Here is a 110,381-nt window from a genome sequence, read left to right as displayed (position 1 = left end):
TGTGTAACGGCATCTGCCCCAGCAACTGTGTGTGATATTTCTCGGCCAGTTTCTCTGCACCACCAGTGCCGAAAATCGGTTCATGGTGACCACAGTTACTGCAAATATGGACGCTCATGTTCTCGACAATACCGAGCACCGGAACTTCGACTTTCTCGAACATCACAATGCCTTTTTTCGCGTCGATCAACGCGATGTCCTGCGGCGTGGTGACCACGACTGCACCGGTTACTGGAATGTTTTGCGCCAGTGTCAATTGAATGTCACCGGTGCCTGGCGGCATGTCGAGCACCAGATAGTCGAGATCCGGCCATAAGGTTTCTTGCAACATTTGCATCAGCGCCTTGCTCGCCATCGGGCCACGCCACACCATCGCGTTGTCGTCAGTGACCAGATAACCAATTGAATTGGTTGCCAGGCCATGAGACATAATCGGTGCCATGTGAGTCCCGTCCGGCGAGGTCGGACGCTGATTTTCTGCCCCCAGCATGGTTGGGATAGACGGACCATAAATGTCGGCATCCAGAATGCCGACTTTCGCGCCTTCCGCCGCCAGCGCCAGCGCCAGGTTTACTGCCGTGGAGGATTTACCCACGCCGCCTTTGCCGGAACTGACCGCGATAATGTTCTTCACGCCGTTAATTCCCGGCTGATTTTTAACGCGTTTCAGGGTGGCAATGTTATGCGACAGTTTCCAGTCGATAGCTTTTGCCCCGGTGATACGCAGCAATTCGGCGCTACATTGCTCTTTTAACTCTTCGAACGCGCTATGCCAGACGAACGGCATAACCAGCTCCACATGCAGGGTGTCGTCCATCCAGGCGACATGATGCAACGCTTTCAGCGTGGTAAGGTTATGCTTCAGGGTTGGGTGCTGAAAATTAGCCAGTGTCCCGGCGACCATTGCGCGCAAGGCTTCTGGTGATTTGGCCTGGGATTGTTCGTTCATCCCGACTCCTTATTTATATAGATAAACCATCAGCTAAATAGTTTACCTGAAGAAAATAGATAAGTACTTACTTAACATTTTCCCATTTGGTACTATCTAACCCCTTTTCACTACTAAGAAGTAATGCCTACTATGACTCAAGTCGCGAAGAAAATTCTGGTGACGTGCGCACTGCCGTACGCTAACGGCTCAATCCACCTCGGCCATATGCTGGAGCACATCCAGGCTGATGTCTGGATCCGTTACCAGCGAATGCGCGGCCACGAGGTCAACTTCATCTGCGCCGACGATGCCCACGGTACGCCGATCATGCTGAAAGCCCAGCAGCTTGGTATCACCCCGGAGCAGATGATTGGCGAAATGAGTCAGGAGCATCAGACTGATTTCGCAGGCTTTAACATCAGCTATGACAACTATCACTCAACGCACAGCGAAGAGAACCGTCAGTTGTCTGAGCTTATCTATACTCGCCTGAAAGAGAACGGTTTTATTAAAAACCGCACCATCTCTCAGCTGTACGATCCGGAAAAAGGCATGTTCCTGCCGGACCGTTTTGTGAAAGGCACCTGCCCGAAATGTAAATCCCCGGATCAATACGGCGATAACTGCGAAGTCTGCGGCGCAACATATAGCCCGACGGAACTGATCGAGCCGAAATCAGTGGTTTCTGGCGCTACGCCGGTAATGCGTGATTCCGAACACTTCTTCTTTGATCTGCCCTCTTTCAGCGAAATGTTGCAGGCATGGACCCGCAGCGGCGCGTTGCAGGAGCAGGTAGCAAACAAAATGCAGGAATGGTTTGAATCCGGCCTGCAACAGTGGGACATCTCCCGCGACGCACCGTACTTCGGTTTTGAAATTCCGAACGCGCCGGGCAAATACTTCTACGTCTGGCTGGACGCGCCAATTGGCTATATGGGTTCTTTCAAGAATCTGTGTGACAAGCGCGGCGATACCGTAAGCTTCGATGAATACTGGAAGAAAGACTCCACCGCCGAGCTGTACCACTTCATCGGTAAAGATATTGTTTACTTCCACAGCCTGTTCTGGCCAGCAATGCTGGAAGGCAGCAACTTCCGCAAGCCGACCAACCTGTTTGTTCACGGCTATGTGACAGTGAACGGCGCGAAGATGTCCAAGTCTCGCGGCACGTTCATTAAAGCCAGCACCTGGCTGAATCATTTTGACGCTGATAGCCTGCGCTACTACTACACCGCGAAGCTCTCTTCGCGCATCGATGATATCGACCTGAACCTGGAAGATTTTGTTCAGCGCGTGAATGCCGATATCGTCAACAAAGTGGTGAATCTGGCCTCCCGTAACGCTGGCTTTATCAACAAGCGTTTTGACGGCGTACTGGCAAGCGAGCTGGCTGACCCTGAACTGTACAAAACCTTTACCGATGCCGCTGAAGTTATTGGTGAAGCGTGGGAAAGCCGTGAGTTTGGTAAAGCTGTGCGCGAAATCATGGCGCTGGCTGACCTGGCTAACCGCTATGTTGACGAGCAGGCTCCGTGGGTGGTGGCGAAACAGGAAGGTCGCGATGCCGACCTGCAGGCGATTTGCTCAATGGGCATTAACCTGTTCCGCGTGCTGATGACGTACCTGAAACCGGTACTGCCGAAACTGACCGAGCGTGCGGAAGCGTTCCTGAATACGGAACTGACCTGGGATGGCATCCAGCAACCGCTGCTGGCGCACAAAGTTAATCCGTTCAAAGCACTGTATAACCGCATCGACATGAAGCAGGTTGAAGCACTGGTGGAAGCCTCTAAAGAAGAAGTGAAAGCCACTGCCGCGCCAGTTACTGGCCCGCTGGCTGATGATCCGATTCAGGAAACCATCACCTTTGACGACTTCGCCAAAGTTGACCTGCGCGTGGCGCTGATTGAAAACGCAGAGTTTGTTGAGGGTTCTGACAAACTGCTGCGCCTGACGCTGGATCTCGGCGGTGAAAAACGCAATGTCTTCTCCGGCATTCGTTCTGCTTACCCAGACCCACAGGCGCTGATTGGTCGTCACACCATTATGGTGGCTAACCTAGCACCGCGTAAAATGCGCTTCGGTATCTCCGAAGGCATGGTGATGGCCGCAGGTCCTGGCGGGAAAGATATCTTCCTGTTAAGCCCGGATGCCGGTGCTAAACCGGGTCATCAAGTGAAATAATCCCCTTCAAGGCGCTGCATCGACAGCGCCTTTTCTTTATAAATTCCTAAAGTTGTTTTCTCGCCTTTTTGTCGCTCTGTAACCTGCGCAAATGCTGTTAGCATCTGTATTAAACTGGATAAAATTACAGGGATGCAGAATGAGACACTTTATCTATCAGGACGAGAAATCACATAAATTCTGGGCGGTGGCGCAGCAGGAAAACGAACTGCATATTAGCTGGGGAAAAGTCGACACCAACGGGCAAAGCCAGGTAAAAAGCTTTGCGGATGCTGCTGCTGCGGAAAAAGCAGAGCTGAAGCTAATCGCGGAGAAAATGAAGAAGGGTTATGTGGAAGGTGACTCGGTAAATATGGTTATCCCGCCAGTCACAAAAGAAAGTACCCCTTCTGAAGTTAAAACCGCAGTTGTAAGTAAAAACAAACGGCCATGGCTTGCTGATGATGCAGCCATTGCGTTAACTGACGATATTAATCGATTTGCTTTTCCTCATCGCACCAGGCCAAGAGAAATTAATTATCTGCGCAATAAAGGTGAGGTATGGAAGCGCATTGCAGATAGCACTTATGCATATGATTTAAAAAAATACTACAGTTCTTATCCGGAAAACTGGCAGCAGGCGTTTGCCGAATTACAGTTGCGAATCCAGGATAATCTACAGACAGGTAGTGCGCAGTCTGATGCGGCATTACTCTGGCACTCCTGGAACTCTTACTCAACAGATGAACTGGTCGATGACTTAGTCGTTCGTTGTGGCCTGGAAACTACCGTTGAAATCACCCTTCTCGCTCTTCAACTTAGATATAAAACAGTAAAAGCCGCCGTCACGACCATAATTCCTCCCGATCTCGAAGCAGAATCGCTACCGAACTGGCATCAACGTCTATGTCATCATCTTTCACTCGCTTCAGAAGATGAGTGGCAACGCTGTGTAGATAAAGTACTTGCTGCTATTCCCTCGCTCTCCCCGGCACGGCAACCTTTTGCGGCGCTACTGATCCCTGAACGACCGGATATCGCCAATGCCATGGCGCTACGTTATGCAGATCAAAACGTTCCGGCGATGACCTGGTTAAGACTGGTGGTAACCGATGATACTGCTCTAACTACAGCAGAAAAATACGACTTCCCACCGTTGTATCGTGATTTTCGCGCTTATCTGGCAATGTTGTTGGCAAATAATGGGGTGCGCGGTGTAAACCGGATACTTCTTGAGTTAACGGAAGACCATTCTGACGACCCGGATTATGTTTTCAATCACATCAGTGAAACCGAAAACCTTGTCAAATGGCTATGGAAAACGAATCACCCGGATGCGATTCAAATTCTGATCCTCGGTGTAATTGGCAAGAAAAAGCACCTGGAATACTTAAGCAAAGCCTGTCAAAAACATCCTGCTGCGGCTATTGCCGCTTATGCTACTTTGTTGGCAATACATGAAGATACACAGTGGCGTAACGCACTTGTCAAACTGATTACCGCCACGCCAGAGTTGGTATGTGACGTTATTCCCTGGGTTAATGCTAAAGCGGCAGGTATCTTATCTGAATGTCGTCCGCAACCTGCGACTGAAGAATGTGAATATGCCACTGCGGATATGTTGCCAGAGCTGTTTACTTCGCCACCGTGGGTAATAAATAAGAAAAAGAATGCAGTACCCGTATTTGATTTACCGATACTTCCCGTTCCTGCCGTCACTGATATCACACCAGGAATTACAGAATTAATCAGTTATACTGACATATCCAGATTCAGTGACATCGCAAAATATCAGGCATCACAGCAAACATTTTTTACCGATCTGCCACTAATTGAAAAAGAAAGCTGGGAGACATCTTTCATTCCTTTTACACCAGAACAACAAATTCTCTGGCGACTGGGGTTTAAGGAATGGCGCAGAACCGGAGAAGAACAATACGAAAAAAAAATAATGCCACAAAGCGCAGTTGATGCCCTGTTACGTTTCGATTTCCCGGCGCTGAAAGCAGAGTTTGCGCAATACCATAACAAAGGCAGTAAATCCTGGCAGTTGTACGCTCTCTGTTTCCTACCCACTCAACATGCTATTTCTTTCCTCAATCAAATAATCAATGAAGAAGAATTCTCCGGCGAGAAAGAGATTCTGGCGATTTTTGGTGATGCGGCCATTCCTGCGTTTATGAAATGTCTGCAACGTAAGCCACAACAGTTGTGGATATTCACTCTCTTCCTGGGCGTCAGCGAATTAGCATTACAGATGGCGCAGCGATTACAGAAAACAATGTCTGCTGAAGATGCCCGAAAATGGCTGGCTAAATTCCCACGCCATGCCGCCGCCGGGCTACTTCCTGTGGCACTGGGCAAACAAGGAAAAGATCGTGATTGTGCCCGCCAGGCGCTCCGTCTGCTGGTGAAATTAAACCAGCGAGAAACGATTGAGGAAATCGCCCAAGGGTATAACCAACCTGATGTTTTAGCTGCGCTGGCAACATTGTTCGATAGCGATCCGCTGGAAGAATATCCCGCAAAAATCGCCCCTCTGCCCGGCTTTTATCAGTTCAGCTTATGGCGCAGACCACGGCTTAAAAGTAACAACCTGCCTCTGCCAGATGACGCTATGCGCCACCTCGGCACTATGTTGAGCTTTCCTCGCGACATTACCGCCTACGCTGGGCTGGATATCATTAGAGAAACCTTCACCCGCGAATCACTGGCTGAATTTGGCTGGGATCTGTATACCGCCTGGACAGAAGCTGGCGCCCCCGCAAAAGAAAACTGGGCATTTACCTCGCTGGGAATTTTAGGCAATGACGACACCGCCCGTAAATTAACCCCGCTTATCCGTGCCTGGCCGGGGGAATCCCAGCATAAACGAGCAGTTTCCGGGCTGGATGTGTTAGCCAGTATCGGTAGCGATATGGCGCTGATGTTGCTTAATGGCATTGCGCAAAAGATTAAATTCAAAGCATTGCAGGAACATGCCCGCGACAAAATCAATATGGTCGCCGAAAATCGCGGGCTGACAATGGCCGAACTGGAAGACCGACTGGCTCCCGATTTAGGACTTGATGCCCACGGCTCTCTGACACTTGATTTCGGTTCACGTCAATTCACCGTTGGTTTTGACGAAACCCTAAAACCCGTGGTTCGCGACGCAAACGGCAAAGTTCTGAAAGATTTACCTAAACCCAACCAGAGCGATGATAAAACACTGGCAACTGACGCCGTTAACCTCTTCAAACAGTTGAAAAAAGATGTACGCGCCATAGCCAGCCAGCAGATTGCTCGCCTGGAACAGGCTATGTGCCAGCGCAGACGCTGGACGGCAGAGCAGTTCCGCCTGTTCCTGGCAGAACATCCGCTGATGTGTCACTTAACCCGACGGCTGTTATGGGGAGTATATAACGATGAAAACGCCCTTATGACCTGTTTCCGCGTGGCAGAAGACAGCACTTACAGCGATGCGCAGGATGAGCTATTCACGCTGCCAGCAGGGAACATCGGTATTCCGCATGTGCTGGAAATCTCCCCTGAATCCGCCGCTGCATTCAGGCAAATTTACGCTGATTACGAACTGCTTCCCCCCTTCCAACAGCTCGACCGTTGTAGTTACCACCTTACTGACAATGAACGCAGCGCCCATGAATTGACACGCTGGAGCGGACGGCTTTGCCAGGCCGGGCGCATTGTCGGACTGGAACGCAGAGGCTGGCAACGCCTGGAAGAAAGCGGCAGCGTCTATGCAATGCGCAAATCTACCCTTTATGGCGATCTCGAACTTGAAACAGAACATTTCTCATTGATTTATGGTGAAACGGGTTATGGCGATTTACTACCTGTTGAAAGCGTAAAAATCACTTCACCAGGGGAACGCTACAGTACACAGCCCTCGCTCACGTTCTCCGCGCTTGATGCCATCACCGCCAGCGAGTTGATTAACGATATTGAATCACTGTTTGATTAAAAGGATTTAACTATGAAACCCTATATTTATCAGGACGAAAAATCACATAAATTCTGGGCGGTGGAGCAGCAGGGAAACGAGTTGCATATCAGTTGGGGTAAGGTCGGCACCACCGGGCAAAGCCAGGTAAAAAACTTTGCGGACGCTGCGGCGGCGGAAACGGCGGAGCTGAAGTTGATTGCGGAGAAAACGAAAAAGGGGTATGTGGCGGAGAACATTGTAATAACACCGTCATCAGCCCTCGCCAAAGTTACCGAAAGCTCTCAAATATCCCCTTTGCCACAAGCCAAACCAACATCTGCTGGAGCTACTCTTCCCTGGCTGGCAGACGATGCCCAAATCATTCTGCCTACAGAAGTAGCCCCAACAACTCTAAGTCATCGACGCTGACCAGGCAATCCTGTGCCACAAGAGGGTAAATTAACTCTACTTCGCACCGTCGCCGCAAATACTCATCGGCGTTTTAAAAAGATGGTCACCTTTGATTACAGCGCCTGTTCACCGGACTGGCAGCAAGCAATAGCCCGGGCTGTCGACCTTATCGACTCCCCCATTCATACCACGCTGCCGCCACAAGTTCTGGCGGTATTGGTTGCTCTGGAACAAGGTTTCAATCGTAATGATCACGAAGAGTTACTGGATCAAATTGTCCAGGAAGGTGGTCTGGAATATGCCACTGAAGTGATCATTGCGTGGCAATCCATCTGTTTTAGCTGGAATTATGACGCCAGTCTTATTACGGTCACCCCGGCTAAGACGCAGCCTGATTATCTGTCACGGTTCGCCGCAATTGAAATGCGCCTGCGTAAGCATCTGTCACTAGCAAATGATGAGGTATGGCAACGCTGCGCCGGCAAACTGATTGCTGCACTCGGAAACATGCCTGCCTGGAACCAGCCACTAGTTGCGTTATTGTTGCCAGAAAAACCAGAAGTAGCTCATGAAATTGCCAGACGACTTTGCGGGCAAAAAGGGTTATATGCACTGGAATGGCTAAAACTAGTGGTCACAGATGAGCAGGTATTGACGGAGCTGGAAAAATACCATCCTGGGCACCCAGGGCAGGTATTTGATGATTATTACTGCGGTAAAATCTGGTGTGCGACAATACTTCAGGAACAACGTGTCGCTGCGCTAGCCCGTTTCACCCCTTATGCTTCCGGCGACACATGCGGTGAAGTGTTGATGCATATCAACCATCCGCAGGCACTTACGTCGCTTATCCATGCTAGCGAGCAAGGAAAGCGTTGCCACGAACGGATGACAAAGGCTTTCGCTCGCTTTCCACATGCTGCTATGGCGGCATTAGCTGAATTGCTGGCGCAAAAAGAGGAAAAAAGCTGGCGTATGATGCTGATGACAATGCTTATCTCTCAACCAGCATTAGCAGAACGGGTAATTCCCTGGCTAACGTCACCAGCAGCTACAGTGCTGAAATCATGCCAGCAACAGCTGACACAACCCTCAAACCATGCCTGCGACGATATGCTGCCAGCCGTATTAGTCTCGCCCCCGTGGCGGGTGAAAAAGAAAAAATCTGTAATGCCGGTATTGGACTTAGCGCCATTAGCGTTGGAGTCACGCTGCACATTGACCGAGACGGCAGAAAAAGAGATTCATGCAAGGCATCGCTGGTACGCACATCAAATAGATATCGGACAAAAAGAGGATACTCAGAATTACCTGACGCGCCTGGGTTTCAATCGCTGGAATAATGATCACTATATGAAAGCGCCTGATGTTGCTGTAGAGGTCTGGCTGCGGGGAGATTATTCCGCGCTGATCAGCGAATTTAAAACCTTCTGGCACTCCTATCAACGGGAATGGCAGCTCTACATGTTAGCTGCACTGCCTATAGAAAAAACAGCGCAGGCGTGGAATGTCCTTAGTAAAGAGCCACACGTCGGCGTCGAATATGTCATGACGCACCTGCAACTCAGCGGGTTGCAGGGTTTTATTCACTCCTTTTCACGCTATCCACAGGAAGCGTTGCCTGTAGCACAATATTTTGCGGCTATCGAATTAGCGCCGCTGATTGCTCGCGCCTTCAACAAACTCAAAACCCTACGACAAGACGCCCGTACCAGGCTTCTGAAATACCCGGAACATGCCATTACCGGCCTGCTGCCAGCGGCTCTCGGCAAAGCCGGTGAAGCCCAGGATAATGCCCGCGCCGCCTTGCGTATGTTGACTGAAAATGGTCATCAGCCATTACTGGAACAAGTCGCCCTGCGTTATAACCAACCGGAAGTAACAGCCGCCATCAACGCCCTGCTGGCTCTCGATCCGCTGGATAATCACCCGACAAAAATCCCTACTCTTCCGACCTTTTATCAGCCATCGCTCTGGACACGCCCGCTATTAAAAGCAAACGCCCAATCACTACCAGATAACGCCCTCCTCCACCTCGGTGAAATGCTTCGCTTCCCTCAGGAAGAGGCACTTTATCTGGGATTATTACAGGTGAAAGATGCCTGTACCGCCGACTCACTGGCTGAATTTGCCTGGGATCTGTTTATCGCCTGGCAGACGGCTGGCGCGCCGTCGAAAGAGAGCTGGGCGTTCAGTGCGTTAGGTGTTCTCGGCAACGATGACACCGCCCGCAGACTGACGCCGCTTATCCGCGCATGGCCTGGCGAATCCCAGCATAAACGGGCCACCGTCGGACTGGATATTCTCGCCGCTATCGGCAGCGATATTGCTCTGATGCAACTTAACGGTATCGCCCAGAAGCTAAAATTCAAAGCATTGCAGGAGCGGGCAAAAGAAAAGATTGCCGACATTGCCGAGAGCCGCGAACTCACGGTCGCGGAGCTTGAAGACCGGTTAGCACCGGATCTCGGTCTGGATGATAACGGTTCGCTGCTGCTGGATTTCGGCCCACGTCAGTTCACCGTCAGCTTTGATGAAACCTTAAAACCGTTTGTGCGTGATGTTTCCGGCAGCCGCCTGAAAGACTTACCTAAACCCAATAAAAGCGATGATGAATCGCGGGCGAACGACGCGGTTAACCGCTACAAACTGCTGAAAAAAGATGCCCGTACCGTTGCCGCCCAGCAGGTAGCAAGGCTGGAATCCGCCATGTGCCTGCGCCGCCGCTGGTCAGAGGAAAACTTTCGACTCTTTCTGGTTGAACACCCACTGGTACGCCACTTAACCCGCCGCCTGATTTGGGGCGTTTATAGCGCCAACAACCAGCTACTGGCTTGCTTTCGTGTAGAGGAAGACAACAGCTACAGCACCGCTAACGATGATATCTTCACCCTGTCGGAAGGCGATATCTCTATTGGTATTCCTCACGTTCTGGAAATATCACCGACGGATGCTGCCGCCTTTGGTCAGCTTTTTGCTGACTACGAACTGCTACCACCGTTCCGCCAGCTTGACCGTAACAGTTACGCCCTGACAGAAGCTGAGCGCAATGCCAGCGAACTGACTCGCTGGACAGGCAGAAAATGCCCGAGCGGTCGGGTCATGGGGCTGGCAAATAAAGGCTGGTTGCGTGGCGAACCGCAGGATGCAGGGTGGATCGGCTGGATGATCAAACCTCTTGGTCGCTGGTCGTTAATCATGGAAATCGATGAAGGTTTTGCGGTAGGCATGTCACCAGCCGAACTCAGCGCCGACCAACTCTTAAGCAAACTGTGGCTATGGGATGGCAAAGCAGAAAGCTATGGCTGGAGGAATAACGCAACACAGGAAGCCCAGTTCTCCGTGCTCGATGACATCACCGCCAGCGAGTTAATTAATGACATTGAAGCTCTATTTGAATAAGGGAAGAACATGAGCAAGGAATTACCGTGGCTGGCGGACGATGCGCAACTGGAACTGAAATTTAAAAAAGGCAAAACGCCGCTCAGTCATCGTCGCTGGCCGGGCGAACCAGTGCCCGTTATCACTGAAAGTCTCATCCAGACATTGGGAGATGAATTACTACAACAAGCAGGCAAGAAGAAAAATATCACCTGGCATTATGATAAATGTTCACTGGAGTGGCAGTCCGCCATCCAGCAGGCAATTAATTTGATTGGCGAGCATAAACCGTCAATCCCAGCCTTTACAATGGCGGCTCTGATCTGTATCGAGAAAAATGATAGCCAGCAGTTACTTGATGAAATCGTGCAAAAATATGGGCTGGAATATGCAACGGATGTGGTGATAGCGCGTCAGTTCATTGCACTGAATTATCATGCTGATCCATCAACTGTGTATTTAATGACACCTAACGAAGATACAGGCTATGGCTATCGCTCAGAGACTTATAGCAATTTCGATTTTCGTCTGCGTAAACATCTTTCACTGGCGGAGGAAAACTGCTGGCAGCGTTGCGCCGACAAACTCATTGCTGCACTGCCAGAGATCCCCACAGTTCGCCGCCCTTTTATTGCGCTGATGCTTCCGGAAAAACCAGATATAGCGAATGAGCTTGCCAGCCTTGAAAGCCCATCAACAAGTTTTCACTCAAAGGAGTGGTTAAAGGTCGTTGCTACTGATAATACGGCGGTAAAAAAACTCGAACGATACTGGAGCCTGGACGTATTTAGCGATCGCGAAGCCAGCTACATGTCGCATGAAAACCACTTCGGTTACCCTGCCTGTGCCGCCCTTTTACGCGAACAAGGGTTAGCTGCCGTGCCACGTCTGGCAATGTATGCTCATAAAGACGGCTGCGGCAGTCTGCTGGTACAAATAAACCACCCGCTGGTCATCCGCATCTTGTTACTGGTGGCTGATAAAAACAAACCCAGCCTGCAACGTGTTGCTAAATACAGTAAAAATTTCCCCCATTCGACACTCACCGCACTGGCTGAACTGCTGGCGTTAAAAGAACCACCTGCTCGTCCTGGTTATCCAGTCATTGAAGACAAAAAACTGCCTGCACAGCAAAAAGCACGTGATGAATACTGGCGCACGCTGTTACAAACGTTGATGGCATCGCAGCCACAACTGGCAGAAGACATAGGTCCATGGTTAAGTGCTCAAGCCCAGGCCGTGCTGAATAGTTATTTATCGGCACCGCCGAAACCTGCTTTCGAGAGTACTCATAGCAACGACCTGCCAGAAATACTTGTTTCTCCACCGTGGCGAGGTAAGAAAAAAACGGCATTGCTGCGCCTTGATTTAGCGCCTCTCAAATTAGCTCCCAAAGCCCGCTGGCAACCAGGCGAACGAGAGAGGCTTGCCGCCACAGAGTCTGCCCGTTATTTCAGCACGGGATCTTTTGCGGAACGCATGGAAAGAAAAAGTGGTCGCGTTGTACTACAGGAGCTAGGTTTTGGGGATGATGTATGGCTGTTCCGAAATTATATACTGCCCGGCAAACTGGATGCGGCGCGCAAATCATTAGTGGTTCAGTGGCATTACTACCAGGGCAGAGTCGAGGAAATCAACAATGGCTGGCATTCTCCGGAAGCAAAATCAGCAGAACAGGCGCTTCGTAACGGCGACGTTGAAGCGTTAATTAACGCCTGGGAAAATGACAGCTACTCGCGTTATCGTCCTGAAAAGAGTGTCTGGAATCTGTATTTATTGGCACAGCTTCCGCGTGAGATGGCAGTGGCTTTCTGGCTGCGTATCAATGAGAAAAAACATCTGTTCGCGGGTGAAGACTATTTTCTCAGCATCCTCGGTTTGGATGCATTACCCGGTTTGTTGCTGGCTTTTTCACATCGTCCGAAAGAAACATTTCCGTTAACTTTAAATTTCGGCACAACCGAACTGGCGCTACCCGTCGCCCGCATCTGGCACCGTTTTGCCACTCAGCGTGATCTGGCACGCCTGTGGATTTTACAATGGCCAGAACATACAGCTACCGCACTTATTCCTCTCGTCTTTACTAAGCCTGGCGACAACCGCGAAGCCGCATTACTTGCCCTGCGTTTACTGTATGAACAGGGACATGGCGAATTATTGCAAACCGTGGCGAACCGCTGGCAGCGTGCTGATGTGTGGCCTGCCCTGGAGCAATTGCTTATACAGAACCCACTAGAAATTTACCCGCCGCGCATTCCGAAAGCCCCCGATTTCTGGCATCCGACAATGTGGCACAAGCCACGGCTTATCAATAATAATCAGCCTGTTACCGATGATGCTCTGGAAATTATTGGCGAAATGCTGCGCTTTATCCAGGGTGGGCGTTTTTATAGCGGACTGGAACAATTGAAAACGTTCTGCCAGGCGCAAACGCTGGCCGCTTTTGCCTGGGATCTGTTTACCGCCTGGCAACAAGCTGGCGCCCCCGCAAAAGACAACTGGGCATTTCTGGCGTTAAGTCTCTTTGGCGATGAAAGCACGGCACGGGATCTGACAACGCAGATCCTCGCCTGGCCGCAGGAAGGCAAATCAGCCCGGGCTGTCAGTGGCCTGAATATACTTACCCTGATGAATAATGATATGGCGCTGATACAACTGCACCATATCTCGCAACGCGCGAAATCGCGCCCCTTACGTGATAACGCGGCGGAATATCTCCAGTTGGTCGCAGAAAATCGCGGACTAAGCCAGGAAGAGTTAGCGGACAGATTAGTCCCAACACTGGGCCTTGATGATCCACAGGCGCTTATCTTCGATTTTGGTTCACGACAGTTTAGCGTTCGTTTCGATGAAAACCTCACCCCGGTGATCTACGATCAGCAAAACGTGCGCCAGAAAAGTGTTCCCCGGCTGCGAGCCGATGACGATCAACGTAAAGCGCCTGAAGCACTGGCTCGCCTGAAAGGATTGAGAAAAGACGCTACTCAGATCAGCAAAGATCTACTGCCGCGTCTGGAATCGGCACTGCGCACCGCCCGACGCTGGTCGCTGGCAGATTTTTACTCTCTGTTTGTTAAACATCCTTTTACCCGACTGGTTGCCCAGCGACTGATATGGGGCATTTATCCGGCAAATGAACCACGTCGTTTACTTAATGCATTTCGCGTGGCGGCAGAAGGGGAATTCTGTAATGCCCAGGACGATGTTATTGATCTACCTCCAGATTGCCTGATTGGCATTGCGCACCCGTTAGAAATGCCAACAGAAATGCGTAGTGAATTTGAACAACTTTTTGCCGATTACGAGATTATTCCGCCATTTCGTCAACTGGCGCGACGCACGGTACTTCTCACGCCAGATGAAGCAGCAAACAATAGCCTGAACCGCTGGCAGGGGAAGTCAGCCACCGTTGGGCAACTGATGGGGATGCGTTACAAGGGCTGGGCATCAGGGTATGAAGACGAATTTGTCTATGGCTTAGGTGAGTATCGTCTGGTGCTTAAGTTTTCACCCGGTTTTCACCACTACAATGTTGATAGCAAGGCGTTGATGAGTTTCAGTTCTCTTAAAGTGTATCGTGACAATCAATCTGTCACTTTTGCAGAACTCGATGTATTTGATTTGAGTGAAGCCTTAAGTACGCCGGACATCATTTTTCACTAACGCACTGCGGGTAGTAACAAAACTGCCCGCTGTCTGACAACTGAGAAAATCCATGATCGTGCAAAGTGAACTGGTCTCTATTTACGACTATCAGGTCATTGATCCTGAAGAACCCTTTTCCTTCCGACTTGAAATACATAAATATGCCCAATTATTTACTGGAACGGTCTACCGACTGGAACGCTTCCGGTTGCATCCAACATTTAATCAATTTGATCGAGATGATAGCGACCCGCTAATAAATGATGCTTTGATTTATATAAGAGATGAATTTATTGATGAGAGAATATTAAGAGGTGAATCACCAGAAACTGTAATAGCAATTTTTAATCGTGAACTACATAATATATTCAGTCAACAAATAGAATTATAATTTATTAAAGGGGGAAGAGGTATTCCCCCTTAGATGCGTTTCAATTTGCTAATTACTTCAACAAATCAATCAACCGTAACAGAGCCACTAACAGCTCCAGTACAGCAATGAGCACGGTTAACTTTCGTGTCAGCGTGTCCATTCGCTCTCCTTATTAAGGAGCGCAACACCAGCACCTTACCCTTACGCTGCCTGTCGATGCCGGTTTACGTATGTTGGTACGAAACGTTGCTCTCCGGATCAGGGCACCGCCTGCGGCACCACCCGTCCGGCAGCCAGGACTTGAAATTGGCCCGATCCAGAACAACCTCCCAACAGACAGGATTATAAATCTCACTTGCTGAATTGCAATGGAGCGTAGGTATGGTTATAATTCATTCGGTGGTACGAAATGTTGCACAATCAGTAAGTTAACATCAAAGTTGTAAATAAAAAAACCTGCCTCACCAGCAGGTTTTTTTATTTACTGTGATCTACTTTCCAGATATTTTCCACTCAAACAGTTAATGCGCCAAACATTTATTGCGCGTAGAATATCGTTTATTTTATTAATACATTTCAGGGATGAATATATGTCACCGCAGAATAATCATCTGCAGCGTCCGCCTGCCGCTGTGTTATATGCCTATGAACTGGCAAAATTAAAACAAAATGATCGCGCGCCCCGCCCTCCCGGCTGGCAGTTAAGTTTGCCTGCAGCCCGTGCTTTTATTCTTGGCGATGAGGCGCAAAACATCAGCCGTAAAGTCGTAATCAGCCCTTCTGCTATCGAACGCATGTTAGTGACTCTTGCCACCGGGCGCGGTTTAATACTGGTTGGGGAGCCGGGTACGGCAAAATCTCTCCTTTCTGAATTGCTCGCAACAGCCATTAGCGGCGATGCCGGTTTAACCATTCAGGGCGGCGCATCAACCACCGAAGACCAAATCAAATACGGCTGGAACTACGCTCTGCTAATCAACCATGGTCCGTCAACAGAAGCTCTTGTCCCGGCTCCGCTCTACCAGGGGATGCGTGATGGCAAAATCGTCCGTTTTGAAGAGATAACGCGTACACCGCTGGAAGTACAAGACTGTCTGTTAGGTATGCTTTCTGATCGAGTGATGACGGTTCCGGAACTTACCGGTGAAGCAAGTCAACTCTACGCCCGTGCAGGCTTTAACATTATTGCCACCGCCAATACCCGCGATCGCGGCGTCAATGAAATGAGCGCGGCGCTAAAGCGTCGCTTCGATTTTGAAACCGTCTTTCCGATTATGGATTTCGCCCAGGAACTGGAACTGGTCGCCAGTGCTTCGGCGCGTTTGCTGGCTCATAGTGGCATTCCGCACAAAGTACCTGACGCGGTACTGGAATTACTGGTACGTACCTTCCGCGATCTGCGTGCCAACGGCGAAAAGAAAACGTCAATGGATACCCTGACGGCCATTATGTCTACCGCTGAAGCCGTTAACGTGGCACACGCCGTGGGCGTCCGCTCCTGGTTTTTAGCGAATCGCGCGGGAGAGCCTGCCGATCTGGTGGACTGTATTGCTGGCACCATCGTCAAAGATAACGAAGAAGATCGCGCTCGGCTGCGCCGTTACTTTGAACAGCGTGTTGCCACGTATAAAGAAGCTCACTGGCAGGCTTATTATCAAGCTCGCCACCGTCTGCCGTGAGGGAAGTTGTATGAGCGAGCCGTTAATTGTCGGCATCCGGCATCATAGCCCGGCCTGTGCCCGGCTGGTGAAATCGCTAATCGAAAGTAAGCAACCACGATACGTGTTGATTGAAGGTCCAGCCGATTTTAATGACCGGGTAGATGAATTGTTTTTAGCCCACCAGCTTCCTGTTGCCATATACAGTTATTCTCAATATCAGGACAGTAAGGCCACGGGGCGCGGTGCCTGGACCCCGTTTGCCGAATTTTCCCCGGAGTGGCAGGCATTGCACGCTGCGCGTCGCATTCAGGCGCAAACGTACTTTATCGATTTGCCTTGCTGGGCGCAAAGTGAAGAAGATGACGATGAATCGGCTGCGGCTGATGGCGGTCTGGCCTTACTGTTACGCGCTACCCGCATGGATAACAGCGACACGCTGTGGGATCCTGTTCGAAGATGAAAGCCAGCAAGCTGTGCTGCCATCATCACTGGCTCACTATTTTGAACAACTACGGGGAGAAACCCCTGCTGATGCTCTCAACTGCCAGCGTGAAACCTTTATGGCTCGCTGGATTGCATGGGCTATGCGGCAAAACAATGGCAATGTGTTAGTCGTCTGCGGCGGCTGGCACGCCCCGGCGCTGGCAAAAAGATGGCGCGAATGCTTGCAGGAAAGTCAAAAACCAGAATTACCATCGCTGCCAGAAGCTGTTACTGGTTGTTATCTCACACCATACAGTGAAAAACGTCTTGATGTGCTGGCGGGATACCTTTCAGGAATGCCAGCTCCGGTCTGGCAAAACTGGTGCTGGAAATTTGGTTTGCAACGCGCCGGAGAGCTGTTACTGAAAACGATTCTAACCCGTTTACGCCAGCACCACTTACCTGCCTCCACCGCCGATATGGCTGCCGCCCATCTGCATTCGATGGCTCTGGCACAACTGCGCGGTCATACTCTGCCGCTACGTACTGACTGGCTGGATGCATTAGCGGGCTCGCTTATCAAAGAAGCATTAAACGCGCCGCTACCGTGGAGCTATCGCGGAGTCATTCACCCGGATACCGATCCCATTTTGCTGACGCTGATTGATGTCCTGGCAGGGGATGGATTTGGCAAACTTGCCCCTTCCACGCCTCTGCCTCCTCTACCAAAAGATGTAACGTCCGAACTGGAACGTACCGAAATCACCCTACCATCCGACCTGGCGTTGAATCGCTTTACCCCCGGCGGCGTGGCACAAAGTCAAGTGCTGCATCGGCTGGCAATCCTCGAACTCCCCGGCATCACACGTCAACACGGAAGTACACTGACGCTTGCGGGTAACGGCGAAGAACAGTGGAAATTAACTCAACCACTTAGCCAACATGCCGCATTGATTGAAGCAGCCTGCTTTGGCGCCACACTTCAGGAAGCTGCACGTAACAAATTAGAAGCAGACATGCTGGATGCAGGAGGAATTAGCAGCATCACTGCATGTCTGAGTCAGGCAGCATTAGCCGGTCTGGCGAACTTTAGTGAGCTGTTACTGGAACAACTCGCGTTGCTCATCGCCCAGGAAAATCAGTTTGCTGAGATGGGCCAGGCGCTGGAGGTGCTTTACGCCTTGTGGCGGCTGGATGAAATCAGCGGTATGCAAGGCTCACAGATATTACAAACAACGTTATGTGCGGCCATCGATCGCACGCTATGGCTATGTGAATCCAACGGCAGACCGGACGAAAAAGAATTTCACACCCATTTGCATAGCTGGCGAGCGTTGTGTCATATCCTGCGCGACCTTCATAGCGGCATTCAACTGCCGGGCGTCTCGCTTTCCGCCGCTCTGGCATTACTGGAACGCCGCAGCCAGAGCACTCATGCAACGGCGCTGGATCGCGGCGCGGCTCTTGGCGCACTGATGCGTCTGGAACATTCCAACGCCAGTGCCGAAGCGGCGCTTACGATGCTAACGCAATTGTCTCCGGCACAGTCAGGCGAGGCGCTGCACGGTTTGCTGGCATTAGCTCGTCATCAACTGGCCTGTCAGCCTGCATTCATCGCCGGTTTCAGCCGTCATTTAAATCAACTGAGTGACGCCGATTTTATTAACGCCCTGCCCGATTTGCGCGCGGCGATGGCCTGGCTACCACCACGAGAACGCGGGACGCTGGCGCATCAGGTGCTTGAACATTATCAACTGGCGCAACTTCCTGTTTCGGCGCTGCAAATGCCGTTGCATTGCCCACCGCAAGCTATTGCACATCATCAACAACTCGAACAGCAGGCACTGGCATCGCTGCAACACTGGGGAGTTTTCCATGTCTGAACTGAACGATCTTCTGACTACCCGTGAGCTACAACGCTGGCGATTGATTCTTGGCGAAGCGGCAGAAACTACCCTTGGTGCTCTGGATGGCAATGCCCGGCAGATAGACCACGCGCTGGAGTGGCTGTATGGGCGCGATCCCGAACGTATCCAGCGTGGTGAACGATCCGGTGGATTAGGTAGCTCAAATCTCACCACGCCAGAATGGATCAATAGTATTCATACGCTCTTTCCGCAACAGGTCATTGAGCGGCTGGAAAGTGACGCGGTGCTGCGCTACGGCATTGAAGATGTGGTGACAAATCTTGAGGTGCTGGAACGTATGCAGCCCTCTGAAAGCCTGTTACGCGCCGTTTTGCACACTAAACATTTGATGAATCCGGACGTGCTGGCCGCCGCTCGCCGGATAGTGCGCCAGGTGGTGGAAGAAATTATGGCGCGACTGGCGAAGGAAGTTCGTCAGGCTTTTTCTGGTGTACGTGACCGCCGCCGCCGCTCGCACATTCCCCTGGCGCGTAATTTCGATTTCAAAAGTACTCTGCGCGCCAACCTGCAACACTGGCATCCGCAACACGGCAAGTTGTATATCGAATCGCCCCGCTTTAACAGCCGAATTAAGCGCCATAGCGAACAATGGCAACTGGTTTTACTGGTTGATCAAAGTGGATCAATGGTGGATTCGGTGATCCACTCGGCAGTGATGGCGGCCTGTCTATGGCAACTACCCGGTATCCGCACACATCTGGTCGCTTTTGACACCAGCGTGGTCGATCTCACGGCAGACGTTGCCGATCCGGTGGAGTTATTAATGAAAGTACAGTTAGGCGGCGGAACGCACATCGCCAGTGCGATGGAATATGCCCGTCAACTTATTGAACAGCCGGGTAAAAGTGTAATTATTCTGGTGAGCGATTTTTATGAGGGAGGAGCATCATCATCACTCATCCACCAGGTGAAACAATGTGTTCAAAGCGGCATCAAAGTGCTGGGACTGGCGGCGCTCGATAGCACAGCAACGCCCTGTTATGACCGTGATATGGCCCAGGCGCTGGTTAATGTCGGTGCACAAATTGCTGCAATGACGCCGGGCGAACTGGCGTCATGGCTGGCGGAGAATCTTCAGTCATGAATGCACTACACCCGGAATTATTAGAACTGACGCCACAAGCCCTGACGGCGTTAAGCAATGCTGGTTTTGTTAAGCGCAGCCTTAAGGAGCTGGAAAATGGCAATATCCCGCAAATCAGCCATGAAAACGGCACGCTGATCGCCACATTTAGTGACGGTACACGCAGCCAACTGGCAGGCGGTCAGGCGCTGAAGGAGGCTCAGTGTAGCTGCGGAGCCATCGGTATGTGCCGCCATCGCGTGATGCTGGTGTTAAGTTATCAGCGACTTTGTGCTACCTCTCAGCCCACGGAAAAAGAAGAGGAATGGAACCCGGCAATCTGGCTGGAAGAACTGACTACCCTGCCCACTGCCACGCACAAACGCGCTCAATCCCTGGTCGCCAAAGGTATCACCATTGAACTGTTCTGCGCGCCAGGCGAAATTCCCTCTGCCCGCTTACCGATGAGCGATGTGCGTTTTTATTCCCGCAGCAGCATTCGTTTCGCCCGTTGTGATTGCATTGAAGGAACGCTGTGCGAACACGTAGTACTGGCAGTGCAGGCATTTGCCCAGGCCAAAACGCAGCAGGCAGAATTTACCCATTTAATCTGGCAGATGCGCAGCGAACACGTCGCCTCGAACGACGATCCATTTGCCAGCGACGAAGGCAAAACATGTCGTCAATATGTCCAACAATTAAGCCAGGCATTATGGCTGGGCGGCATCAGCCAGCCGTTACTCCACTACGAGGCAGCATTCAGCCGCGCACAGCAAGCGGCGGAACGCTGCAACTGGCGATGGGTTAGTGAATCGCTACGGCAACTGCGCGCCAGTATTGATGCCTCCCACGCCCGCGCCAGTCACTATCATGCCGGAGAATGCTTACATCAGCTTGCGGCATTAAACAGTCGATTGAACTGTGCACAAGAGATGGCACGACGCGACGGTGTTAGTGAAGTCCCGCCCATGCCCTGGCGCACGGTCGTTGGTGCAGGCATTGCCGGAGAAGCAAAGCTTGATCATCTGCGGCTGGTATCGTTAGGTATGCGTTGCTGGCAGGACTTCCAACAGTATGGTTTACGGATCTGGTTTAGCGACCCCGACACTGGCAGTATTTTGCATCTGTCACGCAGTTGGTCGAGAAGTGAACAAGAAAAGGCGCCAGCAGCTACGCGTCGGCTGTTTACCTTTCAGGCTGCCGCGCTGGCGGGTGGGCAAATTGTTTCACAAGCTGCACGTCGGAGCGCCGAAGGCGAACTGTTATTAGGTACGCGCAACCGCTTAAGTAGCGTTGTGCCACTGTCACCTGATGCCTGGCAAATGCTGGGGGCACCGTTACGCCAGCCAGGCATTGTGGCTCTGCGGGAATACCTATGCCAGCGTCCACCAGCCTGCATACGACCTCTTAACCAGGTGGATAATTTATTTATTCTGCCAGTGGCGGAATGTCTATCCCTTGGCTGGGATAGCAGCCGCCAGACGCTGGATGCGCAGGTAATCAGTGGCGAAGGCGAAGATAACGTGCTGACGTTATCACTGCCAGCTTCAACCAGTGCGCCCTTTGCAGTTGAACGTATGGCGTCCCTTTTACAACAGCAGGATGATCCTGTATGTCTGGTTTCTGGTTTTGTCAGTTTTGTTGAGGGGCAATTGACGCTGGAGCCACAGGTGATGATGACGCAAACTCGCGCCTGGGCGCTGGATGCAGAAACTGCGCCTGTGGCACCGCTACCTTCCGCCAGCGTTCTTCCTGTACCGTCCACCGCTCATCAGGTGCTGATGCGCTGCCAGGCGTTGCTTATTCAGCTACTCCATAACGGCTGGCGCTATCAGCAACAGAGCGCCATTAGTCAGGCTGATTTGCTGGCGAACGAACTCACCGTAATCGGTTTTTATCGGCTGGCGCATGTGTTGAAGCAATTGCGCAATTCGGAAGGCGAGACACTGGCAGAAGTATTGAATAACTGTGTTTTACTCTGCGAACAGTTGTTGCTGATGCTTGAGCAACAAGGAGGAAAAAATGCTTTTTATTAAGAGATCTACTCCATTTCCGGACTGCTCAAGACGAGGTATAAAGAATATTCTATAGCGCCCTGGTGAGAGTCACCAGTTTTCTGATCTTGATAAAATGGAGTTTTACATGAAGGCTTTCAACAAACTGTTTTCCCTCGTTGTTGCATCTGTTCTGGTTTTCTCTCTCGCTGGCTGTGGTGATAAAGAAGAATCAAAGAAATTTAGTGCCAATCTGAACGGTACTGAAATTGCCATTACCTATGTCTACAAAGGCGACAAGGTGCTTAAGCAATCTTCAGAAACCAAAATTCAGTTTGCAACCATCGGTGCGGCTAACAAAGAAGAGGCAGCTAAAAAGCTTGAGCCGTTAAGTGCAAAATATAAAAACATTACTGGCGTTGAAGAAAAATTAACCTTTACTGATAATTACGCGCAGGAAAACGTGACTATCGATATGGAAAAAGTTGATTTTAAAGCCCTGCAGGGTATTTCCGGCATTAACATTTCTGCTGACGATGCCAAAAAAGGCATCACTATGGCGCAAATGGAACTGGTGATGAAAGCCGCTGGCTTTAAAGAAGTGAAATAATCTGCCGGAGGCCATGCTCTCTGCATGGCCTCCAGACCTGTCTTAGTTTTTCTTCACATGCTGGCGCGCCGCCAGTCCACGCAGAAAATAACGCAAGAATTGATCGCCGCATTCGCGGAAGTTTTTATGCTCCGGCGCACGCATCATCGCAGTAATTTCCGGCATAGAAACGCGGAACTGCTGTTCGGTGAGGATCGCCAGAATGTCATCGGTTTTCAGTGAAAACGCGATGCGCAATTTTTTCAGCACAATATTGTTATTAATACGACGTTCCGGCTCCAGTGCCGGTGCAGATTCATCCCTGCCGCGTTTTTCGTAAATCAGGCCATTCAGGAATGAGGACAAAATAATGTCCGGACAACGTTGAAAACCTTCTTCATCTTCTTTACGCAACCAGATGGCAATCTGTTCGGCAGTGGCTTCGACATTGCCCAGCGCCAGAATGCGCACCAGGTCGTTATTATTGGCTTTTAAAATGTAGCGCACGCTGCGCAGAATATCGTTACTTAGCATGAGGCCTTCAGGTGTTGATGAGGCAAAAAGCCATTTTAGCAGTCTTTTAAAGGCCAATCGCCTCTTTTAAGCTTTTCAGATAACGGCGGCTGACCGGCACGGTTAAGCCATTACGTAAAATTAACTCGGCCTGGCCATTATCTTCCAGGCGAATCTCCTGCAAATGCGCGAGGTTAACCAGATACTGACGATGACAACGCAGTAGCGGTGTACGACTCTCCAGAGTGCGCAAAGTCAGTTCGGTAAAACCTTCTTTCCCTTCGTGACTGGTGACATAAACACCGCTCATCCGACTGCTGACAAACGCCACATCTTTCATTTGCAGCAAATAAATCCGACTATGCCCCGTACAAGGAATAAATTTCAGCGCCTGCTGATTTTCCGGTAACAGCGAAACATCCTGCTTGCTCCGCTCCTGACGCAAACGCGCCAGCGTTTTCGCCAGTCGCGCTTCATCAATTGGCTTCAGGAGATAATCAAAGGCATGCTCTTCAAAGGCTTTAATGGCGTATTCGTCAAACGCGGTGAGAAAAACGATATACGGACGATGTTCCGGGTCGAGCATCCCCACCATTTCCAGACCGCTGATGCGCGGCATCTGGATGTCGAGAAACAGCACGTCCGGGCGCAGTTTATGCACCGCGCCGATCCCTTCCACGGCGTTTGAGCACTCGCCGACAATTTCAATATCGCTCTGTTCTTGCAAAAATACGCGCAGGTTCTCCCGTGCTAACGGTTCATCATCGACAATTAAGACTTTAATCATGCCTCGTCCCTCCATGGCAGTCGTAACGTTATTCGGGTGTAACTATCAGGCTCACAGGCGACGCTTATCCCATAGTCATCGCCAAAACGCTCACGTAAACGCTTATCCACCAGATTCATCCCCAGCCCGCTGGCATTAGTTGCCGGTTGATACAAACCGGCATTGTCTTCGATCTCCAGCATTAAATGTTGCCCTTCACGCCTTGCGCTAATTGCCACTCGCCCTGTATCCAGGAGTTGTGATGTTCCATGTTTAATAGCGTTTTCCACTATTGGTTGCAGGGTAAACGCGGGCAACTGCTGCCGGGATAATTCATCTGGAATAGAAATGTTGACCTGCAATCGCGACTGGAAGCGCGCCTTTTCAATTTGCAGATAAGCATTCACATGTTCAATCTCGTCGGCGAGAGTAACAAACTCCGAAGGCCGCTTTAAGTTTTTGCGGAAAAAAGTGGAAAGATACTGCACCAACTGGCTGGCCTGTTCGCTGTCGCGGCGGATAACAGCTTTAATGGTGTTAAGCGCATTGAACAGGAAATGGGGATTCACCTGGGCGTGAAGCAGTTTAATTTCTGACTGGGTTAGCATGGCTTTTTGCCGCTCATATTGCCCGGCGAGGATCTGCGCCGAAAGCAGTTGCGCAATCCCCTCGCCCAGCGTGCGGTTGATTGAACTGAATAAACGGTTTTTGGCTTCATACAATTTGATGGTGCCCATCACCCGCTGATTTTCCCCACGCAATGGAATCACCAGCGTCGAACCCAGTTTGCATTGCGGATGCAAAGAGCAACGGTAAGGCACTTCGTTGCCATCGGCGTAGACCACTTCGCCGGTTTCAATCGCTTTTAAGGTGTAGGTCGAGGAAATCGGTTTGCCTGGCAAATGATGGTCGTCACCGATCCCGGTAAAGGCCAGCAATTTCTCGCGATCGGTAATGGCTACAGCACCAATATCCAGTTCCTGATATAGCACCTGTGCCACTTTCATGCTGTTCACTTCGTTAAAGCCCTGGCGCAAAATGCCTTCCGTCGAGGCTGCGACTTTCAACGCGGTAGCGGAAAAAGCCGAAGTGTATTTTTCAAACATCGCGCGTTTATCAAGCAATATACGCATAAACAGCGCCGCGCCGACGGTATTGGTGACCATCATTGGCGCAGCAATATTACTCACCAGACGCACCGCATCTTCATAAGGTCGGGCGATCGCCAGGATGATCAACATTTGCACCATTTCAGCAACGAACGTGACGGCACCTGCGGTAATGGGGTTAAAGACTTTATCAGTGCGCCCGCGTCGGATCAGGATGCTGTGTACCAGGCCGCCGAGCAATCCTTCGACGATAGTCGAGATCATGCAACTTAGCGCGGTCATCCCCCCCATTGAGTATCGATGTAACCCGCCGGTCAGACCAACCAGACCACCCACCACCGGGCCGCCGAGTAAGCCTCCCATCACCGCGCCAATCGCCCGCGTATTAGCAATCGAATCGTCGATATGCAACCCGAACCAGGTGCCCATGATGCAGAAGATGGAAAAAACGATGTAGCAGAGAAATTTATGCGGCAGACGAACCGTGACCTGCATTAATGGTATGAATAATGGCGTTTTACTCATTAACCATGCAATGACTAAAAAAACGCACATCTGCTGAAGCAGCAGCAACACCAGATTAAAATCGTACATACCCGCAAACCACACTTCCCTTTAAAACGCGTAACATACATTGCCTGCGTTTAACTTTCTTTGAACTCTTGCAGAAAAATGAGAATTCGTGAGTACGATCACTCAAAATCGCCTGGCAAAAATAAAATCACCCTAACGATGAACTAAAAACGGACAAAACTACCTGGTTCGCAAATCTGCGTCTAAAGTTAAACCGGGACCTCGCGAGCATGGGTGGTAGGATGGCGCTTTACACAATTGGTGAAGTGGCGTTGCTTTGTGATATCAATCCTGTCACGTTACGCGCGTGGCAGAGGCGTTACGGATTATTGAAACCGCAGCGCACAGACGGCGGACATCGCCTGTTCAACGATGCCGATATCGACCGGATCCGCGAGATCAAACGCTGGATCGATAACGGCGTGCAGGTCAGCAAAGTTAAAATGCTACTCAGTAATGAGAATGTTGATGTGCAAAACGGCTGGCGCGATCAGCAAGAAACTCTGCTTAATTACCTGCAAAGTGGCAATCTACAAAGTCTGCGAATGTGGATCAAAGAGCGTGGTCAGGATTACCCCGCCCAGACGCTCACCACACATCTGTTCATTCCTCTGCGCCGACGTCTTCAGTGTCAGCAACCAACTCTCCAGGCGTTACTGGCGATCCTCGACGGTGTACTGATCAATTACATCGCCATTTGTCTGGCCTCAGCACGTAAAAAACAGGGCAAAGATGCGCTGGTGGTTGGCTGGAATATTCAGGATACCACGCGTCTGTGGCTGGAAGGCTGGATTGCCAGCCAGCAGGGATGGCGCATTGATGTCCTCGCCCACTCGCTCAATCAACTACGCCCGGAACTGTTTGAAGGCCGCACACTATTAGTGTGGTGCGGTGAAAACCAGTCTCCCGCCCAGCAGCAGCAACTCACCAGCTGGCAGGAACAAGGCCATGATATTTTCCCACTCGGCATTTAATGATTCGTTAACAAATGCGCTTTACTGTACAATCCTTTCGTTAACATAAGGAGTGCATTATGCGCATAGCGAAAATTGGGGTTATCACCCTGTTCCTGTTGATGGCGTTAGGCGGTATCGGTGGCGTCATGCTCGCAGGTTATACCTTTATTCTGCGTGCTGGCTGAGTCGCTGCACCAGTCGTTCAAACAGGCGGTCTACGATGATCGCCGCCAGTGCCACCAGCAACGCCCCCTGAATCACATAAGCAGTGTTAAATCCGCTAAGTCCGATGATGATCGGCGTTCCCAGCGTGCTGGCTCCTACTGTTGAGGCAATGGTTGCCGTACCAATGTTGATAATTACTGAAGTCCGCACGCCGGCCAGAATCACTGGCGCTGCCAACGGTAACTCCACTTTACGTAATCGCTGACCCCGGCTCATTCCCATCCCTTTGGCAACGTCTGTCACGCTGGCATCAATCGCTCCCAGTCCGGCAAGTGTTGCCTGTAAGATCGGTAGCACGCCGTAAAGGATCAAGGCAATAATCGCCGGTTGCTGACCAAACCCCATCACCGGAACAGCAATCGCCAGCACAGCTACGGGCGGAAAAGTCTGCCCAACGGCGGCAATGGTTTCTACCATCGGGCGGAACTCCGCGCCCCACGGGCGAGTGACAGCAATTCCCGCACCAGTACCAATGATCACGGCAAACAAACTTGAGATCCCCACCAGCCAGAAATGAGCCAACGCCAGGGCAACAAAGCTTTCCTGCTGATAAACAGGCCGAGGTAATTGCGGAAATAAAGCACCAAACAGTGGCTGGCTATAGGGTAGCCAGAAAATCAGCCCCACAAACAGAGCAATGAGCCAGAACAGCGGATCGCGCATTATTTTCATACGCTTACGCCTCCACCAGCAGATCCTGAAAATGCAATGTGCCGCAAGGTTTACCCTGAGCGTCAACCACCGGCAACACTTCACAACCACGAGCGACAAACAATGAGAGCGCATCGCGTAGCGTCATCTCTTCTGCCAGTGCCTCACCTTCAGCGCGTTCGGTGCGGCGCACATAATCGGTCACACTACGTAACGATAACAGGCGCACGCCCAGCTCGCTGCGACCAAAAAACTGGCGCACAAAATCATTCGCCGGGCGAGTAAGCATCGCCAGCGGATTGCCCTGCTGCACCACTTCACCATGATCCATTAACACCAGATGTTCTGCCAGCCGTAGCGCCTCATCAATATCGTGAGTGACCAGCACAATGGTGCGCCCCAGCAAACGGTGAATGCGCGTCATCTCTTGTTGCAACGCGCCGCGCGTCACAGGATCCAGCGCGCCAAACGGTTCATCCATCAGCAAAACTTGCGGATCGGCAGCCAGCGCACGAGCAACGCCGACTCGCTGCTGCTGACCACCAGAAAGTTGATGGGGATAACGCTCGCGTAAATTCGCCTCCAGCCCCAGCAGCGCCATTAATTCATCGATGCGATCGTCAATCCGCGCCCGCGACCATTTTTGTAATTGCGGCACGGTGGCGATGTTTTGCGCCACGCTCCAGTGGGGAAATAAACCTATCGACTGGATGGCGTATCCCATCCGGCGGCGCAGCTCCAGCACTGGCAGCGAACGAATTTCTTCTCCGGCAAAGCGGATCACGCCACTGTCATGCTCCACCAGGCGGTTAATCATCTTCAGGGTAGTGGATTTGCCGGAGCCTGATGTGCCAATCAGCACCGAGAAACTCCCCTCCTGAAAATTGAGATTGAGGTCGTTAACGGCTTTTTGTGTGCCGAACAGTTTGCTGACATGGCTAAATTCAATCATGGTTTGTTACCTTCAGCAGTGCGATAAGCAAATCGAACAGCGCGTCGGTAAGCACCGCCAGTACAATCACCGGGATCACTCCCAGCAACACTAAATCAATGGCACTGCTTAGCAGCCCCTGGAAAACCAGTGCGCCAAAACCGCCAGCGCCGATTAACGCCGCAATCACCGCCATACCGACAGTCTGCACCATAACCACCCGCAGGCTGCGCAGAAATACCGGTAACGCCAGCGGTAACTGCACATGCAGGAATCGCTGCGTCCCACTCATGCCCATCGCTGTGGCGCTCTCCAGCACGTCGCGCGGGATCTGATTCAACCCCACTACCACGCCGCGCACCAACGGCAGTAAGGCGTAAAGCACCAGCGCAATCAGTGCGGGGGTCATTCCGGTTCCTGCAACACCAAGCGTTCCGAGCCACGGAAATGCGCTGACCAGCCCGGCAAGCGGCGCAATCAACAGGCCAAAGAGCGCCACCGAAGGCACAGTCTGAATGACATTGAGCAGAGAAAAAATCGTCCCCTGCCGCGCAGTGGAAAAGTAGCACCAGACGCCCAACGGCACGCCAGTCACCAGCGCAGGTAGTACCGAACCAAACAGCAGCGTCAGATGCTGCGCCAGTGCGTCATCGAACACATCCTGACGGTTGGCGTACTCTTTCATTAGCGAGAGATCGTTAAGCGTGCCGGAGTACAGCAGCCACAGCGGAATGATGGCAATCTGTATATGCAACAACCAGCGCCACAACGGATGAGTGGTGATCCGGCGGATTGCATCGCTACAGGCCAGCAATGCCAGCGCCGCAGCCAGCCAGAAGCCACTGCCAAGGCTGGTACGCGCCAGCGAACTGCCACTTTGCGCCAGTTGCGTCGCGGCCTTTCCTGCGCCCCATACCAGCAAGATGAAGACGAATTGCGCAAGGATGAGTGCAAAAATGCTGCCTTTTCTACCGGGAACAAAACAGGCAGTCAGCCAGGCGCAACCAACCCCCACCAGCATCCAGATCGTTTGCGGCCACAGTTGCCAGAGATGACGCCCCTCACCAGAGACTAAACGGTTAGGCGCGTAACTGATAAACGGCAGCGCCGCTGCGATTGCCGTCAGCAACAGCAGCAGCGCCAGAACAGGATTAATACGTAGATAAGTCACGAGAAATTACTTCGTCCACCCTTTTTGTTTCAGGTAGTCGGCAGCCACTTTTTTAGCATCCAGCCCTTCTACGGCAATACTGGCATTCAGTTGCTGCAACGTCTTTTCATCGAGGCTGGCGAAGACGGGCTGTAACCACTGTGCCATTTGCGGATACTCTTTCAACACCGACTCACGCACCACTGGCGCAGGCGCGTAGATAGGTTGAACACCTTGTGGATCGCTTAAAGTTTGCAGCCCCAGCGCCGCGACCGGGCCGTCGGTGCCGTAAGCCATCGCCGCATTAACGCCGGATGTTTGTTGGGCAGCGGCTTTAATCGTTACCGCCGTGTCGCCACCGGCCAGTGACAGCAACTGATCCTGACCGAGTTTAAAGTCATAGGCTTTTTCAAAAGCGGGTAGCGCATCGGCGCGTTCAATAAACTCTGCCGAGGCCGCCAGTTTGAAGGTGCCGCCCTCTTTCAGATAACGGCTGAGATCGGCAAGCGAAGTGAGTTTGTTTTTCTCTGCCAGATCCTGACGCACGGCGATGGTCCAGGTGTTATTTGCAGGCGCAGGCGTCAGCCAGATTAACTTGTTTTGCTCTGCATCGAGCTTTTTGACTTTCTCGTAGCCTTGCCCGGCATTTTTCCACGCCGCATCATTTTCATCTTTAAAGAAGAAAGCGCCATTGCCGGTATATTCCGGGTAGATATCCAGCTCGCCAGAAGTGATCGCCCCGCGCACCACCGGCGTGGTTCCCAACTGGACTTTATTCACTGTCGGTACGCCGTGGCTTTCCAGTACTTGCAAAATAATGTTGCCGAGCAGCGCGCCTTCGGTATCGATTTTTGAACCGACTTTAACGGGAGAAGCCGCCTGTAGCGGCAGGCTCACGGCTGCCAACAAAACCAGTGAACCTGCCCAGAGCTTTGAGAGTGGCATGATGCTTTCCTCATTCTTTTACTGTTGTTTTCAGCGAATTAAGAGAAAAGCATAGTTGATAATGGCGAGGTTAGCCTGAGCGGATGGATTCAGTTGCAGAATCAGATAAATACTTAAAGGGCGCAAACTTCACGCCCTTACTAAAGCATTACAGCAACTCAAACTCGCCTTTCTTAACGCGTGCGGAATCGGTGCCGATAAAGACGTTGAACTTGCCAGGCTCGGCATCATATTTCATCTGCTGATTCCAGAACTTCAGCGCATCAATGTCGATCGGGAAGCTGACAGTCTGAGTTTCGCCCGGTTTCAGGGTGATTTTCTCAAAGCCTTTCAGCTGCTTCACCGGACGGCTCATAGAAGCGGTCACATCCTGCAAATACATCTGAACCACCGTCGCCCCTTCGCGTTTGCCGGTGTTCGTCACCTGCACACTGGCTGTCACTTTGCCGTCACGCTTCATGGTCGGGGCAGAGAGTTTCACATCAGAGACAGTGAAAGTGGTGTAGCTCAGACCATAACCGAACGGGTAAAGCGCACCGTTAGCTTCATCGAAATAGCGTGAAGTGTATTTGTTCGGCTTGTCAGCGTTATACGGGCGCCCTGTATTCAGATGGCTGTAGTAAACCGGGATCTGCCCGACAGAACGCGGGAAGGACATCGGCAGCTTGCCGGACGGGTTGTAATCGCCAAACAACACATCGGCAATCGCGTTACCGCCTTCAGTCCCCGCAAACCAGGTTTCCAGAATCGCGTCGGCCTGTTGATCTTCTTTCACCAGCGCCAGCGGACGACCGTTCATCAGCACCAGCACCAGCGGTTTACCGGTGGCTTTCAGCGCCGCAATCAAATCACGTTGGCTTTGCGGAATAGTAATATCGGTACGGCTGGAGGCTTCGTGCGCCATCCCCTGAGCTTCACCGACTACCGCCACCACCACATCAGATTGTTTCGCGGTCTGCACCGCTTCATCAATCATCTCTTGCGCAGAACGAGGATCGACTTTGACCGCTTCTTCATACTGATTCAGGAAGTCGATAATACCTTTGTCACTGGTGACGTTTGCCCCTTTGGCGTACAGCACTTTACCGTTTTCACCAACGGCATTTTTAATCCCGGTCAGCACGGTCACGGATTGATCGGCAACTCCGGCTGCTGACCAGCTTCCCATGACATCACGTTTGCTGTCTGCCAGTGGGCCAACCACCGCGATGGTGGCAGATTTTTTCAGCGGCAGCGTTTCGAGACGGTTTTTCAGCAGCACCAGGCTTTCTCGCGCCACTTCACGCGCTTCTTTGCGATGCAGGCGACTTTCGGCATTGGTATCCACCGGGTCAGACTCTTTCGGCCCAAGGTGGCTGTACGGATCGTTAAACAGTCCCATGTCATATTTGACGTTCAGTACGTGACGCGCGGCATCGTCCAGCTCTGCCATAGTCACTTTGCCGGATTTGATCAAACCAGGCAGATACTTCGAGTAGTACTCGTCGCTCATGCTCATGTTGATCCCGGATTTCAGCGCCACGCGCACCGCATCTTCCGGATCTGCCGCCGTGCCGTGTTTAATCAGTTCTTTGATTGCGCCGTGATCGGAAACGGTGATGCCTTTAAAGCCCCACTGATCGCGCAGAACATCTTTCAGCAGCCAGGAATCGGAGGTTGCTGGCGTGCCGTTCAGCGAATTCAACGCCACCATCACCGCGCCGCTGCCTGCATCCAGCCCCGCTTTGTACGGCGGCATATAGTCATTAAACAGGCGCTGCGGGCTCATATCGACGGTGTTGTACTCTTTGCCGCCTTCTACCGCACCATAAGCCGCAAAGTGTTTGACGCTGGTCATCACCGAGTAGCGATCTGCCGGGCTTTTACCCTGCATCGCTTCCACCATGGTTTTACCCATTGTTGAGGTGAGATACGTATCTTCGCCAAATCCTTCGGAAGCACGTCCCCAGCGCGGATCGCGCGAGACATCGACCATTGGCGCCCAGGTCATATTCAGACCATCATCTGCCGCTTCATAAGCAGAGACGCGCCCAACAGTTTTCACCGCATCAAGGTTAAAAGAAGAGGCCAGACCAAGGCTTATCGGGAAGACAGTGCGCTGACCGTGCAGCACGTCGTAAGCAAAGAAAAGAGGAATTTTCAGGCGGCTTAATTCCATCACCTGATCCTGCATGGCGCGGATATCCTGACGGGTTACGGTGTTGAAAATCGCCCCAACCTGCCCGTCTTTAATCATCTCGCGGATCGCCTCTTTCGGGTTATCCGGGCCGACGCTGATTAAGCGCAGTTGACCAATCTTCTCATCAACTGTCATTTTTTTGAGCAGCTCGGTGACGAACGCATCACGCGCTTCGGGCGTTAATGGATGGTTACCAAACAAATCATCCGCCAGTGCTGGCTGTAAGGCCAGACTTACCGCGATACCTACTGAACATAGCCATTTCATGTGGATTTTTCTTCCTTTGTTGCCCGATGTGGCAGCGAAAATGGTGCAAAAACCGTAGTTTGCCATAAGCATGATAGAGAGAGAAAAAGAATGCTCAGTTTATTGTCTGAATTTTCAAAATATTCACTCGCTGAATTGTCATACAAGGCGCTATTCTAGTTTGTGATATTTTTTCGCCACCACAAGGAGTGGAAAATGTCTTCCATGACAACAACTGATAATAAAGCCTTTTTGAATGAACTTGCCCGTCTGGTCGGTCATTCACACCTGCTCACCGATCCCGCAAAAACGGCCCGCTATCGCAAGGGCTTCCGTTCTGGTCAGGGCGACGCGCTGGCTGTCGTTTTTCCTGGTTCGTTACTGGAATTGTGGCGGGTGCTGAAAGCCTGCGTCACTGCCGACAAAATTATTCTGATGCAGGCCGCCAATACCGGCCTGACCGAAGGCTCGACGCCAAACGGTAACGATTATGATCGCGATATCGTTATCATCAGCACCCTGCGTCTCGACAAGCTGCACGTTCTCGGCAAGGGCGAACAGGTGCTGGCATATCCTGGCACCACGCTCTATTCGCTGGAAAAAGCTCTCAAACCGCTGGGGCGCGAACCGCACTCGGTGATTGGTTCGTCGTGTATAGGTGCATCGGTCATCGGCGGTATCTGTAATAACTCCGGCGGCTCGCTGGTGCAGCGTGGCCCGGCGTATACCGAAATGTCGTTGTTCGCGCGCATAAATGAAGACGGCAAACTGACGCTGGTGAACCATCTGGGGATTGATCTGGGCGAAACACCGGAGCAGATCCTCAGCAAGCTGGATGACGATCGTATCAAAGAAGATGATGTTCGCCACGATGGTCGTCACGCCCACGATTATGATTATGTTCACCGCGTTCGGGATATTGAAGCCGACACACCCGCACGTTATAACGCCGACCCGGATCGCCTGTTTGAATCCTCCGGTTGCGCCGGAAAACTGGCGGTATTCGCGGTACGTCTTGATACCTTCGAAGCGGAAAAAAATCAGCAGGTGTTTTATATAGGCACCAACCAGCCGGAAGTGCTGACTGAAATCCGCCGCCATATTCTGGCTAATTTCGAAAATCTGCCGGTTGCCGGGGAATATATGCATCGGGATATCTACGATATCGCGGAAAAATATGGCAAAGACACCTTCCTGATGATCGATAAACTTGGCACCGACAAGATGCCTCTCTTCTTTAATATCAAAGGACGTACCGATGCGATGCTGGAGAAAGTGAAATTCTTCCGTCCGCATTTTACCGACCGTGCGATGCAAAAATTCGGTCATCTGTTCCCCAGCCATTTACCCCCACGCATGAACAGCTGGCGCGATAAATATGAACATCATCTGCTGTTAAAAATGGCGGGCGATGGCATTGGCGAAGCTAAATCGTGGCTGGTGGATTATTTCAAGCAGGCTGAAGGCGATTTCTTTGTCTGTACGCCGGAGGAAGGAAGCAAAGCATTTTTGCACCGTTTCGCCGCTGCGGGGGCGGCAATTCGTTATCAGGCTGTGCATTCCGATGAAGTCGAAGACATTCTGGCTCTGGATATTGCTCTGCGTCGTAATGACACGGAGTGGTATGAGCATTTGCCGCCGGAGATCGACAGCCAGTTGGTACACAAGCTCTATTACGGCCATTTTATGTGCTATGTCTTCCACCAGGATTACATCGTCAAAAAAGGTGTGGATGTACATGCGTTGAAGGAACAGATGCTGGAGCTGTTACGCCAGCGCGGCGCGCAATACCCTGCCGAGCATAACGTCGGTCATTTGTATAAAGCGCCGGAGACGCTGCAGAAGTTTTATCGCGAGAACGATCCGACCAACAGTATGAACCCTGGGATCGGTAAGACCAGTAAGCGGAAAAACTGGCAGGAAGCAGAGTAAATACAGCTGGATGCCTGATGCAGATGTAGGCCTGATAAGATGCGTAAGCATCGCATCAGGCACTGGCACCTAATGCCGGATGCGGCGTAAACGCCTGATCCGGCCTACAGGCAAGCAAACTTAATCGTTCTGTGCCGTCTGCCCCGCCGCCGCCATCTGGGCGGCTTTTTGTTTTTTATAGCTCAACGCCGCAGCCGGAACAGGCATCACTTTACCGGTCTCAATCCAGGTACGCAGGCGGCTGGCATCGGCAAAATGGGTATATTTGCCAAATGCATCCATCACCACCAGCGCCACCGGTTTATTATTGATAACCGTGCGCATCACCAGACAATGCCCTGCGGCATTGGTAAAACCGGTTTTGGTTAACTGAATATTCCAGTTATCGCGATAAACCAGATGGTTAGTATTGCGGAACGGCAGGGTGTACGTCGGATTAGAGAAGGTCGCCATATCTTCACGGGTGGTACTCAACTGACCGATCAACGGATATTGTTTGCTGGCAATCAGCAATTTGGTCAGGTCACGGGCTGTCGAAACGTTATGCACCGACAATCCGGTCGGTTCAACAAAGCGCGTGTTGTTCATTCCGAGTGATTTCGCTTTCGCATTCATCGCTTTAATAAAAGCGTTATAACCACCAGGATAATGGTGCGCCAGGCTTGCCGCCGCACGGTTTTCTGAAGACATCAGCGCCAGCAACAGCATATCTTTACGGCTGATTTCGCTGTTCAGTCGCACGCGCGAATAGACCCCCTTCATCTCTGGCGTCTGGCTGATATCCACTTTCAGTTTTTCATCCAACGGCAGTCGTGCGTCAAGCACCACCATTGCGGTCATTAATTTGGTGATTGACGCAATCGGACGCACCAGATCCGGGTGGTTCGAATAGATCACTTTGTTGGTATTCAGATCAACAATCATCGCACTACCGGAAGCGATTTCCGGCTGCGAAGCGGTGGTAGCGGCAGTCGTTTTCGCAACGGCCTGCGGTGCAAAAGGCACAGCCAGCATTAGAGCCAGGCTAAATAAAGAAACTCGAAATTTCGGCATGATGAGCATTCAGATAGTGGTTCACGCGCACGGGTTGCGCACCGCCGGAGTAAGGATTTACTGAGGCTAGCGACGCCATCATAACGAGCAAAAAGTGAGATCGTCAAAGGAGAATCGTGAGGAAATGCTGCATTGCTGACATTTACGCCAGCAATGCAACGCAAAAGAACTTTCTAGAACAGCCGATAACCGTACCCCCACAGAATAACGGTAATAGCGAGCAGCACTTCCAGCACCAGTACGCCAATCGCCAGCGTCGAACTGGAGAAGCTAAGACCTTCCTCTTTGTTGATATTCAGGAAGCTCGGAATACCGAGATAAAGCAGATAGCCGGTGTAAAACAGCGCCACCGTACCCACCAGCGCGCACAGCCAGACCAGCGGATAAAGCGCCACCAGGCCGCTTAAAAATAGTGGCGTCGCGACATATCCGGCAAAGACCATACAGTGCGCAAGCGACGGACGTTGCGGATATTTGCGCGCCATCCACCAGATGACTCGCCCCATCACCGCGACCCCAGCCAGCATAACGCCATAAAACAGGACAGCCAGCGCCAGTCCGGTAAACCAGGATAACTTCAGGATAGTGCCATCGCCAAAATTCCAGCCAATTTGCGTGGTGCCAATGAAGGCACAGATCACCGGAATCGCCGCCATCAGCAAAACGTGGTGGGTGTAGTGATGAGAAATCGTTTCGTTTTCACGATTAATCACCTGCATTTCACGATCGGGATGGGAAAACAGTCCCCAGACATGGCTCATACCGCCCCCTTTTTATGAGTTGCTGAACCTGACAGTTCAAGTATAAATCAGCTTGTGGTTATTTTTTGCCCTGTTGTGAAATTTGCGTCGCGTGATGAAACGCCTTTTTCTGCGCAAACAATTCACAGGGTGTATGCTTACAGGCAACCAAAGGGAGACAGACTGGCCTATGGATCTCAATACACTCATCTCACAATATGGTTATGCCGCGCTGGTGCTCGGCAGTCTGGCAGAGGGTGAAACCGTGACTTTGCTGGGAGGCGTTGCGGCACATCAGGGATTATTAAAATTCCCGCTAGTGGTTCTTTCTGTGGCGCTTGGCGGCATGATTGGCGACCAGGTGCTTTATCTGTGCGGACGGCGGTTTGGCGGCAAGCTGTTGCGTCGTATCTCAAAGCATCAGGATAAAATTGAGCGGGCGCAGAAACTGATCCAGCGCCATCCGTATCTGTTTGTTATTGGTACGCGTTTTATGTATGGCTTTCGGGTAATTGGCCCGACGCTGATTGGTGCCAGTCAGTTGCCGCCGAAAATCTTTCTGCCGCTGAATATTCTCGGCGCATTTGCCTGGGCGCTGATTTTTACCACTATCGGTTACGCCGGTGGTCAGGTGATTGCGCCGTGGTTGCACAGTCTTGATCAGCATCTGAAACACTGGGTCTGGTTGATTCTGGTCGTGGTTCTGGTGGTTGGCGTGCGCTGGTGGCTGAAACGGCGCGGGAAGAAAAAGCCGGATAATCAGGCGTAAAGCAGTTGCCACAGATAAGTCGCTCGCGCCGCATCCGACATCAGGGGTTCCATGCCTGATGCGACGCTGGCGCGTCTTATCATGCCTACAATATACCCATTGAAATATCCACATATCCCATTGCACTACTCCGGCTTAAACTGCGGATTCGCCAGCATAAAACCACCATCGACAATTAACGACTGCCCGGTGGTGTAATTTGCGCCTTCGGAACATAGCCAGGCTACCAGGCTGGCAATCTCATGCGTTGCGCCGAAACGCCGCAGGGGAATCGATGGCTCTGCGTCGGGCTTCACGTCGCCGTCATCCATGCCGTTCATCGGCGTGGCGATTGCACCTGGCGCGACCGCATTCACCAGAATCTTATGCCTGACCAGTTCCAGCGCCATCGCTTTGGTTAACCCGCCGAGTGCATGTTTAGCGGCGGTGTAGGCGCTGGCATCCGGCAGCGGCGTATGTTCATGTACCGATGTAATGTTGATGATGCGACCTCCCTGCCCCTGTTTCACCATCTGGCGGGCAGCAATTTGCGAGCATAAAAATGCGCCATCGACATCAACGGTAAAAATCTTGCGCCACTCATCAAAAGCCATATCAAGAAACGGCGCTTTGGTCATCGCTCCCGCGTTATTCACCAGCACATCAATACGCCCCAGTCGTTGAATGAGTCTCTCCAGCGTCTGCGCACCTTCTGGTAGATTGCCGAGATCCAGTTGCACCATCTCCGCACGGACGCCGTGGCTAACCACTTCACGCGCGGTATCTTTTGCCCCTTCTTCATCTGAGTGCCAGGTAATGCCAATATCAAACCCTTGCTGCGCCAGTAATAACGCGCACTCTTTTCCGATCCCCGAATCGGAGGCAGTAATAATCACGACCTGTGCCATGGAGTTCTCCACTTAACGCTGAATAAACGTTAAGTATAGAAGCCGCATATCATCAGCGTTTATAGCCCCCGCCCAGCGCGCCGGTGAGTTGAATGGAGGCATCCAGCCACTGCCCTTGCAATAACAGGCCATTGGCTCGCTCACGCAGCGCCGGGATTCTGGCTTCGCTGACGCGGGAACCAGCAATGATGCCCGCGTTAAAGCGTGCCTGCGCCAGACCTACCACACGCAGGGCATCGCGCTCAATTTGCGCCTGATGCTGGTTTTTCTCCGCCAGTGTCTGAACCTGACTGGCTGCCCGCGCCACGTCATTCACCGCCTCAACCACCGCTTTGTTGTAGCTGGCGATAGACAAGTTGCTTTCGGCTTTCGCAATATCGAGGTTGGCGTTAAGACGACCGCTATCGAAAATGGGTAGCGTCAGGCCTGCCGTAACACCCATTTGCTGCGCGGAATGTCGGAACAGATCGCTTAAGTGCAACGCATCTTGTTGCAGGAAGGCCATCAGGTTTATGTCGGGATAAAAGGCCGCTTTTGCCGCGTCGATGCTACTTAAGGATGATTCAACGTACCAGTGCGCCGCCTGCAAATCGGCACGGCGTGCCAGCAAGGAATAACCCAGTTCATCAGGAAGTTGGCTTGTCACTTCAGGCAGCACAACCGGATGCAGCTTTAAACCGCTCGTCTGGCTGTTAGTCAGCGCATTTAACCGCGCCTCAATAATTTTCATTTTTCCTGCCACATCATTGCGCTGTTGCCGGGTTTTACTGGCGTTGATATCGGTTTCCACACCTTCAACCGAAGAGGTAATTCCGTTCTGATACAACTGGCGATCGGTCGCGATAATGGTGTTCTGTTCTTTTTCGATTTGCTGTAAGACAGTGTTTAACGCCGCCTGGGTTTGCCACTCCCAGTACAGACGAGCCACACTGCCAGCCAGCAATTGGCGGGTTTGCTCGCGTTCCGCCGCCCGTGCTTTAACCGTACCGAGGCGCGCTGTGACTTCAGCCCGATTTTTTCCCCAGATATCCAGATGCCAGCCCGCCGTTAGACCCAAAGTACCGTTGGTATACCACGGCCCGGTAGTACCTGCCGCCGGATCGGTCAGGGCAAACGGCCCCATTAACCCTTCCGCCGACATTTTTTGCCGCTCCATATCCGCAGAAAAATCGATCTGCGGGCCATCCTGAGTGGCTACAGCTTTCGCCTGCGCTTCAGCCAGTTGAATGCGCTGTTCAGCCACCTGCATATCCGGTGCGTTCTGTAGTGCGTTATTAATTAAGGAAGTGAGTTGATTATCGTGATATTCCAGCCACCACTGACTGTCTGGCCAACCATTTTTCAGCGCCGTGGGTAATGCGCTGTCAACTTGTGCAGCGGGCGTTTGCTGGCTTAACGCCTGGCGGGTTTCGTGCACAGGCGCACACCCAGCCAGAATGAGGAACAGCGGAAAACAGGCGATAGCTGGATAAAAGGAATCACGATTCATGGGGGAATAATCAGGTAAGAAAAGGTGCGCGGAGATTACCGTGTGTTGCAATGTATTTTTTAGTTTCGCGTGGCAATACATCAGCAGCAATAAAACGACATATTCAGAAAAATATACAGTAAGTGAATGATATCATCTGATTTATCTTAATCGTTTATGGATAACGGCAAAGGGTTTCATTTTTACCTATACTTATTCAGCACTCACAAATAAAGGAACGCCAATGAAAATTATACTCTGGGCTGTATTGATTATTTTCCTGATTGGGCTACTGGTGGTGACTGGCGTATTTAAGATGATATTTTAAAATTAATTAATGTCATCAGTTCCGAAAATAACAAGAATATTTCAGTCTCTCATCCTGTTGCGCTCCTGTCATGTGCATTGCTTCATATAATCACTGGCGCAAGGAGCGCGCAGGGGGCGGCCAATCGCCGCCGCCCCCTGCACCCCCGGGCTCTGGCGAACAAAATCGCCGCTGCGCGGTGCCCTCGGCTTATCCCTTACGGCTACCGGGTCGGGCGCGAGGTAACATCCCTGTAAAACGCGCCCTCAGCCCACATCCATGTGGGCTGCCCCGGCCTCCAGGGAACGCCTCGGCGATTTTGGCGCCACCAAATAACCGTGCGGCCTATTGATAAAGAGCTAACACATTGTCAAAAAACATCACTATGGTTTTTAGAGTTTCTCGATATCAATTGCCTGAATAGCCCTTGCAATATCTGTGGAATTATTCAACACACGAACATGCTGAAATAATTCCGTTGCTTCATCGTATTCTTTACGCAAATAACTCAACCACTGTTTAATCCGCGCGACGTGATATAGCCCGGTATCGCCCTGCTTTTCCAGACGGGTATATTTTTGCAGCAAAGCAACGACCTCCGGCCACGGCATTCGCGGTTCGTTATATTTAACCACCCGGCTCAGGTTGGGAATATTCAGCGCCCCGCGCCCAATCATCACCGCGTCGCAGCCGCTGATCGCCATACATTGTTGCGCACTCTGCCAGTCCCAGATTTCACCGTTGGCAATCACCGGAATATTCAACCGCTGGCGAATCTCGCCAATCGCCTGCCAGTCAATATGCTCCGCACGGTAGCCCTGCTCTTTTGTCCGCCCATGCACCACCAGTTCCGTGGCTCCGGCCTGTTGAACAGCATCGGCAATTTCAAACTTCTTCTCGCCGCTGTCCCAGCCAAGCCGCACTTTCACACTGACGGGTAAATGCGCCGGTACAGCTTCGCGCATCGCTTTTGCACCCTGGTAGATGAATTCAGGATCTTTGAGTAACGTCGCCCCACCGCCGCTGCCGTTAACCGTTTTCGATGGGCAGCCGCAATTGAGATCCACGCCCCAGGAACCTAACTCCACCGCACGAGCAGCATTTTCCGCCAGCCACTGTGGGAACTGCCCCAGCAGTTGTACCCGCACCAGCGTACCGGATGGCGTTCGACTGGCATTTTGTAGTTCAGGGCAAATGCGATGAAAGACTTTTACCGGCAGCAGTTGATCGACCACGCGGACAAATTCGGTGATGCACAGATCGTAGTCGTTAACTTCGGTCAACAATTCACGCACCAGAGAGTCAAGCACACCCTCCATCGGCGCCAGTAGTACACGCATATCATCACCCGCAAAAAAATGAGGCGCTATGGTAGCGCCTCCGGTCTGCGGATTAAAGTGCTCAGCGTGGTTGCAGACAGTTATCTTCTTTCCAGCCGTACAGCCACTCCATGCCGCGATAAAACTCTGCCTGCGATTTCCCTTTCCACAGCAGATTACGCACCTGCCGTTCTACTCCCGCAGCGTGGTATACCCGCCCCATTTCACGTGTCGACCAGACGATGCGCGCGGTGCGTGGAATACGTACCGACTCATACAGCGCAAAGGCTTGTGCCGCATCGCCGTCACATTCTGCCAGCGCCTTACCGAGCGTTACCGCGTCTTCCAGTGCCATACAGGCCCCCTGCGCCATATATTGCGCCACCGGATGCGCCGCATCGCCCACCAGCGTTATGCGCTTCGTTCCCCACTTCGCCACCGGTTCGCGATCGGCAGTTGACCAGCGTCGCCATGAGGTCGGTTTATCCAGCATCTGGCGCGGGCGTGGATGAATGCCTTCAAAATAGGAAAGCACTTCCTCTTTACTGCCATCCTTCACGCCCCACTCTTCCTGCTGGCGACTGTGGAATGTTACCACCAGGTTATACTGCTTGCCGCCGCGCAAAGGGTAATGCACCAGGTGACAGTGCGGCCCCGCCCACAGTACCGGTGCGTTAATACGCAAATCTTCCGGCATATCGGCACAATCGATAACCGCACGGTAGACCACATGCCCGGTAACGCGCGGCACATCACCTAATAAGCTCTGACGCACCACTGACTTCACGCCATCACAGCCAATCAGAATATCGCCGCTCCAGCTATTGCCGCGATCGTCGAAAACGGTAACATCGTCCGGCGTCTCGCGAATATCCACGACGTTAGTAGAGGTGTGATATTCGACGTCCGGGTGGGTCAGTACCGCTTCCCACACCGAGGCATGAATATCAACGCGGTGGATCACCGCATAAGGGCCGCCGAAATGGTCACGAAAGGCCTGACCGGTATCAATGCGCACCACTTCTTCGGCGTTTACCGCGTCCATCATAGTGATGTGATCGGTAAACACCGCGCGCTGACGGGCAATTTCGCCGACGCCAAGGCTGTCCAGCGCCGAAAACGCGTTCGGCCCCAGCTGGATGCCCGCGCCAATCTCACCAATCTCATGCGCCTTTTCCAGCAGCACCACTTTGATCCCCTGGCGGGCCAGTGACAGCGCAGTTGCCGCACCGCCGATCCCGCCTCCCACAATTACTGCGCGTGTCACTTTCGTCATTATGGTTCTCCTGGTCAGGCTGAAATTTTATCTTGTTGATTTTCTGGTGCGGCAGCGATGAACGCTGGCAGCTGCGTGCAGGCGTCGTACACTGCTTTACAGCGCGGATATGCACTCAGGTCGCAGTTCATGCGTAACGCATTTGCCCATTGTGGGACAAGGCAGCAGTCTGCCAGCGTCGGCGTCTCGCCCACGCAAAATTGTCCCGACTGGCTCTGGCGCAGCAGTTGTTCCACCGCGCTTAACCCTTGCTGGATCCAGTGCGCATACCAGCGTTTTTTCTCTTCTTCACTGACGTTCAGTTCTTCGGTCAGGTAGCGCAGCACGCGCAGGTTATTCAGAGGATGAATGTCGCAAGCGATGGCATAGACAATTTCCAGCACCTTGTTGCGAGCCGGTTCTTCCTGCGGTAACAGCGGAACTTGCGGGTAATGACGATCCAGCCAGTCAATTATCGCCAGCGATTGACCGAGTGACTCGCCATCATCGGTCAGCAGCGTCGGCACCAGCCCGACCGGATTCATCCGTCGGTAGACCAGTTCGTTTTGCTGACCAATACGGATATTCACCCCTTCGGTCTGGTAATCAATGCCCTTCAGCGCCAGCGCAATGCGTACCCGGTACGACGCTGAACTATTAAAAAAACTGTACAGCTTCATCTTGCACCTCAGACAATCTTCACCGCGATAGGGGTTAAACCCTCAACGTTGCCCGTGATCACATCACCTTTCACCACCGGGCCAACACCTTCCGGCGTGCCGGTGAAGATCAGATCGCCCGGTTGCAGTTCAAAGAAGCCGGACAGGTAGCTGATGGTTTCATTCACTGACCAGATGAGATGACGAATATCGCTGCGCTGATGATCTTCGCCGTTAACCTGTAACCAGATTGGCGCGTTATCAATACCGCCGGTTTCGCTGGCTTTGTGCAGCGGCGCGATGGGCGCAGAGAGATCAAACGCTTTACCAATTTCCCACGGACGCCCCATCTGGCGCATCTCCATTTGACGATCGCGACGAGTCATATCAAGCCCCGTGGCATAACCCCAGACATATTCATGGGCGTTTTCCAGCGGGATATCGCTGCCCTTTTTACCAATTGCCACTACCAGCTCAATTTCATAATGGTAGTTATCGGTCTGCGCCGGATACGGCAGCGCCAGCATTTCGCCAGCGGCAACCGGAACAACGGCATCCGCTGGTTTGCAGAAGAAGAATGGCGGTTCACGATCCGGATCGAAGCCCATTTCGCGGGCGTGGGCAGCATAGTTACGCCCGACGCAGTAAACGCGGCGCACGGGGAATTGTTCATCACTGCCAACAACCGGTACGGTAACGGGCGCTTGCGGTTCGAATACGTATTGAGTCATTTTTTCTCTCCCAAATTAATAACGCGCTTCGCGGAACAGCCCCAGGGCTTCTTGTACCGGTCTGTCCGAAAAACTAAATAAAACGGTATCTTGCGTGGTCTGGAACGACACGCCGTGCCAGGTCGGCACCACGAAGATATCTTTTGCGGTAAAGGTGAAGGTTTCATTGCCGATAGTGACCTGCCCGCCGCCCTCCACCACGTGGTAGATGGTGCTGTCAGTAGTACGCGCCACGCGGGAGGCGAACCCTTTCGGCAACAGTTGCAGGAAAGCGCCCATCGACGGCATCGGATACCCGCCGGTGACCGGATTTACGTAGCGCATTTTGTAGCCATCCCACTCATCGGCATCGCCCAGGCGGGTTAAATCGTGCAGCACTTCGCGGCTGCGGTCATAACGATAGTTAAAGATCGGCGAAGAGTTCCCCGTCTGATGGCGCAGCGGCAACATATTGGCGGCATAACGCGGCAGGTAATCCCCCTCTTTGCGCGTTACCGGTTGTTGCTCTTCCGGGTAATCTTCGGCAAAACCGCAGCCCAGAGTGTTCACTAATGGCAGATCCAGTCCATCGAGCCAGATAACCGGTTCGTCGCCAGGATTACCGTGATCATGCCAGCGCCACTGCGGGGTCAGGATAAAATCGCCCTCATTCATTGGCGTGCGTTCGCCATCAACGGCGGTAAATGCGCCTTTACCTTCAACAATAAAACGCAGCGCCGACTGGTTATGACGATGGCTTGGTGCCACTTCGCCTGGCATGATCAGTTGCAAACCGGCATACAAGGTGGCGGTAATGGAGGACTGACCGCGCAGCGCCGGGTTTTCCAGCACCAGTACGCGACGCACCGCCTCTTTCGCGCCAATCAGGCTGCCGCTCTCCAGCAACAACGGGCGGATCTCCTGATAATTCCAGTACGCTGGCGCACAATTAGCGTTGGGCGTTTTCGGCACCAGATGGTGCAACGACTCCCACAGCGGGGTCAGGTTTTGCCCGGAAATATGCTGATAAAATTGCTCGCGGCTATTTTGATTGTTATCAGTCATTGAGATGCTCCTTATTCGTTCACAACGCCTGCGCGAGGCAGTGAGTCAGGGACAGAGGTCGACTGGCGAACGACGGTAATCAGCAGCGTTAACATCACCGCACTGATCGCCGCAGGCACAGCGATAATGAAAAACAGAGTGTCGAAAGAGAAATTCATCGCCATCATCACGCCGCCAGAAAGCGAACCGACAATCGCACCGCAGCGGCCGACGGCGTTTGACCAGCTCACGCCCGTGGCGCGGCTTTGCGTTGGGTAGAGCGTGGCGGTCAGCGCGTTCAGCCCCACTTGCGATCCGCTGATGCCAATGCCAGTGCCAAAGACAGCCAGTGCCATCAGCCATAATCCGTCCTGGCTTAGGCCAATCATCACGATGCATACAACGCCTAGGGCATAGCTCACAGCCAACACGCGGAAAGGATTGAATTTATCCATTAGTACGCCCAGAGCCAGCGCGCCCAACGTGCCGCCAATCTGGAATGCGGCGGTGACCCAGGACGCATGTTGCAGGTCGATACCACGATGGTTAAGCAGCGTCGGCATCCAGCTTGAGAGCAGGTAAATGATCAGCAGGCTCATAAAGAAAACGACCCACAGCATCAACGTGATGGTTAACTGACGCCCGGCAAACAACTGGCGAATGCTGCCTTTGGCAATAGCTGCTGGTTCATTGAGATAAAAGTGGGTATCGACATAACGCTCGCGAGTCATGGCACTCACGGTTTTTGCAATTACCGCCTGCGGTAACTGGCGGCGCACCTGCCAGCGAGGCGATTCCGGCAAAACCACCAGCAGCGCGACAAATAAAATCAGCGGTAATACGCCTCCCAGCACCAGAATGCCGTGCCAGCCAATCACCGGCACCAGTTGTGCGCTGACAATCCCGCCAAAGGCTGACCCCAGCGTGAAACCGCAAAACATCAGCGTTACCAGCGCGCCGCGACGACGAGCTGGCAGATATTCCGACGTCATGGTGATGGTATTCGGCATTGCGCCGCCAAGCCCTAACCCAGTGAGAAAGCGCAGGATTACCAGTGTTTGCAGATCTGGTGAAAAAGCAGAGGCAAGACTTAGCGCACCAAATAAAAAGACGCACAACTCAATGACCCGTTTGCGCCCAAAGCGATCGGACAACGGGCCGCAAAGCAGTGCGCCTGCGGTTAATCCCAACAGACCCGCACCAAACAGCGGCGCGAGATCGCCTGCGGAGAGTTGCCAGTGAGTACGAATATCGGGAGCGATAAAGCCGATAGCCGCCGTGTCAAAACCATCGAGCATTACCACCAGAAAACAGCAGATGATAACGCGCCACTGCATCTTGCCGACCGGAGCGGCATCGATCAGTGCTTGTAAATCACGTCGTTGAGTCATAGTGAATGCCTCAGTGCAGGTAAGGTAGATGTTTCTATTGTTTTGTATATGTTGCGACATTGTAATTAAAGAGATGAAATGTACAATGGCATTTTCGGCAGAGAGATAACCTGGAGGTTATGGCAAATGGCAAACTGGGCGCAGAAATTAAAACTTCATCACCTGCAAATGCTGGTGGCGCTGGGCGAACAAGGCAATCTGACCCATGTAGCGCGGATGATGAATATCACCCAGCCTGCGCTGTCGAAATGGCTGTCACAACTCGAAGATGAGATCGGCCTCACACTCTTTGAGCGGCACAGCAAAGGGCTACGTCCAACCGAAGGCGGCAAATTGTTACTGCAACATGCTCAACGGTTAATCAACGACATGGAGCGATCGCAGCATGAACTGGCGCGCTTTAAACAAGGCGGACTGGTCGGCAGTCTGAAAATAGGTTGTTCTCCTGTCGCCACTGACTGCGTATCCCAGGCGATTTTGCATTTGCTACAAGAGATGCCGACGCTGCACCTGAATATCGAAGAGAAGGTGATGACGCCATTACTGCAAGACCTGCTGGCAGGTTCTGTGGATGTAGTGGTTGGTCGTATTGGTGGTCGTGCGCTGCAACTGCCGCTGAATTATCAGGTGCTCTACACCGAGCCTGTGTGCTTTGTCGCTCGCCCGAACCATCCACTGGCGAAATATGCCACTCTTGGCTGGAATGATCTGGCTAACTGGCGCTGGATAGTCTGGCCGACCGGGACACCTATTCGTCTCAGTATTGATAATGCGCTGGTAGAACATGGCGTGATGCTGCCAGAAAACACTATTGAATCGGCATCAATGAACGTCAGCACCAACCTGCTACAAAGCAGCGACATGATTTCTATACTCTCTTTACGTCTGGCGCAACGCTATGCCAGTCAGGGGCAACTGGTGATCCTGAATCTGCCGAAGATAGAACAGAAAGGCAGCGTCGGCGTGTTCTGGCGTAATAACGAAACGCCCTCCCGTGCGCTAAGTCGGTTTCTGCACTTTTTGAACCAGAATTAGACCTCTGAATTGGGCGCTTGCCCGATCTCCGTCTCCTGTAATTCAACTATGCTCAGATTTCATGATGTGATCGGTAGCACGTTTTACAGATTAATTGTATGATGAATCCATCTCATCTGGGGTGTTGATCATGAGTAAGACACTGAACATTATCTGGCAATATTTACGCGCTTTTGTCCTTATTTATGCCTGCCTGTATGCAGGCATTTTCATTGCTTCCCTGCTACCGGTAACCATTCCGGGCAGCATCATCGGGATGCTGATCCTCTTTGTCCTGCTGGCCTTGCAAATTCTTCCGGCGAAGTGGGTCAATCCGGGGTGCTACGTACTGATTCGCTATATGGCGCTATTGTTTGTGCCGATTGGCGTAGGCGTTATGCAATATTTTGATTTGCTACGCGCACAGTTTGGCCCGGTAGTGGTTTCCTGTGCCATTAGTACGCTGGTAGTTTTTCTGGTGGTGAGCTGGAGTTCGCACCTGGTACACGGTGAACGTAAAGTCATAGGTCAGAAAGGATCAGAGAAATGATGGCGAATATCTGGTGGTCATTACCGCTGACATTGATTGTCTTTTTTGCCGCCCGCAAACTGGCAGCGCGGTATAAATTTCCATTGCTCAACCCGTTGCTGGTGGCAATGGTGGTGATCATTCCTTTTTTAATGCTGACCGGTATCTCTTACGACAGCTATTTTAAAGGGAGTGAGGTTTTAAACGATCTGCTGCAACCGGCGGTGGTGGCGCTGGCCTATCCTTTATATGAACAGCTGCATCAGATCCGCGCGCGCTGGAAGTCGATCATCACCATTTGCTTTATCGGCAGCGTGGTCGCGATGGTGACAGGCACGTCCGTGGCATTGCTGATGGGCGCTTCACCGGAAATCGCCGCGTCAATCCTGCCGAAATCGGTGACTACGCCAATTGCGATGGCGGTTGGCGGCAGTATTGGCGGTATCCCTGCAATTAGCGCAGTTTGCGTCATTTTCGTCGGTATTCTGGGCGCGGTGTTTGGTCATACATTGCTTAATGCGATGCGTATTCGCACCAAAGCGGCGCGCGGTCTGGCGATGGGGACGGCCTCACACGCCCTCGGTACGGCACGCTGTGCCGAGCTGGATTATCAGGAAGGCGCATTTAGTTCGCTGGCACTGGTGCTGTGCGGGATTATTACCTCGCTGATCGCACCGTTCCTTTTCCCGATAATTCTGGCTGTAATGGGCTAAAATTTTGCGATGCGTCGCGCATTTTTGATGTAAGTTTCACGCGTTGCATAATTAATGAGATTCAGATCACATATAAAGGCATAACGGGTTCGTAAACTGTTATTCCATTACATGATTATGAGGCAACGCCATGCATCCACGTTTTCAAACTGCTTTTGCCCAACTTGCGGATAACTTGCAATCTGCACTGGAACCCATTCTGGCAGACAAGTATTTTCCCGCGTTGTTGACCAAAGAGCAGGTCTCTTCGCTGAAGAGCGCAACGGGGCTGGACGAAGACGCGCTGGCTTTCGCACTGCTGCCGCTGGCGGCGGCCTGTGCCCGCACGCCATTGTCGAATTTTAATGTTGGCGCTATTGCGCGCGGCGTGAGTGGAACCTGGTATTTTGGTGCCAATATGGAATTTATTGGCGCGACAATGCAGCAAACCGTTCATGCCGAACAAAGTGCTATCAGCCACGCCTGGTTGAGCGGTGAGAAAGCACTCGCCGCTATCACCGTTAACTACACGCCTTGCGGTCACTGCCGTCAGTTTATGAATGAACTGAATAGCGGTCTGGATCTGCGTATTCATCTACCGGGTCGCGAAGCGCACGCGCTGCGTGACTATCTGCCGGATGCTTTTGGGCCGAAAGATCTGGAGATTAAAACGCTGCTGATGGATGAGCAGGATCACGGCTTTGCACTGACCGGCGATGCGCTTTCTCAGGCGGCAATTGCAGCGGCAAACCGTTCACACATGCCTTACAGCAAGTCCCCAAGCGGCGTGGCGCTGGAATGTAAAGACGGTCGTATTTTCAGCGGCAGCTACGCTGAAAACGCGGCGTTCAACCCGACTCTGCCGCCATTACAAGGAGCGTTAATTCTGTTGAATCTCAAGGGTTATGACTACCCGGATATTCAGCGCGCGATTCTGGCAGAAAAAGCCGATGCGCCGTTGATTCAGTGGGATGCAACCTCCGCAACGCTGAAAGCTCTCGGCTGCAACAATATCGACCACGTTCTTCTCGCTTAAGCCTGGTGCCGGATGCGGCGTGAACGCCTTGTCCGGCCTACAGGTCTGGCACACTGATAAGCGTCGCATCAGGCTTGCCAACTTATCCTGGTGTCGAAAATCCCGGCAAACAGTTTGCCGTTTCTTGCGCAAAGCCCGCAGGTAAAGTAGCCTGATTGAAATTCCCCAAGATCGAGTTTTCTGCATGTTAAAGCGCGTGTTTTACAGCCTGTTAGTCCTGATCGGCTTGCTGCTGTTGACTGTGCTCGGCCTCGATCGCTGGATGAGCTGGAAAACTGCGCCTTATATCTACGACGAGTTACAGGATCTCCCCTACCGCCAGGTCGGCGTGGTACTTGGCACCGCGAAGTATTATCGCACCGGGGTAATTAATCAGTATTACCGCTACCGTATTCAGGGCGCAATAAATGCCTATAACAGCGGTAAGGTGAATTATCTATTACTTAGCGGCGATAACGCGTTGCAGAGTTATAACGAACCGATGACCATGCGCAAAGATTTAATTGCCGCTGGTGTTGATCCGGCTGATATTGTTCTCGACTACGCAGGTTTTCGAACCCTCGACTCTATCGTACGCACGCGCAAAGTGTTCGATACTAACGACTTCATTATTATCACTCAGCGTTTCCACTGTGAGCGGGCATTATTTATCGCTCTGCATATGGGTATTCAGGCGCAGTGTTATGCCGTACCATCACCCAAAGATATGTGGTCGGTACGTATTCGTGAATTTGCCGCTCGTTTCGGCGCTCTGGCTGATCTTTATATCTTTAAACGTGAGCCACGCTTTTTAGGTCCGCTGGTTCCAATTCCGGCAATGCACCAGGTGCCGGAAGATGCGCAGGGGTATCCGGCCGTTACCCCCGAACAATTACTTGAATTAGAAAAGAAACAAGGAAAGTAGTTATGGATGTTCAGCAGTTTTTTGTCATTGCCGTTTTTTTCCTGATCCCTGTATTTTGTTTTCGCGAAGCCTGGAAAGGCTGGCGTGCTGGCGCAATTGATAAACGGGTTAAAAATTCCCTGGAACCGGTGTATGTCTGGCGTGACAAAAATCCCGGACTCTTCTTCGCTTATATAGTGGCATATAGCGGCTTCGGACTTTTATCCATCGGCATGATTATTTATCTTATTTTTTACCGATAATATTATTTCTTCCTCTTGTTTATTATTGAGAATAATTATTAGTTCACCCACAGGCTGCGGATATAACATTCTGAACCGCAGCTATTTGTGAATCTTTTCACAGTTTAAATTCCCCCGCACGCTTAGCCTTAATATTAGTACGTTATATTTACCCAAAATAATTTGAGTTGCAGAAAGGTGCGATGTCGCAGCACATGCCACTTGAAGTATTGCGGGTAAAACAGGCGTTCGCCTTAATTACCCATAGCATTAAGGAAGATCACATGCCGCAACAAAATTATCTGGATGAACTCACTCCGGCTTTTACGCCTTTACTGGCGATTAAAGAAGCCTCCCGCTGTTTATTATGTCACGACGCGCCCTGCAGCCAGGCTTGCCCGGCGCAAACCGATCCGGGGAAATTTATTCGCTCAATCTATTTTCGTAATTTTAAAGGTGCTGCCGAGACAATTCGCGAAAATAATGCCCTTGGTGCCGTTTGCGCCAGAGTGTGCCCTACGGAAAAATTATGCCAGAGCGGTTGTACCCGTGCGGGTGTCGATGACCCCATTGATATTGGTCGCTTACAACGTTTTGTTACTGATTTTGAACAACAAACCGGAATGGAGATTTATCAACCGGGCAGCAAGACGCGCGGTAAAGTCGCGATTATTGGTGCAGGCCCAGCCGGATTACAAGCCAGCGTGACGCTGACCAATCTGGGTTACGACGTCACAATTTATGAAAAAGGAGCGCAACCCGGTGGCTGGTTGTGTAACGGTATTCCGCAATTTCGTTTGCCGCAGTCGGTGCTGGATGCGGAAATCGCTCGCATCGAAAAAATGGGTGTAGCCATTAAGTGCAACTGTGAAATTGGCAAAACGCTTTCGCTGGAACAACTGAAAGCAGAAAACCGCGCAGTGCTGGTCACCGTGGGGTTATCGAGCGGTTCTCGGCTGCCGCTGTTTGAGCATAGCGACGTTGAGATCGCCGTCGATTTCCTGCAACGCGCGCGTCAGGCACAAGGCGATATCAGCATCCCGCAAAGCGCATTAATTATTGGCGGCGGCGATGTCGCGATGGACGTTGCCAGCACGCTGAAAGTTCTCGGCTGCCAGGCGGTGACCTGTGTAGCGCGCGAAGAGTTAGATGAATTTCCGGCAAGCAAGAAAGAGTTCACCAGCGCCCAGAAATTGGGGGTATCGATTATTGATGGCTTTACGCCAGTGGCGGTAGAGGGCAATAAAGTTACCTTTAAACATGTTCGTTTGCCGGGCGAACTGACAATGGCAGCGGACAAAATTATTCTCGCCGTCGGTCAACATGCCGAACTTACCGCTTTTGCGGCGCTGGAGCCGAAGCGCAACATCATCGAAACGAAAAATTACCAGACTCGCGACCCACAACTGTTTGCCGCTGGCGATATTGTTGAGGGCGACAAAACCGTGGTTTATGCCGTGAAGACCGGGAAAGAAGCCGCCGAGGCGATTCATCACTATTTAGAGGGAGCTTGCTCATGTTAACGAAAGATCTTTCTATTACCTTTTGCGGCGTGAAGTTTCCCAACCCGTTCTGCCTCTCTTCTTCGCCGGTAGGCAACTGCTACGAGATGTGCGCCAAAGCCTACGACACCGGCTGGGGCGGCGTGGTGTTCAAAACGATCGGCTTTTTTATCGCTAACGAAGTTTCGCCTCGTTTTGATCATCTGGTGAAAGAAGATACCGGTTTTATTGGCTTCAAAAACATGGAGCAGATTGCCGAACATCCCCTGGAGGAAAATCTGGCCGCTCTGCGTCGGTTGAAAGAAGATTACCCTGACAAGGTGCTGATCGCCTCGATCATGGGGGAAAATGAGCAACAATGGGAGGATCTGGCGCGTCTGGTGCAAAAAGCAGGCGCCGATATGATCGAATGTAATTTCTCCTGCCCGCAGATGACCTCTCATGCGATGGGGAGCGATGTCGGGCAAAGTCCGGAACTGGTAGAAAAATATTGTCGTGCGGTGAAACGCGGTTCCACGCTGCCAATGCTGGCGAAGATGACGCCGAATATCGGTGATATGTGCGAAGTGGCGCTGGCGGCGAAACGCGGCGGCGCAGATGGCATTGCGGCGATTAACACCGTCAAATCCATCACCAATATCGATCTGAATCAGAAAATTGGTATGCCGATCGTCAACGGTAAATCGAGTATTTCCGGTTATTCCGGTAAAGCGGTGAAACCAATCGCCCTGCGCTTTATTCAGCAAATGCGTACCCATCCGGAACTGCGTGATTTCCCGATTAGCGGTATCGGTGGTATTGAGACCTGGGAAGATGCAGCGGAGTTTTTATTACTCGGTGCGGCAACGTTACAGGTGACCACAGGCATCATGCAGTACGGTTATCGCATTGTGGAAGATATGGCGAGCGGGTTGTCGCATTATCTTGCCGATCAGGGGTTTGATTCATTGCAGGAGATGGTTGGCCTGGCGAATCATAATATTGTCCCGGCGGAAGATTTAGACCGCAGTTATATCGTCTATCCCCATATTAATCTTGATAAATGTGTCGGCTGTGGGCGCTGTTATATTTCCTGCTACGACGGTGGGCATCAGGCGATGGAATGGGATGATAAATCGCGCACGCCGCACTGTAATACCGAGAAGTGCGTCGGTTGTCTGCTTTGCGGTCATGTCTGTCCGGTGGGTTGTATTGATCTCGGGGAAGTGAAGTTTAAGAAAGGAGAAAAAGAACACCCGGTAACGTTGTAGAACCAGAGACGCATCCGGCATTTGGCTCCTGTCGCCGGATGCGGCGTGAACGCCTTATCCGGCCTACAAAACAACACAAATCATGATGTTATGTGCATTTATGACCGAATGCGAGCCACATTCATATCACTTCTTACGCGCGTATTTCAGTGAATCCAGCGCCACGGCGAAGATAATAATCGCCCCTTTGATGATGTACTGCCAGTATGGGTTTACGCCGATGTACGTCAGGCCATAGTTGATGACCGTAAAGATAATTACCCCGGTCACCACGCCAATCACCGTCCCCACACCGCCGCTGAACGATACGCCGCCCACCACGCACGCCGCGATAGCATCCAGCTCATACATAAAGCCGAGGTTGTTAGTCGCTGAGCCGATACGTCCGGCTTCTAACATTCCGCCGAAGGCATAGAACACACCAGACAGCGCATAAATCATCAGCAGATTCAGGCCGACGTTGACACCAGAAACCTTCGCCGCTTCCGGGTTACCGCCGATAGCAAAAATGTTCTTACCGAAGCGGGTTTTGTTCCACAGTACCCAAACGAACGCCACGGCAATCAGCGCGTAGAAGGTGATGTAAGAGAGCCGGAAACTCCCCAATGCAATAAAGCCCTGGGCAAAGGTGGAGAAACCGCTATCAAAACCGGAAATCGGTGACGCACCCACAAAATCGTAATAGAGCGAGTTAATGCCGTAGACGATAATCATCGTGCCGAGCGTGGTAATGAACGGCGTCACGTTGAGATAAGCGATAATCAGCCCGTTGATTAAACCGATAACCGCACCAATGGCACAGACAATCAGAATAACCAGCGCAATCGGCATCGTCGCCATTTCCGGGAACACTTTGTTGGCGTTTTCCATCGACTGCAATAACGTCGCTGCCACCACCGCTGCCAGCCCTACCTGGCGCCCGGCAGAAAGGTCGGTTCCCTGGGTGACAATTAACCCTGCCACGCCAAGCGCGATAATAATACGTACCGATGACTGGGTAAGAATATTACTTAAGTTCAACAGACTTAAAAAAGTAGGATCCTGGAAAATTATAATCGCCAGCAAAACTAAAAGAACGACGTAAATACCGCCCTCTTTCAGGTAAGTAAGAAAACTTTTCTTATTTAACGCACTCATGGGAAGCCCCTAATCTTAAAGGTGCAAAGACGCAAGACGCAGAATTTCGTTTTGCGTTGTTGTTTTTGTATCGACAATTCCGGAAACGAGACCATTGCTCATCACCAGAATACGGTCTGTTATCCCTAACAACTCTGGCATTTCTGAGGAGATAATAATAATCCCCTTGCCTTTCTTCGCCAGTTCAGCAATTAACTGATAAATTTCAAACTTCGCCCCGACATCAATACCGCGCGTCGGTTCATCGAGCATTAATATTTCTGGTTGCGTTAGCAGCCAGCGACCAATAATCACCTTTTGCTGATTACCGCCGGAGAGCGAACCAATTTGTGTTCGATGCCCCGGCGTTTTTACCCGCATTGAATCAATAACCCACTGGGTATCGCTTTTCATCCGCGAGTTATCCAGTAACCCAACTTTATTTTTGTAGTTGCGAATATTGGAAATTAACGAGTTAAAACCAATATCCAGATAGGCATAAATTCCCGTCGAGCGGCGCTCTTCGGTCACCAGTGCAAATCCGTGGTTAATAGCTTCGTTGGCGTTATGGTTATTGATCTTTTTGCCGTGCAACGTAATGGTGCCAGCCGATTTCTCGCGAATACCAAATAACGTCTCAACGATATCAGTACGTTTCGCTCCCACCAGACCGGCAATACCGAGGATCTCCCCTTTGTGCAGATCAAACGAAACATCGCGGATGGAAGGCTGGCGCAGCGACGTCAGGTTACGCACTTCCAGAATCACTTCGCCTGGCGTGTTTTGTTTGTCCGGGAAACGCTGGTTAAGAGAACGCCCAACCATCATGGCGATGATCTTGTCCATCGTCAGCCCTGCCAGCGGTTCGGTGGCGATCCACTGACCGTCACGCAATACGGTGACTTCATCACATAACTGGAAAATTTCTTCCATTTTATGCGAGATATAAACAATACCGCAGCCGCGCTCTTTTAATTTACGAATAATAGTGAACAGATGATTGACCTCTTTTTCGGTTAACGAAGAAGTCGGCTCATCCATAATCACGATTTTCGCGTTATAGGAAAACGCTTTGGCGATTTCGATCATTTGCATTTGCGAAACAGATAATGTCCCAACCCGCGCACGCGGATCGATATCAATATCCAGTTCATCAAAAATCGCTTTGGTTTCACGGTACATTTTGTCCTGATCGACAAACATGCCTTTGGTGGGATATCGCCCCAGCCACATGTTGTCCATCACCGACCGTTGTAATACCAGATTTAACTCCTGGTGTACCATCGAAATACCATTTTCCAGTGCTTCTTTGGCAGAATGAAAATCGATCTCTTTACCCTGGAATAAAATGGTGCCGGAGTCTTTTTGATAAATACCAAACAGGCATTTTAATAATGTCGATTTTCCTGCGCCGTTTTCTCCCATTAATGCATGGATAGAATGTGGCCGGACTTTTAAATTAACGTTATCAAGTGCCTTAACACCGGGAAAGGACTTGTTGATACCGCTCATTTCCAACAAGTATTCCCCGGAAGACGAAGCCGTTGAGCTGACCATATAATTTTACCTTGTTGGCCATACAATAAGGGCGCAGTAAACGACTGCGCCCAATCAGTCTTATTTCTTGCTAAATTCAGCCAGGTTGTCTTTATCTACGCCAACATAAGGAACGCGGACAACTTTATTGTCGATTTTCCAGTTGGTGCCATCAGCCGCACCTTTGCCATCGGCCAGGTTTTTCGCCAGATCAAAGGTCGCTTTCGCCTGGTTGTTAGCATCGTTCAGCACCGTGCCCGCCAGTGCACCGGATTTCACCAGTGCCAGAGCTTCTGGCAGCGCATCGACGCCAAACACCGGAATGCTGGACTTGTTGTGCGCTTTCAGTGCTTCTACTGCGCCCATTGCCATCGCATCGTTGTTGGCAATAACCACTTCGATTTTGTTGGCGTTCGGGCCAGACAGCCAGGCGTCCATCTTATCTTTCGCCTGAGCGGTGTCCCACATTGCGGTATCTAACTGTAACTGTTCCGTTTTGATGCCTTTGTCGTTCAGTTCTTTAATCACGTAGGTGGTACGCGCTTCTGCATCCGGATGGCCCGGTTCACCTTTCAGCAGTACGAACTGAATCTGACCATCTTTGTTGAGATCCCAACCCTGATTCGCCGCCCAGTGTTTAGCAATCAAATCGCCCTGAATAATGCCGGACTCTTTCGAGTCGGTGCCAACGTAGTAGGCTTTGTCGTAGCTATCCAGCGCCTTACGGGAAGGCTCTTTGTTGAAGAAAACGATTGGTACGTTTTGTCCGCGCGCTTTCTCAATCACTGTACCCGCAGCAGCCGGGTCAACCAGGTTGATTGCCAGCGCCTTCACCCCTTTCGCCAACAGCACGTCAATCTGATCGTTCTGCTTGGACTGGTCATTCTGCGAATCATTCATCAGCAACTGGACGTCTGGCGCGGCTTTCGCATCTTGTTCGATAGCCTTACGCACCACGGACATAAAGTTATCGTCATATTTATAAATCGTCACACCAATACGGGTATCAGCAGCGTGTGCAGCGGCACCGAATAACATGCTGGCCATCACAGCAGACAGGGTTAACACCTTCTTATTCATGGTATCTCCGGTTTTTCTTATGCAGGGTAGTGCTTGAGATAAATGCTCGGCGGGGCAGTATAGTTAATGAAGTGTTACTGAACGCCGAAGCTCACGTTTTAAAATTCGTTCTTCCATGCCCGGTAACGCTCCAGAAAACGGCTTTAATTGTTATTATGACGCTATAGCCTCGATAAAAGTGATTATTCACTGTTACATATAGGTTACAACGTTAAAACGGTGCAATCATAGCTATCGCATTGTTAAGATACTGTGAAATCACTCACAGATTGAAAGCGGTTACATCGCCTGATTTGTTGAGTTAGTGATCGCCGCCGCATTCTGGCGTGTTGCGACAGAATGCCGACGCACTAACGTCGGCATAAAACAGTGGCTGGCTCGCGGATCAATGTTGCCTGCTGCGCCCTGCAAGGCCAGTTCAGTAGCTAATTTTGCCATCGAAGCAATGGGATAACGCACGGTCGTTAATTGCGGGTCGGTGTAACGGGCAATGGGGATATCATCGAAACCGATGATGGAGAGATGTAACGGAATTGCAATGCCATTATCTTTTAATGCCGTCAGTGCGCCAGCGGCCATATTGTCGTTATAAGCAAACACAGCAGTAAGTTGCAGATTGCGTCCCAGTAGCTCGACCATTGCCGCCTCACCGCCGGGCATGTCCGGCGTGCCGGTGCCAATCCAGCTTTCCGGCGGAACAATATCCTGCTCTTTCAGCGCACTCATCCAGCCTGCTTTGCGCATTGCGTCATCTTCAATGCCGTGGCTGGAAGAAAGATAACCGATGCGTTGATGCCCGTTATTCAGCAACATGCGCGTCGCCATTCGGGCACCGCTGAGATTATCCAGGCAAACGCAACGATGAGCGTAACCCGGTACAACGCGGTTAATCAGCACCATACCGGGAATGTTGTCCATAAACTGCGCCAGTTCGTCGTCGCTTAACGCTTTTGAATGAACAATCAACGCATTACAACGCTGGCGAATTAACACCTCGATGGCGTGACGCTCTTTTTCCGCTTCATGATAGCTGTTGCCAATCAATACATATTTCTGATGTTGTTGGGCGACGAGATCGACGGCTTTCACCAGTGCGCCGAAAAATGCATCAGAAACGTCCATCACCACCACGCCAACGGTATCGCTCACCTGGGTTGCCAGCGCCTGGGCATTGGCGTTTGGTCGGTAATCCAGTTCACTCACGGCTTTCATTACCGCTTCACGCGTGTCCGCACTCACCAGAGTACTGTTATTGAGCACCCGGGAAACCGTTGCCACAGAGACGCCAGCCTGACGCGCTACATCACGAATGGTGATCATATTCACTACCTGTTGTGAGATTGCAGTAGTTTACTGCTTGCTGGCGGCTATTTTGTCAGCACTGAATACAGGACTTCGTGAATCGAGTCACAGCAATGGAAACGGTTACAGCCGTTTTGTTAATGAATGTGATCGAGATCGTTATCTTGATGTTTTAGACAATGCCGGTCCGGCAGCACGGAGGGTTAGCTGACGCCATAGCCATTCTACCGGCCCCTGGCGGAAGTAACGTAGCCAGATAACAGAGAAGAGGATATTCGCCAGCCATACCGGAATAACAAACGCCAGCAATTCCAGACGGTCAAACTGCATAAACAAACCGAGATGATAAAACAGCGTGGTACAAATTAGCGTTTGTAACAGGTAGTTGGTCAGCGCCATCCGTCCGACGCAGGCGATCGCCAGCACCAGCTTAAAACGGCTTAATTGTGGCCAGTAGCCGAACAGCAACGACGCATAACCCATCGCCTGAAATGGCGCACTCAGTTCACGCGGCATCTGAAGTAAGAAGGCGCACCAGCGATACGCCCAGTCCAGCCGCCATTGTAGTGCGATAGCAGGAAGGTTAATCATCAGCCCAATCGCCACCAGCACAAAACCGGTACGGCGATAGTGGCGCAAGCTGTACTGCCCTTTCAGCCAACCGCTACGCATCAATGCCGCGCCAATTAGCATCATCCCCGCCAGTTGCCAGCCATACTGCGCACCCAGTGCCAGTAAACTGTTCCCTACTCCATCGGCACGGTTACTGATGGCTTCCACGCCGCCGTGAAGTTTCCAGTATTTTTCATACAAAATGGCAGACGCATCCGGCGTCCAGGCGCGACTGGTCTGGCTGTCAGAAATCAACCCCAGCAGCAGCAAAACGCCAAGCCCTACCAGATACAACATGACGCCGGTATTAAACAGGCTTTTTACCGATGGCGCATCGCGCACCAGCCGCCAGCTGATTAAGCCCACCAGCCCGTAAGCCAGCAGAATATCGCCGTCCCAGAATAACAATCCGTGAATAAAGCCCAACAAAACTAACAGGGTGAGCCGCGACTGGATCCAGCGTCTGCCACGGGGAAGCAACATTTGCAGTCCCGCACCAAACAGCAGCGCAAAAAGCGTGAGGAATTTCACCTGGCCGATGAGATCGAGAAATGCCCATGTCCAGGCATCTTGCGACGTAATAGCGCCGTACCAGGCGGGATTGAGATAAGCCGCCTTTGGGAGTCCAAAGGCGCTGATGTTTAATAGCAGGATCCCCAGAATGGCGACGCCGCGAACAAAATCGAGCGTGACGTTGCGCTCCATGGTTCCTGCCTTTTAATCAGTTGTGATGACGCACGGCGCGCAGAAACTCGTGGCGCGTATTCTGACTGGATTTGAACAAACCACCGAGGGAGGTCGTTGTCGTGGCGCTGGTTGCATCGCGGATGCCACGCGCTTTCACGCAGTAATGCACCGCATCGATGGAGACCGCCACATTATTGGTGCCCAGCAGCGTTTGTAGCGCAATGAGAATTTGCTGGGTCAGACGTTCCTGCACCTGCGGACGCTGGGCAAAAAACTGCACAATGCGGTTAATTTTTGACAGACCGATCACCGAATCTTTCGGGATATAGGCCACCGTCGCTTTGCCATCAATAGTGACAAAATGGTGTTCACAGGTGCTGGTCAGGGTGATATCGCGCACGGTGACCATTTCATCGACCTTCATTTTATTTTCAATGAGGGTGATTTTCGGGAAGTTGGCGTAATCCAGACCGGAGAAAATTTCATCGACATACATTTTGGCGATGCGATGCGGTGTTTCCATCAAACTGTCATCAGCCAGGTCGAGATTCAGCAGCTGCATGATTTCGGTCATATGACCGGCAATAAGGCTTTTGCGCGTTTCGTTATCCATTTCATGCACGGGCGGGCGTAGCGGTGTTTCCAGTCCTCGCGCAACTAACGCTTCATGAACCAGGGCCGCTTCTTTACTGAGTGATGGCATTTATATTTTCTCCTGCAGGTGTGACGCCTCCGCCCTGCGTGGGGGCAAAGTTATTAAGCTGATTAGCAGCCTGATTATTGTGCGTGAGGTGACGCACATAATCCAGTATTCACAGCGATAATTATTGTAATTGCCGCTGCCTTTCAGCCGTAGATGTTAAAACATCGTTATGCATATGCGGAAGTGAAAGTTACTCACAACACACTGAATAAACGGTATGATGAAAAAATTGCAAACAACATAACAAGGAGCCACGCATGGAAATGCTCGAAGAGCACCGCTGTTTTGAAGGCTGGCAGCAACGCTGGCGGCACGACTCCAGTACCTTAAACTGTCCGATGATGTTCAGCATCTTTCTCCCGCCTCCCCGCGATAACGCCCCGCCGCCAGTGCTGTACTGGCTTTCGGGATTAACCTGCAATGACGAAAATTTCACCACCAAAGCGGGTGCCCAGCGCGTGGCGGCGGAACTGGGGATTGTACTGGTAATGCCAGACACCAGCCCGCGCGGCGAACAGGTTGCCAATGATGACGGCTACGATTTAGGCCAGGGCGCAGGTTTTTATCTTAACGCTACGCAATCGCCATGGGCGGCGCATTACCGGATGTATGATTATCTGCGCGATGAATTACCGGCGCTGATTCAGTCGCAATTTAACGTCAGCGATCGCTGCGCCATTAGCGGTCATTCGATGGGAGGTCACGGCGCATTGATTATGGCGCTGAAAAACCCTGGCAAATACACCAGCGTTTCCGCCTTTGCGCCAATTGTGAATCCGTGCAGCGTCCCGTGGGGAATCAAAGCGTTTAGCGCCTATCTGGGCGAGGATAAAAATGACTGGGAGGAATGGGACAGTTGCGCGTTGATGTACGCCAGTAATGCGCAGGATGCGATCCCGACGCTTATTGATCAGGGCGATAGCGATCAGTTTCTTGCCGACCAGCTTCAGCCTGCGGTGCTGGCAGAGGCCGCTCGTCAGAAAGCGTGGCCAATGACGTTACGTATTCAGCCGGGTTATGACCACAGTTACTACTTCATCGCCTCTTTTATAGAGGATCATCTGCGCTTCCATGCGCAGCATTTACTGAAGTAAAACTTAGCCCGGTTCGCCGGGCATCTTCTCATCAGAAGCGATAATCCACCGCCATAAAGTAACGACGTCCGTCTTCGTTATAGCTGTAGTCGTCACGACTGAGATCTTTATCAGTCAGGTTCAGCACGCCCGCACGCAGTTTGACGTCTTTGGTCACCTGCCAGGCCGCGCCGGTATTCCAGATCGTATAGCCACCAGGCGTTTTGGCCGTATCACTGTCGGCACGTTTCTGTCCGGTATAGTGACCAGAAACATAGAATGACCAGTCTTCCAGCATCAGCGGTTTCCAGTCCAGCGTACCGTTAGCGGTATGGAACGGCAGGTCGGAAAGCGGTTTGTTTTCGCCATTGCTGACATCACGACCATCGTTGTAGGTGTAGTTGAGTGACAGCTTCCATTCGTCATTGAACGGAATTTTCAACTCAGTCTCCACGCCCTGAATTCGCGCTTTGTTAACGTTGTAGTAGCTGAATACCGGTATCCGTCGCCCGTTAGCGCCCGTTTCAAAACCGACAAAGTTCTGGTAACCCGGTGCAGCGTTAACGTCAGACGTGCGGCTGATGCTAATACGATCTTTCACATCGTTGCGGAAAACAGTCACGCTGGATTCAACCCCTTCCAGCCAGCCATCTTCACCCATGTAGTAAAGCCCCAGTTCCCAACTTTCGCTGGTCTCTGGTTTCAGATCCGGGCTGCCGACAATTTTACATGCACCACGGCAGGAATTTGTCGTCCAGTCAGGGCTAAGCTGCAACAAAGAAGGCGCTTTAAAAGCCGTTGCCCAGCCACCTTTCACGGTAACGGTGTCGGTAGCGTTATAGACCAGATAGGCACGCGGGCTCCAGTGATCGCCGTAGGTTTCATGATCATCCATACGCACGCCGGTCGTCAGCGCCAGTGGTTCAAAGATCCGCCATTCATCTTCCACAAACAGCGCGTACTGGCTGGCAGACGTTTTGGTGCTGGTGCCACCGGTCAGGTTTACTGCATCACTAAGTTTATCGTGACGCCATTCACCGCCAACCGTGACAAACTGATTAATCGCCGTCAGCGGCAGCGTGTATTTGCCATCAACGGTATTGCTTTCAGAGGTAATTGGGCTGCTGTTGCCAAGGTTTTTGTTTTCGACTTTCTCGCCGTAATATTTCAGTTCGCTGGTGCCGTAATCCCAGCGACCATTATGGCTGACAGAGTAGTTCTGGCGTTCCAGGCGGTTTTTGTCCAGCGAGTCGGAATCACGATCCTGACGGTCGAAACCGTAACCGGCGGTAAAATCGTGATTTTGATTCGGCGTCCAGGCAAATTCGACATTGCCGTCGCGGCTGGAGAATCCTTCAATACGCGGTGTTTCTCCGGTATCGGTGGTGGTTGAGTTTTGCGGGTCATCCTTTTCACGTTTCGCCAGGCTGCCGTAGGCTTTCATCCCCAGCACACCGTCAATTAATGGCCCGCTGGTGAAGAACTGACCGTTGTACGTGTCACCACGATCGCGATGTTCCTGAATGGTGGTATCGACCGTAACAGTGCCCGTCCATTTTTGACCGATTTTTTTGGTGATGATATTGACCACGCCGCCAAGCGCATCAGAACCGTACAACGAGGACATCGGGCCACGTACCACTTCAATACGTTCGATGGAATCAACCGGGATCCAGTTCAGATCAAAGTCATTGTGGCGAAAGACAGCATTGCGGGAGTTAACGCGTTTACCATCGACAAGAATCAGCGTGTAACTGCTGTCCAGCCCACGAATACTGACGCCCTTGCGGTTATCCCCTTCGTTAGTCAGTTGTACGCCCGGCACTTCTTTGAGGACATCTTTCAGGTTCTGTACTGGTTTACGCTGCAGGTCTTCCTGGGTAATGACGCTGATACTGGCAGGTGCGTCTTTAAGGTTTTGTTCAACGGAAGATGCGGTGACAACCATCGTCTCGCCATCATCATCAACCGCCAACACAGGCCATGCACAAGAAATTGCGGACAAACACAGCCCGACCCGTACGAAAGGGTTCAACCTAAACATTCCATATCTCCATGAGGTAACTACGAAAATAAAATGGGTTATCGCTCACATCTTCTTCACGTCCCCTTGCGTACGGCAGCATCGCGGTGGACTTTTTATAGGCAGGAGATCACTCCAGAAAGCCTGAACAGCCTCTGATTTGTCAGCCTTTTTTGATTTCCGCGTAACAATAATGCAAACGATAACAATTATCAATTCAATTGTTAAATTTTATATCCGCATGAATATCAAGGAAAAGAAAAAGCCCTCTCGGTTGAGAGGGCTTTATAAGGAAGGAGTAAAACTTATTTCTTATCGTTCTGCGGGAACTTCATTTCGCTGTAACGCACGAAGTGGGTTCCTTTAATCAACTTGTAACCAAACCAGATGGCCAGGAACAGCGGGATACCAATATAGGTTGCCGCTACGCCGCCCCAGTCGATGGTATCTTTCAGGAACGCCTCGTAGTTCTGGCCCAGGGTAATAATCAGACACAGAATGAAAGCGAAGATCGGTCCCAACGGGAAGAAGCCCGAACGGTACGGCAGGTCGTTAATGTCGTGTCCCTGCAATACATAGCCGCGACGGAAACGATAGTGGCTGATAGCAATCCCCAGCCAGGCGATAAAGCCTGTCATCCCGGAGGTGTTCAGCAGCCACAAATACACCGTCTGGTTACCAAACATGGAGGTCAGGAAACACAGACCGGCAATCACCGTCGTGGCATACAGCGCGTTACGCGGTACACCGCCACGTGACAGTTTGGCGAAAATACGCGGCGCTTTTCCGTCACACGCCAGGGTGTAAAGCATACGGGTAGATGCGTACATACCGGAGTTACCCGCCGACAGTACTGCAGTCAGAATGACCGCGTTCATCACCGCCGCCGCAGAAAGCAGCCCCGCGTGCTGGAACACCAGCGTGAACGGGCTGACGCTGATGTCTTTCACGTCGTTACGCAGCAGGCTTGGATCGGTGTACGGAATGATCAGGCTGATGATCAGAATCGCAAACACATAGAACAGCAGGATTCGCCAGAATACCTGACGCACCGCACGCGGAATATTTTTCCCAGGATCTTCAGATTCGCCCGCAGCAATACCAATCAGTTCGGTTCCCTGGAAGGAGAAGCCGACAATCATTGCCACACCGATCATCGCCGCAAAACCACCGGCAAACGGTGCTTCACCTATCGTCCAGTTGCTCCAGCCCACAGGCTGCGCGCCTTTGAAGATACCGATAATCATCATCACGCCGACGACGATAAAGATAATCACTGTTGTGACTTTGATCAGTGAGAACCAGTACTCCGCTTCACCAAAGCCTCTGACCGAAATGTAGTTCAGCAGGAAAATGACGCCAAGGAACAGCGCACTCCAGATCCAACCGGGAACATCCGGGAACCACCAGCTCATGACTAACTGCGCAGCCACCAGGTCAACGGCGATAGTCACCGCCCAGTTGTACCAGTAGTTCCAGCCCAGCGCGAAGCCAAAGCCCTCTTCCACATAGTTCTGACCGTAAGTCGCAAACGAACCAGACACTGGCATATACGCCGCCAGTTCGCCAAGACTGGTCATCAGGAAGTAGACCATCAGGCCAATCAAAATATACGAGAGCAGCGCCCCGCCCGGACCTGCCTGAGAAATCGTTGCGCCAGAGGCAACAAAAAGACCCGTACCGATGGAGCCGCCAATGGCAATCATCGTCAGGTGACGCGCCTTTAATTCACGGCGTAAGCCCGGCGCTTCTGTTGTTTTAGTTTCGGAAACCATACAAAAATGCTATCCATCTTAAAAATGAGGCGCGATTGTAGCAGACGATTTGCAATCCTTCCGGTAGAAATGCGCTTTTATAAGAGACCTTCATGATCGCCCAGGAATTATAAGTAAAGCAGCCAATCTCTTTTCTGGCGAATGCATGACGCTGGCGCTGCGTCACGAAATCGACACAGCACCAGCATGTTCCTGTATCGCGACTTAACGCGGCACATTAGCGGGATCGCAATAGTCCAGAAAGCGCCGTAGCGCGTTGGAAAGGTGTTTTTGCCGATGATGAATACGCCACAACGTACGCATCAGGCGCGGTAGAGGGACAGCAACTTCACTTAATGTGCCAGCCTGTAATTGATCTTCTATTACCCGTCGCGACAGGCAGCTAATTCCCAACCCATGACGCACCGCGTGTTTGATAGCTTCGGAGTTACCTAATTCCATCGCCATCTCAAATTTCGGTAAATGCGACAGTAACAGATAATCGACAATCTCCCGCGTGCCGGAACCACGTTCGCGCAGGATCCACGGCGCAGCGGCCAGTTGTTCTAAGGTGACCGGACCACGAGCCAACGGCGAAGTCGGCGCGGCGAAAACCACCAGCTCGTCTTCCAGCCACGGCTCAGAAATGATTTCAGTGCTGTGGCATGGTCCTTCAATAAAGCCAATATCAACGCGGAAATCCAGCACCGCCTGCATCACGTCCTGGCTGTTACCAACGCTAAGTTCAATCGGCAACTGCGGGTAATCATGGCGATAACGGGCGATAACTGCGGGCAGGATGTAATTACCAATGGTGCTACTGGCGTAGACACGAATCGCGCCGTTGTCTTCGCGAAACAGTTGTTCGATTTCGACGGCCTGTTCCAGCAATGCCAGCGCACGCGGGTAAAGCAGCCGTCCGTGCTCATTGACCACCAGTCTTTTACCCACGCGATCAAACAGTTGCACGCCTAGCTGCCCTTCCAGATCGGTCAACGCCGCGCTCACTGCTGATTGCGACAACGCCAGCATCACCGACGCCTGGGTGGTGGATCCACTTTTCAATACTTCTGCAAAAACTTCCAACTGTCGAAGGGTGATGTGCATAGTCGCTTACCACTTATAAAGATTAATTATAAATATATAATCAATTTTATTTTTAAACCAGTTAGTCGTAACCTTATGCCCGGATAAAGGAGAGGGTTATGACGAATATCACCTTACAGAAACAACATCGTACACTGTGGCATTTCATTCCGGGGTTAGCCCTGAGTGCAGTTATCACCGGGGTCGCCCTGTGGGGTGGTTCCATTCCCGCTGTTGCGGGTGCCGGGTTTAGTGCCCTCACTCTCGCAATCCTGTTGGGGATGGTTTTAGGTAACACAGTATATCCGCATATCTGGAAAAGCTGTGACGGCGGTGTGCTGTTTGCCAAGCAACATTTACTACGTCTGGGTATTATTCTTTACGGTTTCCGTTTGACGTTTTCACAAATTGCCGATGTCGGTATCAGTGGGATCATCATTGACGTGTTGACACTGTCCAGCACCTTCCTGCTGGCCTGCTTCCTGGGGCAGAAAGTGTTTGGCCTGGATAAGCACACCAGTTGGTTGATCGGTGCTGGTAGCAGTATTTGTGGTGCTGCGGCGGTTCTGGCGACTGAGCCGGTAGTGAAAGCGGAAGCCAGTAAAGTGACCGTGGCTGTTGCAACCGTCGTTATCTTCGGGACCGTCGCGATTTTCCTCTACCCGGCGATATATCCGCTGATGTCTCAATGGTTTAGTCCGGAAACTTTCGGTATCTACATTGGTTCGACTGTGCACGAAGTGGCGCAGGTGGTGGCGGCAGGTCATGCCATCAGCCCGGATGCAGAAAACGCAGCAGTTATTTCCAAAATGCTGCGCGTGATGATGCTGGCTCCGTTCCTCATCCTGCTGGCGGCACGTGTTAAACAGCTGTCTGGGGCTAATGGCGGCGAGAAAAGCAAAATCACCATTCCGTGGTTTGCCATCCTGTTCATCGTCGTTGCCATCTTTAACTCGTTCCACCTGTTACCGCAGAGCGTGGTGAACATGCTGGTAACGCTGGATACCTTCCTGCTGGCAATGGCGATGGCGGCGCTGGGTCTGACTACTCACGTCAGCGCGCTGAAAAAAGCCGGGGCGAAACCTCTGCTGATGGCACTGGTACTGTTTGCCTGGCTGATTGTTGGTGGTGGTGCGATTAACTATGTGATTCAAAGCGTCATCGCATAAACCACTACATCTTGCTCCTGTTAACCCGCTATCATTACCGTTTTCCTCCAGCGGGTTTAACAGGAGTCCTCGCATGAAATACATTGGAGCGCACGTTAGTGCTGCTGGCGGTCTGGCAAATGCCGCAATTCGCGCCGCCGAAATTGACGCAACCGCGTTTGCCTTGTTCACCAAAAATCAACGTCAGTGGCGTGCCGCCCCCCTCACGACACAGACCATCGATGAATTCAAAGCCGCCTGTGAAAAATATCACTACACGTCGGCGCAAATTCTTCCCCATGACAGTTATCTGATTAACCTCGGACATCCGGTCGCTGAAGCCCTGGAAAAATCACGCGATGCGTTTATAGATGAAATGCAGCGTTGCGAACAACTGGGGCTTTCTTTGCTCAACTTCCATCCTGGCAGCCATCTGATGCAGATTTCAGAAGAGGATTGCCTTGCGCGCATTGCGGAATCCATCAACATTGCGCTGGATAAAACACAAGGCGTGACAGCGGTGATTGAAAATACCGCCGGTCAGGGCAGCAACTTAGGGTTTAAATTCGAACATCTCGCGGCGATTATCGACGGCGTGGAAGATAAATCCCGCGTCGGCGTCTGCATTGATACCTGCCATGCTTTTGCCGCTGGGTATGATTTGCGTACTCCAGCCGAATGCGAGAAAACGTTCGCAGATTTTGCCCGTATTGTCGGCTTTAAATATCTGCGTGGGATGCACCTCAACGATGCAAAAAGCACCTTTGGCAGCCGCGTTGACCGCCATCATAGCCTCGGTGAAGGCAATATCGGTCATGATGCGTTCCGCTGGATCATGCAGGACGACCGTTTCGACGGCATTCCGCTGATCCTTGAAACCATCAACCCGGATATCTGGGCAGAAGAGATCGCCTGGCTAAAAGCGCAACAAACTGAAAAAGCGGTAGCCTGAAGATGAATAACCGGGAGAAGGAGATCCTTGCAATTTTACGGCGTAACCCGCTGATTCAGCAGAATGAAATTGCTGACATGCTGCAAATCAGCCGTTCGCGCGTTGCGGCGCATATTATGGATTTAATGCGCAAAGGGCGGATTAAAGGCAAAGGTTACATTCTCACTGAGCAGGAATACTGCGTAGTGGTGGGGACAATCAATATGGATATTCGCGGGATGGCGGATATCCGTTATCCGCAAGCAGCTTCTCATCCCGGTACGATTCATTGTTCGGCAGGCGGCGTTGGGCGCAATATCGCCCACAATCTGGCATTGTTAGGCCGCGACGTCCATTTACTCTCGGTGATTGGCGATGATTTTTATGGCGAGATGCTCTTAGAAGAGACGCGCCGTGCCGGGGTGAATGTCTCTGGTTGCGTTCGTTTACATGGTCAAAGCACATCGACGTATCTGGCAATTGCCAATCAAGACGAACAAACCGTACTGGCGATTAATGATACCCATCTGCTGGAACAGTTAACGCCGCAATTATTGAACGGATCACGTGATTTACTTCGTCATGCGGGCGTGGTACTGGCAGATTGCAACCTGACTGCCGAGGCGCTGGAGTGGGTCTTTACCCTCGCCGATGAAATCCCGGTATTTGTCGATACCGTTTCAGAATTCAAAGCGGGCAAAATCAAACACTGGCTGGCGCATATTCACACCCTGAAACCCACTTTGCAGGAACTGGAAATTTTATGGGGAAAGGCGATCACCAGCGATGCTGACCGTAATGCCGCAGTGAATGCGTTGCATCAGCAAGGTGTTCAGCAACTGTTTGTTTATTTGCCCGATGAATCCGTTTATTGCAGCGAAAAGGATGGCGAGCAATTTTTGCTGACTGCGCCAACGCATACGACGGTGGACAGTTTTGGTGCCGACGATGGTTTTATGGCAGGCCTGGTGTATAGCTTTCTGGAAGGAAACAGTTTCCTTGACAGCGCCCGTTTTGCGATGGCCTGCGCGGCAATTTCGCGCGCCAGCGGCAGCATAAATAACCCTACCCTGTCTGCCGATAACGCGCTTTCATTAGTGCCGATGGTGTAACAATGCTGCCGGATGCGACGCTTGACGCATCTTATCCGGCCTTGTTATCAACACTTAGTGGGTTTTGATGTAGCCGCGCACGCACTCTTCGACTAATCCCCAGAACCAGTCGGTATCGATGGTGATGCCGACTTTGGTATTAGCGGGCTTGCCGAGAACGCCCAGCTTGTCGCAGACGGTACGCCCGTAGCAAGGGCCGCTGTTGACGTCCACTTCGACGTACATTTCCTGGGTTTTAATACCATCAGGGTTGATTAGATAACCGATGCAGGTGGCGTCATGCACCGGACCGCCAGCCAGGCCATAGTTTTCGAACTGCGTTTTGAGAGTGAAGTTCATGATGTCGCTGAACAGCTCGCCGGCAGGGCCGCCTGCCCTTTCCATCCGCGCAATCACATCCGGGGTACACACGGTCTGGTTAGTGAGATCGAGGCCCATCATCACCAACGGAACGCCGGAGGTGAACACCACGCGTGCGGCTTCCGGGTCGGCAAAGATGTTGAACTCGGCAGACGGGGTGAAGTTGCCAGTACCGTAAGCGCCGCCCATCAGCACAATTTCACGGATTTTTGGCAGGATCGCCGGTTGCATACGCATCGCCACGGCGATGTTTGAAAGCGGCCCCACCGGCACCAGAGTGATATCGCCTTCACTTGCCATCAGGGTATCGATGATATATTTCACCGCATGAGTGCTTTCTGCCTGGCGGGTCAGCGGCTCGAATACCGGGCCATCCAGTCCGGTTTCACCGTGAATATTATCGGCAACGATTTGTTTGCGCATAATTGGCTGCGGCATTCCCGCATAAACCGGAACATTAATCTCCAGTTTCTGACAAACATTCAGGCCATTAATTAATGTTTTATCAAGCGTCTGATTACCCGCCACAATGGTGATACCTAATAAATCAATCGCCGGATGTTTCGCGGCCATCATTATGGCAATAGCATCATCATGACCCGGATCACAATCCAGAATAATTTTTCTCTTTTCCATTGTTTATTTCCCCTGTTTCAAGTTGCGTTATTTTTTCTACAGCAAAGAAAATTCGACCGGCCGATGATTGAATCTTAACAACAGCGTACGTATGCTAAATATGAGAAATCTCATAGCGGATAAACATCGTGAAAGAAATCCACAATAATGAACTTAAACAGCAACTGATTGGTGAGTCCGCATTTAATGAGTGCTTTTCAACGGATGTTTCAGCCGATACGCGGCTGTTTCATTTTTTAGCGCGTGACTACATTGTGCAGGAAGGGCAACAGCCGTCCTGGCTGTTTTATCTGACGCGAGGCCGCGCCAGGCTTTACGCCACGCTTGCCAATGGGCGCGTGTCGCTGATTGATTTCTTTGCCGCGCCCTGTTTTATTGGCGAGATTGAGTTAATCGATAAAGACCATGAACCGCGTGCGGTGCAGGCTATTGAAGAGTGTTGATGTATTGCGCTCCCCATGAAACACTACCGCCCGCTATTATTAAACGACACGCTATTTTTACGAAAACTCTGTGTCGCCTTAAGTCATAAAAATTATCGCAATATTATTTCTTTAACTCAGAATCAATCATTTCCGTTAGTGAATCGCCTGGCAGCATTTATATTACTCTCGCAGGAAGGTGAACTTTATCACGAAAAGCATACGCAAGCGGCAGAGTATTTAGGCGTTTCTTACCGACACCTTTTATATGTTCTCGCACAATTCATTCACGACGGTTTATTAATTAAAAATAAGAAAGGGTATCTGATTAAAAACAGAAAGCAGTTGTCAGGACTGGCGCTGGAGATGGACCCGGAGAATAAATTCTCCGGGATGATGCAGTAAAAATTATTTGCAATAGCGCGATAGCCGGATGCGGCGCTTGACGCGTCTTATCCGGCTTACAAATCGAGCATTACGCCAGCCCAATAAAGAACCCGGCAATGGTCGCACTCATCAGGTTGGAGAGCGTAGCCGCTGCCAGCGCACGTAATCCAAGCTGGGCGATTTCCGGCGCGCGTTTTGGCGAAATAGCCGAGAACGCCCCAACGACAACACCGATAGAACCAAAGTTAGCGAAACCACAAAGCGCAAAGGAGATAATGGCAACTGTTTTCACGTCCAGCGTGCCGCCCGTTTGCAGATATGGCGAGAAACTCAGGTAAGCGACAAATTCGTTAATCGCCAGTTTCTGTCCAATCAGGCTACCCGCAAGATTGGCATCACTCCAGTCCACGCCCATGATCCACGCCAACGGTGCCAGAACATAGCCAAAAATACTTTCCAGAGAGGCATTGGCAAAACCAAACCAGCCGCCAATTCCACCGATAATGCCGTTGATCAGCGCAATAATCGCCACAAACGCCATCACCACCGTCGCCACACCTGCGGCAATTTTCAGTCCGGTCATCGCACCGCTTGCCGCTGCTTCGATAAAACTTTTTGGCGGCGTTTCGCTGAACGACAGGTTTTCAAATGTCACCTGCGAAGGCTCGGTCGCCGGGCTAAGAATACGCGCAAACAAAATACCGCCGGGGATCGCCATCAGCGATGCCGCTAACAGATAGTCAATCGGCACACCCATTCCGGCATAACCAATCATCATCGAACCGGCAATAGATGCCATGCCGCTACAAATTGCGGTAAACAACTCGTTGCGATTCATGCGATCAATAAACGGTTTAACGATCGCCGGGATCTCGTTTTGCCCAAGGAAAATGGTGGTGACCGCGACAAAAGATTCTATTTTGCTGATGTTGAGAGCTTTCTGGAAAATACTGCCAAGAATGCGGATCAGCAGTCCCATCACGCCAATGTAGTACAGCAGACTGATGAGCGCAGTAACGAAAATAATCGCCGGAAGTACGCGAAAGGCGAAGATAAAGCCCGCGCCATCAAACAGGACATCCATTTTCGGCCCCACCAGCGAACCAAAAATAAAGGCGCTACCCGCATCGCTGTAGGACATGACTTTATGGACGCCCAATGCTGCCTGTTCTACCGCCCATTTTCCCGGTGGGAAGTAGAGCATAATGCCGCCAATGGCGATTTGCAGCAGCAGCGCGGCTCCAACCGTGCGCAAACTGATGCTCTTTTTATTCACTGACAACACAAACGCTATTGCCAGTAACACCACCATCCCCACAACACTTCTCATTATATCCATAATGATTTCCCTTCATGCCCGTAAACCCGGCGCCAGCGCCAGGTTTCAGTATGTATGATGAGTACGGGCGACGGCTTTCTGCCCGTCAGAAATTAACCCGCGAGACGCTGGTATTCTTTGGCAATTTCGCTCGCCAGAATGGCGTTGTTAAACACCAACTGGATGTTGGATTTCAGGCTATCGCCACCGGTCAGTTCCGCAACGCGTGCCAGCAGGAACGGCGTACTTTCTTTACCGATTACACCTTGCTCTTCAGCTTCGGCAACTGCCTGATCAATTGCAGCGTTAATACTTTCTTCCGGCATCGCAAACTGTTCCGGAATTGGGTTTGCCACTACCAGGCCACCGTTCAGACCGCTTTGCCATTTCACCGCCATCGCACGGGCAATTTCGCTGGCGCTGTCGAGGCGGATACTGACTTCAAACGGGCTGGTGCGGCAGAAAAACGCTGGCAATGCTTTGGTCTGATAACCAATCAACGGCACACCGAAAGTTTCTAAATATTCGGTGGTTAAGCCTAAATCGAGAATAGATTTTGCTCCGGCACAAACTACGGTGACATTAGTGTGCGCCAGTTCCTGTAAATCGGCGGAAATATCGAAAGTATTTTCCGCCCCGCGATGAACACCGCCAATACCGCCGGTGGCAAATACTTTAATTCCTGCAAGCGCAGCAATAATCATGGTGGAAGCAACGGTGGTTGCACCATTTTTTCCGGCAGCAACAACAAAAGGTAAATCGCGACGGCTAACTTTCGTTACGTTATGTCCTTCACGACCCAGCAATTCAATTTCTTCTTTGCTTAAGCCCACTTTCATCACGCCGCCAATAATAGCGATAGTGGCTGGTACAGCGCCCTGTTGACGAATAGTTTCTTCTACTTCAATTGCGGTCTGGGCGTTTTGCGGGAACGGCATCCCGTGAGAGATAATGGTCGATTCCAGCGCCACAACCGGTTTTTTGTTTTTTAAAGCGTCCTGCACTTCCGGGGAAATTTGTAATAATTCAGGGGAAATTTTTAATTCAGACATTCTGCGTTCTCCACTAACGATATAACGTTGGCAATCGATAAATCGGGGTTATTGGTGTATTCACAGGAGAGCGCCATTGACGAACATCCCTGTGCAAAACGAACAGATTCGGCAAACGGCATCCCGTCTACCCAACACGAAGCAAGTCCCGCCATCATGGCATCGCCCGCTCCGGTAACATTAATGACATTGGTTTTAATCGGTGCAGACCAGCCGTTTTCGCCGCTGATATCACTGTAATAAACACCATCGCCACCCATGCTCAGAACCAGTCGGTTCAGGCCATGTTGATGGAACCAGGCGGCAACCTTTGCCACATCTTCACTTCCGGAAAGCGCAATCCCGCTCAGGGTTTCTGCTTCCAGACGGTTTGGCTTCAGGGTGTGAATTTGACTTAATCGCTCACGTACTTTGACGCATTTCCAGGCCGAAACCGGATCGACAAATACCGGTACGTCGGCGGCATTATCCAGAATCCAGACCAATGCCTCTTCACTGATATTACAGTCTGCGACAATGACCTTAGCCCCCTGAATAAATTCACGGTGCTGTGCGAGATATTCCGCTGAAATACAGTTGCTAATATTCATGTCATTTATAGCAACCAGCATTTCACCGGTATTATCGAGTAATGATAAATAGCTCGACGTATTTTCCCCTGGCACAATCAGACATTTATCGACATAAACGCCGGATTGATTGGTTTGCGTTAGCAGCGATTGACCATAAAAATCACTGCCTACGGCGCTCAGTAGCCAGGCTTTATTCCCCAGCAACGCGAGGTTTTGTGCGATATTGCGCCCTACTCCACCGGGAGTAAATTTTATTTTCCCTGGATTTGAATCCGCATAGTTTAATGATTCATGTGAATATCCGGCGACATCAATATTCGCCGAACCTATAATTACGACATAATCCTTTTCGCGCATAGCACGTCCCCTGGTAAAAAATTACCAACTCTGTCAATCCACAAGAATATAGGTACTGCAAAGACGGTTTAAACATGTGTTCATATTTAAACATGTGCTCATAGTATGCATGTTTTACTTAAAGTAAATTACCGCCAGAGGGGCAAAATGAGCAGATTTGAACAGGCTCACAAAACGCTATTATTGGCGGTTTTAGAAAAAGCGAAGAAATTGTGAAGTGATGCACAGAACGAAAACAATAAAAAAGGGCAGAAATTAATCTGCCCTTGAGGAAATGACGTTACTGTTTGATGAGAGTGTCAGCTTTCTGTTGGAAAATAAAACCATTCAAAATCATAGAATTGCCGTCAACAATTTATCACTCACCTTGCACTCATCAAATGATACAGGGCAGAAAATTTCTGCCCTGTAGTTCACGTTTTATTATGCTGCTTTCGCCACAACGTCCGCTTCCGGACGTTTCAGGAAGGCATAGGCCAGACCCGCCACCAGCGTACCAGCAATAATTGCCACCAGGTAACCCAGTACCGGCGTAATGGCGCCAGGGATCAGCAGAACAAACAGACCACCGTGCGGTGCCATCAGTTTCGCACCAATCGCCATTGAGATTGCGCCAGTCAGCGCCCCACCCACGATACAGCACGGCAGCACACGCATCGGATCACGAGCAGCAAACGGAATTGCACCTTCCGAAATAAAGCACAGTCCCAGTACCAGAGCGGCTTTGCCACCTTCCTGCTGCGCTTTGTCGAATTTGCGACGCGCCACCATTGTTGCCAGGCCCATTGCCAGCGGTGGCACCATACCTGCCGCCATAATCGCCGCCATCGGGCCATAGGTTTGAGTACTCAGCAGACCCACACCGAACGCGTACGCTGCTTTGTTTACCGGACCGCCCATGTCAGTACACATCATGCCACCGAGGATCGCCCCCAGCAGAACCGCATTCGCAGTACCCATGGTTTGCAGCCAGTGAGTCAGACTTTCGAGGATGCCAGCAACCGGTTTACCGATCAGGTAGATCATCGCCAGACCGACCACCAGACTGGAAATCAGCGGAATGATCAGAATCGGTTTCAGCGCCTCCATACTCTGTGGCAGTTTCAGTTGCGTACTGATTAACTTCGCGATGTAACCCGCCAGGAAGCCCGCAATAATCCCGCCAATGAAGCCAGAACCGGTGCTGACCGCCAGCATACCGCCAATCAGACCCGGCGTGAGACCCGGACGATCGGCAATGGAGAAGGCAATGTAACCCGCCAGTACCGGCACCATCAGCGCAAAGGCTGAACCACCGCCAATCTGCATCAGCGCCGCCGCCAGCGTCCCTTGCTCTTTAAACGCTTCGATACCAAAAGCAAAGGAAAGCGCGATACACAGACCACCCGCAACCACCATTGGCAGCATGTAGGAAACGCCCGTCAGCAGGTGACGGTACGCGCCTGCACTCTCTTTCTTACCTTCAGTAGTTGCCGTTTGAGCTTTGCCCGCCGGTTCGTAAGGCGTCGCTTCAGCAACCGCTTTATCCAGCTCCTGCGCCGTTTTCTTCAGCGCCAGACCGGTAGAAGTGCGATACATCGGTTTACCGGCAAATTTTGCCAGATCCACTTCGATATCTGCTGCCACAATCACCAGATCCGCTGCTGCCACTTCTTCAGGCGTGATCGCGTTACCCGCACCAACGGAGCCACGAGTTTCAACTTTCACCCACCAGCCACGTTTTTTCGCTTCGGTTTCAATGGCTTCAGCAGCCATAAAGGTATGTGCTACGCCAGTTGGGCAAGCAGTCACCGCAACCACGCGTTTCGGGCCGCTGGCGGCAATCGGTGCTGTCGCAGCGGCCGGCGCAGTGTAAGGCTTCGCATGGCCTTTGGCTTCACTCAGGAACAGCTCAGGGTGCGCGACTGCGCGGGAAATATCGCCCAGCCAGACATTTTTACCGTTCAGCGCGCTGTCGTTCGGGATGGAATCACCCAGAACAATCGCCATTTCAGCGTCGTTCGGATTGTCGATGATTTCCAGTTTTGCTTTTCGCGCCGCCGCGCCCAGCAGGGTCTTCGCCATATAGGCGCGTGCCTGACCGAGATTAGCGTCAATAATCAGCAGCGTTTTCATTATGCCTCTCCTGCTGTCAGTTAAAAGGTTGTAAGTCGACGCGCGCCATCATTGCGGCCAACTGCGGACGATCGGTAATACCCACATTGCTTTGACTGACCGCCAGGGCTGCAACAGCCGTTGCCAGACGCAGTGTGTGTTCACTGGATTCACGCATCAGCAAGCCATAAATGAGGCCGCCAACCATGGAATCCCCTGCGCCAACAGTGCTTACGACATCGACTGACGGTGGTTTGGCGATCCATTCGCCGGAGGCATTAACCCAAAGCGCGCCTTCGGCACCCAGTGAAATTACGACATGCGCGATACCTTGTTCACGTAGCGCATGTGCAGCTTCAATGACATCTTTCATTTCAGGCAGTTTACGGCCTGCCCAGATTTCCAGCTCGCGACGGTTAGGTTTCACCAGCCACGGTGCCGCTTTCAAACCTGCCACTAATGCTTCGCGGCTACTATCAAAGATAATGCAAGGACACTGACTACGCAGGCGAGTCATCCAGTCGGTGAATGCTTCCGGGCTGACGCCTGACGGTAAGCTGCCGCTGACACAGACCATATCGAACTGACCGAGCCAGCTCAGAGAATCAGTCACAAAGCGTTCCCAGTCGGCAGGAGTGACTTCAAACCCCGAGAAATTGAGGTCAGTGACTTCGCCGTCTTTTTCCGTCAGCTTAACGTTAATGCGGGTACGCCCCTGAACAACCTGGAAACGGTTGGCAATGCCCAGCTCGCTGAACAGTTGCTGAAATCCGTCCTGATTGTCTTTACCCAGGAAGCCGCCAACGGTGACATCAATACCCAGATCTTTCAGAACTTTGGCAACATTGATACCTTTACCCGCCGCATGAAGACCGGTAGTTTTCACCAGGTTCACTTCGCCGCGCTCAATTTCCGGGCAGAAACCAACAAGGTCATACGCCGGATTGAGGGTGATCGTAGCAACACGTCTGCTCATTACGCGCCCTCCCCAAGACCTGCGGCGATGGCGTCGCCAATTGCCTTCAGTGCCTGTTCAGCATCCGCCCCCTGGGCGGTAAAGCGCAGGCGATGACCTTTCTTAACGCCAAGTGCCACAACTTTCATCAGACTACGTCCGTTTGCCGGTTTGCCGGTGCCATCAAGGTTTGTCACGGTAATATCACTGTTAAATTGTTTAATGGTATTGACCAGCATGGTGCCTGGACGAGCATGCAGGCCGTGTTCGTTGCGCACCACAAACTCCGCGCTTAACACGTCGTCAGTCGGCGCATCATCGCTGGTCAGCAGTGCCAGCAATGTTGCCGCATCCGCTTTCAGCAAACGGTCAGCTTTATTGTCGAGTAACAGATCGGCGAGACGCTTAAGAACCGCGACGGGCTGATCGTCATTCATTGCCACACTCACCAGCATGGCTGCCGTTTCGCCGTCCACATCAAAAGCATTTGCCGCACGGCTTACCGCAATCGCGCTACGCAGGTTGCCTTCGGCGCTATCGCTCAGCCAGATGCCCTGTCCGAGATTCAGCGGCTGTTCATTGATGGCTTTGGTGACGAAGGTGGCGTCAACGGCCCCCGCTTCTTTCAGACGCGCAGCGTTCAGCGCCTGAAGAGTCAGCAGATCGCTGGCAACGATATCCAGCGTCAGCATTTCGTTGTCGAGTTTCAGCTGCTCACTCTGCTTTTCGCCCATCAGCAATGCGCGAAGTTCTTCTGCTGTGGTGGCTGACTTCAATTGTTCAGCAACGGAATCATCGCTCAGTACGTGGGTCAACTGGCGCAGCAGACCCAGATGTTCGTCCGAGCTGGCGGCAATACCGATCGCCACGTACGCCACCTGACCGTCACCCCAGGTGACGCCTTCCGGGAACTGAAACACCTGAACGCCGGTTTTAAGCACCTGATCGCGGGTGTCGGTGGTGCCGTGGGGAATGGCAATACCATTGCCGAGGAACGTTGAGGTTTGCTGCTCGCGCGCCAGCATGCCATTGACGTAGCCTTCAGCTACATTACCGGCCTGCACCAGCGCCGCAGCGACCTGGCGAATCGCCTCTTCTTTGTCTCCGGCCTTTTCGCCCGGATGGATGTCCTGTACGGATAACTGGAACATAGTTCTCCTCTCTTGCTGAATTGAAACGATTCAGCCTCTATGAGAAAAAAAGCGCCAACCTGGCTTAGGGTTAAAGACAAGATCGCGCTGAAACGTTTCAAGAAAGCATAATACTTCTGTTTCAGCACGCAAGGGAAGCTGTAAACTTATGACCAAAAGTTTGATGTGCTGCACAATTTTTTGTCATTTTTCCTAATTGCTGACGGGAGAAATCCGTTGTCAGCAATTTCATTTCAGCAGCGTCAGCAGACAATCAACAAGAGTGAAATGGCATTTTGATTATTCGTGGCGAGTTTGATTTCACTGACTGTTTATTTTCTGACAAGCAGCGTAAACTCCGCGTCTCCATCTTTCAGTGATCGACCAGCATGCATAACTCCCCCGCAGTCTCCAGCGCGAAATCGTTTGACCTGACATCGACGGCGTTTTTAATCGTTGCCTTTCTCACCGGTATTGCGGGCGCTCTGCAAACCCCAACTCTCAGTATATTCCTTACCGATGAAGTGCACGCCCGTCCGGCGATGGTGGGATTCTTCTTTACCGGCAGTGCTGTCATCGGGATTCTGGTGAGTCAGTTTCTCGCCGGACGCTCTGATAAGCGCGGCGATCGTAAATCACTGATTGTCTTTTGCTGCCTGCTAGGCGTGCTGGCCTGCACCCTTTTTGCCTGGAACCGCAACTACTTTATTTTACTGTTCGTTGGTGTCTTTCTTAGTAGTTTTGGCTCTACCGCCAACCCGCAAATGTTTGCTCTTGCCCGTGAGCACGCTGACAAAACCGGGCGTGAAGCGGTGATGTTCAGCTCTTTTTTACGTGCTCAGGTTTCGTTGGCATGGGTCATTGGTCCGCCGCTGGCTTATGCTCTGGCGATGGGGTTCAGCTTTACGGTGATGTATCTCAGCGCAGCAGTGGCGTTTATTGTCTGCGGCGTGATGGTGTGGCTATTTTTACCATCGATGCAAAAAGAGGTTCCGCTGGCGACCGGCACGGTTGAAGCGCCGCGCCGTAATCGTCGCGATACGCTACTGCTGTTTGTCATTTGTACGTTGATGTGGGGGTCAAATAGCCTGTACATCATCAACATGCCACTGTTTATTATCAACGAATTACATCTTCCTGAGAAACTGGCGGGCGTGATGATGGGAACCGCCGCAGGCCTGGAAATCCCGACCATGTTGATTGCGGGTTATTTTGCCAAACGTCTGGGTAAGCGTTTCTTAATGCGCGTTGCCGCCGTGGGTGGCGTCTGTTTTTACGCAGGTATGCTGATGGCGCATTCACCTGTCATTCTGTTGGGCTTGCAGCTACTGAATGCTATTTTTATTGGCATTCTGGGTGGCATCGGGATGCTCTATTTTCAGGATCTGATGCCTGGTCAGGCGGGTTCAGCAACCACGCTCTATACCAATACGTCTCGTGTGGGCTGGATCATCGCGGGGTCAGTGGCGGGCATAGTCGCCGAAATCTGGAATTATCACGCCGTGTTCTGGTTTGCGATGGTGATGATTATCGCCACTCTGTTCTGCTTACTGCGGATTAAAGATGTTTAAGGCGCGGTAAGTATTTCCAGATCGATAAGCCAGGTCATCGCCTGCTGACGCGTGTTACCGCACATTTCAGCACTGGCTTGTAAACCTGCGCAAACTTTCGGACGTAGCGGCGATGTAAAAATTTTACAACGTTGCTGTTCATCAAGCTGAATGCAGGGCGTATTGGCGGGCTTGCCATCTGGCATACCAGGTATAGGGCTGGAAATTGAAGGGGCAGTGCAACACGCCCCGCAACCCGGACGGCATTCCATACGTTGTTCTCTTAAGGTTAACCACCGGATTGATGGGCGCGCACAGTACCACCTTTTTTGCACCAGCAAAAGTGCGAATACCACTTGCCTGAAAGGCTCGTCGCGAGTAGTTTGACGCGATATTTTTGACATTTTCGATAACAGGAATTTTTCGATGCCAAGAGCGAACGAAATTAAAAAAGGTATGGTACTGAATTACAACGGCAAATTGCTGCTGGTTAAGGATATTGATATTCAGTCTCCCACCGCCCGTGGTGCCGCTACGCTGTACAAAATGCGTTTTTCTGATGTCCGTACCGGGCTGAAAGTGGAAGAACGCTTCAAAGGCGATGATATCGTTGACACCGTAACGCTGACCCGTCGTTACGTTGACTTCTCCTACGTCGATGGCAACGAATATGTCTTTATGGATAAAGAAGACTATACCCCGTATACCTTCACGAAAGATCAGATCGAAGAAGAACTGCTGTTTATGCCAGAAGGCGGTATGCCGGATATGCAGGTTCTGACCTGGGACGGTCAACTTCTGGCGCTTGAACTGCCGCAAACCGTTGATCTGGAAATCGTTGAAACCGCACCGGGCATCAAAGGCGCGTCTGCCAGCGCCCGTAACAAACCGGCGACATTGAGCACCGGTCTGGTCATTCAAGTACCAGAATATTTAAGCCCGGGCGAAAAAATTCGTATCCATATCGAAGAACGCCGTTATATGGGACGTGCTGACTAATTTCAGCCACATTCAGAAAAGGGATAGCTCAGGCTGTCCCTTTTTTAATTTATTATACCAATCTTTTATTTTGCGCTTCCTGAACATCGTTCTCCCGCAATATTCACCAGTACATTGATCGCCCTCACACTTCACCGCATTAACAATCCAGACCAATTTCAATTGCTGTCATATAACTTTACACTGTCGTTGTTAATTAATCGTTACTAAGACGTGACTCCTATGAATACAATCGCCTCCGTTACACTCCCGCAGCACGTACACTCGCCCCGCTACGATCGGCAACAATTGAAATCCCGTATCGTTCATTTTGGGTTTGGAGCCTTCCACCGTGCGCATCAGGCACTATTAACCGACCGTGTGCTGAGTGCGTTGGGTGGTGACTGGGGAATTTGTGAAATCAGCCTGTTCAGTGGTGATCAGCTGATGAGCCAGCTTCGCGCGCAGGATCATTTATACACCGTGTTAGAGAAAGGCGCAGACGGTAACCAGGCGATTATTATTGGAGCCGTTCGCGAGTGCCTGAATGCAAAACTGGATTCATTAGCGGCAATTATTGAGAAGTTTTGCGAGCCGCAGGTGGCAATTGTTTCCCTGACGATTACCGAAAAAGGCTATTGCATTGACCCGGCGACCGGTGCACTCGACACCAGCAATTCGCGGATTATTCACGATCTACAAAACCCTGAAGAGCCTCACTCCGCGCCAGGCATTCTCGTCGAAGCACTGAAACGCCGCCGTGAACGCGGCCTTGCACCGTTTACCGTGCTCTCCTGCGACAACATTCCCGATAATGGTCATGTGGTGAAAAACGCGGTGCTGGGGATGGCGGAAAAACGTTCGCCAGAACTTGCGGAATGGATAAAAGATCACGTCAGCTTTCCGGGAACCATGGTAGACCGCATTGTCCCGGCAGCAACCGACGAATCACTGGAGGAAATTAGCCAACATCTGGGCGTGAATGATCCCTGTGCGATTAGCTGCGAGCCGTTTATCCAATGGGTGGTTGAAGATAACTTTGTCGCGGGGCGCCCTGCCTGGGAAGTCGCTGGCGTGCAGATGGTCAATGATGTCCTGCCGTGGGAGGAGATGAAACTGCGTATGCTTAATGGTAGTCACTCTTTTCTCGCTTATCTGGGTTATCTCGCAGGATTCGCCCACATCAGTGATTGTATGCAGGATCGCGCATTTCGCCGTGCCGCCAGAACGTTAATGCTGGATGAGCAGGCGCCGACGCTGCGGATCAAAGATGTCGATTTAACACAATATGCGGATAAGTTAATTGCACGTTTTGCTAACCCGTCGCTGAAACATAAGACCTGGCAAATCGCGATGGATGGCAGCCAGAAATTACCGCAGCGTATGCTGGCAGGCATTCGCATCCATCTGGCGCGCGGAACAGACTGGTCATTGTTGGCATTAGGCGTTGCAGGCTGGATGCGGTATGTGTGCGGTGTTGATAATGCCGGAAATGCTATTGATGTTCGCGATCCGCTTAGCGATAAAATTCGCGACCTGGTTGCGAGCAGCAGCAGTGAACAACGCGTAATCGCCCTGCTTTCTCTGCGTGAAGTTTTCGGTGATGACCTGCCAAATAACCCGCATTTTGTTCAGGCTATCGAACAAGCCTGGCAACAAATCGCGCAGTTTGGAGCGCATCAGGCACTATTAAATACCCTCAAAATTTAACGATTTCTGCGGTTAAAGCGGATGAAGCCCGCCTTCGTCCGCTCTCCCCTTCTCTTTTCTGCCTTTTTTAGCCAGGATTAACGCACAGTTAACTTATCAGAGTATTGCGGAGCCGCTGTGACCAGGACCAACCTCATCACCGGTTTTCTCGGCAGCGGGAAAACCACGTCGATTCTTCATCTGCTGGCCCATAAAGATCCAAACGAAAAATGGGCGGTACTGGTTAATGAATTTGGGGAAGTCGGAATTGATGGCGCTTTGCTCGCCGATAGCGGCGCATTGCTGAAAGAGATCCCCGGCGGCTGCATGTGCTGCGTTAATGGTTTACCCATGCAGGTAGGGTTGAATACTTTGCTGCGCCAGGGAAAACCAGACCGCTTGTTGATAGAGCCAACCGGGCTGGGCCATCCGAAACAGATCCTCGATCTATTAACCGCACCGGTCTATGAACCCTGGATCGACTTGCGCGCCACGTTGTGTATTCTCGACCCACGCCTGCTACTGGACGAAAAAAGCGTCAAAAATGAAAACTTCCGTGACCAGTTGGCTGCCGCAGACGTCATTGTCGCCAATAAATCCGACCGCGCGACGCCCGAAAGCGAGCAAGCGTTGCAACGCTGGTGGCAACAAAATGGTGGCGATCGGCAATTAATTCACTGCGAACATGGGCAAATTGAAGGTCATCTTCTGGATTTACCCCGTCGCAATTTAACCGAGTTGCCTGCCAGCGCCGCCCATTCACATCAGCATACCGTGAAAAAAGGGTTAGCGGCTTTAAGTCTGCCAGAACATCAACGCTGGCGTCGCAGTCTGAACAGCGGACAAGGACATCAGGCCTGCGGCTGGATTTTTGACGCCGACACGGTGTTCGACACCATTGGCATTCTGGAATGGGCACGACTTGCACCGGTGGAACGCGTAAAAGGCGTAATGCGCATTCCAGAAGGGCTGGTGCGAATCAACCGTCAGGGCGATGACCTGCACATTGAAACGCAAAACGTTGCACCGCCGGATAGCCGTATTGAGCTGATCTCCAGCGGCGAAACTGACTGGAACGCCTTACAAAGCGCGCTGTTGAAGCTTCGTTTAGCGACCAGCGCGTAAGGTTGCCTGCGTTTTTCAGTAAGATAATTAGAGAAAATATGATTAAAAATTTGCCGCAAATAGTGTTGTTGAACGTTGTCGGCCTCGTGCTGTTTCTTTCTTGGTACATACCCGTTAATCATGGATTCTGGTTACCGATTGATGCGGATATTTTTTATTTTTTTAATCATAAACTGGTCGAAAGTAAGGCCTTTTTATGGCTGGTTGCATTGACCAATAATCGTGCATTCGACGGTTGTTCACTGCTGGCAATGGGAATGCTGATGCTGAGTTTCTGGCTGAAAGAAAACGCCTCCGGAAGACGGCGTATCGTAATTATTGGTCTGGTCATGCTGTTAACCGCAGTGGTATTAAACCAGTTGGGCCAGGCATTAATTCCTGTCAAACGGGCCAGTCCGACATTAACCTTTACAGATATTAACCGCGTCAGCGAACTGCTACCTGTACCCACGAAAGATGCATCACGAGATAGCTTTCCCGGCGATCACGGCATGATGCTACTTATTTTTCCGCCTTTATGTGGCGTTATTTCGGAAAAGTCGCAGGTCTTATCGGCATTATTATTTTTGTGGTTTTTGCATTTCCCAGAGTAATGATTGGCGCACACTGGTTTACCGATATAATTGTCGGCTCCATGACCGTGATATTGATCGGTTTACCCTGGGTGCTGTTGACACCATTAAGTGATCGATTAATCACCTTTTTTGACAAATCACTACCGGGAAAAAGTAAACATTTCCAAAACAAATAACTCACAGTAATTAACATCATCAGGTTTATTTTTATAGTGAGGATAATCCTGATGATACGCACCATTGCTTTCATTCATCGAACACAGTGCTCATTCTTTAATTAAATGAATGAATTGCATGTTTTTCGCACAATCGCTCTTTAATTGACCAATCCCACTTATTAACTTTCTGTATCACTTTTTCTTATAAAAAATCATGTAAAACCGCTCGCCAAGACCACGCCAATCGGGTAATCTCGAACTCGTTTTGCCTCGGCGTTAAATTATCCTCACAGCATATAATTTTGTGCGTTAGTCCACAGATTTGGCCTTAAGGAATTGTTTCAACATGCCCAGGTAATTAGTCTCGTGTCGCTTGGCATTTTTTTATAACGATATTTATCGTTAAGGACTTCAAGGGAAAACAAACAACATGGTCAAATCTCAACCGATTTTGAGATATATCTTGCGCGGCATTCCCGCGATTGCAGTAGCGGTTCTGCTTTCTGCATGTAGTGCAAACAACACCGCAAAGAATATGCATCCTGAGACACGTGCAGTGGGTAGTGAAACATCATCACTGCAAGCTTCTCAGGATGAATTTGAAAACCTGGTTCGTAATGTCGACGTGAAATCGCGAATTATGGATCAGTATGCTGACTGGAAAGGCGTTCGTTATCGTCTGGGCGGCAGCACCAAAAAAGGTATCGATTGTTCTGGTTTTGTACAACGTACCTTCCGTGAACAATTTGGCTTAGAACTTCCGCGTTCAACGTATGAACAGCAGGAAATGGGGAAATCAGTTTCCCGCAGTAATTTGCGTACAGGCGACTTAGTCCTGTTCCGCGCGGGTTCAACCGGACGCCATGTCGGTATTTATATCGGTAATAATCAGTTTGTTCACGCATCCACCAGCAGTGGTGTAATTATTTCCAGCATGAATGAGCCGTACTGGAAGAAGCGTTACAACGAAGCACGTCGGGTTCTCAGCCGTAGCTAATAAATCGTTTGGATGCAATCCCTTGGCTATCCTGACGAGTTAACGGAAAGCACTGCTTAGGCAGTGCTTTTTGGTTTTTCTGATCCGAGAAAATGATGTTTCCACATCTTGAACCAGGCTATAGTCCCGTCATTCTTTCCTTTTAGTGTTGTCGTATTTTCAGGATATTATCGGAACCATGTTCATACGAGCTCCCTCTTCTGGACGTAAGATCCTGCTCACCTGTATTATTGCGGGCGTGATGATTGCGATACTGGTCAGCTGCCTTCAGTTTTTAGTGGCCTGGCATAAACACGAAGTCAAATACGACACCTTGATTAGCGACGTACAAAAATATCTCAATACCTATTTTGCCGACCTGAAATCCACCACTGACAGGCTCCAGCCGCTTACCTTAGATACCTGCCAGCAAGCAAACCCGGAGCTGACTGCACGCGCAGCATTTAGCATGAATGTGCGAACGTTTGTGCTGGTGAAAGATAAAAAAAGCTTCTGCTCATCTGCGACTGGTGAGATGGACATCCCACTCAGTGAACTGATCCCGGCACTAAATATCGGCAAAGATATTGATATGGCAATATTGCCAGGCACACCGATGGTGCCCAATAAACCAACGATCGTCATCTGGTATCGTAACCCTTTATTAAAAAATAGCGGCGTTTTTGCGGCATTGAATCTGAACCTGACGCCTTATATTTTCTATAGCTATCACCAGCAAGATTTCAACGGTATCGCACTCATTATTGGTGATACTGCGCTATCGACCTTTACGTCGCATTTGATGAACGTCCGTGAGTTAACCGGCACGCCTGTACGCGAAACCAAAATTGCAGGCCTTCCGCTGACCGTTCGGCTTTATGCTGATGACTGGACATGGAACGATGTGTGGTACGCGTTTTTACTCGGAGGCATGAGTGGAACTGTCGTTGGCCTGCTCTGCTATTACCTGATGAGCGTGCGTATGCGCCCTGGCAGAGAAATTATGATGGCCATCAAACGTGAGCAATTTTACGTGGTGTATCAACCGGTGGTTGATGCACAAACGCTGCGGGTAACCGGCCTGGAAGTACTGCTACGCTGGCGTCACCCGGTAGTGGGTGAAATTCCCCCGGATGCCTTCATTCACTATGCCGAATCGCAAAAGATGATTGTGCCTCTCACCCAGCATCTGTTTGAGCTGATTGCGCGTGATGCCGCAAAATTAGAAAACGTACTGCCGGTGGGCGTGAAATTTGGCATTAACATCGCGCCGGATCATCTGCACAGCGAGAGCTTTAAAGCCGATATACACCGGCTGATTGCCTCCCTGCCTGCGCACCATTTCCAGATTGTACTGGAAATTACCGAACGCGATATGCTGAAAGAGCATGAAGCATCACAGCTTTTCGCATGGCTGCATTCTGTCGGCGTAGAAATTGCCATTGATGACTTCGGCACCGGACACAGTGCGCTTATCTATCTGGAACGCTTCACACTCGATTATCTGAAAATTGACCGTGGCTTTATCAACGCCATAGGTACGGAAACGGTCACCTCACCGGTACTTGACGCGGTGCTGACACTGGCGAAACGCCTCAATATGCTGACAGTTGCTGAAGGGGTCGAAACACCGGAACAGGCGCGCTGGCTGCGCGAACGTGGCGTTAATTTCCTGCAAGGTTACTGGATTAGCCGCCCCCTGCCGCTGGATGATTTTATCCGCTGGCTGGAGAAACCTCATACGCCACAGTGGTAAGGTGTGCGTGCGTCCCTTATTATTCATAGTGAAAGTATGCCGGATTGCGGCTAATGATGAGTAAAAGGAAATCCGTTGCAGATGATTGTGCGCATACTGCTGCTGTTTATCGCTCTGTTCACCTTTTGTGCGCAGGCGCAGGCTATCAAGGAAAGCTATGCCTTTGCGGTGCTGGGAGAACCCCGGTACGCGTTTAATTTCAACCATTTTGATTATGTGAACCCCGCCGCGCCAAAAGGTGGGCAAATAACGTTATCCTCCATTGGAACCTTCGATAATTTCAACCGCTATGCACTGCGCGGTAACCCTAGCGCACGTACCGAGCAGCTGTACGACACGCTATTTACCACCTCCGATGACGAGCCAGGCAGTTATTACCCGCTGATTGCCGAAAGCGCGCGCTATGCTGACGATTATTCCTGGGTGGAGGTCGCAATTAATCCGCGCGCCCGTTTTCATGATGGTTCGCCCATTACTGCCCGCGATGTTGAATTCACTTTTCAAAAATTTATGACCGAAGGCGTACCGCAATTTCGTCTGGTTTATAAAGGCACTACCGTTAAAGCCATTGCGCCTTTAACCGTGCGCATTGAATTAGCCAAACCCGGTAAAGAAGATATGCTTAGTCTGTTTTCGCTGCCGGTGTTTCCAGAAAAGTACTGGAAAGATCACAAACTTAGCGACCCGCTCGCCACGCCTCCGCTTGCCAGTGGTCCGTACCGAATTACGTCCTGGAAAATGGGGCAGAATATTGTTTATTCCCGCGTGAAAGATTACTGGGCGGCAAACTTACCGGTAAACCGTGGGCGCTGGAATTTCGACACCATTCGCTACGATTATTACCTCGACGATAATGTCGCCTTTGAAGCATTTAAAGCCGGCGCTTTTGATTTGCGTATGGAAAACGACGCCAAAAACTGGGCCACGCGCTATACCGGTAAAAATTTCGACAAAAAATACATTATCAAAGACGAGCAAAAGAACGAATCAGCACAGGATACGCGCTGGCTGGCGTTTAACATCCAGCGTCCGGTATTCAGCGATCGCCGGATCCGGGAAGCCATCACTCTCGCCTTTGACTTTGAATGGATGAACAAGGCGTTGTTTTACAATGCCTGGAGTCGCACTAACAGTTATTTTCAGAATACAGAATACGCTGCCAGAAATTACCCCGACGCTGCGGAACTGGTGCTTCTGGCGCCGATGAAAAAAGAGTTACCGCCAGAAGTCTTCACGCAAATCTACCAGCCGCCGGTATCCAAAGGCGATGGCTACGATCGTGACAACCTGTTAAAAGCCGACAAACTTCTCAACGAAGCAGGCTGGGTTCTGAAAGGTCAGCAACGCGTAAATACCACAACGGGTCAGCCGCTCAGCTTTGAGTTATTGCTGCCTTCGAGCAGCAATAGTCAGTGGGTATTACCGTTCCAGCACAGCCTGCAACGGCTGGGCATCAATATGGACATTCGCAAGGTGGATAACTCGCAAATCACCAACCGAATGCGCAGTCGCGACTATGACATGATGCCGCGCGTGTGGCGAGCAATGCCGTGGCCCAGTTCCGATTTACAGATTTCCTGGTCATCGGAATATATCAACTCCACTTATAATGCCCCCGGCGTGCAAAGTCCGGTTATCGACTCGCTGATCAACCAGATTATTGCCGCGCAGGGAAATAAAGAAAAATTACTGCCGTTGGGGCGCGCACTGGATCGCGTGTTAACGTGGAATTATTACATGCTGCCGATGTGGTACATGGCGGAAGACCGTCTTGCCTGGTGGGATAAATTTTCTCACCCAGCAGTGCGCCCCATTTACAGCCTCGGTATCGATACCTGGTGGTATGACGTCAATAAAGCGGGCAAACTGCCGTCAGCCAGACAACAGGGAGAGTAGATGGGCGCTTATCTGATTCGCCGTCTGTTGCTGGTGATCCCAACGTTATGGGCGATTATCACCATCAACTTTTTCATCGTGCAAATTGCGCCTGGCGGTCCGGTCGATCAGGCTATCGCCGCCATTGAGTTTGGTAATGCCGGAGTATTACCCGGCGCAAGCGGCGAAGGTGTTCGTGCCAGCCATGCGCAAACGGGCGTCGGCAATATCAGCGACAGTAATTACCGTGGCGGACGCGGATTAGATCCAGAAGTGATCGCCGAGATCACTCATCGCTACGGTTTCGATAAGCCGATCCACGAACGTTACTTCAAAATGCTCTGGGACTACATCCGCTTTGATTTCGGCGACAGCCTGTTTCGCAGCGCCTCGGTACTGACGCTAATTAAAGACAGTCTGCCGGTTTCCATCACCCTCGGATTATGGAGCACGCTGATTATCTATCTGGTGTCGATTCCGTTAGGCATTCGCAAAGCCGTTTATAACGGTAGCCGCTTTGACGTCTGGAGTAGCGCATTTATCATCATCGGTTACGCCATTCCGGCCTTTTTATTTGCCATCTTGCTGATTGTCTTCTTCGCAGGGGGCAGCTATTTCGACCTGTTCCCTCTGCGCGGCCTGGTATCCGCTAATTTTGATTCGCTGCCGTGGTATCAGAAAATCACCGATTATCTGTGGCATATCACGCTACCCGTGCTGGCGACAGTGATTGGCGGCTTTGCGGCACTCACGATGCTGACCAAAAACTCATTCCTTGATGAAGTGCGCAAACAATACGTGGTGACCGCGCGTGCGAAAGGGGTCAGTGAGAAAAATATTCTCTGGAAACATGTGTTTCGTAACGCCATGCTGCTGGTGATTGCCGGTTTTCCGGCGACGTTTATCAGCATGTTTTTCACCGGTTCACTGCTGATTGAGGTGATGTTTTCGCTCAATGGCCTTGGCTTACTGGGCTACGAAGCGACCGTCTCACGCGATTATCCGGTGATGTTTGGCACGCTGTATATTTTCACCCTGATTGGCCTGCTGCTGAATATCGTCAGTGATATCAGCTATACGCTGGTCGATCCGCGTATTGATTTTGAGGGACGCTAATGTCGCGACTCAGCCCCGTCAATCAGGCCCGTTGGGCACGTTTTCGTCATAACCGTCGCGGCTACTGGTCGTTATGGATTTTTCTCGTCTTGTTTGGTTTGAGTTTGTGTTCTGAACTGATCGCCAACGATAAACCGTTGCTGGTGCGTTATGACGGCAGCTGGTATTTCCCGTTGCTGAAAAACTACAGTGAAAGCGATTTTGGCGGCCCGCTGGCAAGCCAGGCTGATTATCAGGACCCGTGGCTGAAACAACGGCTGGAGGATAATGGCTGGGTACTGTGGGCGCCGATTCGCTTTGGTGCTACCAGTATCAACTTTTCCACCGATAAGCCTTTCCCTTCCCCGCCATCCCGACAAAACTGGCTGGGAACCGATGCCAACGGCGGTGATGTGCTGGCGCGCATTCTGTATGGTACGCGGATCTCGGTTCTGTTTGGTTTGATGTTGACACTCTGTTCCAGCGTGATGGGCGTGCTGGCGGGGGCGCTACAAGGCTATTACGGCGGTAAAGTCGATCTCTGGGGACAACGCTTCATTGAAGTATGGTCGGGAATGCCAACGCTGTTTTTAATTATTCTGCTCTCCAGTGTCGTGCAGCCTAACTTCTGGTGGCTGCTGGCAATTACCGTTTTGTTTGGCTGGATGAGTCTGGTCGGCGTGGTGCGCGCAGAGTTTTTACGTACCCGCAATTTCGACTACATCCGTGCAGCTCAGGCGCTTGGCGTCAGCGATCGCAGTATAATTCTGCGTCATATGTTGCCAAATGCCATGGTCGCTACCCTTACCTTTTTACCGTTTATTTTATGCAGTTCAATAACTACCCTGACCTCGCTCGATTTCCTCGGTTTCGGTCTGCCGCTCGGTTCACCGTCGCTCGGCGAACTGCTGTTACAAGGAAAAAATAACCTCCAGGCACCGTGGCTTGGGATCACCGCCTTCTTGTCGGTGGCGATATTGTTGTCTTTGCTGATCTTTATTGGTGAAGCAGTCCGCGACGCATTTGATCCTAATAAGGCGGTGTAGCATGACGCAAACTCTGTTAGCGATTGAAAACTTGTCGGTGGGTTTTCGCCATCAGCAAACTGTTCGTACCGTAGTGAATGATGTTTCACTACAGATTGAGGCTGGCGAAACGCTGGCACTGGTAGGCGAGTCAGGTTCCGGCAAGAGCGTTACCGCACTGTCTATTTTACGTCTGCTCCCTTCCCCACCGGTTGAATATCTTGCTGGAGATATTCGTTTTCATGGCGAATCGCTGCTTCATGCCAGCGAGCAAACGTTGCGTGGCGTACGCGGTAATAAGATAGCCATGATCTTCCAGGAGCCAATGGTGTCGTTAAATCCATTGCATACCCTGGAAAAACAGCTTTATGAAGTGCTTTCACTCCATCGCGGGATGCGACGAGAAGCGGCACGTGGCGAGATATTAAATTGCCTTGATCGCGTCGGTATCCGTCAGGCAGCAAAACGACTGACAGATTACCCGCATCAGCTCTCTGGCGGCGAACGCCAGCGGGTGATGATTGCGATGGCGCTATTAACGCGCCCGGAATTATTAATTGCCGATGAACCGACTACCGCACTGGACGTCTCTGTCCAGGCGCAGATTTTGCAACTGTTGCGCGAACTGCAACATGAACTGAATATGGGTATGCTGTTTATTACTCATAACCTCAGCATTGTCAGAAAACTGGCTCATCGCGTGGCAGTGATGCAAAACGGTCGCTGCGTGGAGCAAAATAACGCCACTGCGCTATTTGCCTCCCCTGCTCATTCTTACACGCAAAAGCTACTCAACAGCGAGCCGTCAGGCGACCCGGTGCCGTTGCCAGAGCCTGCCTCAACGTTGCTTGATGTTGAACAGCTTCAGGTTGCCTTCCCCATTCGCAAGGGGATTTTAAAACGCGTTGTCGATCATAACGTGGTGGTGAAAAGTGTCAGTTTTACGCTACGGGCAGGTGAAACGCTGGGTTTAGTGGGCGAATCCGGTTCCGGGAAAAGCACTACAGGACTGGCGCTACTGCGGCTGATTAACTCTCAGGGCAGCATCGTCTTTGACGGTCAGCCATTGCAAAATTTAAATCGCCGCCAGCTATTGCCGATTCGCCATCGCATTCAGGTGGTATTTCAGGATCCAAACTCCTCGCTCAATCCACGACTCAACGTATTGCAGATTATTGAGGAGGGATTACGGGTTCACCAGCCGACGCTTTCTGCCGCACAACGCGAAGAACAAGTGAAAGCGGTGATGCATGAAGTGGGATTAGATCCTGAAACGCGCCACCGTTATCCGGCAGAGTTTTCCGGGGGGCAACGACAACGCATAGCGATTGCCAGGGCGTTGATTCTTAAGCCTTCACTGATCATTCTTGATGAACCAACATCGTCGCTCGACAAAACGGTACAGGCGCAAATATTGACGCTATTGAAATCATTGCAACAAAAGCATCAACTGGCCTATTTGTTTATCAGCCACGATTTACACGTCGTCCGCGCGTTATGTCATCAGGTTATCGTACTGCGACAAGGGGAAGTGGTGGAACAAGGGCCGTGCGCGCGCGTATTTGCCGCACCGCAGCAGGAGTATACGCGTCAGCTACTGGCGTTAAGCTGACGCTTAAAAAGGATTGTAATTTGAGAAGGGCTCGGCAATTGCCACACCAAAATTTTTCAGTCGGCATGTCGCAGCAAACTCATCATGGCGATTTACAAACAGGCACGGTTCACCTTCACACTCCAGTACCGAGCATGGAACTTCGATGTCGCTTAACGCCTGACTTAGTTTATACATCACCGACCATGCATTATCACCATCCGGGCTAAGCAATTTAAGCGCCACCAGGCTGTTGTCACCGCACGGTCCATTTTGCGGAATCGGTTCAACCTTCGAACCTGCGAAACCAGCAGACCAGCGATAGTTCTGCGGCAGTCGATGGACGATTGAGAGTTGTAATGAAGTCACTTATTTTCCCCGGAAGCACATTTACTTCACAATTTGTTTACATCAATTTTAACACATCATCAACAACCCGTCTTTAAACAGATCGTAAAGATTGATGCCTCGCCTGCGTGGCCTCTATGGCTCTGATTTAAATAATATCTGCGGGCGTGGTCACGTTTGCGGGGCTATATGTACCCGTTTCTGCGATCTAACTCAACCTTTTTAACTACAATGATGTGACTTTTTACACAAATTGATTTTACATAAAATAAACAAATGACGGGAGACTGATAGATTTGCGGTTGATATGCATCAACAAAGGAAGCCTTTTAGCTTCCCCGTTGTGCAATAGATCACCGTTTTTTCGGCCGACTGGCGTACAGACAGAAGAGAATGGAGCAGGTCGCACAGAACGCAATCGACCAGATCATCGGCCATGCGGAGTTAAAGGTCGCAAGGGAGAGCAATGCACCGACAATGGCGCCAATACCAAAGCGGAAGGTTCCTGCCAGCGATGATGCCGTTCCCGCCATATGCGGAAACTCATCCAGAATCACTGCCATCGCATTGGATGACACCATCGACACGCACCCCACAAACGCCGCCACCCCAACCACCAGCGACCAGAACCCTAGTCCCAGCAGCGCACTGATGACCATCCACGCCGCCATAATAAATTGTATCCACAGCCCCGCTCGGAACATATTCAGCGCGCCAATGCGGCGAACAAAGCGACTGTTAAAGATGGTCATCACGAACAAGAAAACAATATTCAGCGCAAAGTAATAACCAAAGTTTTCCGGCGCGACGTGGTTAATTTCAATGTAGACAAACGGTCCGGCGCTTAAGAACGAGAACATCCCGGCAAAGCTAAAACCGCTGGCCAGCATATAACTCAGGACACGCTTATGACGGAACAGCGCAGCGAAGTTACCAATAGCGGTACGGATGTGAAACGGCTGACGACGCTCCGGCGGTAACGTTTCTTTGATCAGGAAGAAGATCATCGCCGAAGCCAGAATCGCCGCCACGGCGAGGATCCAGAAAATGTAATGCCAGCTCAGCCACACCAGCACCCAACCGCCAACAATCGGTGCCATCAGCGGCGCGATGGTCGTTACCAGCATGACAAACGACATCATCCGCGAGAACTCTTCTTTCGGGTAGATATCGCGCATCAGGGCATTGATGACCACGCTGGCCGCAGCCGCCGCCAGCCCGTGGAAGAAACGCATCACAATCAGCTGATCGATAGTTTGCGCCAGTGCACACGCCACCGCCGCCGCAGCAAATACCAGCGTACCGCCGAGAACCACCGGCTTACGCCCGAAGCTATCCGCCATCGGTCCGTAGATTAACTGCCCCAACGCAAAGCCCAGAATATAAGTACTCAGGGTCATCTGCGTACTGCCCGCCGGCACACCAAACTGCGCAGAAATCACTGGCAGCGCGGGCAGATACATATCAATCGACAGCGGCATCAACATGGCCAGCAGGCCAAGGATAAAGACAATAGCAAACGATGAATGCTGTCGCGTGGTCACAACTGGCTCCTGAATATAATGAAAGTGTTAACTAACGCTGGCGATTTCTTCTGCAGTTAATGGACGATATTCACCGGGTGCTAAATCAGCATCCAGCGTAATGCCGCCAATACGTTCACGATGCAGCTCAACCACGTGGTTACCCACGGCGGCGAACATGCGTTTCACCTGATGATAACGCCCTTCGCTGATGGTCAGACGTACCTGCGTCGGAGTAATCACTTCCAGCACCGCCGGCTTAGTGAGATCTTTTTCGTTATGTAACTGCACGCCTTTAGCAAACTGCTCTGCCGTATCGGCTGCCACCGGGGACTCTAGCGTCACCAGGTAGGTTTTCTCACAATGATGACGCGGAGAAGTAATGCGGTGCGACCACTGACCGTCATCGGTCATCAGCACCAGACCGGTGGTGTCGATATCCAGCCGCCCTGCTGCGTGTAGTTTCCACGCCACAGGTTCATCCAGAAAATAGAGCACCGTTGGGTGATCCGGATCGTCAGTAGAACAAACATAGCCCTGAGGCTTATTGAGCATGAAGTAACGTGGTCCGTGTTGCTGTGCCAGCGGGTTTCCATCGTAAGCCACACTGTGTTCAGGGAGCAGTTTAAACGCTGCATTGCGGACGATTTCGCCATCGACGGTGACACGAGTGGCACGGATTTCACGCCCGGCAATAGCACGGCTAACGCCGAGTTGCTGTGCGATAAATTTATCAAGTCGCATGTGTGTGATTTTGCCTGTAAAAAACGGAGGTCGGGTAATGACCCGAAAATCTGAACTGTTGTTCGCCCAGTATAGCGGTCTAATAACTTCCCTCAAGAGAAAAAGATCCGTGGCATACTATTAGCAGAATAATCTACCTACGCGAGACCATGATTTTTACACTCCGTCCATATCAGCAAGAAGCCGTGGATGCCACGCTCAACCATTTTCGTCGTCATAAAACTCCTGCCGTTATCGTGCTGCCTACTGGTGCAGGTAAAAGCCTGGTGATAGCGGAACTGGCACGGCTGGCGCGTGGTCGCGTGCTGGTGCTGGCGCACGTCAAAGAGCTGGTGGCGCAAAACCATGCAAAATATCAGGCGCTGGGACTGGAAGCCGATATTTTTGCCGCCGGGCTGAAGCGTAAAGAGAGCCACGGCAAAGTGGTGTTTGGCAGCGTACAGTCGGTCGCACGCAATCTCGATGCCTTTCAGGGTGAATTTTCGCTGTTGATTGTCGATGAATGTCACCGTATTGGCGACGACGAAGAGAGTCAGTATCAGCAAATTCTTACTCACCTGACCAAAGTGAATCCCCACTTACGCCTGCTGGGGCTGACTGCCACGCCTTTTCGACTGGGCAAAGGCTGGATCTACCAGTTCCATTATCACGGCATGGTACGCGGCGATGAGAAAGCCCTTTTCCGTGACTGCATTTATGAGCTGCCGCTGCGTTATATGATTAAACACGGTTATCTGACGCCACCAGAACGGCTGGATATGCCGGTAGTGCAATACGATTTCAGCCGCTTACAGGCACAGAGCAATGGGCTGTTCAGCGAAGCAGATCTCAATCGCGAGCTGAAAAAACAACAACGTATTACGCCGCACATCATCAGCCAGATCATGGAGTTCGCCGCAACGCGCAAAGGGGTGATGATTTTCGCCGCGACGGTTGAACACGCAAAAGAGATTGTGGGATTGCTGCCCGCCGAAGATGCAGCACTCATTACCGGTGACACACCCGGCGCTGAACGTGATGTATTAATTGAAGATTTTAAAACCCAGCGTTTTCGCTATCTGGTCAACGTTGCGGTACTGACCACCGGATTTGACGCCCCGCACGTCGATCTTATCGCCATTCTGCGTCCTACTGAATCAGTGAGTCTTTACCAACAAATTGTCGGGCGCGGTCTGCGTCTGGCTCCCGGCAAGACTGATTGCTTAATTCTTGATTATGCGGGTAATCCTCACGATCTCTACGCGCCAGAAGTTGGCACCCCAAAAGGCAAAAGTGACAACGTTCCGGTACAGGTTTTCTGCCCTGCCTGCGGTTTTGCCAACACCTTCTGGGGCAAAACGACCGCCGACGGGACATTGATTGAACACTTTGGTCGTCGCTGTCAGGGATGGTTTGAAGATGACGACGGTCATCGCGAACAGTGTGACTTCCGTTTCCGTTTTAAAAATTGCCCGCAATGTAACGCGGAAAATGATATTGCCGCCCGACGCTGCCGCGAATGTGACACGGTACTGGTTGATCCAGACGACATGTTAAAAGCGGCGCTACGACTGAAAGATGCTCTGGTATTACGCTGTAGCGGCATGTCTTTGCAGCATGGACACGACGAGAAAGGCGAATGGTTGAAAATCACCTATTACGATGAAGACGGCGCGGATGTGAGTGAGCGTTTCCGTCTGCAAACGCCCGCCCAGCGTACCGCCTTCGAGCAGCTTTTTATCCGCCCGCATACGCGCACACCGGGCATCCCTCTACGCTGGATCACCGCTGCCGATATCCTCGCTCAGCAAGCGTTACTGCGCCATCCGGATTTTGTTGTTGCGCGAATGAAAGGCCAGTACTGGCAAGTGCGTGAAAAAGTGTTCGATTACGAAGGTCGTTTTCGTCGGGCGCATGAATTACGCGGTTAATAGTAGTTTTGATTGATGTATAAGGCGATTGAGTATAGAATCTCGCCCGCTTTTGCATACGCAAAGCAGATCACTTACCTGTTGCTGGGTCGCCTGTAGCAGGATTAATTTAAGAGAGAAAGAAATGTTTACTATCAACGCAGAAGTACGTAAAGAGCAGGGTAAGGGTGCGAGCCGCCGCCTGCGCGCCGCTAACAAGTTCCCGGCAATCATCTACGGTGGCAAAGAAGCGCCGCTGGCTATCGAGCTGGATCACGACAAAGTCATGAACATGCAAGCTAAAGCTGAATTCTACAGCGAAGTTCTGACTATCGTTGTTGACGGTAAAGAAATCAAAGTTAAAGCTCAGGACGTACAGCGTCACCCGTACAAACCGAAGCTGCAGCACATCGACTTCGTTCGCGCTTAATCGCTGAATAAGTTGTAAAAAACCCCGCTCCGGCGGGGTTTTTTGTATCTGCAAGTTATGCCTGATTACGGTATTGCTATTTTTTGTAGGCCAGAGAAGGCGTTCACGCCGCATCTGGCATTCATAACACAAACCCGATTAATTACCGCCAGACGTCCGGCGCTGAAGCTGATCGCGCAAGTTCGGCGGCGTGCCCTTAATGGTCAGGGTATCGGTCGCCGGATCCCAGAAAATCCGTTCGCCTAACAGCATTGCATCAAAGTTGATGGTTAAGCCGCCACCGCTACCGGCAAACTTAGTCAACTGACGCAGCGTGCTACGATCTGCCGGGAAGCTCTCTTCCAGTTCATAGCCTTTTTCAGCCGCAAATTCCGTGAAGCTCACCTCACTGACACCCGCCAGTTCTTTCGACAGCGACTCCAGCTCGATCTCTTCGCCCGCCTGCAATTGCTCATTACAGTAGCTATAAACCTGCTGGCGAACGTTCTGCCGTTCTGCTTTATCCAGTTGCGCTTCGGCGGTAAAGTCATCGACCGCCTGTAACAGACCACGGTTTTGCGCTTTCGCATTCAACCCTTCGCTGGCACCGAGGAAGTCCATAAAGAAATCAGCCACTTTGCGCCCTACCCGCCCTTTCAGGAAAGTAAGATAACGGGTCGATTCTGGATTGGTTTCCCATTCGGTCAAATCGATACGCGCAACAATATCCGCATGATTAATATCGAGATAATGGGTCGGGTTGATGTCGAGGTTTTCGTTAACGCGCATACTGCTTAAATTGTTCAGTACGCAAATCAGCAAATACTCAACCGCCAGATAGCGATAGTGACAAAACAGCACGAAGCCGCCGTCAGCAAAAGGATATTTCGCCAGTTCGTCACGCAGGCGACCAGTTGCTGCCCGACTAAATGCCAGAAAGTCTTCTTCGCCCTGACGCTGTAAGCGCAGCGTCTGCGCCAGCTCACTTTCCTCGCTAAACAAACCGTAGGCTTTGTTCTTGGCGCTATAGACACGATGCAGCTCTGCCACCATCTCAACGACGGTTTCCGTCGGTTCCAGCAATGAATCGCGCAGCACCAGCTCAAGGTTCTGCTCATCACGCTTGATAAGCTGGTGCAGAGCAATCTGGTTGATATCCAGACTCATGATAAACTCTCCTTTAAGACCGGGCGGTATTCAACCACCGCCGGTTAAGCGACGCAATAAAAGATGGCGGTCATTTTACAGAAGGTGGCGTAACGCGAATGATTTAAAGTATAAAAAAGCAGAAAAAAAACCGTTGCTACGGTAATATGTTGCCCTTTCATCAACTAACTGATTTCGATTTATGCCACAAATTTCCCGCTACAGTGATGAACAGGTTGAACAATTGCTCGCAGAGCTGCTCAACGTACTGGAAAAACATAAGGCTCCGACCGACCTTTCCCTGATGGTGTTAGGCAATATGGTCACCAACCTTATCAACACCAGCATTGCCCCGGCTCAGCGCCAGGCGATTGCCAACTCTTTTGCCCGCGCCTTACAGTCCTCTATCAACGAAGACAAAGCGCACTAAGGGAAACAGATAACAGGTTATGGTAACTCATCGTCAGCGCTACCGTGAAAAAGTCTCCCAGATGGTCAGTTGGGGGCACTGGTTTGCACTGTTCAATATTCTGCTTTCGCTCGTCATTGGCAGCCGTTACCTGTTTATCGCCGACTGGCCGACAACGCTTGCGGGTCGCATTTATTCCTACGTAAGCATTATCGGCCATTTCAGCTTCCTGGTGTTCGCCACCTACTTGCTGATCCTCTTCCCGCTGACCTTTATCGTCGGCTCCCAGAGGCTGATGAGGTTTTTGTCCGTCATTCTGGCAACGGCGGGAATGACGCTATTACTGATCGATAGCGAAGTCTTTACTCGTTTCCATCTCCATCTTAATCCCATCGTCTGGCAACTGGTTATCAACCCAGACGAAAATGAGATGGCGCGCGACTGGCAGCTGATGTTCATCAGCGTGCCGGTTATTTTATTGCTTGAACTGGTGTTTGCGACGTGGAGCTGGCAAAAGCTGCGCAGCCTGACGCGTCGTCGGCGCTTCGCCCGCCCGCTGGCCGCATTCTTATTTATCGCCTTTATCGCCTCGCATGTGGTGTATATCTGGGCCGATGCTAACTTCTATCGCCCAATCACCATGCAGCGCGCCAACCTGCCGCTTTCGTATCCAATGACGGCGCGACGTTTTCTTGAGAAGCATGGTCTGCTTGATGCGCAAGAGTATCAACGTCGTCTTATTGAGCAAGGCAATCCAGATGCTGTTTCCGTACAGTATCCGTTAAGCGAGCTGCGCTACCGCGATATGGGCACCGGGCAAAACGTCTTGCTGATTACTGTCGATGGCCTGAACTACTCACGCTTTGAGAAGCAGATGCCTGCGCTGGCCGGTTTTGCTGAGCAAAATATTTCGTTCACGCGCCATATGAGTTCCGGCAACACGACAGACAACGGCATCTTTGGCCTGTTCTATGGCATATCGCCAAGTTATATGGACGGCATTCTGTCGACCCGTACGCCTGCGGCATTAATTACCGCGCTTAACCAGCAAGGCTATCAACTGGGATTATTCTCATCCGATGGCTTTACCAGCCCGTTGTATCGTCAGGCATTGTTGTCAGACTTCTCAATGCCGAGCGTTCGCACGCAATCCGATGAGCAGACTGCCACACAGTGGATCAACTGGCTGAGCCGCTACGCGCAAGAAGATAATCGCTGGTTCTCATGGGTATCTTTCAATGGCACCAACATTGACGACAGCAACCAGCAAGCATTTGCACGGAAATATAGCCGCGCGGCAGGTAATGTCGATGACCAGATTAACCGCGTGCTTGATGCGCTGAAAGCGTCCGGCAAGCTGGACAATACGGTGGTGATTATTACTGCCGGCCGGGGTATTCCGCTGAGCGAAGAGGAAGAAACCTTTGACTGGTCCCACGGTCATCTTCAGGTGCCGTTAGTGATTCACTGGCCAGGCACACCGGCACAGCGAATTAATACCCTGACCGACCATACCGATCTGATGACCACGCTGATGCAACGTCTGCTACACGTCAGCACACCGGCGAGCGAATATTCGCAAGGTCAGGATTTGTTCAACCCTGAGCGCCGTCATTACTGGGTTACAGCTGCGGATAACGATACGCTGGCAATTACCACCCCGAAAATGACGCTGGTATTGAACAATAACGGTAAATACCGCACTTACAACTTACGTGGCGAAAGAGTGAAAGACGAAAAACCACAGTTAAGTTTGTTATTGCAAGTGCTGACAGACGAGAAGCGTTTCATCGCTAACTGATTAATTATAAATCAGTTAGCAAAATATCTTACTTGCAATCGTTGTGGAAAACGGTAGTATAAGCAGCCACGAGTCGGCACGTAGCGCAGCCTGGTAGCGCACCGTCATGGGGTGTCGGGGGTCGGAGGTTCAAATCCTCTCGTGCCGACCAAAAATCCCAAGAAAACCAACCTTTACGGTTGGTTTTTTTATATCCATAGCATTGTCTTGCTACCCTCACTTGCAGTTTTACTACATGCCCATACATAAAATGGGGTAACATTCACGCGCCTGGTAGCGTTACCAACGCTACGCTCAAACATAATGATTCTAATAAAACCTCAGGAGACTACTATGCCTGAAGCAACGCCTTTTCAGGTGATGATTGTGGATGATCATCCACTTATGCGACGCGGTGTTCGTCAGTTACTGGAGCTTGATCCTGGTTTTGAAGTGGTCGCCGAAGCAGGCGACGGCGCTAGTGCTATCGATCTGGCTAATCGACTGGATATCGACGTTATCTTGCTGGATCTCAATATGAAAGGTATGAGTGGCCTGGATACCCTCAATGCCTTGCGCAGGGATGGCGTTACCGCGCAAATTATTATCCTGACCGTATCAGATGCCTCCAGCGATATCTTTGCACTGATAGACGCAGGCGCAGACGGTTATCTGCTAAAAGACAGCGACCCGGAAGTATTACTGGAAGCAATTCGCGCCGGAGCAAAAGGCAGCAAAGTCTTTAGCGAACGCGTCAATCAGTACTTACGCGAGCGTGAAATGTTCGGTGCGGAAGAAGATCCCTTCAGCGTGCTAACGGAGCGTGAGCTGGATGTTCTGCACGAACTGGCGCAAGGGCTGTCGAATAAGCAAATTGCCTCGGTGTTGAATATTTCTGAGCAGACGGTAAAAGTGCACATTCGCAATCTGCTGCGTAAACTCAATGTCCGCTCACGCGTGGCGGCCACCATTCTGTTCCTGCAACAACGCGGGACACAATAAAAAAATAGCCCGATGGATTTATCATCGGGCTGAGATTGATGACAAACACAAAACTGCTTGATGCGCTATGCTTATCAGGCCTACGCAGATCGAGCAATGTATTGAATTTGCACGATTTTGTAGGCCGGATAAGGCGCTCACGCCGCATCCGGCATAAACATAGCGCACGTTGTCATCCGCCTGGCTCCAATGGCATCACCATCGGGCTTCTTCTTATTTACTCTCCTGCGGCGACAAATGTTGCATCGCCTGCGCGATACTGCGCTCAATCACCGCACGGCGAGTATCGTTGGCAGGCAAGAGTTTCAACATCATCTCCCACGCAGCAACGGCTTCGCCAAATCGCTGCTGCTCAAAGGCATTAAACGCATACATGCTCAGCACGCGAATATTGCTATGGTCGCTTCTCACCAGTTGACGCAACAACTCGCCGCCCAGGCGGTTATCGTTGGGGTCAGAAGAACGCGTTAACGCCTCCGCGTAACCCAGCGCAGCATCGCTGTTTTTCGGATCGAGTCGATACGCTGTGGCATAGGCATCAGTCGCGATACTGGCGTTACCCAGCGCCATCCCAACGCGCCCCAACATAATCCAGCCTTCAATATCTCCTGGATTTTTTTGCAGTTGAGTACGCATCCCCAGCGCAAGACGTGACATCTCTTCTTCGTTGAGCGGATCGGCTTTCGGATCCAGCGCCCTGTCCAGCAATGCCGGAGCCTGCGCTGTGGCCTGCTGCCAGACTTTTACCTGCTGATAATTGCCAGTCTGGTAGTAGCTGATACCTGCCACAATTAACGCCACCATAATACCCGGCAGATAAACAACATATCCGGCACGCTTACCTTCTGGCACGCTTTGTTCAGGCAACTCCTCCTGCACCACATGCACCCGACGCCGCGAGCGGGAGTAAATCACCCAGCCGCCAATACCAATAGCGACAACTGGCAGTACCCACAGTAGCACGGTCAGCGGCGTTAACGGCGGATCGTAAGTGACGAAGTTGCCGTAACGCGCCACCATATAATCAACAATCTCTTTCTTGCTTTTACCTTCCTGCATCAGTTCATACACTTTCTGGCGCAGGTCGGTGGCAATCATCGAGTTGGAATCGGCAATGCTGTTGTTCTGACATTTCGGACAGCGCAGTTCTTCCGTGAGCTGGCGGAACTGCTGTTCCTGTGCTTCATCCTTAAACTGCAACACGTCGATGGTTGCCAGCGCCGAGCCGGAGATCATCAGCATCAGCACGCCCAATAAAAACCTCATTGTGCGGCCTCCTTACTGTATTTCTCCCACAGCGGCTTGATCTCTTCTTCCCAGACGCGAGGATTGAGATCGCCCGCATGGCGATAGCGAATGATGCCGTTGCCATCGATGAGGAACGTTTCTGGCGCGCCATACACGCCGAGATCCAGCCCTAACATGCCGTCGCCATCAAACAGGCTTAGCGCGTAAGGATTGCCCAGTTCTTTCAGCCAGCTAATCGCTTTCTGCCTGTCGTCTTTATAGTTCATACCCACCACGCGGATGCCCTGCGCAGAAAGCTGATTCAGATATTGATGTTCCGCACGGCAGGTCGGGCACCAGGTCGCCCAGACGTTGAGCAGCACCGGTTTACCCTGGGTCAGCACGTCCGCCTGATAAAACTGACCGGGATTATCCAGTGATTCGAGGCGAAACGTCGGCACCGGCTTGCCAATGAGCGCCGATTCCAGATTGGTCGGATCATCCCCTTCGGCATTACGCGCCAGCTGCCACAGCAACGCTGCGGCAATCGCCAGGAAGATAATCAAAGGAATTAACAATACTTTGCGCTTCATACAGCCTCCGGCGCAGTTTTTTGCGGGTTCACGCGCTTGCGATAGCGAGGATCAAACAGGCATAACAGCCCGCCCAACGCCATCATCAGCCCGCCCGCCCAGATCCAGCGAACAAACGGTTTGTAGTAAAGACGAACTGCCCACGCGCCGTTTTCCAGCTCTTCGCCGAGCGCCGCGTACAGGTCACGGGTAATACCGCCGTCAATTGCCGCTTCAGTCATCATCGAACCAGCAGTGTTGTAATAACGTTTTTCCGCATACAGCACCGTTTCCGGTTTGCCGTCACGCGTCACGCCGATAGTCGCCACACCGCCGCGCCAGTTTGGGCCAGTAACCTCTTTTACATCACGGAAGGTGAAGCGATATTCATGGATATCGACGCTATCGCCGGACTTCATGCGTACATCACGCTCAACGCTGTAGTTCTGGCTGAAGGCAATGCCAACAATTGTCACCGCCAGTCCCAGATGAGCCGCCACCATCCCCCAATAACTGAAGGTGGTTTTCGTGCCGCGTGAAATACGCAGCGCCGCTTCCGCAATCGCCAGCACCGCAATCCAGCAGGCCATTGCCAGACCGAGTACCGTCATCGCCACAACTTTGCTTTCGAACAGCCACGGCAACAGCAGCGACAGCACCAGCGTAGAGATGAAGGCGATAATCAATAAGTTGCGGATTTTACGTGGGCGATCGCGCCCCCAGCGCACCAGAGGGCCGACACCTAGCAGTAGCGCAAACGGCACCATCAGCCAGGTAAACATGGTGTTGAAAAACGGTTCGCCAATCGAAATGCTGCCCAGCCCGAGTTGTTTATGCACCAGCGGCAGCAGCGTCCCCAGCAACACCACCAGCATCGCGGCGACCAGCAAAACGTTGTTCGCTAACAACAGAGATTCCCGCGACCACAGCGCATTGTTTACGCGTGAGCGAACTTTGTGTCCACGCGCGGCAAACAGCAGCAGTGAACCACCAATCACCAGCACCATAAAGGCGAGGATAAACATACCGCGCGCAGGATCAGACGCAAACGCATGTACCGATACCAGCACACCGGAACGCACGAGGAAAGTCCCCAGCAGACACAGCGAGAAGGCACTGATTGCCAGAAGTAATGTCCACGCTTTGAAGCTGGCGCGTTGTTCAGTGACCGCCAGCGAGTGCATCAACGCAGTGCCAACCAGCCACGGCATAAACGAGGCGTTTTCTACCGGATCCCAGAACCACCAGCCGCCCCAGCCGAGTTCGTAATAGGCCCATGCGGAACCGAGCACAATGCCGAGCGTCAGGAAGATCCACGCCGCCAGCGTCCACGGGCGGGTAAAACGTGCGTAGGTGCTGTCCAGACGCCCACTCAGCAAAGAAGCAATGGCAAAAGCAAACGCCACCGAGAAACCGACGTAGCCCATATAGAGCAAAGGCGGATGGAAGATCAGCCCCGGATCCTGCAACAACGGGTTAAGATCGCGCCCTTCAATCGGGAAATTCGGCAACGTGCGTGAGAATGGGTTAGAGGTAAAGAGAATAAACAGCAAAAAGCCGACGCTAACCATCCCCATTATCGCCAGTACGCGCGCCACAATATCCAGTGGAATACGCTGGCTAAAAATCGCCACCGCAAACGTCCAGCCGCTCATCAGCAGCACCCACAGCAGTAGCGAGCCTTCATGCGCGCCCCAGGTAGCCGCCACGCGATACCACACCGGAAGCTGGGTATTGGAGTTGCTGGCAACATAGGTGACGGTAAAGTCGTTGACCACGAAAGCATTGACCAGCACCAGAAATGCGCCAGCTACAGACATAAACAGCAGCCAGGCAAACAAGCGGGAAGACGCCATCATGCGCGCGTCCCCGCGCGCCACGCCCCATAGCGGATACACGGACAGCAGCAGCGCAATCCCTAGCGCCAGGCACAGCAGTCCGTTACCAATTTCCGGCATCATGATGCTGGGTCCTTATAAACACTCGCCGGGCGACGGTGGTTAGCTTCCATCGCTTTTTCGACTTCTGGCGGCGTATAGTTTTCATCGTGTTTCGCCAGCACTTCTTTCGCGAGGATATGATTGCCTTTTTCCAGTTCGCCCTGCACCACAACGCCCTGCCCTTCACGGAACAGATCCGGCAAAATGCCTTCGTAAGAGACATCGACCGAACCTTCAGCGTCGTAAATGGTGAAGGTCACTTTCAGCGAATTGGGATCGCGCTGCACGCTACCCGGCATCACCATCCCGCCAACGCGCAGACGCTGCCCGACTTCCGGCATCTGTTGGGTTTCACGCTTGCCGTAGAGAATCTCCCCCGGCGTATAGAAAAGGTCGATATTCGAGCGCAGCGCATACAGCACCAGGCCAATCGTCAGCGCCAGCCCCGCCAGCACGGCACAGGCAATCCACAACCGATTTTTACGGCGAATATTCATGCAGCCTCCTGCTGTTGCGCAGCACGTAAACGCGCCTCACGCGCCCGCTGTTGCGCCACGCCACGCAGAATTGCGCGATGCTGCATCACCGAGTGCACGACCAAAACCACCAGCGGAATAACTGTCATCACCACCGCCAGCCAGACAAAAAAGGCGTAACCGCCCATTGCGAAAAATTCATTCCAGGAAGCAAATGCAGGGGTCATTTACGGCCTCTTTTCAGTATCAGTTCACTCACCCACGGACGGCGTTTTTCCATCAGCAAAATCAAATTACGCATCCGCATCAGCGTCAGCGTGGCGGACAGCAGCAGGAAGCCAAAAATCGACCAGCGTAGCGGCGAACGCATCGCCGGATCGATACTTTGCTGCATCCGCGTTGATCCCTGATGCAGGGTGTTCCACCACTCCACGGAGTAATGAATAATCGGCAGATTCACCACGCCAATCAGCACCAGAATACCTGCCGCACGGCCTGCCAGACGGCGGTCGTCGAAGGCGTACCACAGGGCAATCACACCCACATACAGAAACAGCAGCACCAGTTCAGAAGTCAGGCGTGCGTCCCATACCCACCAGGTGCCCCACATCGGTTTCCCCCACGCGGAACCGGTGACCAGGGCAATAAAGGTAAACACGGCACCAATGGGCGCCATCGCCGCCACCGCCAGGTTGGCCATTTTCATCTGCCAGACAAGGCCGATAAACGCCGCCACCGCCATTGAGGCATAAATGCCCATCGACCAGATCGCCGCAGGTACATGCAGATAGATAATGCGGTAGCTATTTCCCTGCTGATAATCAGCGGGGGCAAAGCCGAATCCCCAGATCCAGCCGACGGTAAGCACAACCACACTGGCGATTGCCAGCCACGGTATAAACCAGCCACAGATTTGGTACAGCCGTGGTGGGATCGCCAGTTGATGCAGTGTTTTCCACATAGTTTCGATACCAGACTTGAACAAAAATCAGTAATTCAGCGTTATTGAATGCTGATTCGTAACGCTGCCGCCGTCGCAAAAGGGCTTAATGTCGCGGTGCCTGCCAGCAACGCACCTAAAATTGCCAGATACCCGTCAACGGGCAAATGCATCGAAGCCGCGTCCATCGCGGCGGTGGCAAAGATGAGTAATGGGATAGTCAGCGGTAACACCAGAATGCTCAATAGCACGCCGCCGCGCTTAAGCCCCACCGTCAGCGCCACGCCCGGTGCGCCGAGAAAGCCAAGCGTAGGGGTTCCCAGCAGCAGCGTCAGCGCCATCACTTGCCAGCCATAAACGTCCATTCCCAGTAGCAATGCCACCAGAGGCGAGAGGATGAGTAACGGCAGACCGGTTACCATCCAGTGCGCCATCACCTTCGCCAGCACAACGGCGGGCAAGGGTAACGGCAACAACATCAATTGTTCAAGACTGCCGTCCTGCAAATCGTCACGGAACAGGCGCTCCAGCGCCAGCAGTGAAGAAAGCAGCGCCGCAACCCAGATAATGCCCGGTGCAATACGCGCCAGCAGCTGCGGCTCCGGACCAATACTGAGCGGAAAAAGGGTAATAACAATCAGGAAGAACCACAGCGGATTAGCGATTTCGGCGCTATGGCGAAACGCCACGCGCAGCTCAAGACGGAAAATGCGCCAGAACATCATGCGCCCCTCGTTTGCATCAGCGAAATGCGGCGGATTTTACTTTCAGCAACGTTGAGCGGCTGGTGGGTGGTCAGAATCACAATCCCCCCCTGCTCCGTATGCTGCGCCATTCGCTGGGTCAGACGATCGACGCCGTTAACGTCAATCGCGGTAAAAGGTTCGTCGAGGATCCACAACGTGGCACGGGTCAGCCACAGACGCGCCAGCGCCACGCGGCGTTGTTGCCCGGCAGAGAGTTGATTAACGGGAATATCTTCGAATCCGGCAAGCCCGGCCTGCGCCAGGGCTTTCAGACATTGTGCGGTATCGCCATCGCGATGATAAAAGTGCAGATTTTCTAACGCCGTCAGCCGGGTTTTGATCCCCGGCTGATGGCCTATCCATAACAGATTTTGATGGTAGCTGTCGCGTACCTGATGCAAGGGCTGCCCTTGCCAGAGAACGTCACCCGCATCAGGGCGAGACAATCCCGTCAGCAAACGGAGAAGCGTTGTCTTCCCCGCACCGTTGCTGCCGGTAATTTGTACCCACTCTCCTGCATTCAGCGTAAACGACAAACCACTAAATAAGATTCGTTCATCCCGCTCGCAAAGTAATTCTCTGGCTTCAAGCATACCCACGCAATAATCCTGTTAAAAACCTGTCTCGACTTCGCGCATATCGGGCAGCTTGTGCGCTATCCCTTTATGGCAATCAATACAGGTTTGCCCATCTTTCACCGCCTGGTCGTGCATCTTAGCGGCAACAGATTTCTGGGCGGTTGTATCCATATACTCGAAGTTGTGACAGTTACGGCACTCCTGCGAGTTATTGTCCTTCATGCGCCGCCACTCATTCTGTGCCATCGTCAGGCGATGAGCTTCAAATTTCTGCGGCGTGTCAATAACGCCAAAAATTTTACCATACAGCTCTTTACTTGCTTTGAGCTTGCGTATCATCTTTGGCACAAACTCGTGCGGAACGTGACAATCCGGACAGGTCGCACGGACGCCGCTACGGTTGTTGTAGTGCACGGAATCCATGTATTCCTGATACACCGTGTTACGCATTTCGTGGCAGCTAATGCAGAACTCTTCGGTATTGGCTTTTTCCATCCCGGTGTTAAAGCCGCCCCAGAAGACGATGCCGCCGACAAAACCGATCAACAGCAGCGTCCCCAGCGCCAGACGGCTGGGGGTACGCCACCATTTCCACAGGCGCTTAATCAGACCAGGCTTACGGTCAGAATTTCCCATAATAACCTCTTATTTCCCGTAACCTTTTGATGGGGTAAAGGTATTCCCCACGATTGGCGCGGTATCGGCCTGCGGTACGTGACATTGCAGACAGAAATAACGACGCGGAGCCACTTCCGCGCCCACTTTGCCGTCGCTGTCCATAAAGTGAGTAGGACTGATACGCGGCGCGCCAGTGGTGCGATAACTTTCGACACCGTGGCACTGCAAGCAGCGGTTGGTATTGGTCGTTACCTGATAACCTTCAACGCTATGCGGGATCATTGGCGGCTGATTCACATAGTTCAGCGGCATCCGATCCTGCTCTTTTGGCATCCGAATGGCCCCTTCCTGCGTCCCGGATACTTCCGGCGACTGGCTAAAATCGACGCCATTAGCCGCCCAAACCGCGCCGCTTACCACCAGGGCCAGCATCGCCGTCCATTGACACAGCGCCTTCTTCAGGTCATGGCTTTTCATGATTTCGCTCCCGAACTCCATCGTGTAGTTATTGTAAATACATCCTCAGAACAGACATCCACGCAGCGACCGCACGTCATGCAATCGCGGCTGGTGACCTGCACCGGGCTTTGTTCATCCAGCACCGGGGCACGTAGCACATGCGGTTCCGGGCAAACATGAAAACAATCCATACAGCGGTTACATTTCTGCCGATCGGTGGCCGCAACGGTAATCACACCTTTGCTACCCAGCACGCCATACAGTGCACCAACCGGACAAATGTGTCCGCACCAGCCGTGTTCAACGACCAGTAGATCAAATAA

General features: G+C 51.6%; 91 protein-coding genes, 1 tRNA gene and 4 pseudogenes (1 of these 96 only partly in view). 45 read left to right on the top strand and 51 right to left on the bottom strand.

What is annotated here, in order from left to right; translation table 11 throughout:
• Nucleotides 1-949 (bottom strand): iron-sulfur cluster carrier protein ApbC (gene apbC, locus BEG40_RS05100; protein ID WP_105268405.1); only part of this gene is annotated, 949 nt, incomplete at its 3' end.
• 132 nt (nt 950-1,081) lie between these two features.
• Here apbC and metG point away from each other — a divergent pair.
• The 10 genes and pseudogenes from metG to BEG40_RS05050 all read left to right on the top strand — a co-directional run bounded on the left by metG (nt 1,082) and on the right by BEG40_RS05050 (nt 22,508).
• Nucleotides 1,082-3,115: a methionine--tRNA ligase gene (metG, locus tag BEG40_RS05095; protein WP_105285004.1), complete on the top strand. Its 2,034-nt coding sequence runs from the start codon at nt 1,082-1,084 to the stop codon at nt 3,113-3,115.
• A 139-nt stretch (nt 3,116-3,254) separates the two neighbouring features.
• Nucleotides 3,255-7,058, top strand: a complete 3,804-nt coding sequence (locus BEG40_RS05090) for a DUF4132 domain-containing protein (protein WP_105285003.1) — start codon at nt 3,255-3,257, stop codon at nt 7,056-7,058.
• Nucleotides 7,059-7,070: 12 nt separating this feature from the next.
• Nucleotides 7,071-10,832, top strand: a pseudogene (locus BEG40_RS05085) (DUF4132 domain-containing protein).
• Between the two features lie 9 nt (nt 10,833-10,841).
• Nucleotides 10,842-14,474 (top strand): DUF4132 domain-containing protein YehI, encoded by a 3,633-nt coding sequence (gene yehI, locus BEG40_RS05080; protein ID WP_105285002.1) that lies wholly within the window; start codon nt 10,842-10,844, stop codon nt 14,472-14,474.
• Between the two features lie 52 nt (nt 14,475-14,526).
• Nucleotides 14,527-14,847 carry a hypothetical protein gene (locus BEG40_RS05075; protein WP_105285001.1) on the top strand — a complete coding sequence of 107 codons (321 nt, stop codon included), beginning with the start codon at nt 14,527-14,529 and terminating at the stop codon, nt 14,845-14,847.
• A 572-nt stretch (nt 14,848-15,419) separates the two neighbouring features.
• Complete coding sequence (locus BEG40_RS05070; RefSeq protein WP_105285000.1) at nt 15,420-16,508, top strand: ATP-binding protein; 1,089 nt, start codon at nt 15,420-15,422, stop codon at nt 16,506-16,508.
• 10 nt (nt 16,509-16,518) lie between these two features.
• A pseudogene (locus BEG40_RS05065) lies at nt 16,519-18,796 on the top strand (DUF5682 family protein).
• The gene (locus BEG40_RS05060; RefSeq protein ID WP_105284999.1) at nt 18,789-19,925 is read left to right on the top strand and encodes a VWA domain-containing protein; all 1,137 of its coding nucleotides are present in this window, start codon (nt 18,789-18,791) and stop codon (nt 19,923-19,925) included. The pseudogene BEG40_RS05065 and the gene BEG40_RS05060 overlap by 8 nt, the downstream one beginning before the upstream one ends.
• Nucleotides 19,922-21,940 (top strand): zinc finger protein YehQ, encoded by a 2,019-nt coding sequence (yehQ, locus tag BEG40_RS05055; protein WP_105284998.1) that lies wholly within the window; start codon nt 19,922-19,924, stop codon nt 21,938-21,940. Before BEG40_RS05060 ends, yehQ begins: the two co-directional genes overlap by 4 nt.
• Before the next feature lie 106 nt (nt 21,941-22,046).
• Entirely contained in the window at nt 22,047-22,508 is a 462-nt protein-coding gene (locus tag BEG40_RS05050) for a YehR family lipoprotein (protein WP_010348969.1), read from the top strand.
• Nucleotides 22,509-22,550: 42 nt separating this feature from the next.
• On the opposite strand, the gene BEG40_RS05045 is transcribed toward BEG40_RS05050, so the two are convergent.
• From BEG40_RS05045 to btsS, 3 genes are read right to left on the bottom strand one after another with little or no spacing between them, the layout of a single operon-like run.
• On the bottom strand, nt 22,551-23,021 hold the full coding sequence (locus tag BEG40_RS05045) for a YehS family protein (RefSeq protein ID WP_010354036.1): 471 nt from the start codon (nt 23,019-23,021) through the stop codon (nt 22,551-22,553).
• A gap of 46 nt (nt 23,022-23,067) precedes the next feature.
• Nucleotides 23,068-23,787, bottom strand: coding sequence for a two-component system response regulator BtsR (gene btsR, locus BEG40_RS05040; RefSeq protein ID WP_010348973.1), 720 nt, complete (start codon nt 23,785-23,787; stop codon nt 23,068-23,070).
• A complete protein-coding gene (gene btsS / locus BEG40_RS05035; RefSeq protein WP_010348976.1) occupies nt 23,784-25,469 on the bottom strand; it encodes a two-component regulatory system sensor histidine kinase BtsS in 1,686 nt (561 codons plus the stop codon). Before btsS ends, btsR begins: the two co-directional genes overlap by 4 nt.
• 221 nt (nt 25,470-25,690) lie before the next feature.
• Between btsS and mlrA the strand changes: the two genes are divergently transcribed.
• Both mlrA and BEG40_RS05025 read left to right on the top strand, forming a co-directional pair.
• Nucleotides 25,691-26,422 carry an HTH-type transcriptional regulator MlrA gene (gene mlrA, locus BEG40_RS05030; RefSeq protein ID WP_001240390.1) on the top strand — a complete coding sequence of 244 codons (732 nt, stop codon included), beginning with the start codon at nt 25,691-25,693 and terminating at the stop codon, nt 26,420-26,422.
• 59 nt (nt 26,423-26,481) lie between these two features.
• Nucleotides 26,482-26,589 carry a protein YohO gene (locus BEG40_RS05025; RefSeq protein WP_001216965.1) on the top strand — a complete coding sequence of 36 codons (108 nt, stop codon included), beginning with the start codon at nt 26,482-26,484 and terminating at the stop codon, nt 26,587-26,589.
• Here the strand turns inward: BEG40_RS05025 and yehW are convergent.
• The 5 genes from yehW to bglX form a co-directional block, all read right to left on the bottom strand.
• Entirely contained in the window at nt 26,570-27,301 is a 732-nt protein-coding gene (gene yehW, locus BEG40_RS05020) for a glycine betaine ABC transporter permease YehW (RefSeq protein WP_000700019.1), read from the bottom strand. The two genes, BEG40_RS05025 and yehW, sit on opposite strands and share 20 nt — an antisense overlap.
• Nucleotides 27,302-27,305: 4 nt before the next feature.
• Entirely contained in the window at nt 27,306-28,232 is a 927-nt protein-coding gene (yehX, locus tag BEG40_RS05015) for a glycine betaine ABC transporter ATP binding protein YehX (protein ID WP_105284997.1), read from the bottom strand.
• Nucleotides 28,225-29,382: a glycine betaine ABC transporter permease YehY gene (yehY, locus tag BEG40_RS05010; protein ID WP_105284996.1), complete on the bottom strand. Its 1,158-nt coding sequence runs from the start codon at nt 29,380-29,382 to the stop codon at nt 28,225-28,227. Before yehY ends, yehX begins: the two co-directional genes overlap by 8 nt.
• A 6-nt stretch (nt 29,383-29,388) precedes the next feature.
• The gene (osmF, locus tag BEG40_RS05005) at nt 29,389-30,306 is read right to left on the bottom strand and encodes a glycine betaine ABC transporter substrate-binding protein OsmF (protein WP_105284995.1); all 918 of its coding nucleotides are present in this window, start codon (nt 30,304-30,306) and stop codon (nt 29,389-29,391) included.
• Nucleotides 30,307-30,454: 148 nt separating this feature from the next.
• Entirely contained in the window at nt 30,455-32,752 is a 2,298-nt protein-coding gene (bglX, locus tag BEG40_RS05000; protein ID WP_105284994.1) for a beta-glucosidase BglX, read from the bottom strand.
• Between the two features lie 195 nt (nt 32,753-32,947).
• Between bglX and dld the strand changes: the two genes are divergently transcribed.
• Nucleotides 32,948-34,663 (top strand): D-lactate dehydrogenase, encoded by a 1,716-nt coding sequence (gene dld, locus BEG40_RS04995; RefSeq protein WP_085460934.1) that lies wholly within the window; start codon nt 32,948-32,950, stop codon nt 34,661-34,663.
• Between the two features lie 120 nt (nt 34,664-34,783).
• On the opposite strand, the gene pbpG is transcribed toward dld, so the two are convergent.
• Complete coding sequence (gene pbpG, locus BEG40_RS04990) at nt 34,784-35,716, bottom strand: D-alanyl-D-alanine endopeptidase (protein ID WP_010347193.1); 933 nt, start codon at nt 35,714-35,716, stop codon at nt 34,784-34,786.
• Between the two features lie 173 nt (nt 35,717-35,889).
• Entirely contained in the window at nt 35,890-36,477 is a 588-nt protein-coding gene (locus BEG40_RS04985; RefSeq protein ID WP_000020073.1) for a Yip1 family protein, read from the bottom strand.
• Nucleotides 36,478-36,646: 169 nt separating this feature from the next.
• On the opposite strand from BEG40_RS04985, the gene BEG40_RS04980 reads away from it, so the two are divergent.
• A complete protein-coding gene (locus BEG40_RS04980; RefSeq protein WP_010356678.1) occupies nt 36,647-37,225 on the top strand; it encodes a DedA family protein in 579 nt (192 codons plus the stop codon).
• A gap of 125 nt (nt 37,226-37,350) precedes the next feature.
• On the opposite strand, the gene BEG40_RS04975 is transcribed toward BEG40_RS04980, so the two are convergent.
• Both BEG40_RS04975 and mdtQ read right to left on the bottom strand, forming a co-directional pair.
• Nucleotides 37,351-38,112 carry an SDR family oxidoreductase gene (locus BEG40_RS04975; RefSeq protein WP_105284993.1) on the bottom strand — a complete coding sequence of 254 codons (762 nt, stop codon included), beginning with the start codon at nt 38,110-38,112 and terminating at the stop codon, nt 37,351-37,353.
• 52 nt (nt 38,113-38,164) lie between these two features.
• Complete coding sequence (mdtQ, locus tag BEG40_RS04970; RefSeq protein ID WP_105284992.1) at nt 38,165-39,601, bottom strand: multidrug resistance outer membrane protein MdtQ; 1,437 nt, start codon at nt 39,599-39,601, stop codon at nt 38,165-38,167.
• Between the two features lie 223 nt (nt 39,602-39,824).
• On the opposite strand from mdtQ, the gene yohP reads away from it, so the two are divergent.
• Entirely contained in the window at nt 39,825-39,908 is an 84-nt protein-coding gene (gene yohP / locus BEG40_RS22040) for a small membrane protein YohP (protein ID WP_000691708.1), read from the top strand.
• Between the two features lie 371 nt (nt 39,909-40,279).
• Here yohP and dusC read toward each other — a convergent pair whose 3' ends face one another.
• The 6 genes from dusC to mhbT form a co-directional block, all read right to left on the bottom strand.
• Complete coding sequence (gene dusC / locus BEG40_RS04950) at nt 40,280-41,227, bottom strand: tRNA dihydrouridine(16) synthase DusC (protein ID WP_105284991.1); 948 nt, start codon at nt 41,225-41,227, stop codon at nt 40,280-40,282.
• A 61-nt stretch (nt 41,228-41,288) separates the two neighbouring features.
• Nucleotides 41,289-42,482 carry a 3-hydroxybenzoate 6-monooxygenase gene (locus tag BEG40_RS04945; protein ID WP_016158613.1) on the bottom strand — a complete coding sequence of 398 codons (1,194 nt, stop codon included), beginning with the start codon at nt 42,480-42,482 and terminating at the stop codon, nt 41,289-41,291.
• 14 nt (nt 42,483-42,496) lie between these two features.
• Nucleotides 42,497-43,141, bottom strand: a complete 645-nt coding sequence (gene maiA / locus BEG40_RS04940) for a maleylacetoacetate isomerase (RefSeq protein ID WP_105284990.1) — start codon at nt 43,139-43,141, stop codon at nt 42,497-42,499.
• An 8-nt stretch (nt 43,142-43,149) separates the two neighbouring features.
• Nucleotides 43,150-43,851: a fumarylacetoacetate hydrolase family protein gene (locus BEG40_RS04935; protein WP_105284989.1), complete on the bottom strand. Its 702-nt coding sequence runs from the start codon at nt 43,849-43,851 to the stop codon at nt 43,150-43,152.
• A gap of 15 nt (nt 43,852-43,866) precedes the next feature.
• Nucleotides 43,867-44,895 carry a gentisate 1,2-dioxygenase gene (gene gtdA, locus BEG40_RS04930; protein ID WP_016158615.1) on the bottom strand — a complete coding sequence of 343 codons (1,029 nt, stop codon included), beginning with the start codon at nt 44,893-44,895 and terminating at the stop codon, nt 43,867-43,869.
• 11 nt (nt 44,896-44,906) lie between these two features.
• Nucleotides 44,907-46,265: a 3-hydroxybenzoate transporter MhbT gene (gene mhbT / locus BEG40_RS04925; protein WP_105284988.1), complete on the bottom strand. Its 1,359-nt coding sequence runs from the start codon at nt 46,263-46,265 to the stop codon at nt 44,907-44,909.
• 126 nt (nt 46,266-46,391) lie between these two features.
• On the opposite strand from mhbT, the gene BEG40_RS04920 reads away from it, so the two are divergent.
• The 8 genes from BEG40_RS04920 to preA all read left to right on the top strand — a co-directional run bounded on the left by BEG40_RS04920 (nt 46,392) and on the right by preA (nt 53,413).
• Nucleotides 46,392-47,300, top strand: coding sequence for a LysR substrate-binding domain-containing protein (locus BEG40_RS04920; protein WP_016231819.1), 909 nt, complete (start codon nt 46,392-46,394; stop codon nt 47,298-47,300).
• A gap of 130 nt (nt 47,301-47,430) precedes the next feature.
• Nucleotides 47,431-47,829 (top strand): CidA/LrgA family protein, encoded by a 399-nt coding sequence (locus tag BEG40_RS04915; protein WP_001516704.1) that lies wholly within the window; start codon nt 47,431-47,433, stop codon nt 47,827-47,829.
• Nucleotides 47,826-48,521, top strand: coding sequence for a CidB/LrgB family autolysis modulator (locus tag BEG40_RS04910; protein ID WP_000968208.1), 696 nt, complete (start codon nt 47,826-47,828; stop codon nt 48,519-48,521). The genes BEG40_RS04915 and BEG40_RS04910 overlap by 4 nt, the downstream gene beginning before the upstream one ends.
• A 130-nt stretch (nt 48,522-48,651) precedes the next feature.
• Nucleotides 48,652-49,536 (top strand): cytidine deaminase, encoded by an 885-nt coding sequence (cdd, locus tag BEG40_RS04905; protein WP_105284987.1) that lies wholly within the window; start codon nt 48,652-48,654, stop codon nt 49,534-49,536.
• A 184-nt stretch (nt 49,537-49,720) separates the two neighbouring features.
• The gene (gene sanA, locus BEG40_RS04900) at nt 49,721-50,440 is read left to right on the top strand and encodes an outer membrane permeability protein SanA (protein WP_000920075.1); all 720 of its coding nucleotides are present in this window, start codon (nt 49,721-49,723) and stop codon (nt 50,438-50,440) included.
• A 2-nt stretch (nt 50,441-50,442) separates the two neighbouring features.
• Complete coding sequence (locus BEG40_RS04895) at nt 50,443-50,682, top strand: DUF2542 family protein (protein ID WP_000383083.1); 240 nt, start codon at nt 50,443-50,445, stop codon at nt 50,680-50,682.
• A 263-nt stretch (nt 50,683-50,945) separates the two neighbouring features.
• The gene (locus tag BEG40_RS04890) at nt 50,946-52,184 is read left to right on the top strand and encodes an NAD(P)-dependent oxidoreductase (protein ID WP_105285005.1); all 1,239 of its coding nucleotides are present in this window, start codon (nt 50,946-50,948) and stop codon (nt 52,182-52,184) included.
• Entirely contained in the window at nt 52,178-53,413 is a 1,236-nt protein-coding gene (gene preA / locus BEG40_RS04885; protein WP_000956050.1) for an NAD-dependent dihydropyrimidine dehydrogenase subunit PreA, read from the top strand. The genes BEG40_RS04890 and preA overlap by 7 nt, the downstream gene beginning before the upstream one ends.
• Nucleotides 53,414-53,539: 126 nt before the next feature.
• Here the strand turns inward: preA and mglC are convergent, their stop codons facing one another.
• From mglC to folE, 6 genes are all read right to left on the bottom strand, one after another.
• On the bottom strand, nt 53,540-54,550 hold the full coding sequence (gene mglC / locus BEG40_RS04880) for a galactose/methyl galactoside ABC transporter permease MglC (protein WP_001275121.1): 1,011 nt from the start codon (nt 54,548-54,550) through the stop codon (nt 53,540-53,542).
• A gap of 15 nt (nt 54,551-54,565) precedes the next feature.
• A complete protein-coding gene (gene mglA / locus BEG40_RS04875) occupies nt 54,566-56,086 on the bottom strand; it encodes a galactose/methyl galactoside ABC transporter ATP-binding protein MglA (protein WP_000255012.1) in 1,521 nt (506 codons plus the stop codon).
• Nucleotides 56,087-56,146: 60 nt separating this feature from the next.
• A complete protein-coding gene (gene mglB, locus BEG40_RS04870) occupies nt 56,147-57,145 on the bottom strand; it encodes a galactose/glucose ABC transporter substrate-binding protein MglB (protein WP_001036961.1) in 999 nt (332 codons plus the stop codon).
• A 279-nt stretch (nt 57,146-57,424) separates the two neighbouring features.
• Nucleotides 57,425-58,465, bottom strand: coding sequence for an HTH-type transcriptional regulator GalS (galS, locus tag BEG40_RS04865; RefSeq protein WP_000628678.1), 1,041 nt, complete (start codon nt 58,463-58,465; stop codon nt 57,425-57,427).
• Between the two features lie 141 nt (nt 58,466-58,606).
• Nucleotides 58,607-59,764 (bottom strand): DUF418 domain-containing protein YeiB, encoded by a 1,158-nt coding sequence (yeiB, locus tag BEG40_RS04855; protein WP_016158621.1) that lies wholly within the window; start codon nt 59,762-59,764, stop codon nt 58,607-58,609.
• A gap of 16 nt (nt 59,765-59,780) precedes the next feature.
• Nucleotides 59,781-60,449 (bottom strand): GTP cyclohydrolase I FolE, encoded by a 669-nt coding sequence (gene folE / locus BEG40_RS04850; protein ID WP_001139613.1) that lies wholly within the window; start codon nt 60,447-60,449, stop codon nt 59,781-59,783.
• 257 nt (nt 60,450-60,706) lie between these two features.
• On the opposite strand from folE, the gene yeiG reads away from it, so the two are divergent.
• A complete protein-coding gene (yeiG, locus tag BEG40_RS04835; RefSeq protein ID WP_105284985.1) occupies nt 60,707-61,543 on the top strand; it encodes an S-formylglutathione hydrolase in 837 nt (278 codons plus the stop codon).
• Nucleotides 61,544-61,574: 31 nt separating this feature from the next.
• On the opposite strand, the gene cirA is transcribed toward yeiG, so the two are convergent.
• The 3 genes from cirA to yieE form a co-directional block, all read right to left on the bottom strand.
• Nucleotides 61,575-63,566, bottom strand: coding sequence for a catecholate siderophore receptor CirA (gene cirA / locus BEG40_RS04830; RefSeq protein ID WP_105284984.1), 1,992 nt, complete (start codon nt 63,564-63,566; stop codon nt 61,575-61,577).
• 284 nt (nt 63,567-63,850) lie between these two features.
• Nucleotides 63,851-65,320: a lysine-specific permease gene (gene lysP / locus BEG40_RS04820; RefSeq protein WP_000253268.1), complete on the bottom strand. Its 1,470-nt coding sequence runs from the start codon at nt 65,318-65,320 to the stop codon at nt 63,851-63,853.
• Between the two features lie 204 nt (nt 65,321-65,524).
• Entirely contained in the window at nt 65,525-66,406 is an 882-nt protein-coding gene (yieE, locus tag BEG40_RS04810; protein ID WP_000548303.1) for a DNA-binding transcriptional regulator YeiE, read from the bottom strand.
• Between the two features lie 98 nt (nt 66,407-66,504).
• On the opposite strand from yieE, the gene BEG40_RS04805 reads away from it, so the two are divergent.
• The 3 genes from BEG40_RS04805 (at nt 66,505) to BEG40_RS04795 (ending at nt 69,576) form a co-directional block, all read left to right on the top strand.
• Nucleotides 66,505-67,554 carry a YeiH family protein gene (locus BEG40_RS04805; protein WP_016231822.1) on the top strand — a complete coding sequence of 350 codons (1,050 nt, stop codon included), beginning with the start codon at nt 66,505-66,507 and terminating at the stop codon, nt 67,552-67,554.
• Nucleotides 67,555-67,627: 73 nt separating this feature from the next.
• Entirely contained in the window at nt 67,628-68,485 is an 858-nt protein-coding gene (gene nfo, locus BEG40_RS04800; protein ID WP_000873880.1) for a deoxyribonuclease IV, read from the top strand.
• Between the two features lie 2 nt (nt 68,486-68,487).
• A complete protein-coding gene (locus BEG40_RS04795; RefSeq protein WP_105284983.1) occupies nt 68,488-69,576 on the top strand; it encodes a sugar kinase in 1,089 nt (362 codons plus the stop codon).
• A 54-nt stretch (nt 69,577-69,630) separates the two neighbouring features.
• On the opposite strand, the gene rihB is transcribed toward BEG40_RS04795, so the two are convergent.
• Nucleotides 69,631-70,572: a ribosylpyrimidine nucleosidase gene (rihB, locus tag BEG40_RS04790; RefSeq protein WP_105284982.1), complete on the bottom strand. Its 942-nt coding sequence runs from the start codon at nt 70,570-70,572 to the stop codon at nt 69,631-69,633.
• 128 nt (nt 70,573-70,700) lie between these two features.
• Here rihB and BEG40_RS04780 point away from each other — a divergent pair.
• Nucleotides 70,701-71,399: pseudogene (locus tag BEG40_RS04780) on the top strand (transcriptional regulator YeiL).
• Between the two features lie 70 nt (nt 71,400-71,469).
• Here the strand turns inward: BEG40_RS04780 and BEG40_RS04775 are convergent.
• The 6 genes from BEG40_RS04775 to fruB all read right to left on the bottom strand — a co-directional run bounded on the left by BEG40_RS04775 (nt 71,470) and on the right by fruB (nt 78,880).
• The gene (locus BEG40_RS04775; protein ID WP_000353892.1) at nt 71,470-72,720 is read right to left on the bottom strand and encodes a NupC/NupG family nucleoside CNT transporter; all 1,251 of its coding nucleotides are present in this window, start codon (nt 72,718-72,720) and stop codon (nt 71,470-71,472) included.
• Between the two features lie 92 nt (nt 72,721-72,812).
• Complete coding sequence (gene psuG / locus BEG40_RS04770; protein ID WP_001292481.1) at nt 72,813-73,751, bottom strand: pseudouridine-5'-phosphate glycosidase; 939 nt, start codon at nt 73,749-73,751, stop codon at nt 72,813-72,815.
• Nucleotides 73,739-74,680, bottom strand: a complete 942-nt coding sequence (locus tag BEG40_RS04765) for a pseudouridine kinase (protein ID WP_001208149.1) — start codon at nt 74,678-74,680, stop codon at nt 73,739-73,741. The genes psuG and BEG40_RS04765 overlap by 13 nt, the downstream gene beginning before the upstream one ends.
• Before the next feature lie 423 nt (nt 74,681-75,103).
• Nucleotides 75,104-76,795, bottom strand: a complete 1,692-nt coding sequence (fruA, locus tag BEG40_RS04760; RefSeq protein WP_000854431.1) for a PTS fructose transporter subunit IIBC — start codon at nt 76,793-76,795, stop codon at nt 75,104-75,106.
• 16 nt (nt 76,796-76,811) lie between these two features.
• Entirely contained in the window at nt 76,812-77,750 is a 939-nt protein-coding gene (gene fruK, locus BEG40_RS04755) for a 1-phosphofructokinase (RefSeq protein ID WP_000091270.1), read from the bottom strand.
• Nucleotides 77,750-78,880: a fused PTS fructose transporter subunit IIA/HPr protein gene (gene fruB, locus BEG40_RS04750; RefSeq protein ID WP_000487253.1), complete on the bottom strand. Its 1,131-nt coding sequence runs from the start codon at nt 78,878-78,880 to the stop codon at nt 77,750-77,752. The genes fruK and fruB overlap by 1 nt, the downstream gene beginning before the upstream one ends.
• Before the next feature lie 368 nt (nt 78,881-79,248).
• On the opposite strand from fruB, the gene setB reads away from it, so the two are divergent.
• A complete protein-coding gene (setB, locus tag BEG40_RS04745) occupies nt 79,249-80,430 on the top strand; it encodes a sugar efflux transporter SetB (protein WP_105284981.1) in 1,182 nt (393 codons plus the stop codon).
• Here the strand turns inward: setB and BEG40_RS04740 are convergent.
• Nucleotides 80,427-80,681: a YkgJ family cysteine cluster protein gene (locus BEG40_RS04740; RefSeq protein WP_024165195.1), complete on the bottom strand. Its 255-nt coding sequence runs from the start codon at nt 80,679-80,681 to the stop codon at nt 80,427-80,429. The genes setB and BEG40_RS04740 overlap by 4 nt on opposite strands.
• A gap of 154 nt (nt 80,682-80,835) precedes the next feature.
• Between BEG40_RS04740 and yeiP the strand changes: the two genes are divergently transcribed.
• From yeiP to yejF, 10 genes and pseudogenes are all read left to right on the top strand, one after another.
• Nucleotides 80,836-81,408 carry an elongation factor P-like protein YeiP gene (gene yeiP, locus BEG40_RS04735; protein ID WP_001136827.1) on the top strand — a complete coding sequence of 191 codons (573 nt, stop codon included), beginning with the start codon at nt 80,836-80,838 and terminating at the stop codon, nt 81,406-81,408.
• A 222-nt stretch (nt 81,409-81,630) separates the two neighbouring features.
• Entirely contained in the window at nt 81,631-83,097 is a 1,467-nt protein-coding gene (locus BEG40_RS04730) for a mannitol dehydrogenase family protein (RefSeq protein WP_105284980.1), read from the top strand.
• Between the two features lie 117 nt (nt 83,098-83,214).
• Nucleotides 83,215-84,201 carry a zinc-binding GTPase YeiR gene (gene yeiR / locus BEG40_RS04725; RefSeq protein ID WP_105284979.1) on the top strand — a complete coding sequence of 329 codons (987 nt, stop codon included), beginning with the start codon at nt 83,215-83,217 and terminating at the stop codon, nt 84,199-84,201.
• A gap of 38 nt (nt 84,202-84,239) precedes the next feature.
• Nucleotides 84,240-84,952: pseudogene (gene lpxT / locus BEG40_RS04720) on the top strand (Kdo(2)-lipid A phosphotransferase).
• Nucleotides 84,953-85,364: 412 nt separating this feature from the next.
• Nucleotides 85,365-85,931 (top strand): bifunctional murein DD-endopeptidase/murein LD-carboxypeptidase, encoded by a 567-nt coding sequence (mepS, locus tag BEG40_RS04715; protein WP_000241011.1) that lies wholly within the window; start codon nt 85,365-85,367, stop codon nt 85,929-85,931.
• Nucleotides 85,932-86,109: 178 nt separating this feature from the next.
• Nucleotides 86,110-87,666: a cyclic di-GMP phosphodiesterase gene (locus BEG40_RS04710; protein WP_000470614.1), complete on the top strand. Its 1,557-nt coding sequence runs from the start codon at nt 86,110-86,112 to the stop codon at nt 87,664-87,666.
• Nucleotides 87,667-87,747: 81 nt separating this feature from the next.
• On the top strand, nt 87,748-89,562 hold the full coding sequence (locus BEG40_RS04705; protein WP_105284978.1) for an extracellular solute-binding protein: 1,815 nt from the start codon (nt 87,748-87,750) through the stop codon (nt 89,560-89,562).
• Complete coding sequence (locus tag BEG40_RS04700; protein ID WP_000501615.1) at nt 89,563-90,657, top strand: microcin C ABC transporter permease YejB; 1,095 nt, start codon at nt 89,563-89,565, stop codon at nt 90,655-90,657.
• The gene (locus BEG40_RS04695; protein ID WP_021551073.1) at nt 90,657-91,682 is read left to right on the top strand and encodes an ABC transporter permease; all 1,026 of its coding nucleotides are present in this window, start codon (nt 90,657-90,659) and stop codon (nt 91,680-91,682) included. The genes BEG40_RS04700 and BEG40_RS04695 overlap by 1 nt, the downstream gene beginning before the upstream one ends.
• Nucleotide 91,683: 1 nt before the next feature.
• Nucleotides 91,684-93,273: a microcin C ABC transporter ATP-binding protein YejF gene (yejF, locus tag BEG40_RS04690; protein ID WP_105284977.1), complete on the top strand. Its 1,590-nt coding sequence runs from the start codon at nt 91,684-91,686 to the stop codon at nt 93,271-93,273.
• Between the two features lie 3 nt (nt 93,274-93,276).
• Here the strand turns inward: yejF and BEG40_RS04685 are convergent, their stop codons facing one another.
• The 3 genes from BEG40_RS04685 to rsuA form a co-directional block, all read right to left on the bottom strand.
• Entirely contained in the window at nt 93,277-93,621 is a 345-nt protein-coding gene (locus tag BEG40_RS04685; protein WP_000202796.1) for a YejG family protein, read from the bottom strand.
• Nucleotides 93,622-93,953: 332 nt separating this feature from the next.
• Nucleotides 93,954-95,144: a multidrug efflux MFS transporter Bcr gene (gene bcr / locus BEG40_RS04675; RefSeq protein ID WP_105284976.1), complete on the bottom strand. Its 1,191-nt coding sequence runs from the start codon at nt 95,142-95,144 to the stop codon at nt 93,954-93,956.
• A gap of 27 nt (nt 95,145-95,171) precedes the next feature.
• Complete coding sequence (rsuA, locus tag BEG40_RS04670) at nt 95,172-95,867, bottom strand: 16S rRNA pseudouridine(516) synthase RsuA (protein ID WP_021551075.1); 696 nt, start codon at nt 95,865-95,867, stop codon at nt 95,172-95,174.
• A 149-nt stretch (nt 95,868-96,016) separates the two neighbouring features.
• Here rsuA and radD point away from each other — a divergent pair, with 149 nt between their 5' ends.
• On the top strand, nt 96,017-97,777 hold the full coding sequence (gene radD, locus BEG40_RS04660; protein ID WP_000578060.1) for a DNA repair helicase RadD: 1,761 nt from the start codon (nt 96,017-96,019) through the stop codon (nt 97,775-97,777).
• A 124-nt stretch (nt 97,778-97,901) separates the two neighbouring features.
• On the top strand, nt 97,902-98,186 hold the full coding sequence (gene rplY / locus BEG40_RS04655; RefSeq protein ID WP_000494183.1) for a 50S ribosomal protein L25: 285 nt from the start codon (nt 97,902-97,904) through the stop codon (nt 98,184-98,186).
• A gap of 138 nt (nt 98,187-98,324) precedes the next feature.
• Here rplY and yejK read toward each other — a convergent pair whose 3' ends face one another.
• Nucleotides 98,325-99,332 (bottom strand): nucleoid-associated protein YejK, encoded by a 1,008-nt coding sequence (gene yejK, locus BEG40_RS04650; RefSeq protein WP_000050780.1) that lies wholly within the window; start codon nt 99,330-99,332, stop codon nt 98,325-98,327.
• 181 nt (nt 99,333-99,513) lie between these two features.
• Here yejK and BEG40_RS04645 point away from each other — a divergent pair, with 181 nt between their 5' ends.
• From BEG40_RS04645 to narP, 4 genes are all read left to right on the top strand, one after another.
• Nucleotides 99,514-99,741: a YejL family protein gene (locus tag BEG40_RS04645; RefSeq protein WP_001135667.1), complete on the top strand. Its 228-nt coding sequence runs from the start codon at nt 99,514-99,516 to the stop codon at nt 99,739-99,741.
• 19 nt (nt 99,742-99,760) lie between these two features.
• Nucleotides 99,761-101,521, top strand: coding sequence for an LPS biosynthesis-modulating metalloenzyme YejM (yejM, locus tag BEG40_RS04640; RefSeq protein ID WP_105284975.1), 1,761 nt, complete (start codon nt 99,761-99,763; stop codon nt 101,519-101,521).
• A 74-nt stretch (nt 101,522-101,595) separates the two neighbouring features.
• Nucleotides 101,596-101,672 (top strand) — tRNA-Pro (locus tag BEG40_RS04635).
• Nucleotides 101,673-101,854: 182 nt separating this feature from the next.
• Nucleotides 101,855-102,502, top strand: coding sequence for a nitrate/nitrite response regulator protein NarP (gene narP / locus BEG40_RS04630; protein WP_010350424.1), 648 nt, complete (start codon nt 101,855-101,857; stop codon nt 102,500-102,502).
• Nucleotides 102,503-102,715: 213 nt separating this feature from the next.
• Here the strand turns inward: narP and ccmH are convergent, their stop codons facing one another.
• The 11 genes in view from ccmH to napH are tightly spaced (at most 41 nt apart) and all read right to left on the bottom strand, a layout consistent with a single transcriptional unit that may run on beyond the window.
• Nucleotides 102,716-103,768, bottom strand: coding sequence for a cytochrome c-type biogenesis thiol:disulfide oxidoreductase CcmH (gene ccmH, locus BEG40_RS04625; protein ID WP_105284974.1), 1,053 nt, complete (start codon nt 103,766-103,768; stop codon nt 102,716-102,718).
• Nucleotides 103,765-104,322, bottom strand: coding sequence for a thiol:disulfide interchange protein DsbE (gene dsbE / locus BEG40_RS04620; protein ID WP_000824453.1), 558 nt, complete (start codon nt 104,320-104,322; stop codon nt 103,765-103,767). Before dsbE ends, ccmH begins: the two co-directional genes overlap by 4 nt.
• Nucleotides 104,319-106,262 carry a cytochrome c-type biogenesis heme lyase CcmF gene (gene ccmF, locus BEG40_RS04615; RefSeq protein WP_000982446.1) on the bottom strand — a complete coding sequence of 648 codons (1,944 nt, stop codon included), beginning with the start codon at nt 106,260-106,262 and terminating at the stop codon, nt 104,319-104,321. Before ccmF ends, dsbE begins: the two co-directional genes overlap by 4 nt.
• Nucleotides 106,259-106,738, bottom strand: coding sequence for a cytochrome c maturation protein CcmE (gene ccmE, locus BEG40_RS04610; protein WP_001026418.1), 480 nt, complete (start codon nt 106,736-106,738; stop codon nt 106,259-106,261). The genes ccmF and ccmE overlap by 4 nt, the downstream gene beginning before the upstream one ends.
• A complete protein-coding gene (gene ccmD, locus BEG40_RS04605; protein WP_000186540.1) occupies nt 106,735-106,944 on the bottom strand; it encodes a heme exporter protein CcmD in 210 nt (69 codons plus the stop codon). Before ccmD ends, ccmE begins: the two co-directional genes overlap by 4 nt.
• Nucleotides 106,941-107,678, bottom strand: coding sequence for a heme exporter protein CcmC (ccmC, locus tag BEG40_RS04600; RefSeq protein ID WP_105284973.1), 738 nt, complete (start codon nt 107,676-107,678; stop codon nt 106,941-106,943). The genes ccmD and ccmC overlap by 4 nt, the downstream gene beginning before the upstream one ends.
• 41 nt (nt 107,679-107,719) lie before the next feature.
• Nucleotides 107,720-108,382, bottom strand: coding sequence for a heme exporter protein CcmB (ccmB, locus tag BEG40_RS04595; RefSeq protein WP_000971724.1), 663 nt, complete (start codon nt 108,380-108,382; stop codon nt 107,720-107,722).
• Nucleotides 108,379-109,002, bottom strand: coding sequence for a cytochrome c biogenesis heme-transporting ATPase CcmA (gene ccmA / locus BEG40_RS04590; protein WP_105284972.1), 624 nt, complete (start codon nt 109,000-109,002; stop codon nt 108,379-108,381). Before ccmA ends, ccmB begins: the two co-directional genes overlap by 4 nt.
• 12 nt (nt 109,003-109,014) lie before the next feature.
• Nucleotides 109,015-109,617, bottom strand: coding sequence for a cytochrome c-type protein NapC (napC, locus tag BEG40_RS04585; RefSeq protein WP_000528377.1), 603 nt, complete (start codon nt 109,615-109,617; stop codon nt 109,015-109,017).
• A 9-nt stretch (nt 109,618-109,626) separates the two neighbouring features.
• Complete coding sequence (napB, locus tag BEG40_RS04580; protein ID WP_000835174.1) at nt 109,627-110,076, bottom strand: nitrate reductase cytochrome c-type subunit; 450 nt, start codon at nt 110,074-110,076, stop codon at nt 109,627-109,629.
• Nucleotides 110,073-110,381, bottom strand: partial view of a quinol dehydrogenase ferredoxin subunit NapH gene (gene napH / locus BEG40_RS04575; RefSeq protein ID WP_105284971.1) — the 3' end only. The gene runs 555 nt beyond the window's last position; only the last 309 of its 864 coding nucleotides appear in the window; its start codon lies beyond the right edge, outside the window — the gene reads right to left on this strand; it ends in the stop codon at nt 110,073-110,075. Before napH ends, napB begins: the two co-directional genes overlap by 4 nt.

The organism is Escherichia sp. MOD1-EC5495, from assembly GCF_002965965.1.
In the GTDB taxonomy this organism is placed as follows: Bacteria; Pseudomonadota; Gammaproteobacteria; order Enterobacterales; family Enterobacteriaceae; genus Escherichia; species Escherichia ruysiae.
This window is presented reverse-complemented; position numbering and strand designations above follow the sequence as displayed.

Bases quoted from the DNA above. Each gene is read 5' to 3' on its own strand.
- dld (WP_085460934.1), top strand. From the start codon at position 32,948: ATGTCTTCCATGACAACAACTGATAATAAAGCCTTTTTGAATGAACTT.
- BEG40_RS05090 (WP_105285003.1), top strand. From the start codon at position 3,255: ATGAGACACTTTATCTATCAGGACGAGAAATCACATAAATTCTGGGCG.
- BEG40_RS04795 (WP_105284983.1), top strand. From the start codon at position 68,488: ATGAATAACCGGGAGAAGGAGATCCTTGCAATTTTACGGCGTAACCCG.
- BEG40_RS04775 (WP_000353892.1), bottom strand. From the start codon at position 72,720: ATGGATATAATGAGAAGTGTTGTGGGGATGGTGGTGTTACTGGCAATA.
- mepS (WP_000241011.1), top strand. From the start codon at position 85,365: ATGGTCAAATCTCAACCGATTTTGAGATATATCTTGCGCGGCATTCCC.
- BEG40_RS05075 (WP_105285001.1), top strand. From the start codon at position 14,527: ATGATCGTGCAAAGTGAACTGGTCTCTATTTACGACTATCAGGTCATT.
- fruK (WP_000091270.1), bottom strand. From the start codon at position 77,750: ATGAGCAGACGTGTTGCTACGATCACCCTCAATCCGGCGTATGACCTT.
- BEG40_RS04705 (WP_105284978.1), top strand. From the start codon at position 87,748: ATGATTGTGCGCATACTGCTGCTGTTTATCGCTCTGTTCACCTTTTGT.
- napB (WP_000835174.1), bottom strand. From the start codon at position 110,076: ATGAAAAGCCATGACCTGAAGAAGGCGCTGTGTCAATGGACGGCGATG.
- yejF (WP_105284977.1), top strand. From the start codon at position 91,684: ATGACGCAAACTCTGTTAGCGATTGAAAACTTGTCGGTGGGTTTTCGC.
- BEG40_RS04710 (WP_000470614.1), top strand. From the start codon at position 86,110: ATGTTCATACGAGCTCCCTCTTCTGGACGTAAGATCCTGCTCACCTGT.
- osmF (WP_105284995.1), bottom strand. From the start codon at position 30,306: ATGCCACTCTCAAAGCTCTGGGCAGGTTCACTGGTTTTGTTGGCAGCC.
- BEG40_RS04695 (WP_021551073.1), top strand. From the start codon at position 90,657: ATGTCGCGACTCAGCCCCGTCAATCAGGCCCGTTGGGCACGTTTTCGT.
- yehW (WP_000700019.1), bottom strand. From the start codon at position 27,301: ATGAAAATAATGCGCGATCCGCTGTTCTGGCTCATTGCTCTGTTTGTG.
- metG (WP_105285004.1), top strand. From the start codon at position 1,082: ATGACTCAAGTCGCGAAGAAAATTCTGGTGACGTGCGCACTGCCGTAC.
- napC (WP_000528377.1), bottom strand. From the start codon at position 109,617: ATGGGAAATTCTGACCGTAAGCCTGGTCTGATTAAGCGCCTGTGGAAA.
- BEG40_RS04700 (WP_000501615.1), top strand. From the start codon at position 89,563: ATGGGCGCTTATCTGATTCGCCGTCTGTTGCTGGTGATCCCAACGTTA.
- mhbT (WP_105284988.1), bottom strand. From the start codon at position 46,265: ATGACTCAACGACGTGATTTACAAGCACTGATCGATGCCGCTCCGGTC.
- yeiB (WP_016158621.1), bottom strand. From the start codon at position 59,764: ATGGAGCGCAACGTCACGCTCGATTTTGTTCGCGGCGTCGCCATTCTG.
- pbpG (WP_010347193.1), bottom strand. From the start codon at position 35,716: ATGCCGAAATTTCGAGTTTCTTTATTTAGCCTGGCTCTAATGCTGGCT.
- yejK (WP_000050780.1), bottom strand. From the start codon at position 99,332: ATGAGTCTGGATATCAACCAGATTGCTCTGCACCAGCTTATCAAGCGT.
- yeiP (WP_001136827.1), top strand. From the start codon at position 80,836: ATGCCAAGAGCGAACGAAATTAAAAAAGGTATGGTACTGAATTACAAC.
- lysP (WP_000253268.1), bottom strand. From the start codon at position 65,320: ATGGTTTCCGAAACTAAAACAACAGAAGCGCCGGGCTTACGCCGTGAA.
- BEG40_RS04740 (WP_024165195.1), bottom strand. From the start codon at position 80,681: ATGGAATGCCGTCCGGGTTGCGGGGCGTGTTGCACTGCCCCTTCAATT.
- mglC (WP_001275121.1), bottom strand. From the start codon at position 54,550: ATGAGTGCGTTAAATAAGAAAAGTTTTCTTACTTACCTGAAAGAGGGC.
- BEG40_RS04915 (WP_001516704.1), top strand. From the start codon at position 47,431: ATGAGTAAGACACTGAACATTATCTGGCAATATTTACGCGCTTTTGTC.
- dsbE (WP_000824453.1), bottom strand. From the start codon at position 104,322: ATGAAGCGCAAAGTATTGTTAATTCCTTTGATTATCTTCCTGGCGATT.
- yehX (WP_105284997.1), bottom strand. From the start codon at position 28,232: ATGATTGAATTTAGCCATGTCAGCAAACTGTTCGGCACACAAAAAGCC.
- rsuA (WP_021551075.1), bottom strand. From the start codon at position 95,867: ATGCGACTTGATAAATTTATCGCACAGCAACTCGGCGTTAGCCGTGCT.
- BEG40_RS04910 (WP_000968208.1), top strand. From the start codon at position 47,826: ATGATGGCGAATATCTGGTGGTCATTACCGCTGACATTGATTGTCTTT.
- radD (WP_000578060.1), top strand. From the start codon at position 96,017: ATGATTTTTACACTCCGTCCATATCAGCAAGAAGCCGTGGATGCCACG.
- setB (WP_105284981.1), top strand. From the start codon at position 79,249: ATGCATAACTCCCCCGCAGTCTCCAGCGCGAAATCGTTTGACCTGACA.
- yehI (WP_105285002.1), top strand. From the start codon at position 10,842: ATGAGCAAGGAATTACCGTGGCTGGCGGACGATGCGCAACTGGAACTG.
- gtdA (WP_016158615.1), bottom strand. From the start codon at position 44,895: ATGACTGATAACAATCAAAATAGCCGCGAGCAATTTTATCAGCATATT.
- btsS (WP_010348976.1), bottom strand. From the start codon at position 25,469: ATGTACGATTTTAATCTGGTGTTGCTGCTGCTTCAGCAGATGTGCGTT.
- BEG40_RS04980 (WP_010356678.1), top strand. From the start codon at position 36,647: ATGGATCTCAATACACTCATCTCACAATATGGTTATGCCGCGCTGGTG.
- dusC (WP_105284991.1), bottom strand. From the start codon at position 41,227: ATGCGTGTACTACTGGCGCCGATGGAGGGTGTGCTTGACTCTCTGGTG.
- BEG40_RS04985 (WP_000020073.1), bottom strand. From the start codon at position 36,477: ATGAGCCATGTCTGGGGACTGTTTTCCCATCCCGATCGTGAAATGCAG.
- narP (WP_010350424.1), top strand. From the start codon at position 101,855: ATGCCTGAAGCAACGCCTTTTCAGGTGATGATTGTGGATGATCATCCA.
- mdtQ (WP_105284992.1), bottom strand. From the start codon at position 39,601: ATGAATCGTGATTCCTTTTATCCAGCTATCGCCTGTTTTCCGCTGTTC.
- BEG40_RS05045 (WP_010354036.1), bottom strand. From the start codon at position 23,021: ATGCTAAGTAACGATATTCTGCGCAGCGTGCGCTACATTTTAAAAGCC.
- ccmH (WP_105284974.1), bottom strand. From the start codon at position 103,768: ATGAGGTTTTTATTGGGCGTGCTGATGCTGATGATCTCCGGCTCGGCG.
- rihB (WP_105284982.1), bottom strand. From the start codon at position 70,572: ATGGAAAAGAGAAAAATTATTCTGGATTGTGATCCGGGTCATGATGAT.
- psuG (WP_001292481.1), bottom strand. From the start codon at position 73,751: ATGTCTGAATTAAAAATTTCCCCTGAATTATTACAAATTTCCCCGGAA.
- fruB (WP_000487253.1), bottom strand. From the start codon at position 78,880: ATGTTCCAGTTATCCGTACAGGACATCCATCCGGGCGAAAAGGCCGGA.
- BEG40_RS04645 (WP_001135667.1), top strand. From the start codon at position 99,514: ATGCCACAAATTTCCCGCTACAGTGATGAACAGGTTGAACAATTGCTC.
- mglB (WP_001036961.1), bottom strand. From the start codon at position 57,145: ATGAATAAGAAGGTGTTAACCCTGTCTGCTGTGATGGCCAGCATGTTA.
- ccmB (WP_000971724.1), bottom strand. From the start codon at position 108,382: ATGATGTTCTGGCGCATTTTCCGTCTTGAGCTGCGCGTGGCGTTTCGC.
- yejM (WP_105284975.1), top strand. From the start codon at position 99,761: ATGGTAACTCATCGTCAGCGCTACCGTGAAAAAGTCTCCCAGATGGTC.
- cdd (WP_105284987.1), top strand. From the start codon at position 48,652: ATGCATCCACGTTTTCAAACTGCTTTTGCCCAACTTGCGGATAACTTG.
- BEG40_RS05050 (WP_010348969.1), top strand. From the start codon at position 22,047: ATGAAGGCTTTCAACAAACTGTTTTCCCTCGTTGTTGCATCTGTTCTG.
- yohP (WP_000691708.1), top strand. From the start codon at position 39,825: ATGAAAATTATACTCTGGGCTGTATTGATTATTTTCCTGATTGGGCTA.
- BEG40_RS04890 (WP_105285005.1), top strand. From the start codon at position 50,946: ATGCCGCAACAAAATTATCTGGATGAACTCACTCCGGCTTTTACGCCT.
- sanA (WP_000920075.1), top strand. From the start codon at position 49,721: ATGTTAAAGCGCGTGTTTTACAGCCTGTTAGTCCTGATCGGCTTGCTG.
- BEG40_RS04935 (WP_105284989.1), bottom strand. From the start codon at position 43,851: ATGACTCAATACGTATTCGAACCGCAAGCGCCCGTTACCGTACCGGTT.
- bglX (WP_105284994.1), bottom strand. From the start codon at position 32,752: ATGAAATGGCTATGTTCAGTAGGTATCGCGGTAAGTCTGGCCTTACAG.
- yehQ (WP_105284998.1), top strand. From the start codon at position 19,922: ATGAATGCACTACACCCGGAATTATTAGAACTGACGCCACAAGCCCTG.
- preA (WP_000956050.1), top strand. From the start codon at position 52,178: ATGTTAACGAAAGATCTTTCTATTACCTTTTGCGGCGTGAAGTTTCCC.
- mglA (WP_000255012.1), bottom strand. From the start codon at position 56,086: ATGGTCAGCTCAACGGCTTCGTCTTCCGGGGAATACTTGTTGGAAATG.
- cirA (WP_105284984.1), bottom strand. From the start codon at position 63,566: ATGTTTAGGTTGAACCCTTTCGTACGGGTCGGGCTGTGTTTGTCCGCA.
- BEG40_RS04945 (WP_016158613.1), bottom strand. From the start codon at position 42,482: ATGACGAAAGTGACACGCGCAGTAATTGTGGGAGGCGGGATCGGCGGT.
- ccmF (WP_000982446.1), bottom strand. From the start codon at position 106,262: ATGATGCCGGAAATTGGTAACGGACTGCTGTGCCTGGCGCTAGGGATT.
- yeiG (WP_105284985.1), top strand. From the start codon at position 60,707: ATGGAAATGCTCGAAGAGCACCGCTGTTTTGAAGGCTGGCAGCAACGC.
- BEG40_RS05025 (WP_001216965.1), top strand. From the start codon at position 26,482: ATGCGCATAGCGAAAATTGGGGTTATCACCCTGTTCCTGTTGATGGCG.
- ccmD (WP_000186540.1), bottom strand. From the start codon at position 106,944: ATGACCCCTGCATTTGCTTCCTGGAATGAATTTTTCGCAATGGGCGGT.
- BEG40_RS05060 (WP_105284999.1), top strand. From the start codon at position 18,789: ATGTCTGAACTGAACGATCTTCTGACTACCCGTGAGCTACAACGCTGG.
- BEG40_RS04895 (WP_000383083.1), top strand. From the start codon at position 50,443: ATGGATGTTCAGCAGTTTTTTGTCATTGCCGTTTTTTTCCTGATCCCT.
- yieE (WP_000548303.1), bottom strand. From the start codon at position 66,406: ATGCACATCACCCTTCGACAGTTGGAAGTTTTTGCAGAAGTATTGAAA.
- maiA (WP_105284990.1), bottom strand. From the start codon at position 43,141: ATGAAGCTGTACAGTTTTTTTAATAGTTCAGCGTCGTACCGGGTACGC.
- BEG40_RS04805 (WP_016231822.1), top strand. From the start codon at position 66,505: ATGACGAATATCACCTTACAGAAACAACATCGTACACTGTGGCATTTC.
- btsR (WP_010348973.1), bottom strand. From the start codon at position 23,787: ATGATTAAAGTCTTAATTGTCGATGATGAACCGTTAGCACGGGAGAAC.
- BEG40_RS04765 (WP_001208149.1), bottom strand. From the start codon at position 74,680: ATGCGCGAAAAGGATTATGTCGTAATTATAGGTTCGGCGAATATTGAT.
- BEG40_RS05070 (WP_105285000.1), top strand. From the start codon at position 15,420: ATGTCACCGCAGAATAATCATCTGCAGCGTCCGCCTGCCGCTGTGTTA.
- BEG40_RS04920 (WP_016231819.1), top strand. From the start codon at position 46,392: ATGGCAAACTGGGCGCAGAAATTAAAACTTCATCACCTGCAAATGCTG.
- rplY (WP_000494183.1), top strand. From the start codon at position 97,902: ATGTTTACTATCAACGCAGAAGTACGTAAAGAGCAGGGTAAGGGTGCG.
- fruA (WP_000854431.1), bottom strand. From the start codon at position 76,795: ATGAAAACGCTGCTGATTATTGACGCTAATCTCGGTCAGGCACGCGCC.
- ccmC (WP_105284973.1), bottom strand. From the start codon at position 107,678: ATGTGGAAAACACTGCATCAACTGGCGATCCCACCACGGCTGTACCAA.
- BEG40_RS04730 (WP_105284980.1), top strand. From the start codon at position 81,631: ATGAATACAATCGCCTCCGTTACACTCCCGCAGCACGTACACTCGCCC.
- ccmE (WP_001026418.1), bottom strand. From the start codon at position 106,738: ATGAATATTCGCCGTAAAAATCGGTTGTGGATTGCCTGTGCCGTGCTG.
- BEG40_RS04975 (WP_105284993.1), bottom strand. From the start codon at position 38,112: ATGGCACAGGTCGTGATTATTACTGCCTCCGATTCGGGGATCGGAAAA.
- galS (WP_000628678.1), bottom strand. From the start codon at position 58,465: ATGATCACCATTCGTGATGTAGCGCGTCAGGCTGGCGTCTCTGTGGCA.
- folE (WP_001139613.1), bottom strand. From the start codon at position 60,449: ATGCCATCACTCAGTAAAGAAGCGGCCCTGGTTCATGAAGCGTTAGTT.
- nfo (WP_000873880.1), top strand. From the start codon at position 67,628: ATGAAATACATTGGAGCGCACGTTAGTGCTGCTGGCGGTCTGGCAAAT.
- mlrA (WP_001240390.1), top strand. From the start codon at position 25,691: ATGGCGCTTTACACAATTGGTGAAGTGGCGTTGCTTTGTGATATCAAT.